At 38.7% G+C, this 92,723-nt stretch carries 83 protein-coding genes, 3 pseudogenes and 2 riboswitches (1 of these 88 cut by a window edge); of the genes and pseudogenes, 62 read left to right on the top strand and 24 right to left on the bottom strand.

What is annotated here, in order from left to right; translation table 11 throughout:
* Positions 1 to 634: 634 nt before the first annotated feature.
* Positions 635 to 1,846, top strand: coding sequence for an MFS transporter (locus HMPREF1210_RS11930; RefSeq protein ID WP_016428948.1), 1,212 nt, complete (start codon positions 635 to 637; stop codon positions 1,844 to 1,846).
* A gap of 408 nt (positions 1,847 to 2,254) precedes the next feature.
* On the opposite strand, the gene gyrA is transcribed toward HMPREF1210_RS11930, so the two are convergent.
* From gyrA to dnaA, 7 genes are all read right to left on the bottom strand, one after another.
* Complete coding sequence (gene gyrA, locus HMPREF1210_RS11925; RefSeq protein ID WP_051123227.1) at positions 2,255 to 4,753, bottom strand: DNA gyrase subunit A; 2,499 nt, start codon at positions 4,751 to 4,753, stop codon at positions 2,255 to 2,257.
* A 78-nt stretch (positions 4,754 to 4,831) separates the two neighbouring features.
* Entirely contained in the window at positions 4,832 to 6,757 is a 1,926-nt protein-coding gene (gyrB, locus tag HMPREF1210_RS11920) for a DNA topoisomerase (ATP-hydrolyzing) subunit B (RefSeq protein ID WP_016428946.1), read from the bottom strand.
* A 5-nt stretch (positions 6,758 to 6,762) separates the two neighbouring features.
* Positions 6,763 to 7,056 (bottom strand): hypothetical protein, encoded by a 294-nt coding sequence (locus tag HMPREF1210_RS11915; RefSeq protein ID WP_196930508.1) that lies wholly within the window; start codon positions 7,054 to 7,056, stop codon positions 6,763 to 6,765.
* Positions 7,053 to 8,171 carry a DNA replication/repair protein RecF gene (gene recF / locus HMPREF1210_RS11910; RefSeq protein WP_016428944.1) on the bottom strand — a complete coding sequence of 373 codons (1,119 nt, stop codon included), beginning with the start codon at positions 8,169 to 8,171 and terminating at the stop codon, positions 7,053 to 7,055. The genes HMPREF1210_RS11915 and recF overlap by 4 nt, the downstream gene beginning before the upstream one ends.
* 1 nt (position 8,172) lies before the next feature.
* The gene (gene yaaA / locus HMPREF1210_RS11905; protein ID WP_016428943.1) at positions 8,173 to 8,400 is read right to left on the bottom strand and encodes a S4 domain-containing protein YaaA; all 228 of its coding nucleotides are present in this window, start codon (positions 8,398 to 8,400) and stop codon (positions 8,173 to 8,175) included.
* Between the two features lie 108 nt (positions 8,401 to 8,508).
* Entirely contained in the window at positions 8,509 to 9,645 is a 1,137-nt protein-coding gene (gene dnaN, locus HMPREF1210_RS11900) for a DNA polymerase III subunit beta (protein WP_016428942.1), read from the bottom strand.
* 167 nt (positions 9,646 to 9,812) lie between these two features.
* On the bottom strand, positions 9,813 to 11,159 hold the full coding sequence (gene dnaA, locus HMPREF1210_RS11895; RefSeq protein WP_016428941.1) for a chromosomal replication initiator protein DnaA: 1,347 nt from the start codon (positions 11,157 to 11,159) through the stop codon (positions 9,813 to 9,815).
* A gap of 529 nt (positions 11,160 to 11,688) precedes the next feature.
* Between dnaA and rpmH the strand changes: the two genes are divergently transcribed.
* The 11 genes from rpmH to HMPREF1210_RS11840 all read left to right on the top strand — a co-directional run bounded on the left by rpmH (position 11,689) and on the right by HMPREF1210_RS11840 (position 21,788).
* On the top strand, positions 11,689 to 11,823 hold the full coding sequence (gene rpmH / locus HMPREF1210_RS11890; protein ID WP_016428940.1) for a 50S ribosomal protein L34: 135 nt from the start codon (positions 11,689 to 11,691) through the stop codon (positions 11,821 to 11,823).
* Between the two features lie 75 nt (positions 11,824 to 11,898).
* Complete coding sequence (gene rnpA / locus HMPREF1210_RS11885) at positions 11,899 to 12,246, top strand: ribonuclease P protein component (RefSeq protein ID WP_016428939.1); 348 nt, start codon at positions 11,899 to 11,901, stop codon at positions 12,244 to 12,246.
* Positions 12,247 to 12,341: 95 nt separating this feature from the next.
* Positions 12,342 to 13,085: a membrane protein insertase YidC gene (gene yidC / locus HMPREF1210_RS11880; RefSeq protein ID WP_369758007.1), complete on the top strand. Its 744-nt coding sequence runs from the start codon at positions 12,342 to 12,344 to the stop codon at positions 13,083 to 13,085.
* Positions 13,082 to 13,825, top strand: coding sequence for an RNA-binding cell elongation regulator Jag/EloR (gene jag, locus HMPREF1210_RS11875; protein ID WP_016428937.1), 744 nt, complete (start codon positions 13,082 to 13,084; stop codon positions 13,823 to 13,825). The genes yidC and jag overlap by 4 nt, the downstream gene beginning before the upstream one ends.
* Before the next feature lie 172 nt (positions 13,826 to 13,997).
* Complete coding sequence (gene mnmE, locus HMPREF1210_RS11870; protein ID WP_016428936.1) at positions 13,998 to 15,383, top strand: tRNA uridine-5-carboxymethylaminomethyl(34) synthesis GTPase MnmE; 1,386 nt, start codon at positions 13,998 to 14,000, stop codon at positions 15,381 to 15,383.
* A gap of 196 nt (positions 15,384 to 15,579) precedes the next feature.
* Entirely contained in the window at positions 15,580 to 17,469 is a 1,890-nt protein-coding gene (gene mnmG / locus HMPREF1210_RS11865; protein WP_016428935.1) for a tRNA uridine-5-carboxymethylaminomethyl(34) synthesis enzyme MnmG, read from the top strand.
* A gap of 65 nt (positions 17,470 to 17,534) precedes the next feature.
* On the top strand, positions 17,535 to 18,248 hold the full coding sequence (gene rsmG, locus HMPREF1210_RS11860) for a 16S rRNA (guanine(527)-N(7))-methyltransferase RsmG (protein WP_016428934.1): 714 nt from the start codon (positions 17,535 to 17,537) through the stop codon (positions 18,246 to 18,248).
* Positions 18,249 to 18,340: 92 nt separating this feature from the next.
* The gene (gene noc, locus HMPREF1210_RS11855; protein ID WP_016428933.1) at positions 18,341 to 19,204 is read left to right on the top strand and encodes a nucleoid occlusion protein; all 864 of its coding nucleotides are present in this window, start codon (positions 18,341 to 18,343) and stop codon (positions 19,202 to 19,204) included.
* Between the two features lie 183 nt (positions 19,205 to 19,387).
* Entirely contained in the window at positions 19,388 to 20,149 is a 762-nt protein-coding gene (locus tag HMPREF1210_RS11850; RefSeq protein WP_016428932.1) for a ParA family protein, read from the top strand.
* Complete coding sequence (locus HMPREF1210_RS11845) at positions 20,142 to 20,981, top strand: ParB/RepB/Spo0J family partition protein (RefSeq protein ID WP_016428931.1); 840 nt, start codon at positions 20,142 to 20,144, stop codon at positions 20,979 to 20,981. The genes HMPREF1210_RS11850 and HMPREF1210_RS11845 overlap by 8 nt, the downstream gene beginning before the upstream one ends.
* A gap of 72 nt (positions 20,982 to 21,053) precedes the next feature.
* Positions 21,054 to 21,788, top strand: a complete 735-nt coding sequence (locus HMPREF1210_RS11840) for a DUF554 domain-containing protein (protein WP_016428930.1) — start codon at positions 21,054 to 21,056, stop codon at positions 21,786 to 21,788.
* Here HMPREF1210_RS11840 and yyaC read toward each other — a convergent pair.
* A complete protein-coding gene (gene yyaC, locus HMPREF1210_RS11835; protein ID WP_016428929.1) occupies positions 21,708 to 22,316 on the bottom strand; it encodes a spore protease YyaC in 609 nt (202 codons plus the stop codon). The two genes, HMPREF1210_RS11840 and yyaC, sit on opposite strands and share 81 nt — an antisense overlap.
* Before the next feature lie 41 nt (positions 22,317 to 22,357).
* Here yyaC and HMPREF1210_RS11830 point away from each other — a divergent pair, with 41 nt between their 5' ends.
* The 4 genes from HMPREF1210_RS11830 (at position 22,358) to HMPREF1210_RS11815 (ending at position 25,207) form a co-directional block, all read left to right on the top strand.
* Positions 22,358 to 23,311, top strand: a complete 954-nt coding sequence (locus HMPREF1210_RS11830) for a mechanosensitive ion channel family protein (RefSeq protein WP_051123207.1) — start codon at positions 22,358 to 22,360, stop codon at positions 23,309 to 23,311.
* Positions 23,311 to 23,520 (top strand): DUF951 domain-containing protein, encoded by a 210-nt coding sequence (locus HMPREF1210_RS11825; RefSeq protein ID WP_016428927.1) that lies wholly within the window; start codon positions 23,311 to 23,313, stop codon positions 23,518 to 23,520. Before HMPREF1210_RS11830 ends, HMPREF1210_RS11825 begins: the two co-directional genes overlap by 1 nt.
* Positions 23,521 to 23,646: 126 nt before the next feature.
* Positions 23,647 to 24,747: a redox-regulated ATPase YchF gene (ychF, locus tag HMPREF1210_RS11820; RefSeq protein WP_016428926.1), complete on the top strand. Its 1,101-nt coding sequence runs from the start codon at positions 23,647 to 23,649 to the stop codon at positions 24,745 to 24,747.
* A 70-nt stretch (positions 24,748 to 24,817) separates the two neighbouring features.
* The gene (locus HMPREF1210_RS11815; RefSeq protein WP_016428925.1) at positions 24,818 to 25,207 is read left to right on the top strand and encodes a gamma-glutamylcyclotransferase; all 390 of its coding nucleotides are present in this window, start codon (positions 24,818 to 24,820) and stop codon (positions 25,205 to 25,207) included.
* Between the two features lie 28 nt (positions 25,208 to 25,235).
* On the opposite strand, the gene HMPREF1210_RS11810 is transcribed toward HMPREF1210_RS11815, so the two are convergent.
* Entirely contained in the window at positions 25,236 to 25,784 is a 549-nt protein-coding gene (locus tag HMPREF1210_RS11810) for a DUF3267 domain-containing protein (RefSeq protein ID WP_016428924.1), read from the bottom strand.
* Between the two features lie 172 nt (positions 25,785 to 25,956).
* Here HMPREF1210_RS11810 and rpsF point away from each other — a divergent pair, with 172 nt between their 5' ends.
* The 10 genes from rpsF (at position 25,957) to HMPREF1210_RS11760 (ending at position 35,397) form a co-directional block, all read left to right on the top strand.
* Entirely contained in the window at positions 25,957 to 26,247 is a 291-nt protein-coding gene (rpsF, locus tag HMPREF1210_RS11805; protein ID WP_016428923.1) for a 30S ribosomal protein S6, read from the top strand.
* Positions 26,248 to 26,303: 56 nt separating this feature from the next.
* Complete coding sequence (gene ssb / locus HMPREF1210_RS11800) at positions 26,304 to 26,810, top strand: single-stranded DNA-binding protein (protein ID WP_016428922.1); 507 nt, start codon at positions 26,304 to 26,306, stop codon at positions 26,808 to 26,810.
* A gap of 186 nt (positions 26,811 to 26,996) precedes the next feature.
* Positions 26,997 to 27,233 (top strand): 30S ribosomal protein S18, encoded by a 237-nt coding sequence (gene rpsR / locus HMPREF1210_RS11795; protein ID WP_016428921.1) that lies wholly within the window; start codon positions 26,997 to 26,999, stop codon positions 27,231 to 27,233.
* 358 nt (positions 27,234 to 27,591) lie between these two features.
* Positions 27,592 to 28,533 carry a YybS family protein gene (locus HMPREF1210_RS11790; protein ID WP_016428920.1) on the top strand — a complete coding sequence of 314 codons (942 nt, stop codon included), beginning with the start codon at positions 27,592 to 27,594 and terminating at the stop codon, positions 28,531 to 28,533.
* A gap of 12 nt (positions 28,534 to 28,545) precedes the next feature.
* Positions 28,546 to 30,522 carry a DHH family phosphoesterase gene (locus HMPREF1210_RS11785; protein WP_016428919.1) on the top strand — a complete coding sequence of 659 codons (1,977 nt, stop codon included), beginning with the start codon at positions 28,546 to 28,548 and terminating at the stop codon, positions 30,520 to 30,522.
* On the top strand, positions 30,519 to 30,968 hold the full coding sequence (gene rplI, locus HMPREF1210_RS11780) for a 50S ribosomal protein L9 (RefSeq protein ID WP_016428918.1): 450 nt from the start codon (positions 30,519 to 30,521) through the stop codon (positions 30,966 to 30,968). The genes HMPREF1210_RS11785 and rplI overlap by 4 nt, the downstream gene beginning before the upstream one ends.
* Before the next feature lie 12 nt (positions 30,969 to 30,980).
* Positions 30,981 to 32,342: a replicative DNA helicase gene (gene dnaB, locus HMPREF1210_RS11775; RefSeq protein ID WP_016428917.1), complete on the top strand. Its 1,362-nt coding sequence runs from the start codon at positions 30,981 to 30,983 to the stop codon at positions 32,340 to 32,342.
* A gap of 180 nt (positions 32,343 to 32,522) precedes the next feature.
* Positions 32,523 to 33,809 (top strand): adenylosuccinate synthase, encoded by a 1,287-nt coding sequence (locus tag HMPREF1210_RS11770; RefSeq protein ID WP_016428916.1) that lies wholly within the window; start codon positions 32,523 to 32,525, stop codon positions 33,807 to 33,809.
* A gap of 90 nt (positions 33,810 to 33,899) precedes the next feature.
* A complete protein-coding gene (locus HMPREF1210_RS11765) occupies positions 33,900 to 34,823 on the top strand; it encodes a hypothetical protein (RefSeq protein ID WP_036659596.1) in 924 nt (307 codons plus the stop codon).
* Positions 34,813 to 35,397 carry a hypothetical protein gene (locus HMPREF1210_RS11760; protein WP_036659594.1) on the top strand — a complete coding sequence of 195 codons (585 nt, stop codon included), beginning with the start codon at positions 34,813 to 34,815 and terminating at the stop codon, positions 35,395 to 35,397. Before HMPREF1210_RS11765 ends, HMPREF1210_RS11760 begins: the two co-directional genes overlap by 11 nt.
* 58 nt (positions 35,398 to 35,455) lie before the next feature.
* On the opposite strand, the gene HMPREF1210_RS11755 is transcribed toward HMPREF1210_RS11760, so the two are convergent.
* Positions 35,456 to 36,361, bottom strand: a complete 906-nt coding sequence (locus HMPREF1210_RS11755) for a YitT family protein (RefSeq protein ID WP_016428913.1) — start codon at positions 36,359 to 36,361, stop codon at positions 35,456 to 35,458.
* A gap of 356 nt (positions 36,362 to 36,717) precedes the next feature.
* On the opposite strand from HMPREF1210_RS11755, the gene HMPREF1210_RS11750 reads away from it, so the two are divergent.
* From HMPREF1210_RS11750 to rlmH, 9 genes are all read left to right on the top strand, one after another.
* Positions 36,718 to 38,193, top strand: a complete 1,476-nt coding sequence (locus tag HMPREF1210_RS11750; RefSeq protein WP_016428912.1) for a peptidoglycan DD-metalloendopeptidase family protein — start codon at positions 36,718 to 36,720, stop codon at positions 38,191 to 38,193.
* A 227-nt stretch (positions 38,194 to 38,420) separates the two neighbouring features.
* Positions 38,421 to 39,128 (top strand): response regulator YycF, encoded by a 708-nt coding sequence (yycF, locus tag HMPREF1210_RS11745; protein ID WP_016428911.1) that lies wholly within the window; start codon positions 38,421 to 38,423, stop codon positions 39,126 to 39,128.
* 5 nt (positions 39,129 to 39,133) lie between these two features.
* Entirely contained in the window at positions 39,134 to 40,951 is a 1,818-nt protein-coding gene (walK, locus tag HMPREF1210_RS11740) for a cell wall metabolism sensor histidine kinase WalK (protein WP_016428910.1), read from the top strand.
* Positions 40,942 to 42,273, top strand: a complete 1,332-nt coding sequence (locus tag HMPREF1210_RS11735) for a YycH family regulatory protein (RefSeq protein WP_016428909.1) — start codon at positions 40,942 to 40,944, stop codon at positions 42,271 to 42,273. The genes walK and HMPREF1210_RS11735 overlap by 10 nt, the downstream gene beginning before the upstream one ends.
* Positions 42,260 to 43,075: a two-component system regulatory protein YycI gene (locus HMPREF1210_RS11730; protein ID WP_016428908.1), complete on the top strand. Its 816-nt coding sequence runs from the start codon at positions 42,260 to 42,262 to the stop codon at positions 43,073 to 43,075. Before HMPREF1210_RS11735 ends, HMPREF1210_RS11730 begins: the two co-directional genes overlap by 14 nt.
* A 12-nt stretch (positions 43,076 to 43,087) precedes the next feature.
* The gene (locus tag HMPREF1210_RS11725) at positions 43,088 to 43,876 is read left to right on the top strand and encodes an MBL fold metallo-hydrolase (protein WP_016428907.1); all 789 of its coding nucleotides are present in this window, start codon (positions 43,088 to 43,090) and stop codon (positions 43,874 to 43,876) included.
* 217 nt (positions 43,877 to 44,093) lie between these two features.
* Positions 44,094 to 45,320 carry a S1C family serine protease gene (locus HMPREF1210_RS11720; RefSeq protein ID WP_016428906.1) on the top strand — a complete coding sequence of 409 codons (1,227 nt, stop codon included), beginning with the start codon at positions 44,094 to 44,096 and terminating at the stop codon, positions 45,318 to 45,320.
* A gap of 201 nt (positions 45,321 to 45,521) precedes the next feature.
* A complete protein-coding gene (locus HMPREF1210_RS17775; RefSeq protein ID WP_016428905.1) occupies positions 45,522 to 45,686 on the top strand; it encodes a CxxH/CxxC protein in 165 nt (54 codons plus the stop codon).
* Positions 45,687 to 45,776: 90 nt separating this feature from the next.
* Entirely contained in the window at positions 45,777 to 46,256 is a 480-nt protein-coding gene (gene rlmH, locus HMPREF1210_RS11710) for a 23S rRNA (pseudouridine(1915)-N(3))-methyltransferase RlmH (RefSeq protein ID WP_016428904.1), read from the top strand.
* A 113-nt stretch (positions 46,257 to 46,369) separates the two neighbouring features.
* Here rlmH and HMPREF1210_RS11705 read toward each other — a convergent pair whose 3' ends face one another.
* The 3 genes from HMPREF1210_RS11705 to HMPREF1210_RS11695 all read right to left on the bottom strand — a co-directional run bounded on the left by HMPREF1210_RS11705 (position 46,370) and on the right by HMPREF1210_RS11695 (position 48,400).
* Positions 46,370 to 47,617: a DUF4153 domain-containing protein gene (locus HMPREF1210_RS11705; protein WP_036659591.1), complete on the bottom strand. Its 1,248-nt coding sequence runs from the start codon at positions 47,615 to 47,617 to the stop codon at positions 46,370 to 46,372.
* Positions 47,618 to 47,688: 71 nt separating this feature from the next.
* Positions 47,689 to 47,910, bottom strand: a complete 222-nt coding sequence (locus HMPREF1210_RS11700) for a helix-turn-helix transcriptional regulator (RefSeq protein WP_016428902.1) — start codon at positions 47,908 to 47,910, stop codon at positions 47,689 to 47,691.
* A 10-nt stretch (positions 47,911 to 47,920) separates the two neighbouring features.
* Positions 47,921 to 48,400 (bottom strand): DUF2975 domain-containing protein, encoded by a 480-nt coding sequence (locus HMPREF1210_RS11695; protein WP_016428901.1) that lies wholly within the window; start codon positions 48,398 to 48,400, stop codon positions 47,921 to 47,923.
* Positions 48,401 to 49,478: 1,078 nt separating this feature from the next.
* Here HMPREF1210_RS11695 and HMPREF1210_RS11690 point away from each other — a divergent pair.
* Positions 49,479 to 50,672 (top strand): DUF4317 domain-containing protein, encoded by a 1,194-nt coding sequence (locus tag HMPREF1210_RS11690; RefSeq protein WP_016428900.1) that lies wholly within the window; start codon positions 49,479 to 49,481, stop codon positions 50,670 to 50,672.
* 206 nt (positions 50,673 to 50,878) lie between these two features.
* Here HMPREF1210_RS11690 and HMPREF1210_RS17765 read toward each other — a convergent pair.
* From HMPREF1210_RS17765 to HMPREF1210_RS18675, 3 genes and pseudogenes are all read right to left on the bottom strand, one after another.
* Positions 50,879 to 51,046: pseudogene (locus HMPREF1210_RS17765) on the bottom strand (sensor histidine kinase); the annotation flags it as partial.
* A 58-nt stretch (positions 51,047 to 51,104) separates the two neighbouring features.
* Positions 51,105 to 51,704 carry an SET domain-containing protein gene (locus HMPREF1210_RS11685; RefSeq protein ID WP_016428898.1) on the bottom strand — a complete coding sequence of 200 codons (600 nt, stop codon included), beginning with the start codon at positions 51,702 to 51,704 and terminating at the stop codon, positions 51,105 to 51,107.
* A gap of 337 nt (positions 51,705 to 52,041) precedes the next feature.
* Positions 52,042 to 52,308 (bottom strand): MBL fold metallo-hydrolase, encoded by a 267-nt coding sequence (locus HMPREF1210_RS18675; protein WP_036659589.1) that lies wholly within the window; start codon positions 52,306 to 52,308, stop codon positions 52,042 to 52,044.
* A 250-nt stretch (positions 52,309 to 52,558) separates the two neighbouring features.
* Between HMPREF1210_RS18675 and HMPREF1210_RS11675 the strand changes: the two genes are divergently transcribed.
* Together HMPREF1210_RS11675 and HMPREF1210_RS11670 are read left to right on the top strand one after the other, a co-directional pair.
* Complete coding sequence (locus tag HMPREF1210_RS11675) at positions 52,559 to 54,637, top strand: GAF domain-containing protein (protein WP_016428897.1); 2,079 nt, start codon at positions 52,559 to 52,561, stop codon at positions 54,635 to 54,637.
* Between the two features lie 531 nt (positions 54,638 to 55,168).
* A complete protein-coding gene (locus HMPREF1210_RS11670) occupies positions 55,169 to 55,615 on the top strand; it encodes an ATP-binding protein (protein WP_016428896.1) in 447 nt (148 codons plus the stop codon).
* 180 nt (positions 55,616 to 55,795) lie between these two features.
* Here HMPREF1210_RS11670 and HMPREF1210_RS11665 read toward each other — a convergent pair whose 3' ends face one another.
* From HMPREF1210_RS11665 to HMPREF1210_RS18450, 3 genes and pseudogenes are all read right to left on the bottom strand, one after another.
* Positions 55,796 to 56,191 carry a hypothetical protein gene (locus tag HMPREF1210_RS11665; RefSeq protein ID WP_016428895.1) on the bottom strand — a complete coding sequence of 132 codons (396 nt, stop codon included), beginning with the start codon at positions 56,189 to 56,191 and terminating at the stop codon, positions 55,796 to 55,798.
* Positions 56,192 to 56,215: 24 nt separating this feature from the next.
* Positions 56,216 to 56,668: a helix-turn-helix transcriptional regulator gene (locus HMPREF1210_RS11660; protein ID WP_016428894.1), complete on the bottom strand. Its 453-nt coding sequence runs from the start codon at positions 56,666 to 56,668 to the stop codon at positions 56,216 to 56,218.
* A 78-nt stretch (positions 56,669 to 56,746) separates the two neighbouring features.
* Positions 56,747 to 56,937: pseudogene (locus HMPREF1210_RS18450) on the bottom strand (hypothetical protein); the annotation flags it as partial.
* A gap of 333 nt (positions 56,938 to 57,270) precedes the next feature.
* Between HMPREF1210_RS18450 and HMPREF1210_RS11655 the strand changes: the two are divergent.
* The 3 genes from HMPREF1210_RS11655 to HMPREF1210_RS11645 all read left to right on the top strand — a co-directional run bounded on the left by HMPREF1210_RS11655 (position 57,271) and on the right by HMPREF1210_RS11645 (position 64,319).
* Complete coding sequence (locus HMPREF1210_RS11655) at positions 57,271 to 60,438, top strand: ATP-binding cassette domain-containing protein (protein WP_016428893.1); 3,168 nt, start codon at positions 57,271 to 57,273, stop codon at positions 60,436 to 60,438.
* A gap of 478 nt (positions 60,439 to 60,916) precedes the next feature.
* Positions 60,917 to 62,410 (top strand): malate:quinone oxidoreductase, encoded by a 1,494-nt coding sequence (locus tag HMPREF1210_RS11650; RefSeq protein WP_016428892.1) that lies wholly within the window; start codon positions 60,917 to 60,919, stop codon positions 62,408 to 62,410.
* 517 nt (positions 62,411 to 62,927) lie between these two features.
* A complete protein-coding gene (locus HMPREF1210_RS11645; protein ID WP_016428891.1) occupies positions 62,928 to 64,319 on the top strand; it encodes an amino acid permease in 1,392 nt (463 codons plus the stop codon).
* A gap of 100 nt (positions 64,320 to 64,419) precedes the next feature.
* On the opposite strand, the gene HMPREF1210_RS11640 is transcribed toward HMPREF1210_RS11645, so the two are convergent.
* Positions 64,420 to 64,965: an ECF transporter S component gene (locus HMPREF1210_RS11640; protein ID WP_016428890.1), complete on the bottom strand. Its 546-nt coding sequence runs from the start codon at positions 64,963 to 64,965 to the stop codon at positions 64,420 to 64,422.
* 413 nt (positions 64,966 to 65,378) lie between these two features.
* Positions 65,379 to 65,485, top strand: a riboswitch (SAM riboswitch).
* A gap of 96 nt (positions 65,486 to 65,581) precedes the next feature.
* A riboswitch (SAM riboswitch) is annotated at positions 65,582 to 65,688 on the top strand.
* Between the two features lie 158 nt (positions 65,689 to 65,846).
* Between HMPREF1210_RS11640 and HMPREF1210_RS11635 the strand changes: the two genes are divergently transcribed.
* From HMPREF1210_RS11635 to HMPREF1210_RS11610, 6 genes are read left to right on the top strand one after another with little or no spacing between them, the layout of a single operon-like run.
* Positions 65,847 to 66,773, top strand: a complete 927-nt coding sequence (locus HMPREF1210_RS11635) for an ABC transporter permease (RefSeq protein ID WP_016428889.1) — start codon at positions 65,847 to 65,849, stop codon at positions 66,771 to 66,773.
* A gap of 1 nt (position 66,774) precedes the next feature.
* Positions 66,775 to 67,722 carry an ABC transporter permease gene (locus tag HMPREF1210_RS11630; protein ID WP_016428888.1) on the top strand — a complete coding sequence of 316 codons (948 nt, stop codon included), beginning with the start codon at positions 66,775 to 66,777 and terminating at the stop codon, positions 67,720 to 67,722.
* 14 nt (positions 67,723 to 67,736) lie between these two features.
* Entirely contained in the window at positions 67,737 to 68,759 is a 1,023-nt protein-coding gene (locus HMPREF1210_RS11625; protein WP_016428887.1) for an ABC transporter ATP-binding protein, read from the top strand.
* A complete protein-coding gene (locus tag HMPREF1210_RS11620) occupies positions 68,752 to 69,705 on the top strand; it encodes an ABC transporter ATP-binding protein (protein ID WP_016428886.1) in 954 nt (317 codons plus the stop codon). Before HMPREF1210_RS11625 ends, HMPREF1210_RS11620 begins: the two co-directional genes overlap by 8 nt.
* 34 nt (positions 69,706 to 69,739) lie before the next feature.
* Positions 69,740 to 71,365, top strand: a complete 1,626-nt coding sequence (locus tag HMPREF1210_RS11615) for a peptide ABC transporter substrate-binding protein (protein ID WP_016428885.1) — start codon at positions 69,740 to 69,742, stop codon at positions 71,363 to 71,365.
* A 17-nt stretch (positions 71,366 to 71,382) separates the two neighbouring features.
* Positions 71,383 to 71,760 carry a DUF3899 domain-containing protein gene (locus HMPREF1210_RS11610; protein WP_016428884.1) on the top strand — a complete coding sequence of 126 codons (378 nt, stop codon included), beginning with the start codon at positions 71,383 to 71,385 and terminating at the stop codon, positions 71,758 to 71,760.
* 459 nt (positions 71,761 to 72,219) lie between these two features.
* Here the strand turns inward: HMPREF1210_RS11610 and HMPREF1210_RS11605 are convergent, their stop codons facing one another.
* Together HMPREF1210_RS11605 and pgeF are read right to left on the bottom strand one after the other, a co-directional pair.
* Positions 72,220 to 72,711, bottom strand: a complete 492-nt coding sequence (locus tag HMPREF1210_RS11605) for a hypothetical protein (RefSeq protein WP_016428883.1) — start codon at positions 72,709 to 72,711, stop codon at positions 72,220 to 72,222.
* Positions 72,712 to 72,918: 207 nt separating this feature from the next.
* Positions 72,919 to 73,692, bottom strand: a complete 774-nt coding sequence (gene pgeF, locus HMPREF1210_RS11600) for a peptidoglycan editing factor PgeF (protein WP_016428882.1) — start codon at positions 73,690 to 73,692, stop codon at positions 72,919 to 72,921.
* 205 nt (positions 73,693 to 73,897) lie between these two features.
* Here pgeF and HMPREF1210_RS11595 point away from each other — a divergent pair, with 205 nt between their 5' ends.
* From HMPREF1210_RS11595 to HMPREF1210_RS11565, 6 genes are all read left to right on the top strand, one after another.
* On the top strand, positions 73,898 to 74,947 hold the full coding sequence (locus HMPREF1210_RS11595; RefSeq protein WP_016428880.1) for an LLM class flavin-dependent oxidoreductase: 1,050 nt from the start codon (positions 73,898 to 73,900) through the stop codon (positions 74,945 to 74,947).
* A gap of 1,592 nt (positions 74,948 to 76,539) precedes the next feature.
* A complete protein-coding gene (locus tag HMPREF1210_RS11585) occupies positions 76,540 to 77,727 on the top strand; it encodes a NupC/NupG family nucleoside CNT transporter (protein WP_016428879.1) in 1,188 nt (395 codons plus the stop codon).
* A gap of 129 nt (positions 77,728 to 77,856) precedes the next feature.
* The gene (locus tag HMPREF1210_RS11580) at positions 77,857 to 79,239 is read left to right on the top strand and encodes an MATE family efflux transporter (protein ID WP_016428878.1); all 1,383 of its coding nucleotides are present in this window, start codon (positions 77,857 to 77,859) and stop codon (positions 79,237 to 79,239) included.
* Between the two features lie 138 nt (positions 79,240 to 79,377).
* Entirely contained in the window at positions 79,378 to 80,157 is a 780-nt protein-coding gene (locus tag HMPREF1210_RS11575) for a hypothetical protein (RefSeq protein WP_016428877.1), read from the top strand.
* A 27-nt stretch (positions 80,158 to 80,184) separates the two neighbouring features.
* Complete coding sequence (locus HMPREF1210_RS11570) at positions 80,185 to 80,469, top strand: hypothetical protein (protein WP_016428876.1); 285 nt, start codon at positions 80,185 to 80,187, stop codon at positions 80,467 to 80,469.
* Between the two features lie 84 nt (positions 80,470 to 80,553).
* Complete coding sequence (locus HMPREF1210_RS11565; protein WP_016428875.1) at positions 80,554 to 81,426, top strand: proline iminopeptidase-family hydrolase; 873 nt, start codon at positions 80,554 to 80,556, stop codon at positions 81,424 to 81,426.
* Positions 81,427 to 81,498: 72 nt separating this feature from the next.
* Here HMPREF1210_RS11565 and HMPREF1210_RS11560 read toward each other — a convergent pair whose 3' ends face one another.
* A complete protein-coding gene (locus HMPREF1210_RS11560; protein ID WP_016428874.1) occupies positions 81,499 to 81,732 on the bottom strand; it encodes a hypothetical protein in 234 nt (77 codons plus the stop codon).
* A 269-nt stretch (positions 81,733 to 82,001) separates the two neighbouring features.
* Here HMPREF1210_RS11560 and HMPREF1210_RS11555 point away from each other — a divergent pair, with 269 nt between their 5' ends.
* From HMPREF1210_RS11555 to HMPREF1210_RS11520, 8 genes and pseudogenes are all read left to right on the top strand, one after another.
* Positions 82,002 to 82,430, top strand: coding sequence for a DUF1801 domain-containing protein (locus HMPREF1210_RS11555; protein ID WP_016428873.1), 429 nt, complete (start codon positions 82,002 to 82,004; stop codon positions 82,428 to 82,430).
* Positions 82,431 to 82,487: 57 nt separating this feature from the next.
* A complete protein-coding gene (locus HMPREF1210_RS11550; RefSeq protein ID WP_016428872.1) occupies positions 82,488 to 83,513 on the top strand; it encodes a phosphotransferase enzyme family protein in 1,026 nt (341 codons plus the stop codon).
* A gap of 48 nt (positions 83,514 to 83,561) precedes the next feature.
* Positions 83,562 to 83,875 (top strand): annotated as a pseudogene (locus tag HMPREF1210_RS17750) (peptide-methionine (S)-S-oxide reductase MsrA); the annotation flags it as partial.
* A 61-nt stretch (positions 83,876 to 83,936) separates the two neighbouring features.
* Positions 83,937 to 84,197 (top strand): hypothetical protein, encoded by a 261-nt coding sequence (locus HMPREF1210_RS11545; RefSeq protein WP_016428871.1) that lies wholly within the window; start codon positions 83,937 to 83,939, stop codon positions 84,195 to 84,197.
* Between the two features lie 318 nt (positions 84,198 to 84,515).
* Positions 84,516 to 85,775, top strand: a complete 1,260-nt coding sequence (locus tag HMPREF1210_RS11540; protein ID WP_016428870.1) for an ATP-binding protein — start codon at positions 84,516 to 84,518, stop codon at positions 85,773 to 85,775.
* Between the two features lie 523 nt (positions 85,776 to 86,298).
* Positions 86,299 to 86,838 carry an RNA polymerase sigma factor gene (locus HMPREF1210_RS11535; protein WP_016428869.1) on the top strand — a complete coding sequence of 180 codons (540 nt, stop codon included), beginning with the start codon at positions 86,299 to 86,301 and terminating at the stop codon, positions 86,836 to 86,838.
* A complete protein-coding gene (locus HMPREF1210_RS11530; RefSeq protein WP_016428868.1) occupies positions 86,839 to 87,576 on the top strand; it encodes a hypothetical protein in 738 nt (245 codons plus the stop codon).
* A 393-nt stretch (positions 87,577 to 87,969) separates the two neighbouring features.
* Positions 87,970 to 88,587 (top strand): NUDIX hydrolase, encoded by a 618-nt coding sequence (locus tag HMPREF1210_RS11520; protein WP_016428867.1) that lies wholly within the window; start codon positions 87,970 to 87,972, stop codon positions 88,585 to 88,587.
* A 146-nt stretch (positions 88,588 to 88,733) separates the two neighbouring features.
* Here HMPREF1210_RS11520 and HMPREF1210_RS18235 read toward each other — a convergent pair whose 3' ends face one another.
* Complete coding sequence (locus HMPREF1210_RS18235; protein ID WP_016428866.1) at positions 88,734 to 88,877, bottom strand: hypothetical protein; 144 nt, start codon at positions 88,875 to 88,877, stop codon at positions 88,734 to 88,736.
* 365 nt (positions 88,878 to 89,242) lie between these two features.
* On the opposite strand from HMPREF1210_RS18235, the gene gltB reads away from it, so the two are divergent.
* On the top strand, positions 89,243 to 92,723 hold the 5' portion of the coding sequence (gltB, locus tag HMPREF1210_RS11515; RefSeq protein ID WP_016428865.1) for a glutamate synthase large subunit. The gene runs 1,112 nt beyond the window's last position; only the first 3,481 of its 4,593 coding nucleotides appear in the window; the start codon lies at positions 89,243 to 89,245; the stop codon falls past the right edge of the window.

Here is a 92,723-nt window from a genome sequence, read left to right as displayed (position 1 = left end):
TCATTCCGCTCGACTTGCATGTATTAGGCACGCCGCCAGCGTTCGTCCTGAGCCAGGATCAAACTCTCCATAATAGGTGAGTCGATTAGCTCGACTTTGTTGCTGGCGTCAAATTAATGACGTTTTAAAATGAACAATTAAGTTCAAGTTTTGCTTCCCACACCGAAGTGTGTTCCGCTTTATTGTTGACGTTTTGCTGTTCAGTTTTCAAGGTTCATTTCGTTGGTCACTCTCGCGACAGCAACTTTTATATCTTAGCAAATTCAGATTGTCATGTCAACAAAAAGTTTTGCTTTTTCTTTTTTGTTTGCCGCTTGTTTTGGCGACTCACTTATAATAACAATTCCACAAGCAAGTGTCAACAGTATTTCAGAGATTTATTCAATTTCTTTCATAGTTTTTCCAGTGGTAATTGCATGAGAAATGATTTTTACTATATACGGTGTTGAATTGCTGTAAATATACAGACTTACATCTATATCTTGAATCATCAATTTCAATTCATTTCAAAGTTTTAATAAGCATTCACTTCCCCCACAAGTCATTACTTATTCCGAAGACCTTTTATTCATTTTTCGAACTATCCAGACTACTTGTGTAAGCGTAGTATGAAAGTTAGAAAGAAGGTTTTAGTATGAAAGAAAAGTTTGCATTTCATCCTGTTGTCTGGACATTACTGATTGGAACTGTTTTTGCAAGAGGTGCCAGTTTTATGGCTCTTCCTTTCCTTGCCTTGTATTTATCGAACACTCATGGAATTCATCCTGTTTGGATTGGACTCACAATTGGCCTGTCTCCTTTAACCGGAACCATAGGGGGATTCATTGGGGGTTACTTTTCAGATCGTTATGGCCGGAAGAAGGTCATGCTATGGACCATACTTGTTTGGGGATTAGTCTATTTCGGATTTTCTCAAGCTTCGCATATTGGCGTGTTTATGGCACTAAATGCTTTAAATGGTCTTTGCCGTTCATTCTTTGAACCATCATCCCAGGCGATGATGGCAGATTTAACTTCGCCACAACAAAGGAAGCGTGTATTCTCATTAAGATATACCGCGATTAACATTGGTGCTTCCCTTGGTCCGCTTCTTGGGGTGTATGTAGCACAATTTTCTTCTTCTTTGCCTTTTTTACTGACGGGTTTGATGTACCTTCTATATGGAGGCACATTGTTCATCATGTTAAATCGTCATTCAATTACACATGTAACGCCTGTTCATCAATTGCCATTGATGGATACGCTGATGGTAACGTGGAAAGATAAAACATTACTCGTATTTATTATTGGCGGCATCTTGATAAATGTTGGCTACTCACAAATTGATTCGAACTTACCTCAGTACATACAACAGTCGTTTTCTGATGGGGTAGCACTTTTTGCTAAGCTCATTGCACTCAATGCAATTCTCGTTATCATTTTGCAAGTTCCTTTAAGTTTGATTACTGAAAAATGGCCGGTTCTCCGTGTCATGATACTAGGGAGTCTTTTCTTTGCTATCGGGTTTGCAAGTTTTGGTTTTGCTACCACAGCAATTGGCATGATGATTGCAATGGCAATTGTCACCATAGGTGAAATTTTCATTTTCCCATCCACCAGTGTCTTTATTGATCAAATTGCACCCGAGAATCGAAAAGGAACTTACTTTGGGGCTGGCCAGTTTCGGTCCATTGGAAATTTCACTGGTCCTGTTCTTGGTGGATGGTTACTTCAGGACTTCGGCGGGGATTTCTTGTTTTCTGTAATCGCAGTCATTATTTTGTGCAGCATTTTCTTTTACTACTTGGGGAATCTGCACATTCTTGAAAAGCAAAAAGCACAACTTCTGCAGGCAGTGGAGCAATGAAAGAAAACTACTGTTGAAGTAGATACGTAATTAAGTCATAGGCTCAGTTAAATGATGATGTTGTTGATAGGAAGGGAATCTGCGACAAACCTTTTGCTCCTGCGGTTACTCGTCGCAAAGAATAGGGCCAAAAGTTTTTGCCTTATTCTTTCCTGCGGAAAAACCTAAAAACTTGTGCTCCTGTTTCTGTTTCTGTTTCTGCATCGCTACGCTAGCTTCGAAACATGGTAGATCGTTGCATCGCTACGCTAGCTTCGAAACATGAAAGTACGTTGCATCGCTGCACTAGCTTCGTCCGCGGAAAGAGAGCCGATTCTCTCTAATTTTCATAAAAAAATCAACTTAAAAAGCTAACAGAGTCAAGTCATAAAAAAAGGACTAAGGCGCATATGCACCTTAGTCCTTCTATTATTCTTCTGATGAATCTGATTCTGTCGGTAAGTCTTCACTTGCTTCAGTTGTTGATTCTTCTCCATCAACTATTGAAGTTGTGCTTTCTTCACCATCTTCATCAAATTCTTCTTCATCTTCAGCTTTCTCTACTTTTGCGACAGTTGCCACAAGTTCATCATCGCCTAAACGAATCAAGCGAACACCTTGCGTGCTGCGGCCAGTGATAGAAATGCTGTTAACATCCATTCGAATTAACATTCCATTAATCGTGATGAGCATCAAATCTTCTGAACCATCAACCGCTTTAACTGCGGATAATGGACCAGTTTTATCGGTGATTTGGCTTGTCTTAATACCAACTCCACCACGAGACTGCAAACGATACTCCTCTTCAGGTGTACGTTTTCCGTAACCATTCTCCGTCACTACCAATACTTCCTGACCTGGCTCCAGGATTTCCATACCAACGACGTGATCGTCTTCACGTAATCGAATTCCTCGAACTCCAGATGCTGTACGTCCCATTGAACGGATATCTGTTTCTTCAAAACGTACGAGCATACCATTACGAGTTCCGATGATGATGTGTTTTTTCCCATCGGTCAATCGCACAGAAATCAACTCATCGTCGTCTCTTAAAGAGATTGAGATAAGACCGTTCGCTCGAATATTGGCAAATCCACTGACTGGCGTACGTTTCGTTACACCCAGACGCGTGGTAAAGATGAAGTACGCATCGTCTTCAAATGATGCCATCTGAATCATTGCGGTAACTTTCTCTTCTTTATCGACACCTAATAAATTGACGATTGGCAATCCTTTAGCTGTACGACCGTACTCAGGAATTTCGTATCCTTTCGCACGATACACCTTACCTGTGTTGGTAAAGAACAGGATGGTATCGTGAGTAGAAGTGTATAGGAGATGTTCGACGAAATCATTTTCATTCGTACCCATTCCTTGTACGCCTCGTCCACCACGTTTTTGGCTACGATACGTATTTACCGGCAGACGTTTAATGTATCCATTATGAGTCAAAGTCAGAACAGAGTTCTCACGTGGAATCAAGTCTTCGTCTTCCATCATTTCAGCGCCACCTGCAGTAATTTCCGTACGTCGTTTATCGCTGAAACGCTCTTTGACTTCATTCAACTCTTCACGAATGATTTGAATAACTTTCAATTCGTCCGCTAAAATCGCTCGAAGTTCTGCAATCAGTTTTTGAAGTTCCTTGTATTCTTCTTCAATTTTATCGCGTTCCAAACCAGTTAAACGTTGAAGACGCATATCAAGAATTGCTTGGGCTTGACGTTCAGACAAGTTGAATTGAGCAATTAATCCTTGTTTTGCTTCTTCTCCCGTCTGTGAACTACGGATCAATGCAATGATTTCATCAATATGATCCAAAGCGATACGAAGACCTTCTAAAATGTGAGCTCGGTCTTCCGCTTTTGTCAGTTCAAACTGTGTACGTCGTTTAATGACGACTTTTTGGTGCTCTAAATAATGATATAAAATCTCTTTCAAGCCAAGTACTTTTGGCTGACCATCGACAAGCGCCAGCATATTCACACCAAAGCTTGATTGAAGAGCTGTTTGTTTATATAAATTGTTTAATAGAACGTTAGCATTGGCGTCTTTACGGACTTCAATGACGATGCGCATTCCGTTACGGTCTGACTCATCGCGAAGATCTGTAATGCCGTCAATTTTCTTATCGCGCACAAGTTCCGCGATTTTTTCGATAAGGCGAGCCTTATTCACTTGGAATGGAAGTTCATGAACTAAAATGACTTCCTTGCCATTCGATTTTTGTTCAATTTCAACTTTACCGCGGATAATGACAGATCCACGCCCAGTTTCATAAGCACGACGAATGCCGCTTCGTCCTAAAATAATACCACCAGTTGGGAAATCAGGACCTGGAATGATTTCCATTAGCTCTTCAGTAGTGATGGCTTCATTTTCAGCAAGTGCCAACACAGCTTCAATGGTTTCACCCAAATGATGTGGCGGAATATTTGTTGCCATACCAACTGCAATCCCTGACGTACCGTTTACCAATAAGTTTGGATAACGACTTGGTAGGACAATCGGTTCTTTTTCTTGACCATCATAATTATCTTTGAAGTCAATTGTGTTTTTGTTGATATCACGCAGTAATTCCATCGCGATTTTCGACATACGGGACTCGGTATAACGCATTGCTGCCGCCGCATCTCCATCAACTGATCCAAAGTTTCCGTGACCATCTACTAACATATAACGATAACTCCAGTGTTGCGCCATTCGAACCATTGTGTCATAAACGGCCGTATCACCATGTGGATGGTACTTACCAATTACGTCTCCAACAATACGAGCAGATTTTTTGTACGGTTTTTCTGCCGTATTCCCCAAATCTTGCATCGCATATAAAATACGGCGATGAACAGGTTTTAAACCGTCCCGAACATCTGGAAGAGCTCGTTGAACAATAACACTCATTGCATAGTCAAGAAATGACGTTTTCATCTCTGTACTGATATTAATTCCTCTAACTCCATCATTTGCTATATTCGTCACGCAGGCGACCTCCCTTCACTTGGGGTATTAAATATCCAAGTTTTTCACATAAATTGCATTTTCTTCGATGAATTGACGGCGAGGTTCTACTTCGTCCCCCATCAAACGTTCAAATGTTTCATCTGCATCAATCGCATCTTCTAAGTTTACTTGCAACAAAGTACGAACGGCTGGATCCATTGTTGTATCCCATAATTGAGTCGCATCCATCTCTCCAAGACCTTTGTAACGTTGAATAACTGGTTTTGGTTGTTTTGGCAAGCGCTCCAGGATTTCTGCTAGTTGCTTATCTGAATAACAATACTCCACATTTTTCCCTTGTTTAATCTGGAACAATGGAGGCTGAGCAATATATACATAACCCGCTTCAATCAACGGACGCATGAAACGGAATAAGAAAGTTAATAATAAAGTTCGGATGTGGGCACCATCTACATCGGCATCCGTCATAATGACGATTTTATGATAACGTGCTTTTTCCAACGCAAATTCGTCACCGATACCCGTTCCAAGAGCTGTAATGATCGCACGGATTTCAGTATTCGATAAAATTTTATCTAAACGTGCTTTTTCCACGTTCAAAATTTTCCCTTTTAACGGTAAAATCGCTTGGAAATGACGATCACGTCCTGATTTTGCTGAACCGCCGGCAGAGTCACCCTCTACTACATACAGTTCACTATCTGCAGGAACACGAGAAGAACAGTCAGCGAGTTTACCAGGTAAACTTGATACTTCCAAAGCGGACTTACGGCGTGTGAATTCACGCGCTTTTTTCGCTGCAACCCGTGCACGTGCAGCCATTAATCCTTTATCAATGACTTTACGGGCAACCGATGGATTCTCCAGCATAAAACGTTCAAACGCTTCCGAAAACAATGAATTCGTAATTGTGCTTACTTCAGAGTTTCCTAATTTCGTTTTCGTTTGTCCTTCAAATTGTGGATCTGGATGTTTGACTGACACAATGGCAGTCAATCCTTCACGCACATCATCACCTGTTAAATTCGTGTCGGCATCTTTGATCATGTTGTTTTTGCGTCCGTAATCATTGATTACGCGCGTTAACGCCATTTTAAAGCCAGATTCGTGCGTACCGCCTTCATACGTATTGATATTGTTCGCGAATGAGAAAATATTAGACGAGTAACCACTGTTATATTGCATAGCGATTTCAATTGAAATGCCGTCTTTTTCACCTTCGATATAAATCGGTTCGTCATGAATCGGCTCTTTTGATTTATTCAAGTGCTCAACGTACGACTTAATACCACCCTCGTAATAGTAAGTGTTCGTGCGCACTTCTTCTTCACGCTCGTCTGAAATGATAATTTTCAAACCGCGGTTCAAGTAAGCTAGCTCACGTAAGCGGTTCGCTAAAATATCATATTCGTAGACTGTTGTTTCGGTAAAAATTTCTGGATCCGCTTTAAAACGGACAGTAGAACCAGTCTTGTCAGTTTCTCCAACAATCGCTAATTCTTTTGTTACTGCACCACGCTCAAATTTGATGTAATGAAGCTTTTCATCACGATGAACATATACTTCCGTTATTTCCGAAAGGGCGTTAACTACTGAGGCACCAACACCATGTAGACCCCCAGAAACTTTGTATCCGCCACCGCCAAATTTACCGCCGGCATGCAATACAGTCATAATGACTTCAACCGCTGGACGTCCCATTTTCTCATGATTGCTGACAGGGATTCCGCGACCGTTATCATCAACTTTAATCCAATTGTCTTTCTCGATTGTGATGGCAATTTCATCACAATGACCAGCCAAGGCTTCGTCAATTGCATTATCTACGATTTCCCATACAAGATGGTGAAGTCCTTTTGAACTCGTCGAACCAATGTACATTCCTGGACGTTTACGTACCGCTTCCAAACCTTCTAATACTTGTATCTGATCAGCATCATAAGATTGCAGTTCTTTTTCTTCCATCGCCATTTAGCTCACCTGCTCTTTCCTACTGTCTTATCGCTATTGTTCTGAAGGGGACTTGCCCCTGGGAATTGAATAAATTTCTTTACGATGTTCTGCGGACTAAGAGGTGATGCATACGTTAAAAAAGGAGTGACGATTAAAGACTTTACACGTGGTATTTCTACCAAGCATCGTGTACGTGGATTTTGCAGCCACGAGTCCCGCTCCGTCTCATCCTTTATCTCGCGAAAATCTAATATCGTGAGGATTTCGCTGTACTTGACGACAATGGTCTTGCCGATAACCACATACAAAACACTCACGCTCCTCCTTCAACATGTCCTTGCTTCACATTAAATATTGCGGCTTGCGTAATCGTTTCATGATCGATGCCATCCACACTTGTTGTGGTAACGAAGGTTTGAACTTCTCCCTGGATGGTATTTAATAAATGAGATTGTCTGTAGTCATCAAGTTCGGATAACACATCATCCAGCAACAATACCGGTGATTCCCCGACTTCTTGTTTGATTAATTCGATCTCTGCAAGTTTAAGCGACAATGCAGTTGTACGTTGTTGTCCTTGAGAACCATAAGTTTGCACGTCATAGCCATTAACGAAAAACTGCAAATCATCCCGGTGAGGACCGGTTAATGTTACACCTCTCGCTAATTCTTGCGCTTTGCCTGCTTGCAATTTTTGCTGCAAAAAATCAGCCATTTGTTCAAATGTCGCATTTTGGTCAAGGCCACTGACAGGGTTATAACGAACTTCTAATTTTTCAAGTCCACGGGAAATCCCGAAATGAATCGGTTCTGCCCATTTTTGAAGAAGCTCCATAAATTGAAATCTTTTACGTATAACACTGACAGCTGCTTGAATATATTGATCAGTATAAACATCAAACATCACATCATTTACAGATGATTTTCCTTGATGCATTTTCAGTAAATGGTTACGCTGTTTTAATAACTTTTGAAACGTTAATAAATCGTGTAAATAAACAGGCGATATTTGCCCAATTTCCATATCCAAAAAACGTCTTCTTACTTGAGGACTGCCTTTTACAAGATGCAAATCTTCTGGTGCAAACATCACCACATTTAGTTGACCGATATAATCACTTAAACGGTTTTGTTCTAAATGATTCACTTTTGCTTTTTTGCCTTTTTTGGATAAAGTCAATTCAAGCGGTAAGCGACCATATTTTTTCTGAACATCACCTTTTATTTTACCATATTCTTCAGCCCAACGTATCAATTCTTTATCATTGGACGTTCGGTGAGATTTTGCCATGGATAACACATAAATCGATTCCATGATGTTGGTTTTTCCCTGTGCATTTTCGCCAATCAAGACATTGATTGTTTTTGAAAAATTTAACGCTAACGATTCATAGTTTCGGTAGTTCGTTAATTCCAGACTTTCTATGTGCATATTATTGCCCGCTCAATGGATCCACAATGCGAAGTTCGCCTACTCCAGGGATGTTTACTAAATCTCCATGACGAAGTTTACGTCCACGTCTTTGATCTACTTCCCCGTTTATCAATACTTCATTTTCCGATAAAAACCATTTTGCCATCCCACCTGAGCTTATTACGTCAGTCATTTTCAGTACTTGCCCGAGTGTTACATATTCCGTTCCAATTTCAAGTTCTTTCAAGTTAATTACATCCTTCGCTTTTTAGTCTATCCCTTCATTTTACTTCATTTTCACCAAGAAGTAAAAAAGGATAGCCCAATAGAGGACTACCCTTTGAATAATTTATTTTTAATATGTGCGAACAGGTAAAATGAGTTGCAAAATTGCATCATCATGAACTGATTTTAAGATGAATGGGCGCATTGCACCGGTGAATTGAACCATTACATCTTGGCCATCCACAGCTTTTAATGCATCCATCATATATTTCGCACTAAACGAGATTTTTAGTTCTTCTCCTTCGATAGATGTTGCTTGAATTTCTTCTTCCACTTTCCCTACTTCTGGTGAACTGGATGAAATTTCAACAACATTGCCTTCCAAAGAGCTAAATCGAACAATATTATTGCGTTCTTCTCGTGCCAATAAAGAAGCTCGATCGATCGCTTGTAGTAATGCTTTCCCGTTTACGGTTACCGTTGTTTTGTATTCACTCGGAATTAAACGAGATGTATCAGGATAATTTCCTTCAAGTAAACGTGAATAGAATAATACATCAGAAGTTTTAAATAACACTTGTTGTTGTGTCATGACGATATGAACTGGTTCTGATGAGTCTCCAATGATTTTACTTAATTCATTTAAGCTCTTTCCTGGAATTACTACGCTATATTCTCCCTCAGGCAGCTGTTCCAAAGTCGTTTTACGTCGAGCTAGACGGTGACTGTCTGTTGCTACACAAACAAGCTCTCCATTTTTCACTTCCCAATGAACGCCTGTTAATACAGGACGACTTTCAGAAGTTGATACTGCGAATACTGTTTCACGAACAATTGATTTCAATAAATCTGCTGGAATGACAAACTGGCGATCATCTTGAATTTCTGGAAGTAATGGATATTCAGAAGCATCCAGTCCAATTAAATGGAATTCTGATTTACCTGAACGAATATGCGTTTGATATTGTTCATTTACTTCAATTTCAACATCACTTGTTGGTAACTTACGAACGATTTCGTTGAACATACGAGCTTGAACAACAATTGTCCCTTCTTCAATTACACGAATTACTTGTTCGCCATTTTCTTCAGCTTTTATAAAAGTTTGAATCGTAATATCAGAATCACTACCTGTTAAGTGCAAACCTTCTTCAGTAACTTCTAATTTAATTCCCGTCAAAATCGGAATCGTTGTTTTAGAACTTACTGCTTTCATTACATCGTTTAACCCATCTAATAACCGTTCACGCATGATTTCAAATTTCATGATTATACCTCGCTTATATATTTATTAATGTTTTAAAAGAATAATAGATATAGTAATAGGGCCTGTGGATTTGTTAATAAGTCCATTTTACCGAATAAAATCAGCCTATCCACATGTAGATAGACTGTGTATAAACTAGGCTGTCCAATGTGGGGTTATCCACAACGTTAAGACTTACCTAATAGACTCTTAATTTGTTTCAGGTCTTGTTGAAGGGCCTGATCCTCTTTTAATAGAGTTGAAATCTTTTCATGTGCATGGATAACCGTTGTATGATCCCTGCCTCCAAATTCCTCACCAATCTTAGGTAAAGAGAAACTTGTCAACTCTCGAGATAGATACATGGCAATTTGTCTTGGAAAAGCAATAGATTTCGTTCGTTTCTTCGCTGTAAAATCCTCTAAACGTATGTGGAAGTGCTCACCCACCGTTTTTTGAATATCCAAAATCGTAATTTTACGCGGCTTTGCATTCGGCATAATATCCTTCAATGCTTCAGCTGCTAAATCCGAATTCATATCCTTATTAACTAAAGAAGAATATGCAACCACACGAATCAAAGCACCCTCAAGCTCACGAATATTTGAATCGATTTGATTGGCGATGTACATCATGACTTCATTTGGGATGTCCAAGCCATCTGCTTTCGCTTTTTTACGCAAAATCGCAATACGCGTCTCTAAGTCTGGAGGCGTGATGTCCGTAATTAAGCCCCATTCAAAGCGGGAACGCAGACGATCTTCCAATGTTGGAATTTCTTTTGGTGGTCTGTCACTTGAAATGACAATTTGCTTTGATTCTTCATGCAAAGTATTGAATGTGTGGAAAAATTCTTCCTGAGTTTGTTCTTTCCCGGCCAAAAATTGAATATCGTCTATTAATAGTACATCCACGCTGCGGTACTTGTTACGGAAATCTACCGTTTTATTATCACGAATAGAATTAATGAATTCATTCGTGAATTTTTCGGAAGATAAATAAACAACTTTTGCATTTGGGTTATGTTCCTGTACATAGTGACCAATTGCATGCATTAAGTGGGTTTTTCCAAGTCCTACTCCCCCGTAGATAAACAGTGGATTATAGGCTTTTGCTGGCGCTTCCGCCACTGCAAGTGATGCTGCATGCGCAAATCGGTTACCTGAACCGATAACAAAGGTATCAAATGTATATTTTGAATTAAGCATGCCAGGTGAATACTCTGGTTGCTCATCATCTTTCATTGAAACGATCGGTTTAGGAAGTGAGAAATCTTCCATGCTTTGATCTTTAGGTACAACAAATTTGATGGACAGGCCTTCCCCCGTCAATTCGGTCAATATACCGGCTATCAAATGTACATAATGCGTATCAAGCCAATCACGTGCAAATGAGTTTGGAGCCGCAATTGTCACTGTATCTCCTTGATAGGTCAACATTTTTGTAGATTTGAGCCACGTTTCAAAGCTTGGTTTCGAGATTTTTTGCTCCACTTGAGCAAGAACGCTCGACCATAGTTCTTCTAAATGTTCCAACAACGTACCTCCTTCTTTAAAATATTTTTTATCGACAATCTTACACATAATATGTATAGTCATGCACAAAACCACAAGTTGTGGATAAAGGTTAATCAGAGCCTTGGGATAAGCTATCCACAGATTATCAACAGTTGTGGATAACAACGAATACTGATTTTCGGTTTTGAAGAGTAAAACACAAACATCGTATCAAAAATAACTAGAAATTACAAGCGTTCTCGATGGTTATCCACAAAATGCATATTCATGCACACCGCTGTTGTCCACAGGCCGTGAGTTTGTTAAAAAGTTGTAGATAAGTGGTGTGGATAGAAAAAATGCCCCAAATTCGTTATCCACAGCACTGTGTGTAGAAAACTTCATATATGTGGACAACTTATAACCAGATGAATTTACACTGAAAGAGAACGATAAGAGAACGATATTTCGAAATGCTATTGACATTTAGGGGTCAAACTATATATAATATCCAAGACTGTCTATAAGAGATAAATCGACTTTCAATTTTTCAGGAGGTGTCACATAGATGAAACGCACATACCAACCAAATAAACGCAAACATAGTAAAGTTCACGGATTCCGTTCTCGTATGAGTTCTAAAAACGGCCGTCGCGTATTAGCAGCACGTCGTCGTAAAGGAAGAAAAGTATTATCAGCTTAAGCCCACTGATCCGCATCAGTGGTCTTTTTTTTCTTTACCTATTAGAAGCGAATGATCAGGTGGAGAAGGTGAAGCATGAATAAACGTCAACGAGTAAAGAAGAATGCAGAGTTTCAAAAGATTTTTAAACGCGGTAAATCCTTTGCGAATCGCCAGTTTGTCTTATATTTCTTACCGAAAGAAGGACAAGAGGAGTTTCGCATCGGCCTATCCGTGAGTAAAAAAGTCGGAAATGCAGTCGTCCGCAACCAAATCAAACGCTATATCAGACAATCTTTCTTGGAACTGAAAGATGAAATCAACCCGAACATGGATTATGTCATTATCGCCAGAAATCAGGCGGCCAGTTTAGATTTTCATGAAACAAAGAAAAGTTTGCAGCACGTTTTGAAAATCGCTAAAATGATTCAAAAGATCAAGTAATAAAGACAAGAAGTTTTTCATGTATATATATATAGAAGAAATGGAATGTCGTTTTAGGGGGAAGAAGGGTGAACAAACGCTTACTTATTATCCTCATGCTTGTTTCTGTCACGCTATTACTTAGTGGATGTACAGAGTATGATCAACCGATTTATGAGGACAGTAAAGGATTTTGGAACGAATTTATTGTTTGGCCTCTTGTTTCTTTCATTACATTGTTCAAGGAATTACTAGGATCTTACGGATTAGGTATTGTCATGGTGACAATAATAATTCGTTTGGCGATTCTTCCTTTAATGATCAAACAAACAAAGAGTGCAAAGAATATGCAAGATGTTCAACCTGAACTTGCTAAACTCAAGCAAAAATACAGCTCAAAAGATGCGGCTACGCAACAGAAGTATCAACAAGAAATGATGGCGTTATTTAAAGAAAAAGGTGTGAATCCAGCTGCGGGCTGTTTGCCGGTAGTCATTCAAATGCCTATCCTAATCGGTTTCTATCATGCAATCAGTCGCATGAATAATACGCCAGAAATTAACTTAGGCAGCTTCTTATGGTTTGAGCTTGCTGAACCAAGTATTATTCTTGCGGTTCTTGCAGGAATCATGCAGTTCCTGGTATTACGTACTGGTCAAGCAATGAACAACCCTCAAATGAAAATCATGATGTATTTCATGCCTATTATGATTATCGGGTTCGGTATTTTCTTACCTTCAGCCTTAACATTGTACTGGGTAATCGGAAATATCATTTCATTGAGCCAAAACATGGTCATTTACAAACCATGGGAAAAACGTACACTTCAACCTGCTAAAACTGGAGGGGCTAAAAAGTGAATCAGATTACGCAAACGGGTTCAACAACTGAAGAAGCGATATCTGCTGCATTAGCTAAACTTGAGACAACGAGAGATCAAGTCACCATTAACGTTTTAACTGAAGGTAAAAAAGGATTTTTAGGTTTTGGCTCCAAACTTGCAGAAGTGCAAGTTACAGTAAAGGAAGCACCACCCGTTGTGCAAGAGACTGAAATTGTCACTGTTGAGTCGTTAGAAGATGCGACAGAAAAAACAGTAGCGCCATTGCAAGAAAAAGGAGTTTCTAAGAATGTCGAGTCCACTCAAGGCGAGGCAGTTGAAGAAACGAAAGCATATATAAACCTTATTGCAAAAGAAATGAAAATTGACGATTTAACGATTCATACGGAGCAGAACGGTAAATATGTTACGCTTCGACTGGAAAGTAAAAAAGCAGCTGTACTTATTGGAAAACGAGGGCAAACGTTAAACGCCTTGCAACAATTATCACAATTAGTTGCAAACAAGTATGCTAACCATTTTTTGATGATTCAACTTGATGTAGAAAATTACCGCGAGCGCCGTCAAGAATCTTTGGAACAATTAGCCGAACGTATGGCGGATAAAGCAATCCGAACTGGAAAAAAAGTAGAGTTTGAACCAATGCCTTCTTATGAAAGAAAAGTGATACACAACGCTTTATCCAGACGGTTGGATATTGAGACCGTATCAGTAGGAACAGATCCTAATCGTTATCTCGTAATTGAACCATTAAAGTAATGGACAGCGGACCTTGACGTCACTTGACGAAAAGGTCCGTTTTCTTGTTGTCGAAATGACGTTTGCGACTTTCGATTTTAGTGATTTTATGCTATTGTTGTATGTTAGAGAATCATGACCATTTTTTCAGTTATCCACATGTGGATAACTAGTAGACAGGAGGTGGGCGATCATGGAATTCGATACGATTACTGCGATATCCACACCAATGGGTGAAGGAGCAATTGCTATTGTGCGATTAAGTGGATCAGAAGCAGTTTCCATAGCTGATCAAATTTTTCGTTCGCCTGGAGAAAAAAAATTAAGTAGTCAAGCATCACACACGATCCATTATGGACATTTAATAGAGCCTGAATCAGGCGACGTAGTAGAAGAAGTCATGTTGTCTTTAATGAAAGGTCCAAAAACCTTTACACGAGAAGACGTAGTTGAAATAAATTGTCACGGAGGTATCGTTACCGTAAATCGAGTGTTGCAGTTAGTACTGAGACATGGTGCTCGATTAGCGGAGCCGGGAGAATTCACGAAACGTGCATTTTTAAATGGACGTATCGACTTATCTCAAGCAGAAGCTGTTATGGATTTAATTCGTGCCAAGACCGATCGTGCAATGAATGTTGCACTAGGTCAAATGGATGGAAAATTATCACGACTCATTGCCAGTTTGCGACAAGCATTGTTAGAAACGTTGGCACAGGTAGAAGTGAACATCGACTATCCAGAGTATGATGATGTGGAAGAAATGACATTGCCCATGATTATTGAAAAGTCATCTTGGGTGAAACAAGAAATTGAAGGGTTATTGCGTACTTCATCTCAAGGGAAAATATTAAGAGAAGGCTTATCTACTGTCATTATCGGTCGACCGAATGTAGGGAAGTCCTCTTTATTAAATAGTTTAGTGCAAGAAAATAAAGCGATTGTTACCGATGTAGCGGGGACAACACGTGACATTATTGAAGAGTATGTAAATGTCCGTGGCGTACCGTTAAAGCTCATTGATACTGCCGGGATTCGGGAAACAGAAGACATTGTTGAACGAATCGGTGTAGAACGCTCCAGACAAGTTCTTAAACAAGCCGATTTGATTCTTTTGGTACTGAACCATTCGGACGAGCTAACACCTGAGGATGAGCGTTTATTTGAAGCAATCGAAGGCATGGACTTTATTGTGGTAATCAATAAAACCGATTTAGAGAAGAAAATCGATAGTCAACGTGTAGAAGAACTTGCAGGGAACCGAAAAATCGTGACCACTTCTTTATTACAAGAAGAAGGAGTGGATCAGCTAGAGGAAGCAATTGCTTCATTATTCTTTGAAGGATCTCTGGAAAGTGGCGATTTGACGTATGTCTCAAATGCTCGTCACATTGCTTTATTGCACCAGGCAAAACAAACGATTGAAGATGCAATAGACGCAGCCCATGCTGCCGTGCCAATTGACATGATCCAAATCGATGTCACCAGAACGTGGGAAATTTTAGGTGAAATTACTGGAGATACAGTAGAAGAAAGTTTGATTGACCAACTGTTCTCCCAATTCTGTTTAGGGAAATAAGTGGAACGAAGGCTAAGTTCGCCGCGTCCTTGCGGCAACGCCTTCATGACCCACATCCTGTGGGCCCAAGTTGAATGCGCCACTTTAGCTCGACACCGGTTCTGAAGCTTAGGTGCGAGCTGGCGCATGAGGCTAGACATAAAAGAGCGGAAAGCTTGAATATAAAAAATAGGATAAACGAAAGGAATGAACGAACATGCAGAAATTTGAAGCGGGCTCGTTCGATGTAATTGTTATTGGAGCTGGCCATGCCGGTTCTGAAGCAGCATTAGCGGCAGCGGGAATGGGTGCAAAAACACTCGTTTTAACAATTAATTTAGATATGATTGCATTTATGCCATGTAATCCATCTATCGGAGGCCCGGCTAAAGGAATAGTTGTCCGGGAAATTGACGCCCTTGGAGGCGCAATGGGGAAAGTCATCGACAAAACGCATATTCAAATGAGAATGTTGAATACAGGTAAAGGCCCAGCTGTACGTGCTTTACGTGCACAAGCCGATAAAGTGTTGTATCAAGCTGAGATGAAACGCTTAATGGAAGAACAAGAGAACTTGTCCATCCATCAGGCAATGGTTGAGGAATTAATTATTGAAGACGACGAAATAAAAGGTGTTATTACACAAGTCGGGGCAATCTACCGTGCAAAAACGGTGATTGTAACAACTGGAACATTTTTACGTGGTGAAATTATCATTGGTGATTTGAAATATTCAAGTGGACCAAATAATCAACAACCTTCATTGAAATTGGCAGATAATCTTCGAGATTTAGGTTTTGATTTGGTACGTTTTAAAACAGGAACACCGCCACGCGTAAACAGTAAAACGATTGATTACAGCAAAACAGAGATTCAGCCAGGCGATGACTTACCACGAGCATTCAGTTATGAAACGACTGAATATATCATGGATCAAATGCCTTGTTGGTTGACGTATACGAATGAACGCACTCACCAGATAATTGATGAAAACTTGCATTTATCACCAATGTATTCAGGCATGATTAAAGGTACAGGTCCACGTTATTGTCCTTCCATTGAAGACAAAGTGGTACGTTTCAATGACAAACCACGTCACCAAATCTTCTTGGAGCCTGAAGGGCGCAATACGCGTGAAGTATATGTACAAGGGCTTTCTACAAGCTTACCTGAACATGTACAACGTAAGTTGCTAGAAAGCATTCCAGGGTTGGAAAAAGCTGAAATGATGCGAGCAGGATATGCGATTGAGTACGATGCAATGGTACCTACCCAATTATGGCCAACGTTGGAAACGAAAAAAATCCGTAATTTATATACTGCTGGTCAAATTAACGGAACATCTGGTTATGAAGAAGCAGCTGGTCAAGGGTTGATGGCTGGTATGAATGCTGCGGCTCGTTCTTTAAATAAAGAAGAAATCATTTTAAGCCGTTCAGATGCGTATATCGGTGTGTTAATTGATGATTTAGTGACAAAAGGCACGAATGAACCTTACCGTTTGCTTACGTCGAGAGCAGAATATCGATTATTGTTACGTCATGACAATGCAGACTTGAGATTAACCAAAATCGGATTCGAAGCAGGATTGATTTCGGAGGAACGTTACGAGCGTTTTGAAGCGAAGAAGAAATTGATCGAGGAAGAAATCTTCCGATTAAGAAAAACGATTATTAAGCCGAATGAAGTAACGCAAGAAATTATCCGTTCTAAAGGCGGCACTGAACTTAAAGACGGAATAAAAGGTCAGGACTTACTAAAACGCCCTGAAATGACGTATGATGATATTTCACAGCTTTCTCCTTCACCAATAGACTTAACAGATGAAATGAAGGATCAAATCGAAATTCAAATTAAGTACGAAGGTTATATCGAAAAAGCACTTCAACAAGTAGAGAAATTAAAGAAAATGGAAGATAAAAAAATTCCGGATTTAATTGACTACGATGCCATTTCTGGTATCGCTACTGAAGCGAAGCAGAAGATGAAAGAAGTTAGACCTTTATCAATTGCACAAGCATCTAGAATATCAGGTGTAAATCCTGCTGACATTTCTATCCTTCTGGTGTATATTGAACAAGGTAGAATAGCGAAAATATCCGGATAAGTATAAAAGTGGCTATTCGCTAAATTCAGCATTTAGCCACTCTTCATATACGGAAGGGGTCCAATATGAACCAACAACAATTTGTTGAAGCACTAAGAGAAAAAGGGATTATTTTAACCCCTGAACAACTTCAACAATTTCATAAATATTTCGAACTGCTTGTTGAGTGGAACGAAAAAATGAACTTAACTGCAATCACTGATCAACCATCCGTTTACTTAAAGCATTTTTATGATTCAATCAGCATGGCTTTTTATGTGGATTTTTCCAAAGGCCAATCAATTTGTGATGTAGGTGCAGGAGCGGGATTCCCAAGTATACCTTTGAAAATTTGCTTCCCTCAATTGCATGTAACTATTGTTGATTCATTGAACAAGCGGATTCAATTTCTCACACATTTAAGTGAGCAATTGGGACTTTCCAATGTTCAATTTGTACATGCCCGAGCAGAAGAATTTGGACAAAATCCAACTTACAGGGAACAGTATGATATTGTCACAGCGAGAGCGGTAGCGAGATTATCTGTATTGTCGGAACTTTGCATACCATTAGTTAAAGTCGGAGGTCAGTTTGTGGCGATGAAAGCTGCAGCGGCTCAAGACGAACTAAATGATGCAAAAAAAGCTTTAACAATTTTGGGTGCTGAAAAAATTCAAGAATATTCTTTCACACTGCCTGTAGAAAATAGTGAAAGATCATTGTTTGTTTTTAATAAAGTAAAGAGCACTCCTAAAAAATATCCAAGAAAACCTGGAGTTCCAAATAAAACTCCATTGTAATATTGTGTTTCACGTGAAACATTAATAAAGGATTGAAGAGATTTGTCTCGAATTAATACAAGTAGGTAGTTTCTTAAAGGTGGTGCCAGGGGATGAAAAGTCCTTTTTCACGTTTTTTTGGGAGTGGCGAAAAAGAGATAGCGGCTACAAAGCAAACAGTTGAACAATATGAAGAAGTAATGAAAATCCCTTTGCAATCGATTGTACCGAATCGTTTTCAACCGCGGACTGTTTTTGATGAGTCCAAAATTGAAGAATTGGCTCGTACCATTCATACACACGGGGTTATTCAACCAATCGTAGTTCGTCAAATGGAAGATGGGCGATATGAGATTATTGCGGGGGAACGTCGTTTCCGTGCGATGACGAAGCTTGAGTGGGAAGAAGTTCCTGCTATCGTGCGTAATTTAAGTGATAAAGAAACAGCATCAATTGCTTTGATTGAAAATTTACAACGCGAAGAATTAACAGCTATTGAAGAAGCATTGGCTTATCAAAAGTTGTTGGAACTTCATGAACTTACGCAAGAAGCTTTGGCTCAACGTTTAGGCAAAGGTCAATCAACTGTTGCCAACAAATTAAGACTGCTGAAACTACCACAAGTGATTCAGGATGGAATTTTGAAGCGTGAAATCTCAGAGCGTCATGCACGAGCACTCATGCCCATTAAAGAAGAAGAACAGCAAATCGCACTTTTCCAGGAAGTAGTGGAGCAACAATATAATGTGAAGCAGCTGGAAAAGAAAGTGGAGGACCTGTTAAACCCACCAGTCGTTGAAGGTAAAAAAGAAAAGCCGAAAAGAAAGACGGTTAGTCGTGATGTAAGGATTGCACTGAATACACTCAGACAGTCATTTGCGATGGTTGCAAAAACGGGAATTAAGATGGAAACGGAAGAAGAAGAACTTGAGGATTTCTACCAAATTACTGTGAAAATCCCGAAAAAGAAATCTTGATATTACGAAATCGTGAACTCTTGCTCTGAAAATGGCAAGAGTTTTTTTGTTTGTAATCAGAATATAATCCTTTTTTAATCAAATTTTTGTTAGAATGAAAGGAAAAGCGGAAAGTTCTGATAAGGTAGAACTATCTGGGAAGAAATGCTGAGAAGCGACAACTAGAGGAAAGCAGGTGCAAGCGTGGGAAGAATCATTGCGATCGCCAATCAAAAAGGCGGCGTGGGTAAAACGACAACATCTGTAAGTTTGAGCGCATGCCTTGCGTACTTAGGGAAAAAAGTATTATTAATGGATACGGATCCCCAAGGAAATGCTACAAGTGGAGTTGGCGTTAATAAAGGTGACGTACAACAATGTATTTATGATGTTCTAATAGATGATATAGACGTAAAGAAAGTGATTTTGGAAACTAAAGTTGAAAATTTACATGTAGTTCCTGCAACAATTTCATTGGCGGGTGCTGAAATTGAACTAGTTTCTACCATTTCTCGTGAGGTGCGTTTAAAAAGGGCCCTTCAAGAAGTGAAAGAAGAATATGATTATATCATCATAGATTGTCCGCCATCACTAGGTTTGCTGACGATCAATGCATTGACGGCTTCAGATGCTATTTTAATTCCAGTGCAGTGTGAGTATTACGCATTGGAAGGTCTCAGCCAGTTATTGAGTACCATTCGATTAGTACAAAAACACTTAAATAATCAACTTGTTATTGACGGAGTTTTATTGACAATGTTTGATGCGCGTACGAACCTCGGAATCCAAGTAATTGAAGAAGTAAAAAAATACTTCCAAGATAAAGTGTATAAAACGATTATTCCTCGTAATATTCGTTTAAGCGAGGCGCCAAGTCATGGAGAACCTATTATTATTTACGATCCAAAATCTCGTGGTGCAGAAGTATATCTAGATTTGGCGAAGGAAGTGATTCGTAATGTCTAAAGGCTTAGGTAAAGGAATTAATGCACTATTTCCAGGAGAATCAATCAATCAAATGGAAAGTGTTGAAAAAGTATCTGTAAGAGATATTAAAGTAAACCCATATCAACCACGCAAAATTTTTGATGAAACAGCATTAGCTGAGTTAACTGAATCCATTAAAGAACACGGTGTTTTACAACCGATTATTTTAAGAAGAAGAGGTAAGTCATTTGAAATTGTTGTAGGGGAACGTCGTTTCCGAGCATCAAAAGCTGCCGGTTTGAAAGAGATTCCTGCTGTAATTCGTGAATTCACAGATCAACAAATGATGGAAATTGCGATTCTTGAAAATTTACAACGTGAAGATTTAACACCGATTGAAGAAGCAGATGCATACCAAAACCTTATGGAAAACCTGAGCCTCACACAAGAGCAATTAGCTTTTCGTTTAGGGAAAAGTCGTCCTCATATTGCCAATCATATCCGTCTGCTTTCATTACCTGATGTTGTGCGAGAGCTAATTTCATCTAATAAACTATCAATGGGACATGGGCGAGCATTGCTTGGATTAAAGCGTAAAAAGCTGATACCTTCAATTGCTGAAAAAGTGATGAAAGAAAACTTGAATGTTCGTCAACTTGAATCACTCGTTCAAAGAATGAATGAAGATGTTTCACGTGAAACATCAAAAGTTCCAAACAAAGATATCTTTATTAAAGAAAAAGAATCACAACTGCGTGAATATTTCGGCACAACCGTTTCAATCAAGAAATCGAAAAACAAAGGGAAAATCGAAATTGAGTTTTTCTCTGAAGATGATCTTGAACGTATTTTAGAATTATTAGAAGACTAAACTGCCTATTCCCTTAAAGGATTTAACTTTGAGGGGATAGGTTCTATTTTTAGCTGAAATGAGGAGTTCCGTATGGTGTTATTAGGGACATTGATTAACGCGCTTCTCATCATTGTGGGAACAATCATTGGAAGATTGTTGAAAAACATCCCGGAAAATATGAAGCAAACAGTGATGTATGCCATTGGGCTTGCTGTTACTGTTATAGGACTTCAAATGGGTTTTGAAAGCGGTCAGTTCTTAATCGTTATTATTAGTTTGGTTGTTGGTGCAGTCATTGGAGAGTGGATTGATTTAGATCATCAACTCAATCGATTTGGCCATTGGTTGGAATCGAAAGTTGGCAAAAACAAAAAAGGCGAAAATATAAGTATTGCACAGGGTTTTGTATCAGCTACATTGATTTTCGTTATTGGATCGATGGCAGTCATTGGATCCTTAGATAGTGGACTGCGAAATGATCATGATTTATTAATTGTAAAAGGGTTGATAGATGGGTTTACTTCGATCATATTGGCTACCACTCTGGGAATTGGTGTTCTTTTGTCAGCCGTTCCGGTTATTTTATATCAAGGCACGATCGCACTTTTTGCCACTCAAATCAGCCGTGTTATTCCACAAGAAGCACTCGCTTTATATATTCAGGAAATGACTGCAACCGGCGGAATCATGATCGTGGCAATTGGTTTAAATATGATTGGTTTGACCAAGATAAGAGTAGCCAATTTACTGCCAGGCATTCTCGTGGTAGCTATCGTCGTGGCTATTGCGTACTATTTTCATTTGGTGCCTTTGCCAAGCGAGTAGAAGAGCACGGGACAAAACTTTGCCCATATCATAAGGTAATTGAAGTCTAGTGTTTTGCAAGACGGTATATTCCTGATAACCACCAACATTTACAATGCCTTTAATGGAAAGGTCTCCAATAGGCGGCAATTCCTTTTTTACTGCTTTGCCGGGGAAAAGAGGACCTTTTTCGATAACAATATGTCCAATTTTTTCAACTTTCCCTAAGCAAGCATCTATGGCAACTACATAAGGAGTTAATGTTCTCGCTTGAAGTGACTCGACTGTTTGTTGTAAATTCAAAGCGTGCAAAGGTTGCTGCAAAGTACCAATTACTTCATATGGAAATGTAGGATGGTCGCGAAGCCAAGTTCCGATTAATGGTCCTAGAGAGTCTCCAGTAGACCGGTCGGTGCCTATGCAACAAAAAGTGAGATTCGGTTTATCAAATGGTATAAGTTGAAGAAAAAGCGAGCTTAAGCGCCAGGCAACACCTGAATCTTGATAGGAAAAATCTTCCGAATGTAATTGAGACGAAAATGCAAACATAGGTTAGCTCACTCTCTTTTTTCGTAGTATACGTATTAGAAATGGGCTTTATTCAAAAAGGTGGTAGTTATCAAGTGGACATTCACATTAACAAGACGTTTGAAAGTGTCAAAGATTTTCTATTAGATGAGAAAATATGGATTGCTGCTGGCGTTATTACGCTAAAAGTAATATTCATTATGTTCTTAGCAGGAATTTTTGTGAAAATATTTAAAGTGGTCATTCGTAAAGTATTTGAAGTCCGTATGAAATCACCCTTGCGCTACTCGGAACGCAGACAGAATACATTACTCAAATTACTCGAAAATGTAGTTGCGTATGTTGTATACTTTGCTGCGCTTCTGGCAGTCCTTTCTGCATTGAAGATTGATGTGAGAGGCTTGCTGGCTGGGGCAGGGGTACTCGGTTTGGCGGTTGGTTTTGGCGCACAAAACTTAGTTCGTGATGTCATCACGGGATTCTTTATTATTTTTGAGGATCAATTTTCTGTCGGAGACTATGTGCGAATCGGTGCATCAGAAGGGTCTGTACAAGAGATTGGTTTGCGAACAACTAAATTAAAAGGATTAAACGGGGAGATTCACATTTTCCCTAACGGAACGATTGTGGAAGTTATCAATTACTCATTAAACAATTCAATTGCGATTGTCGACGTGAGTGTTGCACTTGAAACGGATATTCCAAAAGCGGAAGAGCTTATTGGAGAGTTTTTATCGAGTCTTCCTGAAAAATACGAGCAATTGGTTAAAGAACCTGAGTTACTGGGTGTTCAAAATCTAGCTGCTTCTGAAGTGGTCATGCGTATTACTGCGGAAACAAAGCCGATGCAACATTTCGCAGTAGCGCGAATAATCCGTCGTGACCTGAAAATATTCATGGACGAACATGGAATCGAAATTCCATATCCGAAAATGGTGATGTACCAAAAGAAAACAGGATCGGTTGATTCGGGTACTGGAGATCCTGTGAAGTCTGAAGATAAGGGGAAAGTCTGATGAACACGAAATCCTTTGAGCTGGGTGATATTGTTGAAATGAAAAAGCAGCACCCTTGTGGAACGAACGAATGGAAAATCATTCGCACAGGCGCAGATGTGCGGATAAAATGTGAAGGTTGCCAGCATAGTGTGATGATTCCAAGAAGAGAATTCGAGAAAAAGATGAAAAAAGTGATTAAAGCAGCTGAGCCTTCCACAGAGGAATAGACTTTTGGTTGACAAAAATTTATAATAGATTAGTTAAATGAAAAGTAAAAGCTTCAATCAAGCGTTGAAAATGACTATACACACATGAATATAGAACTCGTAAGTTATGAAAGGTTGGAAACTAATATGGCGTTAACAGCGGGAATCGTGGGCTTGCCGAATGTCGGTAAATCTACTCTATTTAATGCAATAACTAAAGCAGGCGCAGAAGCTGCAAACTATCCATTCTGTACAATTGATCCAAACGTTGGAATTGTAGAAGTGCCGGATGAGCGTCTAAATAAATTAACAGAACTTGTTGTTCCAAAGAAAACTGTTCCTACAGCTTTTGAGTTCACTGATATTGCCGGGATTGTAAAAGGTGCCAGTAAAGGTGAAGGACTAGGAAATAAATTCTTGGCTCACATTCGTGAAGTAGATGCAATTTGCCAAGTGGTACGTTGTTTTGCTGATGAGAACGTTACACACGTAGCAGGGAAAGTAGATCCGATTTCAGATATCGAAGTAATCAATCTTGAGTTAATTTTGGCTGACTTGGAAAGCGTTGAAAAACGTTTGCAACGTGTAGGCAAAATGGCGAAACAAAAAGACAAAGATGCTATGGTTGAAGAGCCAGTATTGGTCAAACTTCGTGATGCTTTTGAAGAAGAGAAACCAGCTCGTTCTGTTGAATTTACAGAAGAAGAATTACGCGTTGTTAAAGGTCTTCATTTATTAACAATCAAACCTATGCTGTATGTAGCAAATGTGGCAGAAGACGAAATTGCGAATGCAGATGAAAATGAATATGTTCAAATAGTTCGTGAATTCGCTAAAGTAGATAATGCACAAGTTATTGTTGTGTGTGCGAAGATTGAAGAAGAAATGGCTGAGCTTGACGAGGAAGAGAAAGCGATGTTCCTTGACGAGTTGGGGATTAAAGAATCAGGTCTGGATCAGCTTGTAAAAGCCGCATATCAATTATTGGGACTTGCAACATACTTTACAGCAGGCGTGCAGGAAGTTCGTGCTTGGACATTCCGTAAAGGCATGAAAGCACCTCAATGTGCAGGCGTCATCCATACAGACTTCGAACGTGGTTTCATCCGTGCCGAGACTGTTTCTTATGATGACTTGGTTACAAACGGTTCAATGGCTTCTGCAAAAGAAGCAGGGAAAGTGCGTTTGGAAGGTAAAGAATACATCGTACAAGACGGCGACGTTATGTTATTCCGTTTCAACGTATAAAATATTTTCGGGTTAGTCGACTTGTCGGCTGACCCTTTTTTGAATTATAGAGACAAAAGGGGAATGTCGTATGAAGTTATTTGCATATGGGACGTTGCTTTATGGAGAAAAGAATCATCATGTTCTCGAAGGTGCACAACTTTTATATGAGAAGGTTACGCTTCCGGCGATTATGTATGATACAGGAGATGGTTATCCTGCAATCGAGCTGGCCCAGGAATCAATAGTAATAGGGGATGTTTACGAAGTACCCGATTATATGTGGGGGGATTTAGATGAGCTTGAAGGTTATACAGGGGACCCTGAAACGGATCTGTATACGAAACAAATGGTGAATATAAAAACAAGAGAAAGCATCTTAGAAGCAATTGTGTACACTGTTTGTGATGAAACGATGAAGAAAGTTGTGATTTCATCCGGAGACTGGATTGCTTATCGTAAAACTCAAGAAATAAAGTAAAGCTGCTCCATTTCGAATGGAAGCAGCTTTATTGTTGTTCAAACACATATAATTTTGGTCGTTCTGGGTCATCCTTGATCCAAGCATCATCGCGTACAGTCCGTAATTCTTTAATCATGGCAAAATCACCAGCGGCACCAGCAATCAGCCAGGCTCCTAGTAATGCGAGAAGCGGACTATTAAGGAAAATAGCAATGACGGCCGGTAATACACCTGTTGTCCAAAATGGCAGGATTAACACTCTTTTCATCGCTTTGTTTTGAACAGGTTCAGTAGTTGTCGCGTAGGCAACACCCAGTTTCAAATTAAAGCCATAGTCAAGCGAACGCCATGGAACTTTAGCAAATATGACAAAGCCGACTAGATGTGCTGCTTCATGCAAAATAATTAATAGGATATAGCCAATGATGAATAGGAGCAATCCTAGCCAGGATGGTTCAAATGTAAAATCTTGATGCACAATACTAGTTAATAGCAAAAGTACCACGCTTAAAACGACCGTTAATACTAAGCTTGTTTTGCCGATTTTTTGAATGTCCAAATCAATGATTTTAGTGGGTGTATCGAAATCATTCATTATTCTCACCTCATAATAGGTAGTATAGCTGAAAAGCCTAAGTTGTCTACCAAATCAGTAGTTGCACGTGGTCATTGTGTGTGTTACAATCAATTGATGTGAGTAATGAACGTTACTTGCTCCTTGCCTACTGTCAACAGTCAGGCCTAAGTCCATAAGGAGGTGCAAAAAGATGAAAAAGTACGAATTAATGTACATCATTCGACCAACAATCGAAGATGACGCGAAAAAAGCTCTTACAGCTCGTTTCGACGAAATCTTGACTACGAATGGTGCTGAAATCATCGAGTCTAAAGAGTGGGGCAAACGCCGCTTAGCTTACGAAATCAATGACTTCCGCGAAGGTTTCTACCAAATCGTGAAAGCAAACGCTGATTCAAGAGCAATCGATGAATACATCCGTCTTGCTAACATTAACGAAGATATTATTCGTTTTGTAGCTGTCAACGTAGAAGATAAATAAGAATTTAGCATCGAGTATACTCGAAACAACTTGCAGACGAGGGAGGTTGTATTCTGATGATTAACCGAGTCGTATTAGTCGGAAGACTGACAAAAGATCCGGAGCTTCGTTATACACCAAGTGGTGTAGCAGTTGCGCGTTTTACACTAGCTGTAAATCGTTCATTCTCTAACCAGTCAGGTGAAAAGGAAGCGGATTTTATTAACTGTACTGTTTGGAGAAAGCCAGCTGAAAACACGGCAAACTTCCTTAAAAAAGGTAGTTTGGCAGGTGTAGAAGGGCGTATTCAAACTGGGAGCTATGAAGGCCAAGATGGAAAGCGTGTTTACACGACTGAAGTTGTAGCTGATAGTGTTCAATTCCTTGAACCACGTAATAGTTCTGGCGGAGATCGTCCACAACAAGGACAACCTTATGGTGGCGGTTCAAACCAAAACAATCAATATCCATCTTATCAACAGAATCAATCACCAAATCAGCAAAACTATACACGTGTAGATGAAGATCCTTTCTCTTCTGGAAGCGGCCCAATCGAAGTATCAGACGACGATTTACCATTCTAATTAGAAAAGCGTAGAAGGCCATGATAGACCGACTCCGACGTTGGAACCAACAAATCGAAAACCCGTTTTCGAATGAAGTGGTGAAACGGAGGTACGGTCTGGCCTTCGGAGCTAGACATTACCAGATAGCGAATTGACTTTAACGCACACCCAAAATAAAACCAAACACTAAGGAGGCGAAACGATATGGCACCACGTCGCGGAGGCAAAAGACGCAAAAAGGTTTGCTATTTCACGTCTAACAATATTACGCATATCGACTATAAAGATGTTGATTTGCTTAAAAAGTTCGTATCAGAACGCGGAAAAATTCTTCCACGTCGAGTTACTGGAACAAGCGCGAAATACCAACGCAAACTGACTTCAGCAATCAAATTATCACGTATCATGGCATTACTTCCATTCTCTACTGAAGAGAGATAAGAAATGCTTTTGAACGCTTAAAAGACCGGGAAACCGGTCTTTTTTTATATTATAAGAAAGTATGAATTTTTGACAATATTTCTTATTCTTTCAAGATACGTTATGTCTAGCTCCGGTCGCCAGCTCGCATCTAAGCTTGGGCACAGGTGGGTCGACATCGTACTTTGAGCGTTTCTTATGTGCCTAAATCAATTCATTTGGAACTTTTGTTGCAACTGGTCCGACATGATACAATAGGAAGATATAGTTGTCCATTCTCTTGAAAAATTAGATAAGTAGTAAAACAGCTTTGATAATGACTATGTGATTGGGACAACTGATAGTGAATACATGTTTTTTAAGTTAGGAAGGATTTTGAATGCCGAATGAACAAACGAAACAGCTGACATTAGGTGCAATGATAATTGCGCTGTTTTCTATTTTGTTGGCTGTTTCTTTTTATGTGCCTGTGCTGAACTTGATTACAATACTCTTTCTCGCTCTGCCAATAGCTTGGTATAGTGCGAAATTTAGTCGGGCTGCTTCTATTTATGTTGTTGTACTAAGTATGGGTATTTCCTATTTCATTGGAGGGTTAATGGCCATACCGTTTGCTCTGATTCATGTCTTGCTCGGTTTTATTATCGGAGATACGATTCGTTTGAAGAAAAGTAAGCTGTTCATGTTAATGGCTTCGGCGATTGTCTTGATAGTAAGCATCGTCATTGAATATGTAATCCTTGTACTGCTCTTCAAATTCAATCCTGTGAAAGAAATGTTAGTATACACGAAAGATCAATATGATCAATTGGGTACGTTCCTGGAAAGTTATAATACTTTACCTAAAAATTACGATCAGACCATTTCGGATGTTTTATTCATGTTCGAAACTGTCATGCCAACTCTCCTGATACTTGGAGTTTTCTGCTTTGTATTTGTATTCATCAATATCCAGTTGCCAGTTTTGCGAAAATTAGGCTTGGACGTACCAAAGTTTCCGGCAATTAGACACATGCGGTTACCGAAATCCATATTATGGTACTACATGATTGTCATGGTCGTAACTTTATTTGTTGAATTAACTCAGGGAACATTTGCTTTTATGGTATTAGCCAACGTAACTATGATGCTCCGTGTATTGCTTACTTTACAGGGAATATCTTTCATCCATTTTTACATCCATGAAAAAGGATGGCCGAAATGGGTTGCAATTGTTGCAACATTTTTAGCGTTCCCTTTACAATCGTTAACGGTGTTATTAGGCATATTCGATTTAGGTTTCAACATTCGTTCATTTGTCAAAGACAAGAACAAAAAGTAAGGAGCTGAACAAATGTCAGCATTCTTTAGAAAAAGACCCATTCGTGTCCCTTTATTTTTTCTATCAGTGCTAGGCCTGATAAGCGCTTTTTTGCTCCTATACTGGCAAATGTGGATAGGAAGCATTGTTGCTGCTCTTTTCCTCATTGTCTTGGTTATTGGCTGGCAAATGGAGAAACGTTTATACGAAGAGACCGAAAAACATATTGAAACACTTTCATATCGCATGAAACGGGTTGGCGAAGAAGCATTACTTGAAATGCCCATAGGAATAATATTGGTCAATGAAAATTGGACCATTGAATGGGCGAACCCGTACATGTCGAGAGAGCTTGAATTTGATTCACTCATTGGTGAAGATTTATTTACGTTGTCAGATGAATTCCATTCACTTGTAAAGCAAGAAGATAATAAAGAGCAGACCGTCAGCTTGTCCGGTAAGAAATTTAAAGTATTTTACAAACAAGAAGAAAAACTTCTTTATTTCTTTGATATCACCGAGCAAACAGAAATTGAGACGCTTTACTATTCAGATCGCAGCGTAATTGGTGTGCTGTTCATTGATAATTACGATGAGCTGGCACAAGGAATGGATGACCAGACGCGCGGTCAGTTAAATAGTTTGGTAACGTCGCTCGTCAATAATTGGGGAGCGGGACACGGCATTTATGTCAAAAGAATTTCATCTGACCGATTCCTAGCTGTATTGAATGAATCCATATTACTGGAACTTGAAAAAACGAAGTTTTCTATTTTGGATGATATTAGAGAAGCAACCTCCAAATTGAATTTGGCATTAACACTGAGTATCGGTGTGGGTGCCGGGTCATCCTCATTGGTAGAACTTGGCCAACTTGCGCAGTCGGGTCTGGATTTGGTATTGGGACGTGGCGGAGATCAAGTAGCCATTAAACAACCAAGTGGAAAAGTGAAATTTTACGGCGGAAAAACCAACCCGGTTGAAAAAAGAACGAGAGTTAGGGCACGCGTCATTTCACATGCGCTGCGTGATTTAATTCAGGATAGTGACCAAGTGTTTGTCATGGGGCATCAATTGCCCGATATGGATGCAATCGGTGCAGCTGTCGGCGTACGGAAAATGGCAGAGATGAATCAGATCAATGGCTATGTCGTCATCAATTTTGATGAACTCGACCAAAGTGTGACCAGGTTGATGGAAGAAGTGAAAAACAAGCCACAATTATTTGAACGCTTTATTTCACCTGAAGAAGCTTTATCTAAATTAACCGATCGTACATTGCTTGTGGTCGTGGACACGCATAAACCAAGTATGGTCATTGATGAAAAACTGTTGAATCGAGCTGAAAAAGTAGTAGTGATTGATCATCATCGCCGTGGAGAAGAATTTATTTCGAATACAATGCTTGTTTACATGGAGCCATATGCATCATCAACAGCAGAGCTTGTAACGGAATTGCTCGAATATCAACCGAAACATGATAAAATAACGATGCTAGAAGCAACTGCAATGCTTGCCGGTATAATTGTCGATACGAAGAGCTTTACCCTTCGAACGGGTGCACGAACGTTTGAAGCAGCCTCGTATTTACGTACAAACGGAGCGGACACGGTGCTAGTTCAGCGCTTACTAAAAGAAGATATTGCAACATATATTGAACGTTCTAAAATTGTCCAGACAGTTGAGTTTTTCCGAGAAGGCATTGCGATAGCACATGGGGAAGAAACAAATTCCTATAGCCAGGTGCTTATAGCACAAACCGCAGATATTTTACTGACAATGAAGGATGTTTCTGCATCATTTGTGGTCGCAAGAAAAAATAATGGAGACGTTGGCATCAGCGCCCGTTCTATGGGTGAAATCAATGTCCAATTAATTATGGAGAAGCTCGGTGGCGGTGGTCATTTAACCAATGCTGCTTGTCAGATTCATGATAAAGAGATTGAAAGTGCCATTGAACAACTAAAATTAGCAATCATTGAAATTGTCGAAGGAGGCCAAATAACATGAAAGTAATTTTCTTGAAAGATGTTAAAGGCAAAGGGAAAAAAGGCGAAATCAAAAATGTAGCAGATGGCTATGCGCATAACTTTTTATTGAAAAACAATTTGGCGACTGAAGCTAATCAAGCGACAATCAGCGCATTAGATGGTCAAAAACGTAAAGAAGATAAACATGCAGAACAAGTGCATGAAGAAGCGAAAAAGTTAAAAGAGAAGTTAGAGCAAATTACGGTAGAACTAAAAGCAAAATCAGGTGAAGGTGGCCGTTTGTTTGGTTCGATAACAACGAAACAAGTCGCGGAACAACTTCAGAAAACAACAGGTATTAAAATCGACAAACGTAAAATGGAATTGGACGATGCCATTCGTGGACTTGGATATACAAACATTCCAGTTAAATTACATCAAGAAGTAACAGCAACATTGAAAGTACATGTAACAGAAGAAGCGTAAGGAGTGACGTTAATGAGCGAGCCCATGATGGACCGGATACCCCCTCACAACCAAGAAGCCGAGCAGTCCGTGATAGGGGCCATCTTTTTAGAGCCTCAAGCGCTCATTACGGCAGCAGAAATTCTACAATACGAAGACTTTTATCGCGTGGCACATCAAAAGATTTTCCAAACGATGAATCGCCTCAGTGATCAAGGAAAACCAATTGACGTTGTAACAGTGACGGAAGAGTTAGCATCGAAAAAAGAACTTGAAGATGTCGGTGGACTTTCGTATTTATCGGAAATTGCAAATTCAGTACCAACTGCCGCAAACATCGCACATTATGCACGGATTGTTGAAGAAAAGGCGTTACTGCGACGATTAATTCGTGTAGCGACCAATATCGTCGAAGATGGCTTTACACGTGAAGACGAAGTCGAGGCCTTGTTATCTGAAGCCGAAAAGAAAATGATGGAAGTTTCCAATCGAAAAAATGCGGGTGATTTCAGGCACATTAAAGATGTACTTGTTCAAACGTATGACAACATTGAACTTCTCCATTCACGTAAGGGCGATATAACAGGGGTTCCCACAGGATTCCGTGATTTAGACCGTATTACAGCCGGTTTCCAGCGGAACGATTTAATTATTGTAGCCGCACGTCCGTCTGTTGGTAAAACAGCGTTTGCGTTAAACGTAGCGCAAAACGTAGCAACGAAGACAGAAGAGAACGTAGCCATCTTCAGTTTGGAGATGGGTGCTGAGCAGCTTGTCATGCGTATGCTGTGTGCAGAAGGAAATATTGATGCCCAAGTTTTACGTACAGGTGCATTAACTGCTGAAGATTGGCGCAAACTAACAATGGCGATGGGGAGTTTATCCAACGCAGGTATTTTTATTGACGATACACCGGGTATTCGGATTAATGAAATCCGTTCGAAGTGCCGTCGTTTGAAACAAGAGTATGGACTTGGCATGATTTTGATTGATTACTTGCAACTGATTGTAGGAAGCGGGAATGGGAAAGAAAACCGTCAGCAAGAAGTATCGGAAATTTCCCGTTCATTAAAATCCCTTGCTCGTGAACTCCAAGTTCCAGTTATCGCCTTGTCACAGCTTTCCCGTGGTGTGGAACAACGTCAGGACAAGCGTCCGATGATGTCCGATTTACGTGAATCCGGAAGTATTGAGCAAGATGCCGATATTGTTTCGTTCCTATATCGTGAGGATTACTACGATAAAGAAACCGAGAATCAAAACATGATTGAAATCATCATCGCAAAACAACGTAATGGTCCGACAGGGACGGTAACCCTGGCTTTTGTTAAAGAGTTCAACAAATTCGTTAACATTGACTGGAGCCAGCACCAACAACCTACCCCGGATTACTAGAAAAGCGAAGCAGCAAATATCTCTAAATTGTGATTGATGCAAAAACACGAACGATAAATGTCTGAAAACATTTTTCCGTTCGTGTTTTTTCTTGTTTTTGGTTGACTTCAGCCGTTTCAGTTGATACAATAACACTGTTTGATTCAGGACGCGTGACAGCGTCTGACGGAGGTGCTGATTATGACATCAGTTGTAGTAGTAGGAACACAATGGGGAGACGAAGGTAAAGGGAAAATTACCGACTTCCTATCCGAGAATTCAGAAGTAATTGCACGTTATCAAGGTGGGAATAATGCTGGACACACCATTATTTTCGGTGGAGAAACGTATAAGCTTCACTTGATTCCATCAGGTATTTTTTATAAAGACAAAATCTCAGTAATCGGTAACGGTATGGTTGTCGATCCTAAAGCATTAGTGAAAGAGTTAAAAGGATTACATGAACGTGGGGTAACGACAGAAAACTTACGTATTTCTAACCGCGCACACGTCATTTTACCTTACCACTTGAAGCAAGACGAAGTGGAAGAAGCTCGTCGTGGTGAAAACAAGATTGGAACTACAGGTAAAGGAATCGGACCGGCTTACATGGATAAAGCAGCACGTGTAGGTATTCGTATGGCCGACTTACTTGATAAAGTAGTATTTGAAGAAAAACTTGAACGTAATCTAGAAGAGAAAAATCGTTTGTTCGATAAGTTCTATGAGACAGAAGGTTTTACAAAAGAAGAAATTCTTGAAGAGTATTACGGCTACGGGCAAGAAATTGCGAAGTACGTAACAGATACATCTAAAGTATTGAACGATGCATTGGATGAAGGCCGCCGCGTACTGTTTGAAGGTGCACAAGGCGTTATGCTTGATATCGACCAAGGTACTTATCCTTTTGTAACATCATCTAACCCAGTAGCGGGTGGCGTTACAATCGGTGCCGGAGTCGGACCAACGAAAATTCACCATGTGGTTGGTGTATGTAAAGCATATACTTCTCGTGTTGGAGACGGTCCGTTCCCAACGGAATTGTTTGACGAAGTCGGCAATCAAATTCGTGAAGTCGGTAAAGAGTATGGGACAACAACTGGTCGTCCACGTCGCATCGGTTGGTTCGACAGTGTAGTTGTACGTCATGCACGTCGTGTGAGTGGTTTAACAGATCTAACGGTCAATTCGATTGATGTGTTAACTGGTTTGGAAACAGTGAAGATTTGTACAGCTTACAGTTACAACGGGGAACTGATTACGGAATACCCAGCAAACTTACGTATGCTGGCTGACTGTAAACCTGTCTATGAAGAATTGCCAGGTTGGAGCGAAGATGTGACATCTTGTAAATCACTCGATGAGCTTCCGGAAAATGCACGACACTACCTGGAACGCATTTCACAATTAACTGGTGTTCCAATTTCGATTTTCTCAGTAGGACCAGATCGAAATCAAACAAATATCATTGCGAGCGTTTGGCGCTAAATTTTATTGAACGGGAAAAGGAATCTTTTCCCGTTCTTTTTCGTATGTAAAAGTAATGTGAATTTTCATACGATTTGGGGTTGAAAATAAATGAAGAGATTTTGGTTTTGGGGAGCACTGCTGGCAATCATTGTGGCTTGGACGATTAATATAACCACTTACGAGGCGAAATTTTTGGATGAACCCATTGTTCTGGAACATTATATCGAACGACCAATGGACCAGACACACCTATTCAACATTTACTATTTGACCAATAAAAACAATCCGGCAATTCTCCAAACGATTGAAGTGGATGGATTCTCGCTCCCGAACGTCTCACCGAGCAATGACATGTGGTTACATGGAAATCAGAATTCGATATACAACTCACCAAATATCGTCCAGGAGTTCAATCAACATCTTCTACTGAAAGCTGAATTTGACCCATCCATGCTGTCTCTTGAAGGCGAAGAAGATAAGTCCTATATAGGGACCAATGTATTCCTACAATTCAGTGACGGAACGGCTGGACATTTTGACATCGGAGAAATTCGAATCACGCCGTCAACGCTCAGACAAGATCCTAAATTGAAGGGCATATCGACTGGAAGTACTTCAGACGGTCTTCATTCCAGCATATATTCTGCAGAAGAACAGTTAAAAATGAAAGAATTCGTTGTGCCTGAAAATATTGCGAAGGATGTTCAAGTTAAAGTACATTATGAAGGAGAAGAAGCCCGAATTCCCGATCCTATCTATCAAGCAGAAGTTATGCCTAATTGGAGCGATGTAAAACAACCTCTTGCCAAAGACGTCAATTGGCCCATCGTATTGGAACCACAAGGTAGTGTCGGCTTATACATACAAATAGAGTCGACTAATAATAAGGCAATCGATGCATGGATTCCATGGGAAGGGGAAACGGCTGCTGGACAGTTTTTTACGGCTTCATTTCCCTTGCATCATATTCCACAGCTTTCAGATGAAGATCTACGGAGCATGTTGGAGAAAGTGGTTAAAGATGGAAAATAGAAGAGCATTCAAGTATATGATTGCCGGGTTCTTATTGGTTTTGCTGGACGTTCATATTTTTTTCGATTTTCTTCCTGACCCACTGGGATATATGATGATCGCATCAGGCATTCATCAACTTGCCGCAGGAAAGCCGAATGCTAAAAAAGCTGTAATAACTGCTTTTGTCCTAATGGCTCTATCCATTCCTACACTGTTTTTATCAGGAGAAGTACTCACTCAAATGCAAGTTAACAGTACATCTTGGCTGGTATATGGCTTTAGTGTCACGCTGATTGACTTAATTTTGATGTATTATGTATTCAGAATGCTGATGCATGAAGTGGATTATCCAATTGAAGCGGCTGAAAAACAGAATGGCATTAAAAAAATTATGATTGTCTATATGACCATAACACTCACTTCAACGTTTATTCAGTCGTTTTTAATTAATATGAAACAGGATGTTCAGTCTACAGTTGCGGTAGCTATTATTGTGTTGACGCTCAGTGTTCATGTCGCGTTTATTATCACTCTCCGTAATCTACAGAAAACCTTCCCACCCGACCAGGGACGGGTATATCCAATGGAATGACCCAATTAAAAATGCGCTGTCCCAATATTGGGCAGCGCATTTTTATATAGAGTGCATATTAGTGAATATTACGTTTCTTGAATCGTCCACCGCGTACTTCAGCAATATTGCCAATGGCGACGAACGCTTGTTGATCAATATCTTCCACGATTGTTTTTAATTTTGCTTCTTCCAGACGTGTAATAACGGTGAAAATAACTTTTTTATCATCACCTGTGTATGCGCCTTCTCCATGTAAATAAGTGACTCCACGACCGAGACGATCCATAATCGCTTCGCCGACTTCATCTACAAGATCACTAATAATATAAACCGACTTGGATTCATCAAAGCCTTGAATGACAATATCGATCATTTTATAAGCGATGAAATAAGCGAGTACGGAATACATAGCTTGCTCCCAAGTAAAGACAAAACCAGCGACAGTAAAGATTATCAAATTGAAGAACATAATGATTTCCCCGACGGAAAAAACGCTTTTCGTACTGAACAAAATAGCTAAAATTTCAGTTCCATCCAATGAGCCACCGTAGCGAATGACAAGACCGACACCAATGCCAAGTACAATGCCGCCAAAGACGGTAGCAAGTAACAAGTCATCAGTAAAACGTGCAACTGGATGTAAAAAGTATGTACAAATAGAAAGAACCGTAATTCCTAATACAGTAGAAAGGGCAAATGTTTTCCCAATTTGTTTATACCCGAAAAAAAAGAAGGGGATGTTTAATAGGAAAATAAATAATCCAATTTGAAGACCAGTCAGGTGAGACAAGATAATGGATATACCGACAATTCCACCATCCAATAAATGATTCGGTACCAAAAACAACTCAATTCCCATTGCCATAAATACGGCACCAATAATAATCATGAAGATGCGCTTCGCTATTACGGTTTTGGAAGCCCGACGATGTACGTATGCGGTTTTTATTTTGGCATTTCTCTCTTGTTGTTCGTCTGTCAAATGGGATACCTCATTTCGCCTTGAATACTCTTATTTTACCCTATATTAAGGATATTCGATAGAAGAACGCTATTATTATTACAAAAATGACAAAAAAGTACATGAAATATGAATGAGAAGGGTCGAAAGATAGAAAAAATATGTTGAATCTTCAATTGATTTAAGAGAAAAGCCCGTGTAAACTTACAAAATAAAACAATTAAATGCAATTGATGGTAAGAATGAGTCATTTTCTTTACAAAATGACATTTCTTTACCAGTGTTAAAAAGGATATGTTAAATTAAAGGGGCGTGAAATTTTTCACAATAAAAAGAACCATTCGTTTTACGGATGAAATTTTGAGAGGGGCTTTATCATGCATTTGAAAAGGAATACTGGTGATGGGGATAAGATTTCATCCGACCGCAAGCCAAACCGCACATCAAATATAATGAAAAAAGCAGCCATAACAGCAGTGCTTGCTTCAAGCTTTACATTTAATATCAGTTTTGCAAAAGACAAAGAGGACAGTCAATTACAGGAAATTTTTCATATATATGCAAATGACGAATATGTAGGTACGGTTTCAGATGAAAAAGCAGTAAAAGAGCTTGTTAATGAAAAAATTACTGAGTCAAGCTCCCAATACAAAGATCTAAATCTAAGTGGCTCCAATTTATCCATCATCTCAGAACAAGTTTTTAATGCAGAAACAAATGATAAGGAAACATTAGACAAGCTGGACAATCTGGTAACTGTCACAGCGGATGCATTTGCCTTGTCGGTCAATGACGAGATTGCCGTCTACGTCAAAGACTTGGAAGCATATCATGAAGTAATCCGCAAACTGAAACTTCAGACCGTTTCTGAAAAAGAACTCACCGAATTGGAAAATCGAAAAGATTCTAACAATTCTTTACCCCCATTAAAGAACAATGAAACACGAGTTTTGGATATTAATTTAAAAGAATCAATTTCAGGTGTTACGAAACAAGCAAAACCAGAAAAGGTTTTAACTGTTGATCAAGCAGTAGATTACCTTCAAAAAGGTGCTTTGGAAGAGAAAACATATACCGTAAAATCTGGAGATGTATTCAGCAAAATAGCAGCAAACCATGATTTGACTACAGCGGATTTAACAAAGCTGAACAAAAGTGTCAATGAAAATAGCGTTCTTCAAATTGGAGAGAAATTGAAGGTAACAGCTTTAAAACCTTTAGTGAACATTGAAGTTGTTCGCGAGAAAAGAGTGACAGAAGCAATTCAATTTGAAAACCAAGTACGCGAATCGAAAGATATGCTTAAAGGGGATTCCAAAGTCATTCAAGAAGGCAGCAATGGTGCCAAAGAAATGACATACGTTATCCGTGAGAATAACGGGACACGCGTGGGCAAATCAATTAAAGATGAAGCAGTAGTAAAAGAAGTGAAAAACAATATTATTTTAAAAGGTATTAAAGTCGTTCCATCTCGTGGGTCAGGTATGTTCGCATGGCCGGCAGAAGGTGGCTACATATCTAGTGGGATGGGACAACGGTGGGGACGAATGCACCGTGGAATCGATATTGCACGTCCTGACGGCTTTGCAATTAAAGCAGCTGATAACGGCGTTGTGAAATTTGCTGGAGCAGATGGTACATTCGGTAACAAAGTAGTTATTGATCATCAAAATGGTTATGAAACAACATATGCTCACTTAGCATCAATTAATGTTAACGTAGGAGAAACTGTTCCTGTCGGTTCAAAAATAGGTGTAATGGGGTCAACAGGTAGATCTACTGGAACACATTTACACTTTGAAGTAGAACATAATGGTGTAAACGTAAATCCTCTTAAGTTTTTAAAAAAATAATATACGCGGAAGCGGTCAATTCGACAGAGTTGGCCGTTTTTTTATATTCATCGACAATAGAGTGTTAGTTTATCTAAGAATCTTGTCGAAATATTACCCGGGAAATATTCAACATTCTGATTCCTCTAGTCGATAGGTGCGTAACATAGTAAAGCGTGATAGAGTAAGTAGTATAAAGAGGTCAATTCATATTTAAATAGATAGATGGCAAGAGAGGATGACGAACAATGAGTAAAACAATTTTAGTAGTAGATGACGAGAAGCCGATTGCGGACATTCTACAATTCAATTTAAAGAAAGAAGGCTACAATGTCGTTTGTGCTTATGACGGTGATGAAGCTTTAGCAAAAGCAGAAGAAATCAAACCCGATTTGATGTTACTGGATATTATGTTACCAAACCGGGATGGAATGGAAGTCTGTCGTGAGATTCGTAAAAAACACGATTTTCCTATTATCATGCTGACAGCGAAAGACTCGGAAATTGATAAAGTTCTTGGTTTGGAATTAGGTGCAGATGATTATGTAACAAAACCGTTCAGTACTCGTGAATTGATTGCCCGTGTGAAAGCCAATATGCGTCGCCATCAAACCGTACAATCAGAAGATGCAGAAGATGCGTCAAATGATATTGCGGTTGGCTCATTAATTATTCAGCCAGATGCGTATTTAGTTTTGAAAAGAGAGGAATCAATTGAACTGACACACCGTGAGTTTGAACTGCTACATTACTTGGCAAAACATATCGGTCAAGTGATGACACGCGAACATTTACTGCAAACTGTATGGGGTTATGATTATTTTGGGGATGTTCGTACTGTAGACGTAACCATTCGTCGCCTTCGTGAAAAAATTGAGGATAACCCAAGTCACCCTGCATGGATTGTGACACGTCGCGGCGTAGGGTATTATTTGCGTAATCCTGAACAGGAGTAGACAGAATGCAAAAGGTTGGCTTTTTTAAATCAATTCACGTCAAAATTGTCCTTGTTTATATATTGCTTATTATATTGGCAATGCAAATCATAGGAATATATTTTGCGCGTGAATTAGAACATACGCTTAAAGAGAGCTTCACCAATTCCATTAAAGAACGAGTGGATTTGGTGGAGTTTAGTGTGCGTGAAGAAATTATAAAGAAGCGGGGAGAAGAAGACCCCACTTTAGAGCAAAGTTTACGTTCTGTTCTATTCAGTATCCGTTCGGAAGATATTAATGAAATTAGTGTGATTGATCCCAATTTTCGTATTCTAGCAACATCCGAAACGACCAATCAATCCATTGTTGGTCAACGTTCAACAGATGCGATGGTCCGTCGATCCATATCTTCTGAAACACCAGACAATAAAATTTCATTAAAAAAAGGCGATCGTATTTGGGTTCTCACTTCACCTATAATAGATCAAGGTGAAGTACTCGGTACGATTTACTTGGAATCAAATATCGAAACAGTTTTTGAGCAGATGAATGAAATTAACCGAATTCTTGCTGGTGGTACAGCGATGTCACTTGCCATCACCATCATTTTGGGGATTTTGATTGCCCAGACCATCACACGGCCGATTTCGGATATGCGCAGACAAGCACAGGCTATGGCAAAAGGGAACTTCTCCCGTAAAGTGCGCGTTTACGGAAATGATGAAATTGGGCAATTGGCAATTGCCTTCAATCACTTGACCAACCGTCTGCAAGAAGCCCAGTCCACTACGGAAGGTGAACGACGCAAACTAGCGTCAGTCCTTTCTAACATGACGGATGGCGTAATTGCAACGGATCGAAAAGGGCGCATTATTTTAATCAATGATCCAGCTCTGAGACTGTTGAGAGTATCAAGAGAACTGGTATTACATCGTCCCATTTCATCCGTTCTTGGAATAGAAGCGGAATATGCATTTGAAGATTTAATTCATATGAAAGAGTCCATTAACTTGGACTTCAGCTCACCAGAACGTCCGTATATTCTGCGAGCAAATTTCTCGGTCATTCAGAAAGAAACAGGATTCGTAAATGGCCTGATTACAGTTCTTCATGACAATACCGAACAAGAGAAAATTGATATGGAGCGTCGTGAATTCGTAGCCAACGTATCACACGAACTACGGACACCATTAACGACGATGCGCAGCTACTTAGAAGCCCTTGCGGATGGCGCGTGGCGAGACCAGGAATTAGCACCTTCATTCCTGAATGTTACGCAGACGGAAACTGAGCGTATGATTCGTTTGGTTAATGACCTGTTACAGTTATCGAAAATGGACAGCCGTTCTTACGATTTGAATAAAGAGTTTGTTGAGTTCATTAAATTCTTCAATCGAATCATCGATCGTTTTGAAATGTCGAAATCACAACAAGTTCATTTCCAACGATTATTGCCAGATTCACAATTCTTTGTGGAAATCGATGCTGATAAATTAACACAAGTCATTGATAATATCATTTCGAATGCTTTAAAATATTCGCCGGATGGCGGTAATATTCGTTTTGGCATTATTGTGCAAGAAGGATTCTTAAAAGTGATGGTATCGGATGATGGCATGGGAATTCCAAAAGAAAATGTAGAACGAATTTTTGACCGTTTTTATCGTGTGGACCGCGCGCGTGCAAGGTCAATGGGGGGCTCAGGACTTGGACTAGCTATTGCCCGGGAAATGATTGAAGCACACGGTGGAGCCATTTGGGCAGAGAGTGAAGAAGGACATGGGACGACGATATTCTTTACGTTGCCATTTGAGTTGGATGAGGCAGGTGAATGGGATTGAAGTATGTAGAGCAAATTAAATCGATTGTCCTCACCTTGCTTGTCGTTTTAAGTGTGACACTGACGTTTACAATATGGACCTATACACCGAACTATGAAACCATTAAACAAGCACCGGTACTCAATATATCAATTGCAGATCAAAAACGTGTAGATGATGTAATCAAACCATATAAAATGATAGCGAGTCGGGAAAACAAAATGACTGGTTCTATGTCTCCGTTTGACTTGGATCGTGTTATTAATGTCATGAAGGACTGGGAAGTCAGTGAGTTGAAATTAGAGAACAATAATTTAAGTGAAATGGATTTAAATGAACTAATTCATGCGCCTGATCGCTTTACCCTATTCTTCCCGGATGATGTGCCGTTTCCGGTATATGATATCATTTTGCCATTTTCGATGACAAACATACCTGAAAATGAATTTGATCGCTTAATTGTCAATTGGAATCGTATTGATAATAATGAACTGAAAATCTACTTTGCCAGTTCAAAATCCAAAAAACTGTATTCAGCAATTGCAGGTAATGTTGATATGAATTTATTGAAGCAAGAAGTAGTATCACCGACGGCTAATTTTACACAGTTCACGGAAATTGAACGAAAAGGAAGGTCTTCACTTTTTGTTACAGCAAAAGATGTGGAAAGTATCCGTTACACATATTACCTGCAAGAAATAGATCCCAATCGCTTCAGGGACGCCCTGTTCAGTGACCCAAATCTAGTTCGTCAAAGTCCTGTAGGCGCAACAAATGAAGAATATTCAGATGGAACCTCATTAATGAATGTGAACTTGCTTGAACGCACATTAAGTTTTGTGAATCCTTCTGCTGAAACTTTTGTACCAGCCGAGCCATCTAAGTTGATTTTTGATAGCTTGGATTATGTAAATGAACACGGGGGCTGGACAGATGAATTTCGTTTTGCAAGTATCAACCCGGACAAGCAGCAAATAGATTACCAATTATATTTGTTGGGATATCCCGTATTCAGTGATGAAACATCTACAAAAATAACGGCGTTTTGGGGAGACCCCGGGATTTATCGCTATCGGAGACCATACTATACGCTTGATCTGTCGTTGGCATTTGATACCGTGATTTCAACGTTGCCTTCAGGTGAGAAAGCTTCACGTGTCATGAAAACCGTGAAAGAACTTGATTTTAACAATATCGATGAAATTACCACGGGCTATTATTTAACACGCGATGACGAAAGACGATTATTGACATTGGAACCATCCTGGTTTTATTTATCAAACAATCAGTGGTCTCGCATTTCACCTGATGTTTTAGGAGGTGGGAAGTTTGGATTGGAATAAAACAAAAACCATCTTCATTATCGTGTTTTCTATTTTAAACGTCTTCTTGTATTCACTATATTTAACTCGTTACAATGAAGCACAGGAAGTCGAAGTGCTGGGTGAAACAACAATTGAAGAACGTTTGCAAGCGGATAACATTCGTTATGAGAGTGCGCCTGAAAATACACTGAAAGAATCATATGTTTCCGGCAACATTCGTGTCTACTCTCCTGAAAAGTTAAAAACATTGGATAATCAAACCTTTGAAATATTTGATCGTACTGAACTTGTAGCTACATTTAAAAAACCAGTGGTATTAGCAAGTTTGGAAGACCCGGCAACACTCAAGGACTTTGTTAATACGCATGTATTCGAAGGCTCGTCATACGACTTGTATGAGGTTGATGCAGAAGCTAAAAAAGCAGTGTTTTTCCAAACTATCAATAATCGTCAAATCTTCTTTAACCAAAATGCGCTTCTCACAATTTATTGGAATGAAGATAATGAAATATATAGATATGAACAAACGGCCTTCGAAGAGCTGGAAGATGATTTTGAGCAAACCGAAAACCTATTGCCGGATGAGAAAGCAGTTGAAGTATTATATACACGGAATTTATTGAAACCAAATTCGACGATTACAAATATCAGTTTAGGATATTCCACACTCGTTCAATTGACGGAAACACAAGTGTTTGCACCGACTTGGCGAGTTCGTGTAGAATTACAAGATGGCTCGAAGGAAGACTATTTTGTAAATGCCGTAGAAGGAAAGATTATCGAATTTAACAAAGAGTCCGAGAAAAAAGAAGTAGAGTAAGGAGTTTTCATCATGCGTTTTAGTGTTCTAGCAAGCGGAAGTAGCGGAAATGCCATTTACGTTGAAAACGAAGAACATTCATTTTTAGTGGATGCTGGTCTTAGTGGACGTAAAATGGAGGAGTTGTTCGCCTCTGTTGACCGCAATGTGAAAAACTTGAGCGGAATTTTGGTTACGCATGAACATAGTGATCACATAAAAGGGCTTGGAATTCTCGCCCGTAAATATAAAGTTCCCATATATGCCAATGCCAAGACCTGGATGGCAATGGAACATCTTGTCGGAAACATTCCACTCGAGCAACGTTTTCATTTTGATATGGAGACTGTAAAAACATTCGGCTCACTAGACATTCAATCGTTCGCTGTATCCCATGATGCTGCAGATCCAATGTTTTACGTATTTCATGAAAATGGACGTAAACTGGTGTTAATCACGGATACTGGATATGTCAGTGACCGGATGAAGGGTCATATCAAAGGTGCGGATTCATTTGTGTTCGAAAGCAATCATGACGTAGGAATGCTACAAATGGGTCGTTACCCGTGGTCGGTCAAACGCCGGATTTTAAGCGACGTAGGACATGTGTCAAACGAAGATGCCGCTGTCGCAATGAGCGAAGTCGTCGAAGAAAAACCAACACGTATCTATCTTTCTCATTTGAGTAAAGATAATAACATGAAGGACCTGGCACGAATGAGTGTTACTCAAACACTTGAATCATGCGGAATTATTACCGGTGAATATTTGAATCTTTTTGATACAGATGCCAATAAAGCCACTGAATTAGTGACTATCTAAACCCCACAAATTTGTGGGGTTTTTTGATGCTTTTTTTAACTAAGTAGTGTCTAGCACCAAGTGCCAGCTCACGGCCTGTTCCACATTTCATGGCTTCGAGCTTGAGTGGCACTATACGCTTTTCTTTATTTTGAGCAAGTTTTAAATTCATTTTCATTTAATTTTAATGTTGACTTGGTAAAGTAAAGGTATCGAATAACAGAAAGGGAGATTATCTATGGGTTACTACGATCAAATACCATCAGATCCACAAAAAGAACAACAAACGAGGATTATTAGGAAAGGAAGTAAAGGTGGCTACTTTTTCAGTGGTCTTATCGGGGTTATGATTGGGGCACTAATCGTTTGGCTGATGCTTCCTTCGCTCGTTGGCATGATGCCTGGTGGAACCGAGTTAAGTGCCAAAGACTCATCAGCTGTGTCTTCAACTAATCAGCAAATATCTGCGGATATAACTACTGATGTCACATCTGCAGTCGACAAGGCAGCGAACGCAGTTGTAGGCGTGACTAACATTCAATCCACGTCAGATTTCTTGAGACCAACCAGTGAAGAACAAGAAGCGGGAACAGGTTCAGGTGTCATCTATAAAAAATCAGGAGATAAAGCATACGTTGTTACCAACAATCATGTTATTGAAGGTGCAACTCAAATAGAAGTGACATTGGCAGACGGAGCCAAAGTGGATGCCAAATTACTTGGGGCCGATATTTGGACAGACTTAGCTGTTTTAGAAATGGATGCTTCCAAAGTGACAACAGTTGCGGAATTTGGAAATTCAGATTCATTGAAACAAGGGGAAACGGTCATTGCAATCGGTAATCCACTTGGTCTGGATTTTTCAGGATCCGTAACGACAGGAGTTGTTTCCGGTAAAGACCGTGCAATTCCGGTTGATTTAAATGGAGATAACCAAATTGATTGGCAGGCTGAAGTATTGCAAACGGATGCAGCCATCAACCCAGGAAATAGTGGTGGGGCACTTGTCAATTTAGCTGGTCAATTGATAGGAATCAATTCCATGAAAATATCTCAGGCGACAGTCGAAGGGATTGGCCTTGCGATTCCAATTAACTCTGCCATTCCTGTCATTGAAGATCTTGAAAAATTCGGCGAAATGAAACGTCCTTCAATGGGTGTAACATTAGTCGATGTGACCAACGTTTCTGCTTACCATCAGAGAGATACACTTCGTTTACCGGAAGAAGTTTCAACAGGGGTGGTCGTTGACGAAGTAATAGAAGGATCAGCAGCGGAAAAAGCGGAATTGAAACAATATGATGTAATCGTTGAAATGGATGGAGAAAAAATCGATAACATGATCGATTTACGTAAACACTTATACAATGAAAAAGAAATCGGTGACGATTTGAAATTGAAAGTGTATCGTAAAGGTCAACTGATAGAAGCGACCTTAGAATTGAAAGACAATTCAGCTCTATAAAAAGGTTTGTCAATGTTGTGGATGACCAAAAAGAATTGTGGATAACAATTTTATATTAACAAAACATTTACACAGCGAGTAGAAGGTGCGAACCCGTACCTTTCCTACTCGCTTTTTGTTTGTTAAAATAGATTGTGGATAAAGTTGTGTGAATTGTGTATAACTAATTGAATTGTTCGAAAACCGAAAGGATGAAGAAAAATGAAAATTAAATGCTGTCAAACCCATATAGAACATGCATTGGACATGTTTGTGGCTGAGCAAAATACCTTCCCGATTTTAACGGAACTCACAGATGAAGAAAAGATATCCACAAAATGCGATTACTGTGATGTCGCTGCAATATATTTAGTGGCGAACGAATGATTGCCTACTATATATAGTTTGTGGTTGTGGATATGTGTATAACTTCTGTGGATAGCGTGTTTGTAAATAAAGTGTAAAGGTGGATAACCTGTGAATATCGCAATAATTTCCGTTGGGAAGTTAAAAGAAAAGTACTTAAAAATGGGTATTGAAGAATACACAAAACGATTGGGAAGTTACGCAAAAATAGATTTGATTGAAGTGGCAGACGAAAAAGCACCGGAAAATTTAAGTGATGCTGACATGGAAATCGTCAAGAAAAAAGAAGGCGAACGCATTTTGGCAAAAATCGGAACGGACACTTATGTCATCGCATTGGCAATCGAGGGCAAAATGAAATCATCTGAACAACTAGCGGATGATTTACAGTCACTCATGACATATGGTCGCAGCAAAATCGCGTTCGTCATCGGAGGATCACTCGGTCTGCATGAAGACGTGATGAAGCGCTCTGATGAAAAGCTGTCATTCTCAAAAATGACCTTGCCACACCAATTGATGAAATTGGTGTTGGTGGAGCAAGTATATCGAGCTTTTCGGATTATTAAAGGGGAACCGTATCATAAGTAAATGAGGTTTTTTTAGAAAAATAAAAAGCCAAAAATGAAAAAGTTATGAGTATAACTTTTTCATTTTTGGTGTTTATAAGGAAGATCAACATCCGTTACATTAATATAGCCTTTCTAATTAAAAAAGAAAGGAAAAGTAAATGTAACGAAAGCCGCCCAAAGTCCGTAAACTGGCAAATACTTAGTGACCGCATCTTGGATGGGTGAAGGTCCGGTCTTGTTTTGTAGAAAACGCATATATGAGACCATAATCCAAATAAGATTTCCCCAGATAAGTATGTTTACACCTAAAACAGCAAGTCTGTTTGGTGTAATCCCATAAGAAGAAAGTCTGAACACGATGGCTGACAAAGCCACACTGTCAATGATAAGCGCAAGAACAATTAAGGAAAAATTTATATAATCTGAAATGTTCTTTTTCTCGTCTGAGTCGCTTTCGGTAATAGAAAATATGGTAACGGCCAATACACCAAGGAGTATTCCGTTGAAGGCTATCAGGAAATTGCGGTCCAAGAATGGATTTTTTCCGACCCATATAACCGTTATAAGATAGACCAACAATGTGATCAGAACAAGAGGACTAAAAATTTTAGCTATATATGGTGTAATATTCTTAGCAAGATTAAGATTCATTGATACCAGGTATGCAGCCACAATAGCGAGAGCGGCAGCACCAAATAAAACGATATTACTAAAATAGAATTCTTCTATATCCAAGCCAACAAAGCTAAATAACTGCATGGTTAATGCCGCTAGCACCATTCCGCTAACTGCCATGCTGGCGTAGAGAATACAATATTCCAAATTAAATTTAATATAGGCTAATCTTGTACTGCCTTTTGAATATTCATTTCCTGTAAATGCAAGCCCTACCAATACCCATAAGAATATGGGAAGGTGTAAATAAGCAAGGATAATACTGTCTTTATAATTTAATGGTAGCATATTAAGATAAAACCCGGAAATTAGGAACAACGCTGCAAGGGAATAAATAACACTTTTTTTCGGAGTATTATTGTAAACAAAATAGGCAGCAATAAAGGGAATAATACCAAAAGCCAGGTTAATTGGAGCAATTGCTTCTTGTTCGACAAAATGGAAAATGATTCTGGTGCTTATCCCGGCCAGAATGGCTAAAATGCCCATGAATAAGAAACCTTTTTGAAGCAAGGAAGATTTTTCTGAATGTGCCGTCTCCTTGAAATGCAATCTTTCATACCAAATGCCAAGAACCTGAGAATCAGGATTTTGTTCCCATGCGTCTGAGAATGACTTTTTAAAGGCTTTGGGGTCATTTCTAAACATTCTCTCCAGCTCATGGGGATTAGCAATATTTTCAATAATTAAATTGTTACTGTCCATGATTATACCTCCCTTAATAATTGTCATATTAAGTCCTACTTTCCTCAACAATGTTTATTAATCAAACTCTCTTACCTTTGACTGTCTTCGTCACTTTTGTATTCTAAAATATCTCCAGGCTGACATTCTAATGATTTACAAATCGCCTCTAGAGTTGATAATCGAATCGCTTTTGCCTTTCCATTTTTCAATATTGAAAGATTCGCCATCGTGATGCCAACCTTCTCCGAAAGTACCGTTACGCTCATTTTCCTTTTAGCCAACATCACATCAATATTGATTATAATAGCCATTGGTTTCACCTCATATCGTTAAATCATTTTCTGATTTTATATCGATGGCATTTTTTAATAGCTTTTGAAGAACAGCAGCAAAGACTGCAATCATCATTGAAGCAAAAGGAACAAACAATCCGATAAAGATGACACCTGGGGCGTCGTCTTTATCCGCAAAGAGATAGAAGAGTGGCAAGACTAGCACATGCAAGGTACTGATTGTGATGGCACAGAATTTGATATTCCGCAAAGAATATACAGATAGTTGCGAGAAAGCTTTATTTTTATCAATATAGCGTAAAAGTTTAAAAGCCTGATACAAAGCAAAGTAAAAGGGAATCGCCGATGCATCAAAAACGATAGTAACGAGGTATTTGATCAAATCAAACTCTGGAAGCAATTTTGCTGCAATATTACCTAACTCAGGTACCAAAAAGATGCATAAAGCAAGAACTGGAAAGCCCATAAGAACAACCGCTAACTTTAAAAATAGTGTTTCAGGTTTCATGAAAATCACCTCTCATAAGTATTGTTTTTTAGATATTAACATGTTATTTATCGATAAACAATAAATTTTTATTTATTTTTATAATGTTTTTATTGTTAATAAGTTATTAAGGCAAAAATAAAAACATTCCTCTTTACAAAGAAATGCTCTATAGGGTGTATCTCATGAGCCTCAATTGAATTACTGTTAATCACTAAAAAAGCTAACTTTTTTATTTTCTTTTTGCCTCCGTATCGTATAACGGGAGAGCGTAAAATTATTAAACGATTAGATCGAAAGACAGTCGATGAAATTAGAAAGTTCTAATATTCGTTCCTGGCACTCCCTGATATTTGTCGAAGATTGATAGGTTTTTAGATAGGTAGTAAACGATAGAATGGAGTTGTTAGCTGTATATTGTTGGGGTTGCCGGGTTGTCAATCTTCTTTTCCTTTGTTAGGAAAGGAGGTGATAATCACGGAAACATTTCTTGAAATTCTCAGAGAAGTTCTGAAGGGAGTTCTGCGTGAAGTAAGCGCATATTTTTTTCGGAAGAATGTTCTAGAAGACAAGAAAACCACCCTGCGCCGTCGCAAGCAAAAGGGTGGTTCTCATAAATAATCCACAATGACAACCACCACCCTGACGGTAGAGGTTACATGGGGAGAAGTGCTTACAACACTTCTCTCTTTTTTATTATATGTCCATTATATACTATAAAATTCCTTTTAAATAATTGAGATTATTACGACTGAGACACGGGGACATTTCTTGTGTTTGATGAAGCAAGAATGCTTATGAAACAGGGGATGGTTCTCGTTAGGTTTCGAAGCTAGCGCAGCGATGCAACGCCTTTTCATGTCTCGAAGCTAGCACAGCGATGCAGAGACAGAAACAGGCAAACGCTTTCCGCGCGGGCCTCACTGGACACGTCGCTACGCTGCTCCCACAGGAGTCACTCGATCCAAAATTGACTGTGTTCCTTTCTTCATTTTAAATATTGTTATAATAAAGGGGTGTCAGAAGCTAAACTGTAGCTTTGGATGCTCTTTTTTTGTAGATAACACGGATCTTACTTGCCAGGGAGTTGGAATTAGAGATGAATAATAAGGATATAGCAGAGATTCGCAAACACTTTAAGATGGATACTGATTTGCTTAAAATAGCTGATATTTATAACGTTTATATCAAGCAAGAAAGCAGTGAAATCTATCATGAGGAGAGCCGCTCATTTTCCTTGCTGGACCGGGAGCAACAAGAGCTGTTCCTTGCCAACTTTAAAAAGGTTTTAGGTGGGAAACTAGATGTGAAGCTGTTTGAGGTGAAGTTCCAGCGTCAAGGAGAGGGGCAAACGGACCATACGCAGCACCTTTTATTTGAGGGACTTCATGCAGATGATGTCGGGGAATGGAAAGCGGGTATGCAACGCATCGCCTTGAAGATGGTTCAGTATAGCCAATATGAAAAGGACATAGTCATCACATTCATTCGTGGAAACTATTATAAAACGACGAAACGTCATCCCGATGAAACGGAAATAGACGCTCGAGATGAAGTGTATACCACTCCTTTTATCCTCAGTAGCATGAATCAAACCGAACTGCCGAAACGTTCACTGGTGTTTGATTTTGTCGAGAAAGAGTTTAAGTCCAGTCTGCTGGCTGATCCCGTCATTAAACTTGCCACTCCAATTGGTGGATTTCTGTTCCCTAGCTTCACGGACAACGCCGCAGACATCAATCACGTCCTTTATGCTGCGAGCAAAGCGAATAAACCAGATTTCCAGTTTATCGAGAATGTGTTGAACGGCAATGAAATCATGACTGCCGAGGAAGATAAAGCGGTGTTTGAAGAAATTGTCAAAGCAGTAATTGGTGATGAAGTAAATTCGAAAACCCTCGCCGGTGTATATGATGAAATCAATAATATGTTATTGGTGGAAAAAGAGGGTGAGGACGAAGTAGGGAGTACTCCTACTTTGGATTCTATAGAGGTTGCACGTGTGTTGAAGGCGAGCGGCGTAAAAGATGTGAGTACGGAAAAAGTGGAAATGGCCTTTCAGCAGGTGGTTGAAGACAAAAACTATGAAATGAAAGCAAGCCATGTCGTTCCAAGCTACGCGTCCAAGTCAATCAAAATCAGCACGAAAGTAGCGAATATTGCGATCAGCCCGCAAGACTTGAGATATGTCAAACAGATCAATTACAATGGCAAACGCTGTCTATTGATCGAGGTGGAAGAAGACACGATGATTGAAGGATTTAAGCTGCTTCCGGAAGAGCTGTTGGAGTAGGAGAGAGTTGGGTGGTCCTTCAGCCGGCTATCTAAAATGGAAAAGAGAATAAACCTCATTTAGCCCTGCTACGGTGAATCTTACCATAAGTAAATGAGGTTTAGGAAGTAATAAAGGGAACAGTTTAATTATTTTACTTGGACTGTTTTTTTCAATAAGAAAGGGCTTTTTTAGTTATTTTTCCAACTAGATAGCCCTTTTATCTTTTACTCACTTAAACGAATTTCCACGGTTGTACCGATGCCAACTTTACTCGACAATATAACATTTCCACCGTGTGCCTCAATAATATCTCTAGAAATAGCCATGCCGAGACCTGTGCCGCGAACGTTTTTGGTATTTGTAACTCGATAGTAGCATTCAAAAATTTGTTTTTAGGTCGTGTTTTGTTAAAGCCTTTAAAACTGTTATTCTAATTTCGAAAATTCAATCTCAGTCTTCATCATCATCATCGATAAATAAAGTAAGGATTGAATCTAGTGGTTCGGTTCCATTAGCAACCGCATTTACTTTATCGGTATATTGCTCACTGATCATATGTTTTAGAGGTTGTTCCACCTTGTTGAAATACTTAAACGCCTCTATTGCCATTTTATCCCACTCTTCGTATAAAACTAGATAGTCATCTGCTGTCACTTTTGTTCTTGAAGTGCCTTCTTCAGGTATACATTCAAAATCTTCATCTTCACCCAATGCAGCATAATCACATGTTATTTGTTCGCCAGGTTGAATGTCTCTCGCAGCTAACTCAAAATCATATACTGTATCTACTATATTTGGATTGAAGCTATGGTTAATATACTTTGCGTGATCACAAGAGAGAACATATTCGCCGTCATTATCTAAATATGAGTATTTATATATATACTCTTTTCGAACATCATCAAGACTTTCAATATATGACTCATCAAGAACAATATCTAAATCATCTTTAATCCAGACAATGGTTCCTTTAGGAATTAATTTTGTTGCAAAAACTCCAATTCCTACTTTCTCATTTACATACCGAATTTCGGTATTCGGATGCATCATTTTGCTATTCCTCCTTTATCGAATTCATTTTATTCTCCAAAAAAATGAGAGGTTAAACTTCAGTAGGGAAGAAAATGATGGTCTCGCGTAATAAAATTACACTTATCTTCTTAACATCGAAAACGTAACAAATTATTGGATATTCAATATGTATATGCTCATACATTTCGTTTTGAGTAGACACTCGTTCTAATAAATACTTTTTTATCAAAAGAAATAATAAGAATATATATTTAATGAGAATGTGGAGGGCTCCAAGAAGTAGTTACTATGTTAAAGAAATCGATATTGGTTTGGAAATTACCAATTAATGTGGTCGTAGGGAACAACACCAATTTCAAATAAAGAGTTTTATCGAACAAAAAACAAGGCTATTACTCATGCAATTCGATAATGTTTTCAGGATAAGGCTATCGTTTGGAAGGGACGGAGAGGATACATCGTGTTCTTCAAAAGAAGCATTTTTAAAAATAGTAGCTTCTTGTACATGATCCTTATGACCGTGGGTTGCTAAGATGAGAGTAACATCTTCTGGTGATTTGCCTATTCTATTTAGAGCTTGTTCAAGGTATATGGAATGCTCCTTTTTACCTAAATCTATCAACTTCCTGTACAATAAAATAACAGTTGTTATAAGAGTTCCAACTTGTGTCCCATATTGCTAGTACATATACATTTTCATTAATCGGTTCAAATAAGTAATCCAAATCCCTATCCCATGTAAAAAGATATTCAGTATGGAATCTTTTTTATTAATAATATAGTATTCTTTATTTCAACTTGGATACCTTCCTTTGAAAGATCACTAAGACGTAAATAATAAACGCTAACCCAATTGATTGGAGACTGTGTGAATGTTAATGGAACAAACAAGATATTCTAGGCTTGCAAATATAACAAAAATAATAAATACAAAGTTAGAACTACGTGAAGTATTACAGCGTGTAACGAGTGCAATATCTGAAGAGATTGTTCAATGTAATTCCGTTGGTATTTATTTACCTCAAAAAGATGGAACATTTAGAGGATTTGCAGGAAAACCTGAACTCATGAATGGCATGGCGCTCGATACGCAACTAATTGATCCTGAAATAGACTTACTAGCCAAAGAAGTGATTGAAACTAAAAAAACCATCCACATCCCGGATACCTCAAAAGATAATCGACCGGATCCGAAAACAGTTGAAGCCTTCAAAATTAAATCCTTATTAGTTCTGCCTATTTCATTTGAGAAAGAGTTATTTGGTCTAGTTTTTTTATTTGATTATGGAACACCAATGAACTTGACAGAGTCGGAAATTCAAAGTGTTGAAGCTTATGTGAATATGGCTGCAGTCGCAATTCAAAACGTGAATAATTTAACACAAAAGGAAAACCTTATTGCCGAAAAGCAGTTGTTGCTTAATGTTACACGTGATTTATCGATGTGTTCCTCGATACAGGAAAGTCTCGATAAATGCTTTTTCTACTTAGGAAAGATTTTAGATAGCAAAAATATTGCTGCCCACCTCCTAGAACCGTTAGAAAAAAAAACAATTACATTAACGAAGTTAAGTAAAGACTGTAATTGGACGGAAGCAGAGTGGAGTGAAACCCTTAATAACATAAGAATGGACCATAGCTATGAAGCCATGATCCAAGAGGTTATTATAACTAAAAATATAATTCAAATCCCAAGTGAAGATATAAAGGGGCTGCTTATGATTCCATTGGTTTCAATGGGAGAAGTATTAGGGGTAATAACAGTTGTGGATTTGGTGAGAAAAACTCACAGTTACGATGAATCCCAAATTCAACTGGCACAATCTATAGTTGATGCCACAGCTCCTACGTTTTCAAACTTGTTAGATATGGACAAACTTGAAAACATGGTGGAAGAGCGAACAAGGGAACTAGCCGCTGCTAATGAAAAAGTTACAAGTGTTATTGAAAGTATTACGGATGGGTTCTTTGCTTTGAATAAAGAATGGGAATTTATTTACATAAATAAACATCAATATCTACCACAAAAGAAAGCAGCAAAAGATGTATTAGGCAAAAATATATGGGAGATCTTCCCGAAAAGTATAGATACCGTCATGTATAAAGAATTTCATCGTGCGATGTTAGAGCGAGTTCCTGTACATTTCGATATTCCCGCAACCTCTGAAGATTATTGTTACGAAGTAGTGGCTTACCCGTATGACGAGGGTATCTGTTGCCTATTTAAAAATGTATCGGAAAAAAAGAAATATGAAAATGAACTGAGAAGGTTTTCCAACTTAGAATTAATAGGGCAAATGGCAGCAGGTATCAGCCATGAGATTAGAAATCCAATGACAACGGTACGAGGATTCTTACAGTTATTAAAAAAAGAGGACGAATTTGAAAAACATAATGACCACTTTAATTTAATGATTGAAGAACTTGACCGTGCCAATGCCATTATTACTGAATTTCTTTCAATGGGAAATACAAGGACATCTGATTTACAGATGTTAGATTTAAATTCAATTATCTATGATATTTCACCTTTAATAAAGATTGATACATTTAATCAAAATAAACTTATTCAATTCGATACTAAAGACATCCCAGAATTGCTTTTAAATCGTAATGAGATACGGCAATTAGTAATAAACCTATACCGTAACGGCTTAGAAGCGATGAGCACAGGGAAAGTGCTATCCATCAGTACCTACATAGAAGATGAAAATTGTGTGGTTCTTGCAGTGCGGGATCAAGGAGAAGGTATCAGGCAAGAAATATTAGAGAAACTGGGTACTCCATTCTATACAACCAAAGATAATGGCACTGGCTTGGGGTTAGGCATTTGTTACGCCATTGCTGCTCGTCATAATGCGAAAATTGAAATTCAAACTGGATTAGATGGCACTACTTTTTTTGTTAAATTCTATTCTAAAAACAATTTGAATAATCCTCATTTAGATTAGTCACGGAGAACCGTATCATAAGTAAATGAGGTTCTAATCTGTTTAACAAAATTTCAGGTACCTGTGCAAGGAGTATTGATAAATGTTTAAGTTTCCATGTTTGTTCATCAACTTTCTTCTTTTATAGATATTGAGGAGTGGCACGTAAGCCTTCCTTTGAAATCCTTACATAATAAATCCGTTTTCACATTTACTGATAACGTTAGCAAAGGATTAGTCTATTCAAAAGTATTACTTTAGCGAAAAATGCAGGTGTCGGTTTGGAGAAAGTTGGGAATTGCATGTGTTGAAAAATGTATGATGAAGCCGATTGAATGGATCAATGAACCACGGGGGCTTTATGCAAGTATGGAGCCGGCGTGCAATTTCAAAAAGCTTTATAAACAGCCATGACGAAACAAACATATAAATATAATAAGAGGTAGTTCTTACAAGTGTATTTGTAATAAGGGACTGCCTTTTTTGTATAAGCATTGGTTAACGTATTTGCAAGGTATATAGATCGATTTTGCTGGAAAGGAGGATATTCTTATGAAGAATAAAAGCGAAATCATGGAGATCATTCAGCAATTGGATCATCATATTGCAGATGATTTTGAGGCACAGGACCTAGACTTTAAACAATGGAATTTTAGTGCTGTGGAGGAAAACGTCAATAAAATGATTAAATACGCTGTTTGTATGGCAAATGGCGGCGGGGGCAGCGTTGTTTTCGGCGTGGCCGACAAAATGCAGGGAATAGAAAATGTTTTAATAGGGATTCCATTTGATATAGACATAGAAGAATTACAAAAAAGGATATTTGAAAATACGGATCCACACATAACCCCTTCGTTTGATGAAATATTTTATAAAGATCATTCAATCCGGCTATTGGTCATGAACGTTTTGCCGAAAACACCGCCTTATACAACAACGAAGGGTACAGCAACCATTAGGCAAGGAAAAGAGTGTCTGCCGTACAGAAGCAATTCGTAGGGATAGTCTGATTTTATGATTAGGTAAAGGGGGCCCTTCTATTTATTAAACATAATTTACAGCATCAATACCCTCACTTAGTGCCATTACGGAGTCCCGCCCACATTTTAACGAAAATATACGCTAAACAAATTTCGATATAAAATGAGTCTAATTTCCTGCTTTGTTAGAGATTCGACTCTAATTTTTTAGACTACTAAATCCATAATTATTTTTCCCCCCATTTTGATTGAATAGGAAATTTGTTGCTAAAAATACTGAAGCTACGTTAATTAAAAGGGCAACAATATTTAAAAAGTCAGTTGTCGGCCCAAACACAATAATCAATGATGTTATTGCGACAAACAATGGAATTGTCTTATTTATATTTGTGACTAGTTGTTGCTTGTGAAAATGTCTTAGTATGAAAAAAATACCTATTAAAATTGGTGCAGTAAGGAATAATCCTAAATATCCCCATGCATCTTCAATAAACCAAGGGAAAAAGCGCATACGTGAAGTAAAAATAAACAGATTTAGTACGATAGTTCCTACTAATATACTGTTTAATATAATGACTCTCTTGTTTTTATCCATTGTAATTTCTCCTTTAAAATTTAATTACTCATTAGTTAATTCGTAAAAACGATTCATAACTTCTTCTTCTTCAAACGTGCTATACCACCTATAATCACTACCATCTAAAATACGATAATGTTGGCTGATCACATTTTGTTGTACTCGAAATTTTCCTTTTTTCGCAATCTCATTCCAAAACATTTTTCCTCCTAATGTTTTTACTTTTGGAGTATTGATACCATCGTGAGCTAGTGTTTCAATTACTTCAAAAGGTTCTTCTCCTAAAATGTGTTCTATGATTTGACTATCCTTAAATAAGGCACAAACTACGACTGCATTCGTCCAACCAATTGATGTTCTTTCTTTTTCAACTTGAACCAGTGTCTTTTTGGAAATCCCTAGAACAGTAGCCATTTTTTCTTGAGAATATCCTTTTTCAAGACGAATTAGTCGAACATTCTTAGAAATCAAATCAATTACAGTTTCTTTATTCAAATAACATCACCTCCATGCAACAGTGTTAAATTAAACTAATAGTGTAATATTACACTGTTATTAGCCTTTTGTAAATGGTACATCCAATACAATGGTTGTAACGATAGACACTTTAAGCCCAAGATGTTCATCTGATAGTGGATGGGCAATAATGTTTCCAATGACTAAAGCAATAGCGAAATCAAGAGTCTTAATTGAGAGATGACACGCTGACCTAATACTCTAGTAACAGTTAATAAGAAGAAAAAAGCAACAATAGCTCGAAGAATCCACTCAAAGGTAGTAAGTGTTTCTTGGCCTTGAAAAAATCCAAATAATACACATCCTTTATCAAAATAGCTATCACATAGTTTAACTCTGATGTTATTTTAATAATCCATAATTAGTGATAAATTTAAATGAAGGAAGTAACTGATTAATAGAGCTTGGTTTACATTTGTATTTTCCAGAGATTTTTAAGAAGTTTTATAAATCAAATAAAAAAACTTATTTGAATGGTAAAACCTCATTTTGGAGTATCACGGTAAACCCGTATCATAAAAGAGTTTGTCGATGTTCTAACGTGGAAAGACTGAGTTTACATAAATAGAGAGGATGTACATATGAAAATAAATCGATTAATTGCTAATAACATTAATCAATTAGATGCCGTACTGCCATTAAATCAATCGTTAGGAATTGCAGGTTTGTCTGGGTCCGGAAAAACCACTTTTAGTCAAACCATTGGTGAAGAGTCCAAGAAGCGTCTCGTTTCATTATTGCCAAAGGCAGAATATCAGTATTTGTTTTCTAAAATTATGGAAACAAATTTCAGTGCCATCAAAATGGAAGACATGCCTTTAGTGCTTTTTCTCGGAAGAGCATCGATTTCTTCTAATCCGCGGTCTACCATTGGCACCCATACGGGCGTTTTTAAAGAAATTCGAGTTCGCCTTGCTGAAAAATTTAATCTTTCTCCAGAAGTTTTTTCATTTAATAATGAATTAGGCTGGTGTCGGGATTGTAAAGGACGTGGCACGACCAAAAATGTGGAATGTAAAAAGTGCAAGGGCAGTCGTTATAACCAAGAAGTTGAGCAATATACGATTGAATTACTTGGAAAACCACATAGTATTTCCGAACTCAACGACTTAAGCATAGAAACCATTCTCTCATTAGCTGAAGTTTTGCACATTAGTGAAGCGAAGCAGCATATTCTCCAAAATATCATCAATATGAATATTGGTTATTTAACATTGAATCGGATAATGGGGACTTTATCAGGCGGGGAATTAACACGGCTTTACTTGGCCGAGTTCATGGCAGCCAGTGAAAATACCGTTATTATTATTGATGAAATCTCGGTTGGCCTTGATCACGAAACACTATTGAAAATTTTAGAACAGATAAAACAATTAGGGTATAAGAATCAAATCTGGCTCATCGATCATTCTGACACGGTACTCGATGCAACAGATGAGCAATTGTTCTTTGGACCAGGAAGTGGCAAGTATGGCGGCAAAATTGTAGAAGAATCCCCACGTCCAAAACCAATCATCTGGAAACGAAATCAGGCTATGCCAACAGGATACTATCAATTCCAGGATCTTTACTGCCGAAATATTCAAATAGATGAAATCCGAATTCCCAAAAATAGACTTGTCACTTTTACCGGTGAGTCTGGATGTGGTAAATCCACTCTCGTCAATGAGTGTATCACCAAAGATTTTATGAAGCGATATCCAAAAGATAAACTAGTCATGGTTGGGCAAGATCGGAATCAATCGATTACGAGCCGGTCAACCGTTGCGACGTTTCTTGATATTAAGAAGAAACTCACTAAATATAGTGACGAGATAGATGATATTTTTCTACGTTCGATAGAAGATATTATTGATGAACTCCCTAAGGAAGACATCGCTCATAAACGCTTGAGCTTATTGATCAAACTTGGACTTGGTTATTTGACGTTAGAAAGAAAAACACAAACTTTATCAACAGGTGAATTTCAATGTGTTCATTTAGTTTCTGAGTTGTTTACGAATGCCAAAAATCCACATACTTTGTTTATTTTTGACGAGCCTTCAAAAGGGTTGTCACAAAATATTTTAAACCAATTTATTGATAGTGTTAGGGTCATTCTAGAGAATGAATCTGTCTCCATCATGATGATTGAACATAATGCATATATGCTAGAAAGCTCTGATTTTATTGTTGATTTCGGTAAAAGACAGCTTGCGCCTGTTCAACATCTTGATGTTGTCAGTCATGAAGAGTATTACTGTCAAAAAAATAGTGAAGAAGTTGCTCCATTGCACATTTCTTCAACACTCAAGCAGCGAAACGGTATTCACTACTTAGAAGAAAATCATTTGGTCTACTTTAAAAATGCAGAAAATATCTACAAGGGCGGCATTCTAAAAAGCCTTTCACCTATGGCTCGGTTGATTTATGGTGAATATGAATCCGACACCATCGCACCCGTTATCGCCATTGATCTTGAAAGGCACTTGTATAGTCAATATAGTTTCCTCTATGAAATGGGCGGGCTGATCAACCATATCGTTGCTGCCCATCCGACCAATAAAGATACAAGAAACTTCGATTTCTATAATCAAGAAAACCATTGTCCATGTTGTTCCGGCCGTCGGGTCATTGAGAAATTCAATTTTGATGTGGTCATTCAGGACAAAACTGTGCCATTCTGGGATGGCTTATTACATTCCGACGTCATGGAAGTTTTGAAATATTATCAATATCCAAAGTTGCAATTCCTGTTTGATGAGATCAAGAATGAACTCGGACAAGATATCAGCAAAAGCTTCAATGAGATGACTAACTCGGAAAAGCATACTTTTTTATATGGTTATTGGGAAAAGTCGTTTTATGATAAAGCTGGCAAGGCATCGAGAACATGGGAAGGCTTTAATTTGATCATTGGACGCTATATGTTCATTTCGAAATCAATCATTAAAGATCATATGAAAGCTTCAAAAGAACTGATTACCTGTCCAGTTTGTGAAGGAACCGTGCTGAACCATCATAAAAAACTATTGTTTGGTGGGATCGATATTCGTGAACTCATTCAACAGCCAATCGATCAAGTCATAAAAACAGTAGGGAAGTTGCCGGAACTGGAAAAACTAAAAGCGGTTGTTGGCGGCGATATGTCGCTTACTGAAGATGTTTCCATCCTTTCTAGGGGAACGCAAGTAGCACTGAAAATGCTAGAACTGGAACAGGCAAGCTTTATTGACTACGAGATCGTTTTACAGAATGCTTTCCCATTCTGGGACAGTATTGGAAGCAAAATCGAAGCAATAAGCTGTAAAAACCAGATCACAATCTGTGATTTCGCCAATATTACCGAAACGAGAGAAACCATTATCGATAAGTATTTCACCAATGGAAAATATAAAAAGCTAACTTATGTGTACGAAGCGTTTGGATACAAAAAAATTGTTACCCAAATCAATAAAGTTAAAGCAAGTCATAAATGTCCATTCTGTGCAGGGAAGAAAGTCATTTCCGAAGATGGTCTTCATGACGGCGTGTATAAATTGTCGGTGCCCTGTGTGAGTTGTCATGCTAGTGGTATCAATAATGAAGGTCGGAAGGAAATCATCGAAGGCTTCGACGTACAAACCTGGCTGACCGGTAAAGTAAGGGATGTAGTGGCTGAAAGATTACTTACAGATGGTGTGGAAGATATACCTATTTTCAATCGTATTCGTGAGCTGGATAAACAAGACATGATTTCCGTTTATCAAAGTCTTGAGCAAAATAATTAACTTATCTTGATGGTTTTGTGCAAACTAGCAACAGATGGTGTGAATTAATACTTCATTGAATGAGCAAGGTAATCTTTCAAAGAGGTAATTTAAACTTGAAGTTAAATCAAAAAAGAAGGAGAATGCTTGTTATACGAAGCGTTCTCCCTTTTTTGTGTCATATAGAATGAATCGATTTAAGTCAAACTGTAAATCACTATAATTAACTATATAAAATAGAATTTTTTCAGTGCAGCACACACTGGGATGTTCCATAGCCTTATGGAAGGACTTCTCACTGTTAACCTGCTTTTATTTAGCTTATAATTATTAGGTAATAGTAAATATATATTAATGTTTAAATAATTGTATTACACTATAATATGGATATATTTTAAACAGAAAAGGTGTGTGACTAGGTCTCGCCTTGGCTTATTATGCTTTCTAAGCAAGAGCGCCTAGATCCTTTCTGCAATTTTAGGGACTAAGGATGGTAAAAATGAACATGAGAGAAACTAATACAGACGTTATCTTAATTGGTGCCGGAGTCATGAGTGCCACTTTAGGGACACTTTTGAAAGAATTAGCGCCGGAATTGAAAATTACAGTGATTGAGAAGCTCGACAATGCAGGAGAGGAAAGCTCAAACGAATGGAATAATGCAGGAACAGGTCATGCGGCCCTGTGTGAGCTTAACTATACAACTGAAAAACCAGACGGATCTATTGATATTAGCAAAGCGATTAAAATAAATGAACAGTTTCGGCTGTCCACGCAGTTTTGGTCACATCTTGTAAAAAACGGGTTGATAAATAATCCAGAAGACTTTATCATGCCATTGCCTCATATGAGTATGGTACAAGGGGAACAAAATGTGGCGTTCTTAAAGAAACGTTTTGAAGCGCTATCAAAAAATCCGCTGTTCCAAGGAATGGAATTTTCTGATGACCCAGCAAAACTGATGGAATGGATTCCGCTCATTATGCAAGATCGTCCTTCGGATGAAGTCATAGCGGCAACAAAAATCGACTCTGGAACGGATGTTAACTTTGGTGCTTTAACGCGCATGTTGTTTGACCACTTACAGAATAAGAACGTCCGTATCAAATATAACCACAATGTAGATAATTTGTACCAGAATGGCGATGGTTCATGGGAATTAAAAGTGAGTAATGTCTACAGCGGTATCGTGGAACACCATACTGCAAAATTCGTCTTTATCGGAGGCGGAGGCGGAAGCGTGCATTTACTGCAAAAATCCGGCATTCCTGAAGGTAGACAAATTGGAGGATTCCCAGTAAGCGGAATCTTCATGGTGTGTAATAATCCAGAAGTTATTGCTCAAAATCATGCAAAAGTATACGGAAAAGCTAAAGTTGGTGCTCCACCAATGTCTGTTCCGCATCTTGATACACGATTTATTGACAATAAAAAATCGTTGTTATTTGGACCATTTGCCGGCTTCTCACCTAAGTTCTTAAAAACCGGTTCAAATTTGGATCTAGTGACCTCTGTAAAACCGAATAATATCTTAACCATGTTGGCGGCAGGCGCAAAAGAGATGTCATTGACAAAATACCTGATTCAGCAAGTTATGTTATCGAAAGAACAGCGTATGGATGAGTTACGAGAGTTTATCCCGAACGCCAAGAGCGAGGATTGGGATTTAGTTGTAGCTGGTCAACGTGTACAAGTGATCAAAGATACTTCTGAAGGCAAAGGAACGCTTCAATTTGGTACGGAAGTTGTTAGTGCTGCTGATGGCTCTATTGCAGCATTACTAGGGGCTTCTCCCGGTGCTTCTACGGCAGTTCACGTTATGCTCGAAGTAATTAAAAAATGCTTCCCGCAACATATGGAAGAATGGGAACCAAAAATCAAAGAAATGATTCCTTCTTATGGCGTGTCACTAATGGAAAATCCAGAGCTTCTGCACGAAATAAATATTTCAATAGCAGAGAAGCTTGGTCTAAGTGAAAAAGAACAAGTCTAAAGTTAATTTTGGATATGGAATTTTCATACTTTCTTTAACATAGCATTTAAAAACAATAAAAAAGGGGAAGGCTTGATATACTAAGCCTTCCCCTTTTTTATTTTAGCTAAAATAACTACAATGATTCCGACAACTCTGGAGCTATGTCTGTTTACTGAAAGTGAAATTCAATATATTTTTTAAGTTTGATTTTTTATCCAATAAAGAAAAGATATTTATCGAGGGAAAGAATACAATAGAAAGAATCTGTATAATATTATTACTATTTAGAAATAAAAATTATTTTATTTCTAACATAGTTACTGTTTTAAATATAGTCGAAAGATACTGATTATACCAGTGTTTTCCTGAAAAATACATTTGTATTCTGTCGGATAATTTATTATTATAAGACAAGTAAATTACTTTTAAAATATATTGAAAGTGACGCTCCCTTCATCATTTTTAATACCGAATAGAGATATTAGTAGCTTGCTGTTAATTGAAGCAATTTTATAGTCTAAGAGGAGGAAATTGAATGGCAAACAAAGAATTAAAGAGAGGCTTGGAAGCGCGTCATATTCAGATGATTGCTTTGGGAGGTACAATTGGTGTTGGTTTATTTATGGGTTCAGCCAGCACAATTAAATGGACGGGTCCGTCTGTAATGCTTGCTTATGCAATCACAGGGATTTTTATCTTTTTCATAATGCGTGCAATGGGAGAAATGTTATATTTAGAGCCAAGTACAGGTTCATATGCGACATTTGGCCATAAGTACATTCATCCCTTAGCGGGGTATATGACGGCATGGAGTAACTGGTTCCAGTGGGTAATTGTTGGGATGTCAGAAATTATAGCTGTTGGGGCATACATGAAGTACTGGTTCCCAGACCTGCCTGCTTGGATACCAGGTCTTATCGCAATAGTGATTCTGGGTGCAGCTAACTTAGTTTCTGTTAAAGTATTTGGTGAATTTGAATTTTGGTTTGCGATGATTAAAATCGTTACAATTGTATTGATGATTATTGCTGGGTTTGGCCTTATTTTCTTCGGATTTGGTAATGGAGGAAATGCAATCGGATTATCTAACCTTTGGGAACATGGCGGCTTCTTTACAGGTGGCTGGACAGGCTTCTTCTTTGCGCTATCACTAGTTATTGGGGCTTATCAAGGTGTCGAACTAATTGGGATTACAGCTGGTGAAGCGAAAGATCCGCAAAAAACATTAACGAAAGCCATTCAAAGTCTTATTTGGCGTATTTTAATTTTCTACATTGGTGCGATTTTTGTTATAGTAACAGTTTATCCTTGGGATCAGCTGAGTTCGATTGGTAGCCCATTTGTAGCAACTTTTGCGAAAGTGGGTATTACAGCCGCCGCCGGACTTATTAACTTTGTCGTCATCACAGCGGCGTTGTCAGGCTGTAACAGTGGTATTTATAGTGCAGGACGTATGCTTTATACATTAGGGATAAATGGACAAGCACCAAAGTTCTTTACAAAACTCTCTCGTAATGGAGTGCCTATATTTAGTTTGCTTGGTGTAATGCTTGGTTTAATAGTTGGCGTTGTGCTAAGTTACATTGCACCAGAAAATTTATTTGTGTATGTATACAGTGCAAGTGTACTGCCTGGTATGATTCCGTGGTTTGTCATTCTAATTAGTCAAATTCAATTCCGAAAAAGAAAAGGGGCTGAAATGGATAATCATCCATTCAAAATGCCTTTTGCACCGGTGACAAACTACATTACCATCGCCTTTTTAATTATAGTTTTAGTTGGCATGTGGTTTAATGAGGACACACGGATGTCGCTTATTGCAGGTATTGTGTTCTTATGTCTTGTTGTCATTAGTTTTTACGCTTTTCGAATCGGCAAGCGTGTTCCAATAGATACTCAAAAAGATGATCAAGTGACTAACCGATAATTCACTTTCTAAAAAACAATAGTAAAGGGGAAGGCTTAATAACAAAGCCTTCCCCTTTTTAGGTTATATAAAAATTGTTATATGGTGTTTAACAATAGTACTACTTAAAAAAAGGAACCTTTTTCAGTGCACTAGCTACAGGAATGGCTACAATGATCCCGACAACATTTTGAACGATGTTTCCAGGAATAGAGGCCACAGGTGCAATCCAGTTACCATATAGAACCCCTTCACAAAGGTAATAAACCGCTAACATCACAGGAATAGAAACAATAGTAGCGAGTAGATTGAAAGCAACACTGTTACCATTGCGACCGTTCGACCAAGCAATTTTTCCAACTATATATCCTTGTAAGCCGCGAGCCACAATGGTGAAGGGTGCCCACAATGTCCAATTAGAAACTAAGTCGAATAACCCCATCCCAACAGCACCAGCGATGGCTGCTTTTTTAGGACCAAATAAAATGGAGGCAATGAAGAGCATAGCTGTTCCAAGATGAACTAAACCGCCATTCGCCGTAATCGGTAGTTTGATATTTAATAAGAGTGTAGCAACGAATACAAGTGCAATTAACATAGACGTTAAAATTAAATCAAATGTGCGAGTGCGTGAGATTGAGCTTGAATAACTTTGTGTATTTTGCATAGTTTAACCCTTCTTTGCGTTTTTTTGAATTCACTGATAACAGTAGCAAAGGGCTGGACTATTTAAAAGTATCAGTTTAGCGGAAAATGTAGGGGTCAGTTTTTAGAGAAAACAGAAAATCAAGTGTAGTATCCTGATGGGATTTTGATTGGACGAAGCTGAATTTAAAGGACTTGGGTTTAGTTAATAGATCTGAATTCACGTAAATGATGCTACAAGAAACCTTGAAAATTGCTAAATACCTACATTATAAATATAGGTGATACTTTCAAAATCAAACTAATAAAAACCGTACTTATATGGATCACGGTTTGTAAAAAAACAAATCTATTTAAAATATTTATATAATTTGTGTTGACAGTAAAACATTAGAGCACTATAGTAATTTGTAGCCGAACATAACTTAATAACTTTTCTTATCCAGAGAGGTGGAGGGACATGGCCCTTTGAAACCTCGGCAACAGGTTCTATTGTAGAATACTGTGCTACTTCCATCAGGTGTAAACTTGACAGATAAGAAGAGCTGAATCGATATATTTATGATGAGCCTCTTCTTGTTTATTGGAAGAGGCTTTTTTATATGTACATAAAGCAAAATTTTGAAAACTGAATATCAATCTTATCCAGAGAGGTGGAGGGACTGGCCCTATGAAACCTCGGCAACAGGTTCTTTTGCAGAACACTGTGCCAATTCCATCAGAATCAATTCTGAACAGATAAGATAAGTTTATGGTTAAATCTGCCCCTCAACTTATCTTTGTTGAGGGGTTTTCGGTATTTAAGGAGGGAAATTCAAATTGAGTAAGTGAATAACACATTAATAAAACCTAGTATTCAGGTTTGATTGATTGGTTATAAATCTAGAATTGGAGGAAGTAAAAGTGTACATAGTCAAACGCTTGTTTACCATGATTGTAACCTTATGGATAATTGCAACTTTAACTTTTATTATGATGCATTTTATTCCGGGAGATCCTTTTGCGAGCGACGCGAAAATGCTACCGGATGAAATCCTGGAGAATATGCGAGCTAAATATAATTTAGATAAGCCTTTGGCGGAACAATATTTTCTGTATTTGAAAGACTTGGCCCAATTCGATCTTGGACCATCTATCCAATCAAAAACAAGGGATGTAAATACGCTGATTGCAGAGGGCTTTGGTCCATCGGCATTGCTAGGACTCCAGTCTCTTGTAATGGCACTTGTTTTGGGAATCGGGTTGGGAGTGATTGCTGCTTTGAACCATAACCGGATGCTCGACTATATATCTATGTTTATCGCGATTATCGGCATTTCCATTCCAAGTTTTATCTTAGCTCCGTTATTAATCAAATATTTTGGTGTTGAGTGGGGCATATTTCCGGTGGCATCCTGGGGAACATGGCAGCACACCATCTTGCCTTCCTTCGCTTTAGCTTTGGGACCGTTAGCGATCATCGCGAGATTTGTCCGGACCAGCATGCTTGAAGTTTATAACCAAAATTATATAAAAACTGCTGAAGCCAAAGGACTTTCAACATTTTCTGTTGCTGTGAATCACGGAATTAGAAACGCACTTATACCGGTTATTTCCTTTATCGGTCCTTTATTTGCAGCCATCATTACAGGAACGTTTGTCATCGAAAAGATTTTTGCTATTCCTGGTATCGGAAAGTATTTTGTTGACAGTATCTTCAACCGGGATTATCCAGTTATTCTCGGTACCACAATTTTTTACAGCATTATCTTAATCATTACCTTATTTATCATCGATCTAGCTTATCGATTCGTCGATCCTAGAATTAAACTCACAAGCAGGGGTGAATAATGTGACAAATTCTCTACCGGAAACGGATTCATTATTTCGGCCAGCAAATCCTGCTCATTTTGATAATACGCAAATTTCACGGCCAAGTTTGAGCTTTTGGCAGGATGCTGTATTAAAAATATTTAAAAACAAAATGGCTGTCCTTGGTTTTGTTTTATTGACTGCTATCATTCTACTGTCTATTATCGGTCCTTATTTGGTTCCATATAGCCAGAGCGAACAGTCATTGACAGAAGGAAATCTTCCTTTGTCTGGTAAACACTGGTTCGGCACAGACGATCTCGGCCGTGATATGTGGGCAAGAATTTGGGCCGGGGCACGGATTTCCTTAATCATCGGAATTGCTTCAGCAATTATTGATCTTGTAATCGGTATCGCAGTCGGCGGTGTTTCAGGATATATGGCCGGAAGAGGCAAGACGGGAGACCAAATTGACAGTTTCTTGATGAGAATTGTCGAAGTCCTGTATGGAATTCCGTATCTTTTAGTAGTCATACTGCTTATGGTCATTATGGAACCAGGCTTGATCACCATGATTATTGCACTGTCCATTACAGGCTGGGTGGGAATGGCAAGAATTGTGAGAGGACAAATACTTCAGTTGAAACAGCAAGAATATGTTTTAGCCGCTGAAAAGCTTGGGACTTCCCATAGCAAAATCATTATTAAACACTTACTGCCGAATATGATGGGAATCATTATTGTGACCTTAACATTTACTATTCCTCAAGCCATTTTTGCAGAATCCTTTTTAAGTTTTCTCGGACTTGGGGTACAGGCACCTACTGCGAGCTGGGGAACAATGGCAAATGACTCTCTTGGTATCATTTTAAGCGGACAATGGTGGAGATTATTCTTCCCAGCTCTCATGATTTCATTAACGATGTTCGCTTTTAACGCTTTCGGCGATGGATTACAAGATGCTTTGGATCCGAGATCGAAAAATTAAGGAGGTTAGGTCATATGAGTCAGCTACTAGAAGTGAAGAATTTAAAAGTGTCTTTTCGAACGTATGGTGGAGAAATCCAATCTGTAAGAGGAGTTTCATTTTACATTGACGAAGGGGAGACCTTAGCGATTGTCGGGGAAAGCGGATGCGGGAAAAGTGTGACAGCACAGGCTGTTATGGGAATGGTTCCCACTCCACATGGAATAGTGCAGAATGGGCAGATAACTTTTGGAAACCGGGACATTACAAAACTTTCAAAAAAGAAGCTGCAACAAATACGCGGATCTGAAATTGGCATGATTTTTCAAGATCCGATGACATCTTTGAACCCAACGATGAAAATAGGAGACCAGATCCGCGAAGGCATTTTGAAACATCAAAAGTTATCAAAGAATGAAGCGAAGAAAAAAGTCCTTGAACTCCTGGAACTAGTCGGGATTCCGGATGTTGCAAAAAGATATTCACAGTATCCACATGAGTTCAGTGGAGGAATGCGGCAACGAGTAGTTATAGCGATTGCACTTGCCTGTAATCCTAAACTTATTATTGCAGACGAACCAACAACAGCGCTTGATGTAACCATTCAGGCACAAATTTTGGATTTGTTAAAAGATATTCAGCAAAAGCGAAATTCTTCAATTATATTAATCACGCATGACTTGGGAGTCGTGGCAGAAGTTGCCGATCGTGTTGCAGTCATGTATGCCGGACTGGTAGTGGAGAGTGGGACAGTTGAGGAAATTTTCGAAAGCCCAAAACATCCATATACATGGGGACTTCTTAAATCAGTTCCTAACCTAGATTCTCCCGAGAGAGAAAGACTCATTCCCATTGAAGGATCACCCCCGGATTTATTCGCCACACCAAAAGGATGTCCATTTTCTTCCAGGTGTCCTTTTGCAATGGAAATGTGCGTTTTACATATGCCAAAGACAGAAACATTCTCAAACCATCATTATGCCAAGTGCTGGTTGAATGATCACCGTGCCGTGAAAGTGAAAGAGTTAAATACAGCAAGGAGTGAGCAACTTGTCTGAAAATGTATTAGAAATTCATGACGTGAAAAAACACTTCGATGTGGGTCATAAGCAGGTTATCAAATCAGTCGACGGTATTTCCTTTTCAATAAAAAAGGGAGAAACTCTTGGCATTGTTGGGGAGAGTGGAAGTGGAAAATCCACAATAGGCAGAACAATTGTCGGTTTGTACGAAGCGACTGCTGGAAAGGTGATGTTTGAAGGAAAGGATATTTCACAGCTGGATCGAAAAGGAAAGCGGGAATTTAACCGTAAGATGCAAATGATTTTCCAGGATCCACACGCCTCCCTTAATCCCCGGATGAGGGTGGGAGAAATTATTGCAGAAGGTATTGATGCATACGGCCTTGCAAAAGGAAAAGCGAAGCAGGAAAGAGTGTTTCAGCTTCTAGAAAGAGTAGGCTTGAATCCGGATCATGCCAAGCGTTTTCCCCATGAATTCAGTGGAGGACAAAGGCAAAGAATCGGAATCGCAAGAGCGCTTGCGGTACAACCATCGTTTATTGTAGCGGATGAACCCATTTCCGCCCTTGATGTTTCTATCCAGGCGCAAGTAGTGAATTTATTGGAGGATCTGCAAAAGGAAGAGGATCTGACCTATTTGTTTATCGCGCATGATTTAGCAATGGTGAAACACATCAGTGACCGGATTGGAGTGATGTACTTAGGGAAAATGATGGAATTGGCAGATAGCCAAACTCTTTTCCAAGATCCTCTTCACCCTTATACAAATGCTCTTCTTTCAGCCATTCCAGTTTCAGCGCCTAAACTCAGAGGGACTCGCGAAAGAATAGTTCTCGGAGGAGATCCACCAAGTCCAATCAACCCTCCTAGTGGATGCCCATTCAGAACCAGATGCCCTTCAGCAATGGAGCACTGTGCTATGGAAATGCCTGAATGGAAAGAAGTAAAGGAAAATCATTGGGTAGCATGCCATCTGTATTAACAACAAACTTAGAGAATGAATCGGAGGAAAGAACATGAAAAAAATATCGTTAGCTTTCATCGCCACCATGTTATTGATAGTGACAGCATTAGCTGGATGTAACAATCCAGAACAAGCTACATCAGGTAAGTTAAAAAAAGATATTAAACAAGAAATCACTGCAAACCTTGGTGGAGAGCCTTATACATTGGACCCAGCATTTGCATCTGATACCACTTCCTTTTGGGTTATTAGCCATCTATATCAAGGGTTATTTACTTATGATAAGGATGGAGAGGTTGTGGATGGTGTAGCAAGTAAAGTAGGTGTATCAGAAGATGGAAAAACCTATACATTTACAATTCGAGATAATGTTAAGTGGTCCAATGGAGATCCTTTAACAGCAAAAGACTTTGAATTCTCATGGAAACGAGTTTTGAATCCAGAAACAGCTGCTTATGACCCTTCACAATTTTATTATATTAAAGGCGCGGAGGATTACAACACAGGAAAAGGGACTGTAGAAAATGTAGCAATTACAGCTAAAGACGATCAAACGCTTGTTGTTGAATTGAATAACCCTGTGAAATTTTTCCCGAAAGTAGTATTGGGAGAAGGTTTCTTACCAGTTAATCAAAAGGTTGTTGAAGCTAATAAAGATTGGGCTGCAGAAGCAGAAGGAATTGTCACAAATGGGGCATATACAGTGTCAGAATGGAAGCATAATGAACAATTGACGATTAAAAAAAGTGAGAGTTTTTGGAATGCAGATCAGATTATAATGGAAACCGTTCATTTCAAAATGGTCGCTGATGCAACAACTGAATACCAAATGTATAAAGCAGGCGAACTTGATTTAGTAGCAGCATTACCTGCAGAGACAGTTGAACAAGAGAAAAGTAATGAAGAATACGAGAATTTTCCATCCTTTAGCATATATACCTATACATTTAATGTTGAGGAAGAACCGTTCACTAATGCAAAAATCAGAAGAGCATTATCATTTGCAATTGATAGAGAAGCCCTTACTGAAAATATCCTTAAAGGGGGAGAAAAGCCTGCATATGGCTACGTTGCATACGGTGTTGAATCTCCATCAGGTAAAGATTTTAGAGATGAAGCCCCTGAGTACTTTAAATTTGATCCTAAAAAAGCAAAGGAATTGTTAGAAGAAGGATTGAAAGAAGAGGGTTGGGACAAGCTTCCTGAATTCACGTTGAAATACAATTCAGAAGGCAATCATAAGAAAATCGCCGAGGTCCTGCAAGAAATGTTCAAACAAAATCTTGATTTAGATGTGAAGATTGAAAATCAGGAATGGAAAACATATATTGATACGTTCAAGCAAAAAAACTTCCAGTTAGCACGCATGGGATGGGGCGGAGATTTCCTTGATCCATATCCAGTTTTAAACTTGTATACTTCGAAAAGCTCAAGTAACTTCACAAATTGGAGCAATAGTAAATTTGATGAGTTGGTAGAAAAATCACTCGTTGAACAGGATGAAAATAAGCGATTTGAATTATTACATGAAGCAGAAACAGTATTGATGGAAGAAATGCCAGTTATTCCAATCCTCTTCTCTGCACAAAATACCCTCATAAGCAAAAAGATTGAAGGAATTCGTCTTGATGTATTATCAAAACCAGACCTCAGATATGCCGAGAAGGTGTCAGAATAAATAAAGGAGAAATATAAATGGTAAAACGATATTTTTATTCTGATGGTTCTGTCGCTATTGTGGTGATTTTCTTGGCATTTTTCCAAAAGATCCAAATTGTTTCAGAGGCAGATTTGAATAAACTGTTTCTGATTGGAATCATATCTTTATTAGTCGGTGCATCTATGTACGTGTTGAAGACGGGGTTTTTCGATTTGTTTTTTCAAGGATTTAAAACATTAAGCAACATGACCATCAAAAACTCTGCTTCAATGAAAGAAGTGGATGAACTGATTGATGCGGATAATGTTTTTAAAGAGTGGAAGAACAAGCTTTCAACACAATTGATGACATATTCACTCGGCATAGGCACAGGAATACTCCTGTTGTCGACAGTTTGGTCATTTAACTTATAAAGGGAAATTTTCTTATCCGATTAAATAGCTATTTATCATAATAAAAACGGATACGCCGCCTATTGCGGTGAGTCCGTTTTTTGGCGTTCTCTTCTAAAAACTTTTAGTGGCTAAATGTTACAAACCTCCAAAAAATTACTACCTGAATATTAGTCATTCAATCAAAACTGGAATCTCACAATCCAGAAGACCGTGGTTTTTCAGTTATATGGCTTCGTGACTTAGCTTTTTAATTTTAAAATATACAAAACACAATGAATTAGAAGCATAGGTGCATTAACTCCAAGAGGATAAAAGGCAGACTAAATGTAATTTCTCTTCTAATAAGAAAACACTTATATCCAAACAAAAAAACGGAAGAAAAAATCTCCCGTCTTTTTTGCCTCTTACATTATTTCGATGAACCCTACCATGAACGAATAAATAAAAATCGCAAGTTCCATGCGGATTCCTTTAAATTCAACACCAAACAATAATTCCATATGGCGTGGTCTGTGCCGGAATGCTTCTCGTAGTTGGACCATAGATGACAATCAGGTTTCGGTTCGTAATACTCCGTGTGAATGGTTGCCCATTCCTAGATATAATCGGAGTATAAGGAGTAAGATTTAATTTTAATTGTCCATCCTTGCTTTCCAATTGGCTATTGAAGTAATCGACTTTCACATCTTGATAAGGATTATCTTTCACGATGATAAGTGCCCGGTATTGCGGTGGATAAATGAGAGGAACAGGGGCATTTCCATCATAGTACCCGGTTACCCGGTCTCCCACAGCGACCATCTCCTGGTTAACAAAATAAGTGGTCGGCGATACCACGAAATTTACTGAAGCTCCAGCACCATTATCTACTGACATCAACGTATAGCAACCTTCTCCTTCACCATTTGCTCCTATCATGAAATCACTGATTTCCATGACCGTTCCCTGGAAAGATAAAAAATTGACCAAATTTGTACCTCCGTCGTTATGAAATTATCTCTTATGCTATGCGTACACTTGTCGGTGTGTGAAATGTATATTGATTCCATTTTGAAAAATGGGAATTAAATGACTGTCAAACAAGATGAATTTCCATTGAAATAGGAGCATTAAGCGAGGTCGAGAAGTAACAATAAGAAAGCACATCAACTTTTTAATGTTGATGTGCTTTTAAAATTATTCCGGGTCATTCCCTTTTTTCATAATAAAGCTCAAATGTCTTCCGCTTTGTTTGTCTTGGCGATAAGAGAAGCCATCCGGACTAACAAACGTGCACGTACGGTCAATCGTAATTTGCTCTGACGGGATGCCTGCTAATTCACATTGCTTTTTCACGGTCAACTGATTGTCAATGTGATACTTGTGGGTTTGATCATTGTAATACATAAAATCATCGGCGTAGCCAAGGTCTTTGAATTTTACATACACATTTTCATCAACTTCAAATTTTTCCTGGCTCAGCGCTGCACCAATCTGGACATGTAAATCACTTGGGTTACAACGTTCAACTTGATTTAAATGCTCAAAAAGTTTTAATGAGATTTCTTTGACGGTACCTTGCCAGCCGGAATGAATAACGCCTATCAGGCCAGTCACTTCATTGTAAAAAATCACAGGGACACAATCAGCTGTGAAGCTGCTTAGCAAGATATTAGGCTCATACGTATACAGGGCATCTGTATCCGGAATGGCTGTATCAACCTGATTCGCGCCGCGTCCTTTATCATCAAGCGTTACCCGATGGAAATTCGCACTATGTGTCTGATTCGCACAAACGAAATTATCCAGTTCGCAATGTAAGAAGGCAGCTAATTTCTTGCGGTTTTCTACTATATCAGCCGTGGATTCACAGGCGTGGAGAGCCATATTGTTGTGTTCCAGTTCGACTTCATTTTTCATGGTCATTCCTGCAATGAATTTTTCATTGTTTAAGTATATGTTTGATTTCATATCATCACCTGATTTTACTATATAGCAGTGAATTGCTAATGTATAGGACAGTATAAGTATGGTTTTTCCTAAGCAGGATAGTGACATTTACGTGTATCTGAAAGAAATTCTTCGAAAGGAAAATATCTCGAAAATGAAGTATATTAAAGAAAATATAAAATTTATTCATTTGAGAAAACGGTGAATTATATAGGAGGTCTTGTTAATGGAGATAGGAATCAGCACGTTTGTAGAAACAACACCTGATGTTAAAACCGGTAAAGTAATCAGCCACGCACAACGGTTGCGTGAAGTCGTGGAGGAAATTGTGTTTGCCGATCAAGTTGGATTGGATGTATTTGGGGTTGGAGAGCATCATCGTCATGATTTTGCGGCCTCTTCTCCAGCAGTAGTGTTGGCAGCTGCAGCATCACAGACAAAGAGAATCCGATTGACGAGTGCGGTCACTGTGCTTTCATCTGCAGATCCAGTCCGGGTATTCCAGGACTTTGCCACACTTGATGGTATCTCGAATGGGCGTGCGGAAATTATGGCTGGACGGGGTTCTTTTATCGAATCCTTTCCACTGTTTGGCTATGATTTAGAGGACTATCACGAACTGTTTGAAGAAAAGTTGGACTTGCTGCTGAAATTACAGAAGTCCGAAATCGTGTCATGGTCTGGAAAGCATCGCCCAGCCATTGATAATGTTGGTATATATCCGCGTCCTGTTCAAGATCCTTTGCCTATATGGATTGGCAGTGGGGGTAATAGTGAATCGGTCGTCCGCGCAGGACTTTTGGGACTGCCACTTGTTTTGGCAATAATAGGAGGACGCCCCGTGCAGTTTGCCCCACTTGTTCAGCTCTATAAACAAGCGGCGGCTAAGGCAGGTCATGACGTATCAAAATTACCGATTGCCTCCCATTCACACGGGTTTATTGCAGAGGATAATGAGACGGCAGCAGATAAATTTTTCCCACCGACCCAGCAAGTCATGAACGTCCTTGGACGGGAGAGAGGCTGGGGTCATTACGACCGTGCGGCATTCGATGCAGCTCGGAGTTTTAAAGGGGCATTGTATGTAGGGGATTCGGAAACCGTTGCCCAAAAGATCATACACCTGCGTAAAAATGTAGGGATTACACGCTTTATGCTACATGTACCCGTTGGGACGATGCCTCATGCTGATGTGATGAAGGCCATTGAACTGTTAGGAACGGAAGTGGCACCGATCGTTCGGGAAGAAGTCGCCAAATGGGAAGACACACAGTAAGCATCTATTGCTACAGATTCATGGTCTAGAGAATGTTTGTTTATGTCATTGGTGTACGAAATCATTATATAAATAAATTAAAAAGGCCGTAATATACAGGATTCAGAACAATCCTTGTATATTACGGCCTTAAAAAGTTGCCTAAATTCACTTTGAAAGTCTAACCGCTTTTGCATTATGGATTAGTGTCGAATTTTCTTCTTATTTCGTTTTTTCGCAGGAGTCTTCAGAAATTGCCGACCATCTTACTAATGAAATCATATGAAGAGATACGCAAACAGAAGCGAAATCCGTTGATTGGAGTGGAGGCGGCAGAAAACAACTGCTCCTGCGGTTACTCGTCGCAAAGATTAGGACCAAATTGCCTTTGGTCCCAATCTTTTCAGCGGGAACAGCACGAGCTGAAGGCCCCGCAGGAACGTAGTGACGAGGAGACTAAAGCCGTGCCCGCGAAACGCGTCCGTCGCAAAGGAAATCAACATTTTCTTGCATACGCTCTTTTTCATTAGTATACAGTTATATTCACTCTTTTTATTTTTTGTCTACAGTCTAGACAGACTTCGTTTTCAGAAGTCTGTCTTTGGTTTTTTAAAATAAATCTGTTGAATTCTTTATTAAATAATAAAGGACATAAAACCAACTAAAAAACCCGTGTACAATGGCCCAACCAATAGACTTATAAGCTGTGTACGAGATAACCATCGAAAGGCAAGTTCCAAAACCGATTCCTTTCTTTACGACATCTGCAGTTTTCTGTACCTTTGTAATTTTATTCCCCCCATACCTCCACGTTATGACAAAGTATGGGGAGTTATGCGAAATCGTTCGAACGCCAAATAAGGGGTTGCTTCCTCTGAGTTCTGGATGAGGATTATATACTGAAAATAATTGGTTGTGCCTTCTTCGATTGCTCGATCGTTAAGGAAGAAAGTTTGATTGTTAAAAAGTTAAAATCATAAAAAAACCGAGTAATTTTAAAGTAAAATCTTGTTAACCAAGAAATAGATGGAAAAATGGCAACAATCAAAGTTGAAAGATGAGCATTGGGTTATCAAAGAGAAACAGTGTTCTGGCACCTGTTCTTTCTGCTCGGTTGTTGTCATTATGTCCATTTCCTAATTGAAACGGCAATTAAAATCAGTTAAGTATAAGTTTTCAAAATTAAAGAGAATCCAATTTGATATAGTATATTGTTTAAGTGTCTCCCTAGAGATGCTTTTTTTGTTGCAACTTTATAATCGTCCGTAGCTTTGGTTTTTGGAGCACGTATATAAAACCTCTTGATTATGTTAAACATAACTCTATTCAGCGATTCATCGTAATCCTAAACGAGTGTGTAAAATGCTCTGTACCATCACTTAATTTTTTTAAAAAAATTATGCTTTTCCAATCGTGTACCGTTTTAAGAAAACGATTTCATTTATCAATGTATTTAGTTAAAAGTATAGGAAAAGCTAAATTTTAAGGGATATCATAGGAATTGAAAATTCCATGGTGACATGGATAATCTACATTGGATATGTAATGACACACATTGTTTAACAAATCAGAGGATGAAAAATAATAAACTGATGAAATGGGGAGTAATCAACATGACAGGAATATTAACAGCGATCTTATCAGTTATTGTATTACTTGGAGCGGCATTCTTAATGTCGAATGATAAGAAAAACATCAACTATAGAGCAGTCGTAATCTTGTTTGTAGCTCAGCTTGTTACAGCTTATGCCATGCTTAATACAGCAATTGGTGGACAGGTAGTAAAAGCAGTTACTGACTTTTTCGCTAAGTTGATGGTATTTGGTAATGAAGGGATCGCTTTTGTCTTTGGTGGCTTTGTGTTTGAGAATGACAGACCGGTATTCTTTATCTCGGTTTTATTGCTGATTGTATTTACATCCACTTTGCTAAGTGTATTGACTTACATCAGAATTTTACCTCTTATGATCAAGTATCTTGGAGGAGCAGTTTCTAAATTAACAGGTCTTCCTGTAATTGAATCTTTCTCTACTGTAGCCTCTTCAATCTTTGGAGATACAGGAGCTTTAATCGCAGTAAAGAACCATATTCCTAAAATGAATAAGAACAGATTATTTATTGCTACTACAGCATCTCTGACAAGTGTATCAGCATCCATTGTAGGAGCTTATATGACGATGATACCTTCTGAATACGTACTGGTAGCTCTACCTCTTAATATAATGTCAGGTTTACTACTTGCCTCTATGGTGGCTCCGGCTCAATCAGTTGAAGGTGAAGAAATAAGAGTTAAAGATATGATTAATGATAAGTCTCTATTCGAGGCAATTGGCAATGGTGCCATCGATGGGATGAAAGTTGCAGGAATTGTAGGAGCTATGCTTATTGCATACATCTCTCTTATTGCAATGGTTAACTTTGTTCTTACATCAACTATTGGTATAGACTTGACTACAATTATGGGGTTTGTATTATCACCTGTAGCTTGGTTAATGGGTGTACCAGCTAATGAAATGGTACAAGCAGGCGGTGTAATGGGAACAAAGATCATCTCTAATGAGTTTGTAGCCATGTTGGGCTTCCAAGAAATGATCCCTAACTTGTCTGCTAAAACTGTAGGCGTTGTATCAGCATTCTTAATCTCATTTGCTAACTTTAGTTCCATTGGAATCATCATCGGAACAGTACAGGCAATTGATGAAAAACAATCAGGGGTTGTAGCCAAGTTTGGCCTCAAGATGTTGTTAGTTGCTACAATGGCATCGGTACTAACAGCTACAGTCGTTGGACTATTCATCTAACACAACTTTGCTGAAGAAATGACCTATCTGAAAAATAGTTGAGACAAGTAACCACTGTGTTACTTGTCTTTCTTTTTGTCCTAGTAATTGATAAGATAACATATTGTTACTTGGGAAGTAGGTGAAAAAATGGCAACAATTAAAGCAGAGAACAAGCCAATGGAGAAGTTGAAATTATTCAGCCTGACATGGCCTATTTTTTTAGAAATTTTTCTTTTTATGTTAATGGGAATTGTAGATACGTTCATGCTGAGTGCCCTTTCGGATGATGCCGTATCGGGAGTCGGTGCAGCAAATCAATATATACACATTGCCATTTTAGTACTCGAAGTTGTCGGAACTGGTGCTGCGATTGTGGTTTCACAATATCTCGGTTCCAAGAGGTATATCGAAGCATCAAAAATATCCGGGCTAGCCGTTACATTAAATCTTGGGATTGGTCTTGTAATAAGCGCTGGATACTTGTTGTTTGCCCGAAGCATGATGTCGGCCATGAATTTACAAGGCGAGGTATTGGCGTATGCAGAACAATATTTGTCCATTGTAGGAGGCGCAATTTTTCTTCAGGCCATCATTAATTCATTAGCGGCTATTATACGTGTACACGGGTGGACCAAACAAACGATGTATGTTTCGTTGGGCATGAACATCATTCACGTAATCGGTAACTATTTGCTGATTTTCGGGAAATTCGGATTCCCTGAAATGGGGGTTCAAGGTGCCGCCATCTCGTCAGTCATCAGTCGCTTCCTTGCACTCATTGTGTTCTTCTGGTTACTCTATCAAGTCATGGAATATAGAGTGAAATTTCACTATTACATTAACCTGTCCAAAGAATACATTGGCAAAATCCTGCACATCGGGATTCCGGCAGCGTTTGAGCAAGTCATGTATCAAGCGTGTCAAATTGTCTTCTTGTATTATGCGACTTATCTAGGAGCGGAAGCTTTAGCTGCCAGACAATATGCGATGAATATTTCCATGTTCACATTCTTATTTGCCATCGCGATTGGTATGGGAACTGCCATCATCGTTGGGCGATTGGTCGGGGCAAATGAAAAAGAAGAAGCATATTCGCGATTATGGAAGAGTTTAAAATCAGCTCTTATATTTACGCTATGTATGGTCATTCTTGTTATGATTTTCCGCAATCAGCTAATCGGGTTGTTTACGGATAATCCAGAAGTCATCAAAATAGCGTCCACTGTTCTGTTGCTCAGTATCCTTCTGGAAACGGGACGGACAATGAATATCGTCATCATCAATTCCTTGCGCGCTGCGGGAGATGCTAAATTCCCAGTACTAATAGGAGTCTTTTCAATGGTGTTGATGAGTTTGCCTTTAGGCTATCTCTTCGTTTTCCATTTGAATATGGGGCTGCCAGGAATTTGGTTGGCCATTGCTGCAGACGAGTGGACAAGAGGCATCATTATGTATTTCCGATGGAAGAGCAGGGCTTGGGAGAAATATGCCCTTGTTCCTCCTGAAGTTTCAGAGACAACACAAACGTAATATATTTATGAAGTTGACAGACTTTACGCACAATGATAATTTCAAGTTAAGAAAACTAAAGGCAATGTAACGATTGGGTTCAACCTCGTAAATACGGTGGTTGGACCCTTTTTCTATTCAAAGGGGAGGAATGGGCGATTGAGAAAACAGAAATTATTAAGCAGATTAGATGAAATTGGTCAGAGTTTGGAATCAACGGGAGGTGCGTTGTTGCTGTTTGGACTCGGTTCAGTGGGGATTGAGCTTGAGCGGCTCGATGACTATTCGGATTTGGATTTCTTCGTGATTGCAAGACCCGAGTTAAAATCCAGATTTATTGACCGTTTGGATTGGTTAGAAACGGTTTATCCGTTAGCGTTTTCTTTTAAGAATACGAAAGACGGGCATAAAATCTTATTTGAAGACGGGATTTATGCTGAGTTTGCCATTTTTGAAGAAAAAGAAATGGACCATATTTCGTTTTCTGAGGGACGAATTGTTTGGCAAGAGGCACATTTCATAAATAAAGGCTTGCACATACCTATCGTTCAAAATGTTTCGCTCAAAAAAGATCACTCACTGAACTATTCATTGAATGAGGCGCTAACTAATTTGTATGTGGGATTGTGCCGTTATGCAAGAGGGGAGAAACTATCTGCTTTGAAGTTTGTTCAAGGTGAGGCCATCGATAATATTCTGAATGTGCTGCATTTGATTGAACCAGAAGTAGAGTACTTTCCAGACGTATTTAACAATGAAAGACGCTTGGAAAAAAGATTTCCACGTTTTGCACAGACGATTGGTGACATGATGCAAGGGTATCATCATGTCCCTGAATCAGCGTTGCATATATTAAAGTATTTAGAAGATGTTTTTCCTATCAATCAGAGGATGGGTGAAGAAATTAGACGTTTGGCCAATTTATGTGTAGCCGAGTGAAGATTTCAAATAGGTAAGGAGGGTAGAATGAAGGGGTTTTTAATTGGCAGTCAGATTCTTTATGTGCTGTGTCTGATTCCTTGGTTCGTGATTTGGGGCTTGTCGTTTATGAGTTTTGATAATGGGTTTAGCGTATGGAACGTTTCATTTGTTCTCGCTATTGGATTTTACCCGATAGCCGTTATCCTCTGTTCCATTTTTTCCTGGATTCTGCATATACAGAGAAAACGAACCGCCATTATCATCAATTTGATTCCAATGCTATGGGTTGCGGGTCTTGGCGTATTACTGTTGATGGTTAATTTTTCATGAAGACCTTATAAAACGTTTGCAGCTATTGTTCTATACTAAAAATAGTAGTAACTTAACAGAAACAAATACAAAAGGGGTTATCACATGAAGCATCTCTCAGAAGGATTCATTCCTGTTACAGGAGGAAATGTTTATTATCGCAAGACAGGGGATGGACCTGGAGTTCCACTGCTGGTTTTACATGGGGGACCAGGCGGAATGAGCCGGGAATCTGATCCGCTTAGAGAACTGGGTGACGACAGGCCGGTCATTCATTATGATCAATTGGGATGTGGAAATTCAGATCGTCCGGAAGATCTTTCATTATGGACGGTTGAACGCTATGTGGAAGAATTAGCTCAAGTGAGAGAAGCTCTTGGATTGGATGAAGTGCATATTCTCGGACATTCATGGGGAACTATGCTGGCCGCTGCATACCTTCTTGAACAACCGAAAGGCGTTAAAAGTGTTATTTTCTCAAGCCCGTGTCTTAATTCAAGCATGTGGGAACGCGACCAGCGCGAATACTTGAAACAGTTACCTCGAGAATCACAGGATATCATCGGAAGAAGCGAACGGGAGAATACAACTGATTCAGCAGAGTATCATCAAGCGATGATTCAATTTTATGAACGACATGTCTGCAGATTATTGCCTTGGCCTGAAGAACTTCTGGCAAATATGTCGAAAAGCAATCATCAAATCTATGGCTACATGTGGGGCGCGTCAGAATTTACCGTGACAGGAACATTAAAAAGCTTTGATGTCACCGATAGATTGCATGAAATCGACATGCCAAGCCTCTTTACGTGTGGACGCTATGATGAAGCAACACCGAATACAACGGAATACTATTCGAGCTTAGTTCCAGATTCTGAGTTTCATGTATTCGAAAACAGCTCTCATATGCCAGGAGTTGAAGAGCCTCAAGAATATGCAAAAGTAGTAAGAGCGTTTTTAAACAGTCAGGCAAAATAAGCACAAAAAATCCCTCCAATCAGTAAATGATTGGAGGGATTTAATATTTTCTATCGTTTGATACAGAAAACCTTACATTTTGCCTTCTTTAATCCAAAGCCAATTACGAAAGGCACCAAATATCGAAACGAATAACAGTGCGCCAAGCAAAATTAAATAAACAATTAAGCGATTGTTTTCTTTGATTTCTTCCAAATGTAGTCCAAACCACAATAACAGTCCTAAAAATAACACCCACATAAGAATGTTCGGTCCAATTAACAGTAATCTTAATCCTTTGTCGTTCGGATTTTTTTTATTTTCCATTTCAACATCATCCTTCCTTTGCCGAATTCGGTGAATCCCAGAAAAGATTCAACACTTTGATAATAAAAAGTATAACCCATATCCTACTTCAGAGCATTTGAAATTCTAGTAGCAAAGGTTTTCGTGAAAATACAATAAGATGAAATCTTTTGTCAGCTTTCTGAAAGGTATGTTTCAAAAATAAAGGATTTCATACTTGTAAAATCGAAAAGGAAGTACATAACCAGATTTGACGGCACATGTTTTTAGTGAAAAGGAAGGACGAACAGATGACATATGAATTGAAAACGAAGGAAACTGATCGCAGTGTAATTGAGTTCATTGAAGGAGTGGATCATCCGAAAAAGCGGGAAGATGCATACAAATTGCTCGACATCTTCACAGAAACTTCAGGCTATGAGGCGAAAATGTGGGGACCGAGCATAATTGGATTCGGTAGATACCATTATAAATATCCGACAGGACATGAAGGTGATGCCCCTCTCGTAGGATTTTCACCACGCAAAGCGAAAATCAGCTTGTACTTTGCGACGGGTGATACCGAACGTGAGCAGCTGCTCGAAAAGTTTGGCAAACACACGTCAGGAAAAGCCTGCGTGTATATTAATAAACTAGACGATATTGACGTGGACGTAATGAAAGAGTTGATCCATCAATCCATCACATTTTTACAAAACATGTATCCTGAAATTTCATGAATGGCTATTGTGATGGTTCATCACAACAATAAATAAAGATTAACGGGGGAATAAATTATGGAACAATGGGTGGAAAATCTTTTTACAAAAGAGGTTTTGGAGGATGCGGCAACACGATACGGAGCGGATGCAACTGACGCTAAGAAGCTAGGGGATTTCGAGAATTATGTATATGAAGTAAAACGGGATGGCAAACCATTTATATTAAGGCTGACACACTCCTCGCATCGTTCAAAATCGGAAGTAGAAGGCGAACTGACGTGGATTAACTTTCTGAACGGGCACGGAATCAACGTGTCACTTGTACATAAGTCAGTAAATGGTGACCTCGTCGAAGAATTATCGGTTGGAGATTCTTATTTCTATGTCTGCTTGTTTGATAAGGCACCTGGAACTTCAGTTAAGGATCCTCAATTCGGGCCGGAACTTTTTGAAAAATGGGGAGCTATTACAGCGAAAATGCACTTAGTTACCGAAGATTATGAAGTGTCGGGGACAGAGCGTTTAAGTTGGGAACAGGATGATTTAATTGAGCTCGACAAATATATTGATCCCGTAAAAGATCAAGCAATTGTTGAAGGCAATCGCAATCTTGTAGCGGAGATTCAACAATTGCCACAAACAAAGGAAACATTTGGCTTGATTCACTCGGACATACATCCTGGCAACTTCTTCTACCATGATGGCGATATTCACGTATTTGATTTCGATGATGCTATGTATTTTTATTTTGTTAGCGATATTGCCATACCGGTCTATTACACAACATGGTGGAAGTACGGAGAAGAATCGCTTGAAACACGTTCAGCTTTTGGGACTGAAGTATTGACCCATTTCCTGAAAGGTTATATGAATGTAAGAGCCATACCGCTAGAATGGATTGAGCGTTTGCCTTTATTCTTGAAGATGCGCGACTATACATTGTATGGTGTTTTCCACAAGAAGGTTGACCTAGCCAATAATGAACGTGTAAATGAGCTCGTAGTCGGTATCCGCAATCGTCTAATTAAGGACGAACCGATCGTCGACTTGGATTACCGGGCGATTTGGGAACAATCCTTACGTCCCCAATTAAACAAATAGAGACTAACATACGAATCTCGTAACGTTTGCGGTGGGTGTTTCTGGTGCATGATGTCGCCATTTGATGAGCAGCCGGGTATTCTTGATGTGGTCTCAGATTATACAGGTGGCACCGTTTAGAACCCTACATATGAAGACGTGCACATGCACACAACTGGTCATTATGCAGCGGTATAAATAACATATAATCCAACTGACTTCTCATACGAAAATTGGATTGATTTGTTTTGGAAACAAATCAATCCAACCGATGCGAAAGGTCAGTTCAACGACCGTGGTGTTGCATACCGTACGGCAATTTTTTATCATGACCAGCGTCAGAGCCTACGGCGAGTGGTCGCTTTAAAGAGCCCATCGTAACCTAGATTTAGCCTACACAGCCATTTTACAAAGCAGAATAGAATTAAATAGTGGAGGGTTAAAGTGAGTCAAATGATAAATGTATTTAATAGGTTATTCGGTATTTTAATAATTAGTTTGTCATTGCTTGCGGGTGCCATTATTTCACAAAATTCTAGGACAGATGGTGGAGATCCGCCTACTATGACTGTGGTTTTAGTTATAATTGTTTTTGTAATAGGTCTTGCATTGTTTTTTTCTGGTGGTGGAAATAAGGACAATGAAGCTGAGTATGAGTATTCTAACGAAGAAATAGAAAAGGAATTAGAAGAATTTAATAAATAACTTATTATCCTAACGGGTACGTTCGTATTATAAGGTCAACCAGTTTTTACTGGTTGACCTTATTTTTATAGGATTTAAGATATCAGTAGCCAGGGTAGGACGTACGGGTGCGTGGGACGATGATCCCGTGAACTAAACTGTCCAGCCCCCTACTTACGAATTTATTTATTTCCTCCTTTCATAATTTTTTAAAAAAATTTAATATAAATTTCGCAATATTCATACTTTTCATCTGGGTAAAATCATGTATAATCATAATAATATTTTGTTAATTATACTTAATAGACATTTATTTTAATGGAAAGAAGGGGATAGAGCATGTGGATACATACACTGTTATTAAATGCATTCATTATTATCCTTTGTATTTTTTGCTATCAAATATTTTGGTTAGATAAAGATAGTAATAAAGTACGTAATAAGGTATTGATTTCCTTTCTTTCATCAATTTCTACTGTTCTTTGTATAACGTTCCCCTTTAGTTTTCATTTGGGATATATTTATGATTTACGGCTTATTCCTATCCTTTTAGCTTTTCTATATGGAGGTTTAAGAAGCTTTATTTTTGTCACCTTTGTATATCTTTCTTACCGTTTTTACTTAGGAGGAAACGGCTTTTTCCCATCATTTATTATTATGGTTATTTTGTTCGTTTCTATTATTGTAATAGTTTATTTTGTTAAACCGGCAAAGTTAGAGAAAAGGAGAAAATTCTTCGGCACACTGCTAATTCTTATTAGCACTATTACTTTTTCTGTTTTTGCTATAATGACCGAAATAAAAATAGATGGAACGGCCGGCTCTGTTCGTATACAATTTTTATGCAGTTATATAGTAATCAATATCCTTACGGGATTATTTTCTATTTATTTAATTGAAGGAATGATTGAAAAGTATAAAATGAAAGAAAAAATTCAAAGGGCAGAAAAATTTTATATAATAAGTGAATTGGCCGCCTCTTTTGCTCACGAGATTCGAAATCCACTAACAACTATATCTGGATTTATACAGTTGGTTCATAAAGATGAAATCTCGGAAACACATAAGGATGAGTATTTACAAGTCGTTCAGCAGGAGTTAGAAAAGGCACAGCTCATTATTGACGATTATTTATCATTAGGAAAACCACAAAATAATGTTATAAAAGACTCGTTAGATATTAGGCTAATTGTCAATCAAGTAATAAATAATATTTCACCGCTAGCAAGCTTACATAATATTGAAATCAAAAGCAGTATTAATGATTCACTTTCTATAAATGCAAATGCCGATAAAATTAAACAGTGTTTAATTAACATAATAAAAAACGGGATTGAAGCCATGGCAAATGGCGGGATGCTACGAATTAATGTAAAAAAGAGAAAGAATAGTATTGTAATTGAGATTATCGATTCTGGTATTGGAATGTCTCCTGAGGAGGTAAAGCGAATCGCCATGCCGTTTTATTCATTAAAAGAAGAGGGGACTGGGCTCGGCACTATGATTGCATATGGAATTATTAAAGAATTAAACGGGGATATAGAAATAAAAAGTGAAAAAGGGAAGGGAACATGTTTTTCAATTATTATTCCTTCATAATAAAAGAGCCTGACTGTGTTTCACTTTTATTTGGCTAAATCCCCAAGACAGATTGGACATTTATTCATTGAACTGGGAAAGCGAACCGCTATTGTAGCAACAAACCTATTTATGAAACCGTTGGCATTCGTGCCTGCGGTTTTTTAGTTCACCTTACTATACTATTTTATCCATTTTTTTAATGTTCTCTTTAATTTCAAATCGAAGGTGATTACTTCCTAGTTGTAGTGTTATGTCAACCTAGGATGTATGCGATATACAATCTGATTCAGCCATAGCATAAATGTGAAACGGATCTCTTGTTGCTAGATCTATTTTCTTCTTTTACTAACGGAACATTTGTTGAATAAAATAGGCTAATTTTAGATAGTGAATAATTAATCCCTTGTTGGTTTATGGCAAGGTTTTTTTGTGGGAAAAAAATAATTTACTAAGTGATTATAAAAATATTTCTAAAAAAACCGAACTGTTCTTTGTTTTCAAGTGTATATAGGGTGTATTCAAAAGAAAGGGGGGCAATCGAGTGACAGAAAATAATCGGAAAGAATTTATGGAAGAATTATTTAACAAGCATTCTTCTATGGTATATCGAACTGCTTACTTTTTAACGAAATCAAGAGCAATGGCTGATGATATTACACAAGAAACATTTATCCGCATGATAAAAAAAATCCACTTATATGACTCTGAAAAGCCAATTGAACCGTGGATTTATAGAATAACAATTAACATTACACGTAATATGTTGCGTAAACAAAAATTGTTAAATCTTATTCGTATTCCTTCAGACATTCCAGAAGGAAAAGTGATTGAAACCACTATTTTACAAAACGAACGGAAAGATGACCTTTGGAAAGAGATAAATCGATTGTCTCATAAAAGCAAGGAAGTGATTATTCTGCATTTCTATTCAGAACTAACACTTGTTGAAGTGGCAAATTCCTTAGACGTTCCAATAGGTACTTGTAAGTCCAGGTTGAATTATGCACTCACGAAATTACGGAAAAGTATGTCTGATAAAGAAATTTTAAAAGTTAAACAAAAATTAAAGGAGGGAATTTAGATGGAGGAAAATTCTAATCGCTCTGATATCAAACACACTTTGCAAAGAAATTTGGATAATTATTATCCATCTTCTTCATTTCAAAAAGTATGGAATACAGCACATTCCAAAGAGGAAAAAAGATCATTTAAAAAACCATTATTCTCCCTAGCGATGGTTGCTGTCCTTGCTATTACTTTATTTCTCACTCCTTCAGTAAAAGCAGTGTTTGAAGGGTTATTTGAATTTACTAATGTCGAGAAAAATGAAGAGGTTGGGATAGGATGGAGTTGGACAACGGTGGGTGATGAGTCTAAGGTTTATAAATCATTATCAGAAGTCGAAAAAGTTCATGATATGGATATTCCATTTCCTCAAAAATTGATAGCAGCCGAAAAGGGCGCAGAACTGAGCGAATACAGTGTAAGTACAGAAAATGGACAATTACAATCATACCTTTATACACTTCGGACAGAAGAAAGAATGTATCATGTATCTGCTTCTAATGTAATAAAGGAAAAACCGATTTTTTTTGCAGATACAAAAAAAGATACAGCAATTGATAAAGAAATTTTTATTAAAGGTGTACCTGCAAGGTTGCTCGGTATTTACGATATGAATGGCTATCATATTTATATTGAAAAAGGTGACTGGAAAATGATTATTTCTGGATTCGCAGACGCTAGTGATGGAAAAAGCAAGATAACTGCGATATCAGAAGAAGAAATGATCGAAATAGCAAAAACAATTAATTGGTAAAAAATCATATTTTGAAGAACCAGCTTCCTTTCTATGGAAGTCGGTTCTTTTTGAATTAAAGAGTAATTAAGTTGATTACTTCCTAATCGGTTGTTATATCAACCTAGGATGCATGCTGCATACAATCCAGTTGGTATATAACTTGGGGAATAACTACAATGTTAGCAATAGCTCCTTTATTTTCATGGGTTGTTTCTATTTTGTATGGGATAAATGAGGGTGAGGGGTTTGCATCGGCCGCATTAATGATGTTAATGTTCCCACTTCTATTTCTTGTTGGACTTGTCATTCTTCTTATGGGAATTTTTATAATAACGAGGCAGGTTAGTTCAATAAGAACTCCTTACTCTTGATACTAATATGGTAAAATTTGATAAATAAGGGGTGGTGTTAATGGAACATAAGTGGCTTGATTGGGCGAAACAACTTCAATCAATTGCACAGGCGGGATTGACTTATTCAAATGATGTTTATGACTTGGAACGGTTTGAATTAATAAGACAAATAAGTATTGAAATTCTGTCAGAACAAACTGGCGTGAAAATGGAAAATATAAAAGACTTATTTGCAAATGAAACTGGTTACGCTACACCTAAAGTAGATATCAGGGCGGTTGTTTTCAAAGACAATAAAATATTAATGGTTAGAGAGAAGCTTGATGGAGATTGGTCATTACCAGGTGGTTGGGCTGACATCGGATTAACCCCAAGTGAGGTAGCAGTTAAAGAAGTAAAAGAAGAATCAGGGTTTGATGTAAAAGTTACAAAGTTGTTGGCTGTACAAGATAAAAAGTGTCACCCGCATCCACCATCTCCTTTTCATGTTTATAAAATGTTTATCCAATGTGAAATAATCGGTGGTCAGCCAATGGAGGGTATAGAAACCAGTGCCGTTGAATTCTTTTCTGAAAACGAACTACCTCCTTTATCGATAGCTCGTAATACAAAAAACCAAATTGAGATGGCTTTTAAGAATTTAAATAATACCCAAGAACCCGTCTACCTTGATTAAGTCTGTTTAAATAGCAACTATTTTTCGGTACGAAAACCTCTTTTTTAGATCAATGCAAATTCTTAGGATTTGCATTGAGGGAATGCTAATTTGTTTAAATAACAAAAAAACGAAGAGATCTCAATCTCTTCGTTTAGATGACTAAATCATCCACCTATATCGTTTTCCCCGTTGTCTTCTAACATCGGGTCCTCGACTTCAATTTCATCCGCTTTATCATCCTCACCGCAAGCACCTAATAATAATGCAGCTGCCAGTGGCATGGCTAGAAATTTAGCTTTCGTTTTCATGATTAACCTCCTTTAGAAATTTACATATGTATAGTTTACCCAACTTCTCCTATCTAAACTCCTAATTCATAAATCGAGTTGTTGAAGATGAATAAGTATGTTTAGAAGAAAAAATACAATAGAACATTAGATAATGCAAAACGCGAGTATGTATGCATTTATGGTGCATATAATAAAAAAAGAACAGAAAATGACAGTGTTTTCATTTATATTTATTAAAGAAAGTGAATAAATAATATTATTGGAATTGTGTGTTAACGCTGTTTTGTGATATACTTTCCAAAATTGAAAGTGTGCATATAGTGAAGAACCCCTTCATGAAAAGAGTGAACATCTTTCAGCATTAATAGAAAGGAGATGTTATCATGACGAAGTTTGGATATCCCGCACCTCAAGGTTTATACGATCCCGAGCAAGAGCACGAAGCTTGCGGGATTGGGATGCTTGCCAATATCAACGGTAGAAAGACACATGGTATCGTACAGAATGCCATCAACATGCTTTGCAATATGGAGCATCGCGGTGGGCAATCCGCTGACACGAGTACAGGAGACGGAGCTGGGATATTAACGCAGATTCCCCATCGTTTTTTTAAAAAACAATGTGAGAAGGAGAACATCGTGTTGCCTAGAGAAGGCGAATATGGTGTTGGCATGGTTTATTTACCTAAAGATCACGATTTGCGCATGAAAAGCAAAGAAGTTTTTGAGCAGATTATTGCTGAAGAAGGTCAACTGTTTCTGGGATGGCGTCCTGTTCCAATCAACGACTCATTTGTAGGGAAAGTAGCGACAAAAACCAAACCTGCCATTAGGCAATTATTTATTCAAGTATCTGAAGATATTAAAGATCAAATGGATTTTGAACGAAAGCTTTATGTGATTCGCAAACGAATTGAAAAAGAGTTAGCAAGTGTGAAGGGCTTTGAGGATGTTTACATTTGTAGTTTATCGACGCGCACTATAGTCTACAAAGGCATGCTGATCCCCGAACAACTTGATTCGTTTTACATCGACTTAAATCATCCAGAATTTAAATCCGCTTTAGCACTTGTTCATTCCCGCTTTAGTACAAATACCTTCCCGAGCTGGAAGAGATCTCACCCGAATCGATATACCATCCACAATGGTGAATTTAATACATTAAGAGGCAATGTCAACTGGATGCGAGCACGTGAGCAGCTATGCGAATCGGAGTTTTTCAGTCAGGAAGATTTGTTAAAAGTATTACCTGTCATCGATGCTGACGGCAGTGATTCGTCGATGTTTGATAATTGCTTTGAATTTTTACATCTATCAGGACGTTCCTTGGCCCATACAGCTATGATGATGGTACCCGAACCTTGGTCGAATGATCAGACCATCAAAGAAGAAAAACGTGATTTTTACGAATACCACAGTACATTGATGGAACCATGGGATGGCCCGGCTGCACTGGTATTTACAGATGGCAACCAAATCTGTGCGTGTCTTGATCGAAATGGACTGAGACCTGCCCGTTATTATGTAACTAAGGGTGGCATGATTGTCCTGGGCTCCGAAGTTGGCGCATTGGATATTTTCGCCGATGATATCGAATACAAGGGAAGACTTGCACCTGGTAAAATTCTTTTGGTTGATTTGGAAAAAGGAACAATCATTCCGGATGAAGAAATTAAACTACAAATTGCTTCTGAACAGCCATATAAAGAGTGGCTGAAAAATATGAAAGATTTAGAGGATTTACCTGAAGCAGTGGAACAACCACCCGTGTACATGGGAGAAGAACTGTTAAAACAACAGCTTGTATTTGGCTATACAAGAGAAGAACTCAATAAAATCATTAAGCCCCTCGTAATGGAAGGCAAAGATCCAGTCGGTTCCATGGGCTATGATTCCCCACTAGCCGTTTTATCGAAAAAACCACAATTACTCTATAACTACTTTAAGCAGCTCTTTGCTCAAGTAACAAATCCACCCATAGATGCCATTCGTGAAAAAATCGTAACGATGGTCGATACAACGATAGGTGCTGAAGGGAACTTGGTAAAACCAGGTCCAGTGAGCTGTAGGCATATTCGTTTGAAAACACCGGTCCTGACAAATCAACAACTCCAAAAACTGAGAACGCAACAAATGGAAGGCTTAAAATCCATTACATTCTCGACGCTGTTTGACGCAACATCAAGCGAAAGAAACGAATGCAATTTAGAAAAAGCACTCGACGCATTGTTTGATAAAGCTGACCAGGCAGTTCAAGCAGGACATACGTTGTTGATTCTATCCGATCGTGGCACGTCGGAAAAATATGCAGCCATTCCGGCCCTACTTGCGGTATCGGGGTTGCATCATCATCTCATTCGCCAAGGTACGCGTACAAAAATTAGTATTTTAATAGAGTCAGGAGAACCGAGAGAAGTGCATCATTTTGCTACCTTACTCGGTTACGGGGCTGAAGGTATCAATCCATATTTAGCATTTGATTCAGTACGAAACCTGATGGATAAAGGTGAAATCGCCATGGAGTCCTTTGACCAGGCAGTAGCTAACTATATCCATTCAGTAACAGACGGAGTCATTAAAGTCCTTTCCAAAATGGGGATTTCTACGATTCAAAGTTATCGTGGTGCTCAAATTTTTGAAGCGGTTGGCATTCACATGGATGTCATCGAGAAGTATTTCACACGAACATCTTCACGGCTTGGTGGAATCGGCATCCAAATGATTGAAAAAGAAGTGCTTATGCGACATGAAATGGCATTTGGCGAAAATCGTGGGAACAATCAGGCTATGGAGGCTGGTGATGAATTCCAATACCGTGCGAACGGTGAAGACCATCAATACAATCCAAGTACCATCCACACGCTGCAACATGCTTGCCGTACAAATAACTATGACTTGTTCAAAAAGTACACGAAATTGTTAACTGATGAAACAACCAACTTACAATCATTGCGTGGACTTTTAAAATTCAAGAAAGTACAGTCCGTGCCGATTGAAGAGGTAGAATCCGTTGAGGCAATTTGTCGACGCTTTAAAACGGGTGCCATGTCGTATGGATCCATTTCGAAAGAAGCACATGAAGCATTGGCGATTGCCATGAACCGCGTAGGCGGAAGAAGTAACACAGGTGAAGGCGGAGAAGATATCGACCGTTACACACCTGATTCAAATGGAGATTCCAGACGAAGTTCAATTAAACAAGTGGCATCAGGCCGATTTGGGGTGACGAGCCATTACCTTGTCAATGCCGATGAAATCCAAATCAAAGTGGCTCAAGGGGCAAAACCAGGTGAAGGTGGGCATTTGCCTGGCAAGAAAGTATATCCGTGGATTGCAGAAGTCCGTGGCTCTACGCCTGGGGTTGAACTCATTTCACCTCCACCGCATCACGATATATATTCCATTGAGGATTTAGCCGAGCTTATTCATAATTTGAAAAATGCTAATCCACAAGCACGTATCAGCGTTAAATTGGTATCCGCTGTTGGGGTGGGAACAATTGCCGCTGGTGTCGCAAAAGGAAGAGCAGACCTAGTATTAATCAGTGGATATGATGGCGGTACGGGGGCGGCACCTCGTACGAGTCTGAAACATACAGGGCTGCCATGGGAAATCGGTTTAGCTGAAACGCACCAGACCTTGCTGCTAAATGGACTTCGTAATCGAATCGTTGTGGAAACAGACGGGAAAATGATGACCGGAAGAGATGTAGTATTGGCCACACTTCTCGGAGCAGAAGAGTATGGATTCTCGACCGCTCCACTTGTAGTCCTCGGCTGTGTCATGATGCGCGTATGTCATATGGATACATGTCCAGTAGGAATTGCGACGCAAAATCCTGAACTGCGTAAGAAATTTACGGGGG

Source organism: Paenisporosarcina sp. HGH0030, assembly GCF_000411295.1.
GTDB lineage: Bacteria > Bacillota > Bacilli > Bacillales_A > Planococcaceae > Paenisporosarcina.
The sequence above is the reverse complement of the archived record's forward strand: the minus strand, read 5'-3'. Positions and strand labels throughout refer to the sequence as shown.

Excerpts from the sequence above, each read along its gene's own strand:
- HMPREF1210_RS11930 (WP_016428948.1), top strand. The coding sequence starts at position 635 with ATGAAAGAAAAGTTTGCATTTCATCCTGTTGTCTGGACATTACTGATT.
- gyrA (WP_051123227.1), bottom strand. The coding sequence starts at position 4,753 with ATGAAAACGTCATTTCTTGACTATGCAATGAGTGTTATTGTTCAACGA.
- gyrB (WP_016428946.1), bottom strand. The coding sequence starts at position 6,757 with ATGGCGATGGAAGAAAAAGAACTGCAATCTTATGATGCTGATCAGATA.
- recF (WP_016428944.1), bottom strand. The coding sequence starts at position 8,171 with ATGCACATAGAAAGTCTGGAATTAACGAACTACCGAAACTATGAATCG.
- dnaN (WP_016428942.1), bottom strand. The coding sequence starts at position 9,645 with ATGAAATTTGAAATCATGCGTGAACGGTTATTAGATGGGTTAAACGAT.
- rpmH (WP_016428940.1), top strand. The coding sequence starts at position 11,689 with ATGAAACGCACATACCAACCAAATAAACGCAAACATAGTAAAGTTCAC.
- rnpA (WP_016428939.1), top strand. The coding sequence starts at position 11,899 with ATGAATAAACGTCAACGAGTAAAGAAGAATGCAGAGTTTCAAAAGATT.
- yidC (WP_369758007.1), top strand. The coding sequence starts at position 12,342 with ATGCTTGTTTCTGTCACGCTATTACTTAGTGGATGTACAGAGTATGAT.
- mnmE (WP_016428936.1), top strand. The coding sequence starts at position 13,998 with ATGGAATTCGATACGATTACTGCGATATCCACACCAATGGGTGAAGGA.
- mnmG (WP_016428935.1), top strand. The coding sequence starts at position 15,580 with ATGCAGAAATTTGAAGCGGGCTCGTTCGATGTAATTGTTATTGGAGCT.
- rsmG (WP_016428934.1), top strand. The coding sequence starts at position 17,535 with ATGAACCAACAACAATTTGTTGAAGCACTAAGAGAAAAAGGGATTATT.
- noc (WP_016428933.1), top strand. The coding sequence starts at position 18,341 with ATGAAAAGTCCTTTTTCACGTTTTTTTGGGAGTGGCGAAAAAGAGATA.
- HMPREF1210_RS11845 (WP_016428931.1), top strand. The coding sequence starts at position 20,142 with ATGTCTAAAGGCTTAGGTAAAGGAATTAATGCACTATTTCCAGGAGAA.
- HMPREF1210_RS11840 (WP_016428930.1), top strand. The coding sequence starts at position 21,054 with ATGGTGTTATTAGGGACATTGATTAACGCGCTTCTCATCATTGTGGGA.
- yyaC (WP_016428929.1), bottom strand. The coding sequence starts at position 22,316 with ATGTTTGCATTTTCGTCTCAATTACATTCGGAAGATTTTTCCTATCAA.
- HMPREF1210_RS11830 (WP_051123207.1), top strand. The coding sequence starts at position 22,358 with ATGGGCTTTATTCAAAAAGGTGGTAGTTATCAAGTGGACATTCACATT.
- HMPREF1210_RS11825 (WP_016428927.1), top strand. The coding sequence starts at position 23,311 with ATGAACACGAAATCCTTTGAGCTGGGTGATATTGTTGAAATGAAAAAG.
- ychF (WP_016428926.1), top strand. The coding sequence starts at position 23,647 with ATGGCGTTAACAGCGGGAATCGTGGGCTTGCCGAATGTCGGTAAATCT.
- HMPREF1210_RS11815 (WP_016428925.1), top strand. The coding sequence starts at position 24,818 with ATGAAGTTATTTGCATATGGGACGTTGCTTTATGGAGAAAAGAATCAT.
- HMPREF1210_RS11810 (WP_016428924.1), bottom strand. The coding sequence starts at position 25,784 with ATGAATGATTTCGATACACCCACTAAAATCATTGATTTGGACATTCAA.
- rpsF (WP_016428923.1), top strand. The coding sequence starts at position 25,957 with ATGAAAAAGTACGAATTAATGTACATCATTCGACCAACAATCGAAGAT.
- ssb (WP_016428922.1), top strand. The coding sequence starts at position 26,304 with ATGATTAACCGAGTCGTATTAGTCGGAAGACTGACAAAAGATCCGGAG.
- rpsR (WP_016428921.1), top strand. The coding sequence starts at position 26,997 with ATGGCACCACGTCGCGGAGGCAAAAGACGCAAAAAGGTTTGCTATTTC.
- HMPREF1210_RS11790 (WP_016428920.1), top strand. The coding sequence starts at position 27,592 with ATGCCGAATGAACAAACGAAACAGCTGACATTAGGTGCAATGATAATT.
- HMPREF1210_RS11785 (WP_016428919.1), top strand. The coding sequence starts at position 28,546 with ATGTCAGCATTCTTTAGAAAAAGACCCATTCGTGTCCCTTTATTTTTT.
- rplI (WP_016428918.1), top strand. The coding sequence starts at position 30,519 with ATGAAAGTAATTTTCTTGAAAGATGTTAAAGGCAAAGGGAAAAAAGGC.
- dnaB (WP_016428917.1), top strand. The coding sequence starts at position 30,981 with ATGAGCGAGCCCATGATGGACCGGATACCCCCTCACAACCAAGAAGCC.
- HMPREF1210_RS11770 (WP_016428916.1), top strand. The coding sequence starts at position 32,523 with ATGACATCAGTTGTAGTAGTAGGAACACAATGGGGAGACGAAGGTAAA.
- HMPREF1210_RS11765 (WP_036659596.1), top strand. The coding sequence starts at position 33,900 with ATGAAGAGATTTTGGTTTTGGGGAGCACTGCTGGCAATCATTGTGGCT.
- HMPREF1210_RS11760 (WP_036659594.1), top strand. The coding sequence starts at position 34,813 with ATGGAAAATAGAAGAGCATTCAAGTATATGATTGCCGGGTTCTTATTG.
- HMPREF1210_RS11750 (WP_016428912.1), top strand. The coding sequence starts at position 36,718 with ATGCATTTGAAAAGGAATACTGGTGATGGGGATAAGATTTCATCCGAC.
- yycF (WP_016428911.1), top strand. The coding sequence starts at position 38,421 with ATGAGTAAAACAATTTTAGTAGTAGATGACGAGAAGCCGATTGCGGAC.
- walK (WP_016428910.1), top strand. The coding sequence starts at position 39,134 with ATGCAAAAGGTTGGCTTTTTTAAATCAATTCACGTCAAAATTGTCCTT.
- HMPREF1210_RS11735 (WP_016428909.1), top strand. The coding sequence starts at position 40,942 with ATGGGATTGAAGTATGTAGAGCAAATTAAATCGATTGTCCTCACCTTG.
- HMPREF1210_RS11725 (WP_016428907.1), top strand. The coding sequence starts at position 43,088 with ATGCGTTTTAGTGTTCTAGCAAGCGGAAGTAGCGGAAATGCCATTTAC.
- HMPREF1210_RS11720 (WP_016428906.1), top strand. The coding sequence starts at position 44,094 with ATGGGTTACTACGATCAAATACCATCAGATCCACAAAAAGAACAACAA.
- HMPREF1210_RS17775 (WP_016428905.1), top strand. The coding sequence starts at position 45,522 with ATGAAAATTAAATGCTGTCAAACCCATATAGAACATGCATTGGACATG.
- HMPREF1210_RS11705 (WP_036659591.1), bottom strand. The coding sequence starts at position 47,617 with ATGGACAGTAACAATTTAATTATTGAAAATATTGCTAATCCCCATGAG.
- HMPREF1210_RS11700 (WP_016428902.1), bottom strand. The coding sequence starts at position 47,910 with ATGGCTATTATAATCAATATTGATGTGATGTTGGCTAAAAGGAAAATG.
- HMPREF1210_RS11695 (WP_016428901.1), bottom strand. The coding sequence starts at position 48,400 with ATGAAACCTGAAACACTATTTTTAAAGTTAGCGGTTGTTCTTATGGGC.
- HMPREF1210_RS11690 (WP_016428900.1), top strand. The coding sequence starts at position 49,479 with ATGAATAATAAGGATATAGCAGAGATTCGCAAACACTTTAAGATGGAT.
- HMPREF1210_RS11685 (WP_016428898.1), bottom strand. The coding sequence starts at position 51,704 with ATGATGCATCCGAATACCGAAATTCGGTATGTAAATGAGAAAGTAGGA.
- HMPREF1210_RS11675 (WP_016428897.1), top strand. The coding sequence starts at position 52,559 with ATGTTAATGGAACAAACAAGATATTCTAGGCTTGCAAATATAACAAAA.
- HMPREF1210_RS11670 (WP_016428896.1), top strand. The coding sequence starts at position 55,169 with ATGAAGAATAAAAGCGAAATCATGGAGATCATTCAGCAATTGGATCAT.
- HMPREF1210_RS11665 (WP_016428895.1), bottom strand. The coding sequence starts at position 56,191 with ATGGATAAAAACAAGAGAGTCATTATATTAAACAGTATATTAGTAGGA.
- HMPREF1210_RS11655 (WP_016428893.1), top strand. The coding sequence starts at position 57,271 with ATGAAAATAAATCGATTAATTGCTAATAACATTAATCAATTAGATGCC.
- HMPREF1210_RS11650 (WP_016428892.1), top strand. The coding sequence starts at position 60,917 with ATGAACATGAGAGAAACTAATACAGACGTTATCTTAATTGGTGCCGGA.
- HMPREF1210_RS11645 (WP_016428891.1), top strand. The coding sequence starts at position 62,928 with ATGGCAAACAAAGAATTAAAGAGAGGCTTGGAAGCGCGTCATATTCAG.
- HMPREF1210_RS11640 (WP_016428890.1), bottom strand. The coding sequence starts at position 64,965 with ATGCAAAATACACAAAGTTATTCAAGCTCAATCTCACGCACTCGCACA.
- HMPREF1210_RS11625 (WP_016428887.1), top strand. The coding sequence starts at position 67,737 with ATGAGTCAGCTACTAGAAGTGAAGAATTTAAAAGTGTCTTTTCGAACG.
- HMPREF1210_RS11615 (WP_016428885.1), top strand. The coding sequence starts at position 69,740 with ATGAAAAAAATATCGTTAGCTTTCATCGCCACCATGTTATTGATAGTG.
- HMPREF1210_RS11610 (WP_016428884.1), top strand. The coding sequence starts at position 71,383 with ATGGTAAAACGATATTTTTATTCTGATGGTTCTGTCGCTATTGTGGTG.
- pgeF (WP_016428882.1), bottom strand. The coding sequence starts at position 73,692 with ATGAAATCAAACATATACTTAAACAATGAAAAATTCATTGCAGGAATG.
- HMPREF1210_RS11595 (WP_016428880.1), top strand. The coding sequence starts at position 73,898 with ATGGAGATAGGAATCAGCACGTTTGTAGAAACAACACCTGATGTTAAA.
- HMPREF1210_RS11585 (WP_016428879.1), top strand. The coding sequence starts at position 76,540 with ATGACAGGAATATTAACAGCGATCTTATCAGTTATTGTATTACTTGGA.
- HMPREF1210_RS11580 (WP_016428878.1), top strand. The coding sequence starts at position 77,857 with ATGGCAACAATTAAAGCAGAGAACAAGCCAATGGAGAAGTTGAAATTA.
- HMPREF1210_RS11570 (WP_016428876.1), top strand. The coding sequence starts at position 80,185 with ATGAAGGGGTTTTTAATTGGCAGTCAGATTCTTTATGTGCTGTGTCTG.
- HMPREF1210_RS11565 (WP_016428875.1), top strand. The coding sequence starts at position 80,554 with ATGAAGCATCTCTCAGAAGGATTCATTCCTGTTACAGGAGGAAATGTT.
- HMPREF1210_RS11560 (WP_016428874.1), bottom strand. The coding sequence starts at position 81,732 with ATGGAAAATAAAAAAAATCCGAACGACAAAGGATTAAGATTACTGTTA.
- HMPREF1210_RS11555 (WP_016428873.1), top strand. The coding sequence starts at position 82,002 with ATGACATATGAATTGAAAACGAAGGAAACTGATCGCAGTGTAATTGAG.
- HMPREF1210_RS11550 (WP_016428872.1), top strand. The coding sequence starts at position 82,488 with ATGGAACAATGGGTGGAAAATCTTTTTACAAAAGAGGTTTTGGAGGAT.
- HMPREF1210_RS11540 (WP_016428870.1), top strand. The coding sequence starts at position 84,516 with ATGTGGATACATACACTGTTATTAAATGCATTCATTATTATCCTTTGT.
- HMPREF1210_RS11530 (WP_016428868.1), top strand. The coding sequence starts at position 86,839 with ATGGAGGAAAATTCTAATCGCTCTGATATCAAACACACTTTGCAAAGA.
- HMPREF1210_RS11520 (WP_016428867.1), top strand. The coding sequence starts at position 87,970 with ATGGAACATAAGTGGCTTGATTGGGCGAAACAACTTCAATCAATTGCA.
- HMPREF1210_RS18235 (WP_016428866.1), bottom strand. The coding sequence starts at position 88,877 with ATGAAAACGAAAGCTAAATTTCTAGCCATGCCACTGGCAGCTGCATTA.